This is a genomic window from Pseudomonas sp. CNPSo 3701 (assembly GCF_028674975.1).
In the GTDB taxonomy this organism is placed as follows: Bacteria; Pseudomonadota; Gammaproteobacteria; order Pseudomonadales; family Pseudomonadaceae; genus Aquipseudomonas; species Aquipseudomonas straminea.
Genome location: NZ_JAQZSI010000008.1, coordinates 1 through 115,343 on the forward strand (window position 1 = coordinate 1; position 115,343 = coordinate 115,343).

Consider the following 115,343-nt stretch of genomic DNA (forward strand, 5'->3'; position numbering starts at 1 on the left):
ATCGACTTCTTCAGGGGTGGCCTGGATGAAATCGTAGGAAAGGGCTTCGCCAGTAGTGGCGTCGTGACTCTTGTGGACTACGGAGCCGGCTGCGCTGTACGCGCCGCCGATGATGTTATGGCCATTAACGGACATGAAATATTCCTCCTGTGGAAAACCAAGCGGGGCCCTAAGGCCCCGGTGAACAGTGTTTACAGAGCGGTCACGCCGCCCGGTTCAAGAGGCTCGTCGGCCTTGGCCAGGCCATTGCGCAGAGGCGCGCCGAACTCTTTCATCTCGATCTCGAAAGTGTCGCCAGGCTGCGCCTGGATGCCGTCGGCATAGGACAGGGTCGCGGTGCCGAAGTAATGCACGTGCACGTCGCCCGGGCGCAGGAACTGCTGGTACTTGAAGTGGTGGAACTCCAGGTTCTCCAGGCTGTGGCACATGTTCTCCTCGCCGCTGAGAAATTCCTTCTCCCAGATCACCTCGCCACCACGATGAATGCGGCTGGTGCCGGCCAGGTGCGCCGGCAGCTCGCCGACGCGCAGCTCCGGCCCGTAGGCGCAGGCGCGCAGCTTGGAATGCGCCAGGTACAGGTAGCTGCGACGCTCCAGTACGTGGTCGGAAAATTCATTGCCCAGGGCATAGCCGAGGCGGTAGGGCTTGCCGTCGTCACCGATCACGTACAGGCCGACCAGCTCGGGCTCCTCGCCACCGTCTTCAGCGAACACCGGTACAGGCAGTTCGGCGCCAGGGCGCACGACGATGCTGCCATCGCCCTTGTAGAACCACTCCGGCTGCGCACCGACCTTGCCGGCACCCGGTTTGCCGCCTTCCAGGCCCCAGCGGAACATGCGCATGGTGTCGGTCAGAGTGGCTTCGTCTTGGCCCTTCTGCTGGTGCATCTTGTCGCGGGTCGAGGCGCTGCCCAGGTGCGTCAGGCCGGTGCCGCTGATCAGGCAGTGAGCGGAGTCTTCGTGATCCAGCGGCGGCAGGATGCGCCCACCCTGTTGCAGTTCGGCATAGGCCGGGCCGGCGTCGCTGCCGCGGCTCTCGACTTCGCTCTGCAGGCTGCGCCCGGCGCGGATCGCCGCCAGCGCCAATTCGCGGGTGCTGGCCACGCCACGCACGGTACGGATGGCGTCGCCTTCGACAACGCCGACCTGGCGCTGGCCACTGGTGGTTTCGAACTGGATCAGTCGCATGGCTTATCTCTCTTGTCAGTCTTGCCCGAACGGGTACAGAGCAGACTTTACGAACTGCGCGCCAGCCTGCCTAATGACAGGCTCTGATCAAGCAATAACCGATGGTTATCACCATGCTCGCTTCCCTGCCCGCCCTGGTTTCCCGACTGCGCCTGAAACAACTGCGCCTGCTGATCGCCCTCGACGAACAGGGCTCGCTGCACAAGGCCGCCGACGCCGTGGCGATCAGCCAGCCAGGCGCGACCAAGGCGCTCAACGAAATCGAATCGGCATTCGGCACGCGGCTGTTCACCCGCACCAGCCAGGGCCTGGAAGCCAACGACCTGGGGCGCTGCGCGATTCGCTACGCGCGGCTTATCCACAGCGACCTGGCGCACCTGCGCGAAGAAATGCTCGGCATCCTCCAGGGCCAGGGCGGCCGCCTGGTGGTGGGCGTGATCATGGGTGCGGTGCCGCACCTGACCCGCGCGCTGTCACGCTTGCGCGCGCGCCAGCCGGAGCTGTCGGTGGAGATCGTCGAGGACACCAGTGCGCGGCTGCTCAGCCTGATCGACCAGGGTCGCGTCGACCTGGCGATCTGCCGCACCAGCGTGAGCCGCCGGCCGGACGATTACGACTGCCTGAGCCTGCATGATGAACAGCTGAAAGTGGTGGCCAGCCCCGCTCACCCGCTGGCGAACACACCGGGTCTGAGCCTGGCGCAACTGGCCGCCTACAGCTGGGTGGTGTTCCCGGCGAACATGCCGATGCGCCTGGTGCTGGAGCGGGCGTTCAGCGACGCCGAGCTGGAGTTTCCACGCTACCCGCTGGAAACCGCGTCGACCTTCGCCACCCTGATGCTGCTGCAGGAAGACCCGAACCTGGTGGCGCTGATGCCGCGGGAAACAGCCCAATCAGCGGCGCGCTCAGGCCAGCTGGCCTGCCTAGAACTGGCCCAGGTACTGCGCAGCGAGCCCTACGGCGTGATCAGCCGGCGCGGCTCGCCGTTGTCATCGCCAGCGCGATTGCTGTTGGAGGAGTTGCGGGCTTCGTAGTCATAGCTTCGTAGATGGGGCGGACCGTAGGATGGGTGCAACCCATCAATCCCGATGGGTTGCACCCATCCTACGGCCTTGCGCAGATCTAAATGTGGGAGCGGGCGGGGACGCCCAGTCCGTGACCGCGAAAAATCGCGAGCATGCCACACGCTCACATAGCAGCCTGACTTAACCAATCAGCGGCGGTTGACCGTCTGCGCTGCACGCAGCACATCAGCACCGATCTCCGCCTCGAAACGCTGCCACACCGGGCGCATCGCTTCGCGCCAGGCTTCGCGCTGCTCGTGGGTCAGGGTGATGATCTGCGCGCGGCCGGCGGCGACCAGTTGCTCGCGGCTCTTGCGGTTCAGCTCCTCGGCGTCCTGATTCACCTTGAAGCTGACCTCCTCGATGATCGCTTCCAGCTGGGTACGCACCTGATAGGGAATGCTGATCCAGAACTTGGAGTTGCTGATCAGCATGTAGTTGAGCGAACCGTGGTTGGTTTCGGTGATGAACGGCTGCACGCTGTCGAGCTTCTGGCTGGCCAGGTTCGACCAGGGGTTTTCCGCGCCCTGCACGGTGCCCTTCTGCAGCGCCGCCAGGGTTTCGCTGAAGGCCAGCTTGCTGGTGGTCGCGCCAATCTCGGCGAACTGCGCTTCCAGTACCGGCGACGGCTGAATGCGGAAATTCAGGCCCTTGGCATCGGCCGGTGCCTTCAACGCGCGGGTGGCGGAAAGCTGCTTCATGCCGTTGTTCCAGTAGGCCAGGCCGTAGATGTCCTGGCCGGCCATGGAGCGCAGCAGCTCGCGGCTCTTCTCACGCTTCTGGAAGCGTTTCACCGCTTCCAGGTCGTCGAACAGGAACGGCAGGTCGAACACCTGCAACTGCTTGGTGTAGGCATCGAACTTGGACAGCGACGGCGCCAGTAACTGCACCTTGCCGTCACGCAGCGCCTGCAGCTCGTCCTCGTCACCGAACAGCGTGGAGTTGGGGTACACCTCGACCTTCACCTTGTCGCCCAGACGCTGCTCGACGAGCTGCTTGAACAGCAGCGCGCCGCGGCCTTTCGGGGTGTCTTCAGCGACCACGTGGGAGAACTTGATGACGATAGGCTCGGCGGCGAAGGCCGGCGCGCAGATCAGCAGCGCGGCTGACAGGACGGTGGTGACAACGGACTTGAACATGCAGATACCTTGGCAATGGCAGCACGGCAGGCGCACGGGGCACCCACCTGAAAAAAGGGACTCATCTGGACTGGCCTCGGCGAGGCGCTGGCGACGCGTTGTCGGCTGGACCCGCAGCGGGTGCGGAAGGGCCGACTATTATTGGCGGGGCTGCGGATATGACCGGCGGGTTGGCAAATGACCGGCAGGGCAGCGGCCGCGATTCTTCGCGATTGGCACCTGCCGAACAAGCCGCAAATACGCCAACTGCCGCACAACCTGAAGATTTCCCGTGGCAGAATGCGCCCCGCCACGCCACCACGAGATCAGCATGTCGTCGTCCTTCGTCACCCCGTTCGCCACCCTCGACCTGCAGCGCCAGCCCGAGCAACCCGGCATGCCGCTGCAAGCCTTCGATGCCGCCGATGCCTATCTGCTCGAACAGGTGCAGGCCCTGCCGGCCAACGCACGCGTGCTGCTGCTCAACGACAGCTTCGGCGCCCTGGCCTGCGCACTCGCCGGCCGGGCCCGGGTGATCAGTAGCGGCGACTCGCACCTCGGCCACCTGGCGCTGCACCTCAACCTGGCGCGCAATGGCCTCGCCGAAGACGCGGTGACGTTCATCCCGGCCAGCGAGGCAGCGAGTGGGCCGTTCGACCTGGTGCTGATCCGCATCCCGAAAACCCTGGCGCTGCTGGAAGAACAGCTGATCCGCCTGCACGGCCAGCTCGCGCCAGGCGCCCAAGTGATCGCCGGCGCGATGATCAAGCACCTGCCCCGCGCCGCTGGCGACCTACTGGAGAAGTACATCGGCCCGGTGCAGGCTTCGCTGGCGGTGAAAAAGGCCCGTCTGCTGCACGCCACGCCCGAAGCCAAGCCGGCAGCGCAGTCGCCCTATCCGACCCGCTACCGCCTCGACAAACCGGCGCTGGAACTCGGCAACCACGCCAACCTGTTCTGCCGCGAAGGCCTGGACATCGGCACCCGCGCCTTCCTGCCACACCTGCCGCGCCACCTGGACATCCGCCGGGTAGCCGACCTGGGCTGCGGCAACGGCGTGCTGGGCATCGTCTACGCCCTCGGCAGCCCGCAGGCCGAGCTGACCTTGGTGGATGAGTCCTATATGGCCGTGCAATCCGCCGCCGAGAACTGGCAGGCAGCCCTGGGCGAGCGCCCGGTGGCCGTGCGCGCGGGCGACGGCCTGGCCGAGCAGCCTGCCGACTCACTGGACCTGGTGCTGTGCAACCCGCCCTTCCACCAGCAGCAGGTGGTCGGCGATTTTCTCGCCTGGCGCATGTTCCAGCAGGCGCGCAGCGCGCTGGTTACCGGCGGCGAACTGTGGATCGTCGGCAACCGCCACCTCGGCTACCACGCCAAGCTGGCGCGGCTGTTCCGCGGCGTCGAGCAGGTGGCGGCCACGCCGAAGTTCGTGGTGCTGAAGGCGACCAAGTAGCGCTATTAGGGTCGAGAGAACGAGTGCGCGTTGCGAAGAAAGGAAAGTATCACTAAAGTGATACTTTCCTTTGCACACCGGGCCCCACCATGAAAGTCGAGCTGGTCACCAACCTGAAGCGACAAGCCACCAAAATCCTTGCAGATCTTCACGAGTCCAAAGAGCCCGTGTTGATTACCGAGCATGGAATGCCCTCGGCTTATCTGGTTGATGTCGAGGACTACCAGTTCATGCAGAAGCGCCTTGCCCTTCTGGATGCCTTGGCGCGCGGTGAGCGGGCCGTGGTAGAGGGCAATACCGTCAGCCATGAACAGGCCAAGGAAAGGCTGAGCAAATGGCTGAAATAGTCTGGACAAATCACGCCCTCGAACAACTTGAGGATCTCGCGCAGTACATAGCTCTCGACAAACCTGCCGCCGCTCGAACTCTGGTCAGCAAAGTAATTGAGACAGTTGCACGACTGGCCGAATTTCCGCTGTCGGGCCGTATTCCTGCCGAGCTGCCAAACGCGCTCTATCGCGAAGTCGTCATCCCGCCCTGCCGGATTTTCTACCGTGTTTCGGACACAACGGTTTTTATCATCCACATCATGCGAGAGGAGCGCGTACTACGCGCCTATATGCTCGAGTGAACTAATGGGCCACGGCAAGCCCTGGATGAGCCTTGATCAGCACACGCGGCTGGCCTTTCCCCGGGTATCACTGCGCTCAACACCGGGCTACCAGAGTCCCCCGTAGCCTGCGGTTGAGCGCAGCGATACCCAGGAATGTCTTCCTTAAACATGTTCGTGATTTTTCAGTCCCAGCTCGTCGATTTTGGCAGCGAGTTGCTGGGAGCGGTGGATACATGGCTTTTGTAGGAGGGGCTTTAGCCCCGAGCTCTTTGTTTGCCTTAATAAAGAACTCGCGGCTAAAGCCGCTCCCACGCTGTCGCTAAGCGACCGTTTCTGCTTTGTAGCTGCCGACTCATGAGCATTAAAGATCACAACGTCAGGGTAAACCGCGACAGCAGCGCGCCCGGCAGCGCCATCGAGCCGGTCTGCCGCGCGCCGTAGGTGCCGCTGGGCAGCAGCCGCTCCGGTTGGCGGGTCAGGGCTTCCAGGTTCGCGCCGAGGAAGTCGAACAGCGAGTCGTCGAAGCGCATGGTGTCCACCGGCGCCTGGATGCGACCGTTCTCGACCCAGAAGGTGGCGAAGCGGGTCATGCCGGTCAGGCGCCCAGCCGGCAGGTCGGAGAAGTTGGCGTACCACAGGTTGCCGATATACAGCCCGGTGCCGAGGCGCTGCAGGATCTCGCCCTCCTCCAGCTGGCCGCCGTGCAGGTGCAGCGAGAACGGGTATTCGCCGCTTCCCGCGCCGTTGGCGATCAGCCCGTGTTCGGCAGCGCTGCGTGAGCTGACCAGGCGCTCGCCCGGCTTGCCCTGGCTGACCAGGCGCAGCGGCTGGCGTGGCCCTTCGCGGGTGAAGGCCGGCGCCAGGCCGCCCTCGATGCGCTCGTCGAGCGTCACCTTGTCGCTCAAGCTGGCGCTGCCGGCGAACAGCCGCTGCAGCGGGCTGCTACCGGTGGCCAGCGCTTCGGCGGAAAAGCCCCAGGCGAAAAGGCCGAACAACTCTTCCAGCGCCGCTGGCGTCAGGTAAGCGCGGTAAGCCCCCGGCTTCAACTCATGGGCGGGTTTGCCCAGATGCTCCAGTTGCTCACGGGCAAACGCCAGTTTGCGAGCGAAGGCCTGAGCGTCCCACTGCTCGCCGGCGTAACTGCTTTTCACTGCCTGACCGTTCTCGTGAAACAGGCTGAATTCGAAGTTGAAGCTGCTCGCCGCGTGCCAACCGAAGGCGCCCCAGGAACTGGCGAAGCCCTGGTATTGCGGCCCGGCGGCGTAGAAGCCGACCAGGTCCAGCCCGGCAGCTGCCTCATTGATCTGGGCGATGGCGGCCTCACTGTGCTGAGCCGCGTCCCCCGCCGCGGTTTCGCTGCGCCAGGCTTCGCGGTTCAGGCGCAGGTAGGGGTCATCGGCGAGCGTCGGCAATAGCGCACGCAGGCGCTGCAGCGCCTGGTCGAGGCGCGGGCGGTCGTCGTCGATCACCCCGCTCAGGGCCAGTTCGAAGTCGCCATGCCGCTCGCCCTGGTACAGCGCCAGGGTGGCGTACACCTGCTGCACCTGGCCGGCCTGGCGCACGCGGGCGTGGTTGAAGCGAATGAAGTCAGAGGCCTCGGCCTGGTACTCCAGGGTGAAGCCCTCGCCGGCCTGCCGCTCGGCGTTCAGGTGCGCGAGCAGCGCCTCGAAATGCTGACGTGCGTTCATCAGGCCGCCCCTCCAAATACGTCGACATCGGCGAACACACACGCCGGCGTGGCGTGCCCGACGCGGATCACCTGGTTCGGCTCGCCCTTGCCGCAATACGGTGTGCCCAGCACCTCGAAGGTACTGGCGTCGCCAACCGCCTTGAGGTTGCGCCAGAACTGCGCGGAGATACCGCGATAATTGGGGTTCTTCACCACGCCCTTGAGCTCGCCGTTGTCGATCAGCCGGCCCCACTCGCAGCCGAACTGGAATTTGTTGCGCGCGTCATCGATGGACCAGGAGCGGTTGTTGCTCATCAGAATGCCGCGCTCGATGCCGCCGACCAGCTGCTCCAGGCGCTGGTGGCCGGGTTCGACATTGAGGTTGGCCATGCGGTCCAGGGTCGGGCGGTTCCAGCTACAGGCGCGGCTGTTGGCCACGCCCTCCAGCCCGCTGCGCCATTGCGACAGCGCGCCACCGAGCGGCCGCTGGAGAATGCCCTCGCGGATCAGATATTCGCGCTGCGCCGGGGTGCCGTCGTCGTCATGGCGATAGCTGGCCAGCTCGCCCGATACCGTCGGGTTGAAGGTCACGTTGAGCAGCGACGAGCCGTACTGGTAGCTGCCGAAATCCTCCTGGCGGATAAAGCTGGTGCCGGCGAAATTGCGCTCGTCACCCAGGATGCGATCGAGCTCCAGCGGATGGCCGATGGACTCGTGGATCTGCAGGATCATCTGGTCCGGCATCAGCAGCAGGTCGCGATGGCCGCTCGGCGTATTGGGCGCCAGCAGCAATTGCAGCGCCTCGTCGGCGATACGGCTGGCGGTGCCGACCACGCCCAGTTCATCGATCACCTCGGCACCGCCCTGGCGCGCCAAGTGGGTGCCGCCAAAGCTGCGGCTCTGGCTGTCGGCGCCATCGCTGGCGGTCACGCTCAGCTGCGGGAAGACGTAATGCTGCGCGCGCCGCAAACGGGCGCCGACGCTGTTGAAGTAGATCTGCTCGGTGGCGGTAAAGGTCAGCCCGGCGTACCAGTCCACCAGCCGCTCATCGCGCGGTACCCGCGCCGACTCCGCCGCCAGCAGCTCGTACCAGTGGGCCGGACTGGCCAGAGCGCGCTGATAGCCGGGCATCACGTCATCGGCCTGCTCATGGGGCACCGGCAGCTCATGCAGATCGAGCAGATTGCGCCCCGCCAATTGCCGCGCCAGCGCCTCGGCCTTGTCGAGCGCCGTCTGCAAGCCGGCCTGGCTGAGATCGCTGGTCGCCGCATAGGCCTCTACCCCAGCCACCCGCACGCTGAGCATGGCACCCGCATCGTCGGCGAACGACGGCGCCCGCGCCACATTGCGACGCACCCAATAGCGCTCGGTGGTTTCCCGCACATGGCGCAGCGACCAGAAATCGGCGATGCAATGCAGGGCGGCGAAGCGGCGTTGCAGGGTTTCGCTGATGGCGAACATGATCCCCCCTTTGAATGGCGGCGAAATGGGACAGTCTAACAACCCTAAAAGCTACACATGCCGGAAGCTGTCCTGTGCCAGCTGCAACGCCAGCAATTCAGGCTGGCAGAAGCCCAGCCTTTCGGTAGCCATTCAGAAGCGAATCGAACAACGCGATATCGGCACGGCTACGGGCCATAAGCTGAGCACCTGCAACAGCAGCAAAAATAGCGTTCGCTCGCTCCTCGCACGCGGCCGGGTCGCCGAGCTCGGCCGCGAGTAGAACCTTGGAAAGCCAGGCCACGTTCACGGTGGCGAACGCCTGTACCTCGCTCTTCACTTCATCAGGAAGGTCTTCGTATTCAGCGGCCATGAAGCTGCAAAGGCACAACCTGTTTCCGCTCTCGAGCGAGCGTCGAAAAATCGAGGGATATCGCTTTAGGGATTCAAGCGGGCTGTCAGCACCCTCCAGCATCGCCTGCAGTTCGGCTGCCGTGTCTTCCCAGTAACGCCTGGCTACCGCAGAACCGAGATCGGCCTTGCTGGGGAAGTGGTAGTAGATGCTCGCGCTCTTGATGCCGACTGCAGCTGCCAGGTCGCGAAAATTCAGTCCGCCGTATCCATGGGACTGCGCTGCCTGCTTGGCAGCCGCCAGGATGGCCTCTTTTGCGTTTGCACTCACGCCATCACCTCACCGGTTAGAAGATGACCGGAATGCTAACCGCAAGCCACCAACCTGCCAACTGACAGATAGGTGTTGACAGCAAGAAAAATGAGCCTATAAATATAACTACCAACTGATAGATAGGTATTTACATGAACACTTCACATCGCCACACCGACGCCCGCCATTCACCGATGAAAATCTACGACTGGTACAACGGCCCCTACCCGGCACGAGTTCGCATAGCACTCGCAGAAAAAGGCCTTCTGCCAGAGGTTGATTTCGTGTCGATCAACCTCTGGAAAGGTGAGCACAAGACGCCTGAGTTTCTCGAAATAAACTACTCGGGCACGCTTCCGGTTCTGGAGCTGGAGGACGGCACCCGCATCGCGGAATGTACGGCTATCACCCAGTATCTGGACGACCTGGAGGGCTCACCCACGCTTACCGGCAAAACCGCCGTTGAGAAAGGTCTGATTCACATGATGACCAAGCGCGCCGAAATCGAGTTTCTCGATGCCGTAAGCGTGTACTTTCACCATGCCACCCCGGGGCTGGGCCCGCACGTCGAGCTCTATCAGAATGAGGAATGGGGCCTGCGCATGCGCGACAAGGCGTTACGAGGCATGCGCTATTTCAATGAGGTATTGAAGAGCCAGCCATTCGTAGCTGGGTCGTCGTTTTCCATGGCGGATATCGCCGTGATTGGCGGCATGATTTTCTCGACGCTTGTGGAACTGTCGATCCCCGAGGAGTGCGAAGCGCTTCGCGAGTGGTACGCCCGGATGCAACAGCGCCCCAGCGTAGTGGCGTGGGCCACCATGGTTGAAGAAGGCGAGCCATTAAGTTGATCGTTGCGGCTAGCCACAGGATGGCCTGATATACGCTGCAAGACAGGAGGGCGGACAGCGCGAAGCTTGTCCGCCTTTTTTTAAAAAAGTGCCTGACGCTGAACACGACAATCAGGCTTCTGCGCTCTCCCCTCCTCCAGACCTTGCCCCACCAAGCCCTTCTCCTTACCTTGTCCCCTCGTTTACCGCCTTTAACCGCGAGTCTCCCCACCATGACAAATCTAAAAATAAGCACCATCACCACCCTACTTATCAGCCTGCCAGGCTTTGCCCAGGCTCAGGAAACGCCGTCGCATCTGGACAAGGTGCTGGAGAAGGGACAGCTGGCGGTGTGTACCACCGGTGATTACAAGCCCTATACCTTTCTGCGCCAGGACGGCGGCTACGAAGGCATCGATATCGAGATGGCGCAGTCGCTCGCGCAGAGCCTTGGGGTGAAGGTGCAGTGGGTGCCGACCACCTGGAAAACCCTGATGCCGGACATGGTGGCAGGCAAGTGCGATATCGGCATGGGCGGTATTTCGGTGACGCTGGAGCGGCAAAAGAAGGCGTTTTTCAGCAGCACCCTGGATGTCGACGGCAAGATCCCGCTGGTGCGCTGTGAAGACGTGTCGCGTTACCAGACCGTCGAGCAGATCAACAGGCCAGAAGTGCGCCTGATCGAGCCGGCCGGTGGCACCAACGAGGCCTTTGCGCGGGCTTATCTGCCCAAGGCGCAGCTGAATTTCCATGACAACAAGACCATCTTCCAGGAACTGCTGGATAAGCGCGCCGACGTGATGATCACCGACTCGTCCGAAGCCCTGTACCAGCAGAAACGCATGCCCGGGCTGTGCGCCGTCAACCCGACCGCCTACATGCAATACGGCGAGAAGGCCTACCTGCTGCCCCGCGACGATATGGCCTGGAAAAGCTATGTGGATCAGTGGCTGCACCTGAGCAAGGCCACCGGCGCTTATCAGAAAACACTTGGCCACTGGCTGGCAGTACCAGGGCAATGATTGGATCGCGCCTGCGCAGCGCGCGCAGGCGCGATCAGCTGTAGGGTGGACAACGCGAAGCGTGTCCACCCTTCGCCACTTGCACCGTCATGGTGGATAAAGCGCCAGCTACGCGCCCCGATTCACCCGTCGGCAACGGTTGCTACGGCGTACTCAACCCCGCCGCATTCATGAACAGTCTCAACAAATATGACAGCAGCCCCAGGCTCAGCACGCTGACCGTCCAGATGCCGGCCAGCCAGGCGATGCGTTGCCAAAGGGGTTTCTTTTCGCTGGTGTTGTTCATCAGTGGTACCCCTGATCCGGCGTGACCTTGCCGCGGAACACGTAGTAGCTCCAGGCGGTGTAGACGAGGATGATCGGGATGATCAGCAGCGCGCCGACCAGCGCGAAGCCCTGACTTTGCGGCGGTGCGGCGGCCTGCCAGATGGTCAGCGAGCCGGGCACGATATTCGGCCACAGGCTGATGCCAAGGCCGCTGTAGCCGAGGAAGATCAGCACCAGGGTCAGCACGAACGGCTTGCTGTTGTCGTGGTTGGCCACCGAGCGCAGCAGGTAGAAGAAGCTCGCCAGCACCAACAGCGGCACCGGGGCGAACCACAGCAGGTTGGGAAAGGTGAACCAGCGCTCGGCAATGCTCGCCTGGGACAGCGGCGTCCACAGGCTGACGATGCCGATCACCGCCAGCAGCGCGAGGGCCAGTGGCCGGGCCATATCGTGCATCTGCTTTTGCAGGCGACCTTCGGTCTTCATGATCAGCCAGGTGCAACCAAGCAGCGCATAAGCCGCGATCAGCCCCAGGCCGCTGAACAGCGGAAACGGCGCTAGCCAGTCCAGCGAACCACCGGCGAAGGCACGGCCCTCGACGGGAATGCCTTCGATGAACGCGCCCAGCGCCACGCCCTGGAAGAAGGTCGCTGCCACCGAGCCGCCGATGAACGCCTTGTCCCAGATATGCCGCTTGTGGTCCTTGGCCTTGAAACGAAATTCGAAGGCCACGCCGCGAAACACCAGGCCCAGCAGCATGAACATCAGCGGCAGATACAGGGCGCTGAGCACCACCGAATAAGCCAGCGGAAAGGCCGCGAACAGCCCGGCGCCACCGAGCACCAGCCAGGTTTCGTTGCCGTCCCACACGGGCGCCACGGTATTCATCATCACATCGCGCTCGCCCTTGTCGGGCACGAACGGGAAGAGGATGCCGATGCCCAGATCGAAGCCGTCCATGATCACGTACATCATCACGCCGAAGACGATGATCACCGCCCAGATGACTGACAGATCGATACCCATGGTCATGCCCTCCCTTCGGCGTGTTCACCGCCGTGGTCACTGTCGTCGGTGCCCTCTTTGGCAGCGGACAACGGCCGCGCGGGCGTATGCCGGGTGCCCGGCCCACCGTCATCCTGATGATCGCCTCGCCGGTGACCGGCCCCTTGCGCACCAGGCGCATCACGTAGCCGAAGCCGGCGCCGAACACCGCGAAGTACACCACCACGAACAGCACCAGGGTCAGGCCCAGTTGCGCGGCGCTGTGCATCGACACGCCCTCAGCAGTGCGCATCAGCCCGTAGACCACCCACGGCTGGCGGCCGATCTCGGTGGTGAACCAACCGGCGAGGATGGCGATCAACCCGGATGGGCCCATCCACAGGCAGAAGTACAGGAACGGGCGCGACTGATAGAGGCTGCCGCGCCAGCGCAGCCACAGGCTCCACACGCCGGCGAGGATCATCAGCAGGCCCATGGCGACCATCACCCGGAACGACCAGAACACGATGGTCGAGTTGGGCCGGTCCTCTTTCGCGAACTCCTTGAGTGCCGGCACCTGCTTGTCCAGGCTGTGGGTGAGGATCAGGCTGCCCAGGTACGGCACCTCGACCTTGAAGCGGGTCTCCTCGCGTTCCATGTCCGGCCAGCCGAACAGGATCAGCGGTGTCGGCTCACCGGAGCTGTTGTCCCAGTGGCCTTCGATGGCGGCGATCTTCGCCGGCTGATGCTTGAGGGTATTGAGGCCGTGGAAGTCGCCGATCACCGCCTGGATCGGCGCGACCAGCAGGGCCATCCACAGCGCCATGGAGAACATCTTGCGCATCGCCGGGGTGTCGCGCCCGCGCAGCAGGTGCCAGGCCGCCGAGGCGCCGACGAAGAACGCGGTGGCCAGGAATGCGGCGGTGGCCATGTGCGCCAGGCGATACGGGAACGACGGGTTGAACACCACCGCGAACCAGTCCACCGGGATCACCCGGCCGTCGACGATCTCGAAGCCCTGGGGCGTCTGCATCCAGCTGTTGGAGGCGAGAATCCAGAAGGTCGAGATCAGCGTGCCGACCGCCACCATCACCGTCGAGAAGAAGTGCAGGCCCGGCCCCACGCGGTTCCAGCCGAACAGCATGACGCCGAGAAAGCCCGCCTCGAGGAAGAACGCGGTGAGCACTTCGTAGGCCAGCAGCGGCCCGGTGACCGAACCGGCGAAATCCGAGAAGGCGCTCCAGTTGGTGCCGAACTGGTAGGCCATCACCAGGCCGGAGACCACGCCCATGCCGAAGTTGACCGCGAAGATCTTCACCCAGAAGTGGTAGAGGTCGCGGTACACCGTCTGCCCGGTTTTCAGCCACAGGCCTTCGAGCACCGCCAGGTAACTGGCCAGGCCGATGGTGATGGCGGGAAAGATGATGTGAAAGGAAATGGTGAAGGCGAACTGGATGCGCGCAAGATCCAAAGCCTCTAGGCCGAACATGGACGTGCCCCTCGATCAGGTTTAGTTATCGACTTCTTGTTATGCGTGTACCGCAGACAGCCAAGGCGAAAGGCGCCTTGATCTGGATCAATGGATCGCCTTCAGATTACGCCTCGCCGCGCTACTTACCAGCGTGGCTGGATGCCGCGCGACAGGCTGTCGCTGCGGCGTTCTGACTTAGTTCCGTGGGCGTGCCTCGATGTGCGCGTGATCGGACGAAGGGCAGAAGTGGCCTGGCGCGCGCGGGCGCCGTCCTACCACGCGCTATCCCAAATGCCGCTCCACGGAGAATCTGCCGAATGTTTTGCCTGCCCCCGTACGCCCTGCGCCCACGTCATCTGCTGGCTGCCAGCCTGCTGGGATGCGCAGCGCTGCCTGTCGCCCATGCCGAGACCGCGACGGGCAGCCTGCAGCTCGAAGGCGTACAGATCACCGAGCAGGCGCTGACCGAGCAGCAGGCGGCCGAGGAGCAACTCGAGCGGGTACCCGGCGGCACCAACTTGGTGGACATGCAGCGCGTCGAAAGAGGCCGCGTGGCCGGCAATGCCGATGTGCTGGCCTACCAGCCGGGCGTGTATGCGCAGTCGCCGGGTAACGAGGGCATCAAGATCGCCATCCGTGGCTCGGGCATCAACCGCGGCACCGGCTCCCACGCCTCCGGCAACCACATCATGCTCGACGGCCTGCCGCTGACCGGCTCGGGCGGCACGCCTTATGAGCTGCTGGAACCGCTGTGGATAAGCCGCGCCGAAGTGCTGCGCGGCGCCAATGGTTTCGACAAGGGCGGATTGGCCCTGGGCGGCGCCATCGACTACATCACCCGCACCGGCCGTGATGCCGACAAGTTGCAACTGCGCTATGAAGCCGGCAGCCACGGTTACCAGAAGCGCAGCACCAGCTCCGGCCAGGTGCTGGGCGATGTCGATTACTACGTCAACGTCACCGACAGCCGCTACGACGGTTATCAGGATCACTCATCAAGCAAGGGCCAGGGCGTGGCCGCCAACCTCGGCTATCGCTTCAACGAGAACCTGGAGACGCGCTTCTACCTGCGTTATCGCGAGACCGAGCACCAGGTGCCGGGGCGCCTGACCAAGGCGCAGATCGAACACGACCCACGGGCGGCGGCGGCCAACAACCTGCGCATCGATGCACACCGCGACCAGCCCGGCAGCACCTGGCTGGCCAACAAGACCACCTGGCAGATCGACGATGATTCCACCCTGGTGGCGGGCCTGGCCTATCACCACTATCCGATGGACATCAGCGAAACCGCCTACCGTGGCGGTGCCTACCGGATCCGCGTGGACTACAGCGATATCAGCGGCACCCTGAACTACACCCGTCGCCATACCCTTTTCGGCCTCGCCAGCACCACTACCGTCGGTTTGCGCAGCACCACCAACCTGCCGAGCAGCAAGTCCAGGGAAAATGCGGCGCTGCCGATCAACGTGAATGGCACCGTCTATCCGACCGGCACCCTGATGCGCGCCTACGAGCACCTGGGTTCGGACAACGTGCTGCATATCGGCAACGAAACCGAGCTGGCGCCTGACCTGTGGCTGACCAGCGGTCTGGCGCTGATCTATACCCGCCGGGAAGTAGAGGTGACTTGGCCGGAAACGGGCGACAAGCTCAGCGAACACACCTGGAATTACGCGCCGCGCATCGGTCTGCGCTACCAGCTCAACCCGGACGTGCAGCTCTACGGCAATGTCAGCCGCTCGGTGGAGCCGCCCCACGCCTGGTCGATGCTCTGGAGTTCGCCGCTGCGTTTTGACGCTCCAGGTCTGCCTTACAACGCCCGCCAGCGCGCGCCGATCTCGCTGGATAATCAGACCGCCACCACCTTCGAAATCGGCGGCCGGGGTGACTCCGCGCTGGGCCAGTGGGATGCGGCCTATTACTACTCGCTGGTACGCCACGAACTGCTGACCGTGCCGGTCGAAACCAACGTGTTCTCCGAAGCCAACGCCAGCCCCACCGTCCACCAGGGCATCGAGCTGGGCCTCGACAGCCCGCTGTGGAACGGTGGCGCGGCTGGTGCCCTGGCACTGCGCCAGGCCTACACCTTCAGCGACTTCCATTACCGCGACGACGCCACCTTCGGCGACAACCGCCTGCCCGGCCTGCCCCGCCACTATTACCAGGCCGAACTGCGCTACAGCCTGCCAAACGGCTTCTACGCCGGCCTCAACACCCAATACGCCTCCAGGGTCGCCGTGGATTACGCCAATTCCTACTACGCCGACGCCTACGCGATCTTCGGCGCCACTCTGGGCTACGCCTCGCCGAAAGACGACTGGCAAACCTGGCTGGACCTGCGCAACCTGACCGACAAACGCTACGCCGCCACCGTCACGCCGGGCTACGACGACAACGGCACCGACGCCGCCCGCTCGACGCCGGGCGAAGGTTTCGGGGCGTATGTCGGAGTCTCCTACAGCTTCAACTGACCGGTGTAAGCGGCGCGCCAAACAAGACGCGCCGCTGCCCATCATTCAGTCCACCGCATACCCGAGCACCCGCGGCAGCCACAGGGGGATTTCCGGGAACACGGCGACCAGCATCAGGGCGCAGCCCATCACCAGCACGAACAGCAGGGCCCAGCCGATGGTCTGCTCCAGGCGGATTTTCGCTACCTCAGTGGTGACCATCAGGTTGATCGCCACCGGCGGGGTGAACTGGCCGATGGCGATGTTCATGGCCAGCAGGATGCCGAACCACACCGGGTTCCAGCCGAAGTGCTGCATCACCGGAATCAGGATCGGCATCAGGATCAGGTAGATGGAGATGGCGTCGAGCAGCATGCCGGCCAACAACACGGCGATCATCACCAGTATCAGCAACACCGCGCCGTTATCGGACAGCGAGATCAGCCATTCGGCCATATGGCGGAAGGTGCCGAGCATGGTGCCGGCCCAGGCGAAGATGCCGGCCAGGGCGATGATGAGCATCACCACGCCGGAGATCACCGCCGCCTCGCCGCACAGGCGCCACAGGCTGCCCCACTGCAGTTCGCGGGTGACGAACAGGCCGACCAGCACGCCATAGGCGACGCCGACCACGGCAGCCTCGGTCGGTGTGAACAGCCCGCTGCGCAGGCCGCCGAGAATCAGGATGGGCGCGAACAATGCGGGCAATGCCTGCTTGAAACTCGGCCACAGCGGCGGTCGTTCGGTGCCTTCAGGCGACTCCCAGCCGTAGCGGCGCGACAGTAGCCAGGCTGGCAGCAGCAACACGATACCCGCCAGGATCCCCGGGAACAGGCCGGCGGCGAACAGCGCCCGCAAATCGACGCCCGGCACCACGATCGAATAGAGGATCAGCGCGATCGACGGCGGGATCAGAATGGCGGTGGAGGCGGAAGCAGCGATCAGCGTCGCGGAAAACGGCTTGGGGTAGCCCGCCTTGGTCATGCTCGGCAACATCACCATGGCCACCGCCGCGGCGTCCGCCGGGCCTGAGCCGCTCATGCCGCCCATGATCAGGCAGACCAGCACCGCAACCATGGCCAATCCGCCGTGGCGCGGGCCGATCAGCGCCTGAGCGAAGCGCACCAGGCGCAGCGCCACGCCGGCCTTCTCGAACACCAGGCCGGTGAGGATGAACAGTGGAATGGCGATCAGCGGGTACTTGGCCACGCCGTTGTAGGTGTTGGTGCCCAGGGTGGCGAGCATGTCCGGCGACAGCCCGGCGATGATGCCGATGGCGCCGGACAGGCCGAGGGCGAAGGCCACCGGCACGCCGAGCAACAGCAGCACCAGGAAACTGGCAATCAGCCAGAGATCAGGACTCATCGTGGTCGCTCCCGCGCAGCCGCTCCAGGGTCATTTGGCACAGGCGCACGAACATCAGCACGGCCAGCAGCGGCAGCCACACCACGTACCACCAGTTCGGCAGCCCCAGGCCCGGCGACTCCGATTGCCACTGGTACTCCTCGAGGGCGAACTGCCCGCCGAACCACAGCACCAGCCCAAGCACCAGAGTGGCCGCCAGCCACTGGCCGATGATCAATGGCGTGCGCAGCACCGGGCACAGGCGCTCTAGAAAGCCGATGCGGATGTGCCGGTTGCGGCGCAGCGCCACCGAGGCGCCGGCAAAGGTCAGGATGACCAACAGGAACACCGACAGCTCCTCGGTAAAGGCGAAGGAGGCATCGGTGAAATAGCGCACCACCACGTTGGCCAGGCTGATCAGGCTGATGATCACCAGCGCCAGGGTGGCGAGCCAGCGCTCGAGTGGCGCGTCGACTTGCTTGCTCATGGGTGTTCTCGCAGGAAACGGGAGCCGCTGCCGGCTCACTTGACTCGATCAGGGCTTGGCGATTGCGCTGCGGGCTGCGTCGAGCAGCTTGTCGCCGATCTTCGGTGCCCACTTCTCGTGCACGCTGCGGGTGGCGTCGACGAACGCCTGGCGCTCGGCATCATTGAGCTCGACCACTTCCACGCCGCGGCTGCGGATGTCTTCCAGGCGCTTGGCCTGCTGGCTGCGCGACAGTTCGACTTCCCACTTGCCGGCATCCAGAGCGGCCTGGCGCAGCAGCTCGCGGTCGTCCTCGGGCAGCGTTTTCCATACGCGCTGGTTGACCGCGAAGATCAGCGGGTCGGCCATGTAGTGCCACAGGGTCAGGTACTTCTGGCCGACCTGATCGACACGCGCCACGTCGAAAACCGACAGCGGGTTCTCTTGGCCATCGACCGCGCCAGTGGTCAGCGCCGGCTTGGCATCGGCCCAGCTCATCTGCGTAGGGTTGGCACCCAGAGCGCTGAAGGTGTCCTGGAACAGTGGCGAGCCGACCACACGGATCTTCAGGCCGGCCAGGTCAGCCGGCGCACGCACCGCTTTGCGAGAGTTGGAGACTTCACGGAAACCGTTCTCGCCCCAGGCCAGCGGCACGATGCCGCGCTGTTCGATGGCGGCGAACGACAGCTTGCCGGCCTCGCCCTGGGTGATGGCGTCGAGGTCCGCGTTGTCCTTCATCAGGAACGGCAGGGAGAACAGGTTCAGCTCCGGCACCTGGGGCGACCAGTTGATGGTCGAGCCCACGGCCATGTCGATCAGGCCCGAGCGCATGGCCGAGAATTCCTTGGTCTGATCGCCGGCGACCAGCTGCGCATTCGGGTAGACGCGCAGGGTGATGCGCCCTTCGGAACGTTCGTTGACCAGCTCGGCCCACTTCTGCGCAGCCTGCCCCCAGGGGAAGGCATCCGACAGGACGGTGGAAACGGAATATTCGCGCGCCTGGGCTGCGAAGCCGGCGGACAGTGCAGCGGTTGCGGCCACGGCCGCCAGTAAGCGAGTGAGTTTCATGGGGCATCCTTGGATGGATCGTGGTTCTAGTTGTTGTAAGCGCCTGCGCCTGAAGGTGCGCAGCGGATCCAGCGGCGAGCGGATGGTTCGCCAGGGTGCCGGGGTCGGCACGGGGACGGCGCCCGCGGGCGCCAGCGCAGCCCGGGCGTCTTGTGAACGAACGGGCCGCTTTGCGGTGAAGCTGAGTGTCGCAACTATCCCAGAACGATGGCGCGCATGCCATACGCAGCCATCGCCAGCGCCTCTATAATGCGCGACACCAAGGAAGCCCCCTCATGTTTCGTGATGCCTGGCGCCACGCGCCAACCCACCGCAAGGTCTGGGCGCTGGCGGCGCCGATGATCCTTTCCAACCTGTCCGTGCCGCTGGTGGCGCTGGTCGACACCGCCGTGGTCGGCCACCTGCCCCACGCCCATCAGCTAGGCGCCGTGGCGGTGGGCAGCAGCCTGTACATCCTGATCGTCGGGGTGCTGGGTTTTCTACGCATGGGCACCACCGGCTTCGCTGCCCAGGCCTGCGGTCGCGGCGATGGCGGGGCGCTGCGCCAGGTGCTGGTGCAGGGCCTGCTGCTCGCCGCCCTGCTGGCACTCTTGCTTGGCGCGCTGGCGATTCCCTTCAGCGGCCTGGCTTTGGGTCTGATGAACCCGTCGGTCGAGCTCGACGGCCTGACCCGGGATTTTCTGCACACGCGCTTGCTCGGCTTGCCCGCAGCGTTGGCCAACTACGCGCTGATCGGCTGGCTGCTCGGCGCCCAGAACGCCCGCGCGCCGCTGGTGATGCTGCTGGTCACCAACCTGCTGAACATCGTGCTGTCGCTGTGGTTCGTACTCGGCCTGCACTGGGAAGTGGTCGGCGCCGCCCGCGCCGCGGTACTGGCCGAATGGGGCGGGTTGCTGGTCGGCCTGACGCTTGCGCGGCGCGCCCTGCGTCGCCACCCGGGCAACACCCGCTGGGCGACGATGGCCCAGTGGCAGAGCTGGCGCGCGCTGCTGGCGGTGAACCGCGATATCTTCCTGCGCTCGCTGGCGCTGCAGGCGGTGTTCCTGCTGATCACCATTCAGGGCGCGCGCCTGGGCGACGCCACGGTGGCGGCCAACGCCCTGCTGCTCAACGGCCTGTTGATCACCGCCTACGCATTGGATGGCCTGGCCCATGCAGTCGAAGCGCTATGCGGCCATGCCATCGGCGCGCGGGATCGCCTGGCCCTCAAGCGCAGCCTGATCGTCGCTGGTATCTGGTCGCTACTGGCCAGCCTGGTGTTCGCCCTGGCGTTCGCCTTGGGCGGCCACCTGTTCATCAATCTACAGACGGATATCGCCGCAGTACGTGAGACCGCCGGCCACTACCTGCCCTACCTCGCCCTGCTGCCACTGTTCGCGGTGTGGAGCTACCTGCTCGACGGCCTGTTCATCGGCGCCACCCGCGCCCGCGAAATGCGCAACGCCATGCTCGTGGCCCTGGCCATCGGGCTGCCGATCGCCCTGGCGCTGCAGGGGTTCGGCAACCATGGTTTGTGGATCGCCTTTCTGGCGTTCATGGCCTTGCGCGGCTTGACCCTTGGCGCACTGGCCTGGCAACTGGCGCGGTGTGATCAGTGGCTGGCGACGCCTGGCAGTTGACCCGCGCTTGCCGCCACTCAGAGACGAAAAAGCCCGCTGAATCGCGGGCTTTTTGTTGGCTGCCAATCAAGGCACCAGCGGCAGCTCGCGCTTGTGCTGGGTCTTGTCGTAGGTCTGCACGATGGCCTGGTAGGCGGTATCGCTGACCGGCTTTTCCTGCAGGAAGGCGTCGATGTCGTCATAGCTGACGCCGTGTACCTGCTCGTCCGGAATACCTGGGCGCTCGTCTTCCAGGTCGGCGGTCGGCACCTTGGAGAACACCGCAGCGGGTGCGCCAAGTCGTTCGGCGATGCGCCGTACCTGGCCCTTGACCAGGCCGCTGAGCGGGGCGAGGTCGCAGGCGCCGTCACCGAACTTGGTGAAGAAACCCATCACCGCTTCGGCGGCGTGGTCGGTGCCGATCACCAGGCCGTTGCGGGCGTTGGCCACGGTGTACTGGGCCAGCATGCGCATGCGCGCCTTGGTGTTGCCGAGCACGAAATCGCGGCGCGCCGAAGTCAGCTCGCCAAGCTCGCCGATCTGCTTGGCCAGGCCGGAAACGGCCGGGGCGATGTCGATGGTCTGCACCTCGTCGGCAGCGATAAAGGCCAACGCCGCCTGGGCGTCGGATTCGTCGTGCTGCACGCTGTGCGGCAGGCGGATGGCGATAAAACGGTAGGCCTGATCGCCAGTCTCGCTGCGCAGCTGCTCTACGGTCAGCTGGGCTAGACGGCCGGCCGCCGAGGAATCCACGCCGCCACTGATGCCGAGCACCAGCACCTTGGTGCGCGAGGCGGTCAGGGTGCCCTTGATAAAGGCGATACGGCGGGTGATCTCGGCGTCCACGTCGGCGTCCGAGGTGAAGGGCGCGATCACGCCCAGGGCTTTGGCGATTTCAGCTTGGCGATTGCTCATGAGGAGGCTCCCTGATTGGCATCGGTACGAAACACGTGTTTCAGATAGGTCACGAAATTCGGGTCACGGCACTGGGTCTTGCCCGGCGTATCGGAGATCTTCGCCACCGGCTGGCCATTACAGTCGATCATCTTGATGACGATGTTCATCGGCTCGACACCCGGAATATCGCAGGTCAGGTTGGTGCCAATGCCGAAGCTGACATGAATGCGATCATGCAGCGCGCGGTACAGTTCAAGCGCCTTGGGCAAGGTCAGACCGTCGGAGAACACCAGCGTCTTGCTCATCGGATCGATACCCAGCTTCTCGTAGTGGGCGATGGCCTTTTCAGCCCAGACCAGTGGGTCGCCGGAGTCGTGGCGCAGGCCGTCGAACAGCTTGGCGAAGTACAGATCGAAGTCGCCGAGGAAACTGTCCATGCCGATGGTGTCGGTTAGGGCAACCCCGAGCAGACCGCGGTATTCCTTGACCCAGCATTCCAGCGCCGCCTTCTGGCTGTCGATCAGCCGCGGACCGAGCTGCTGGTGAGCCATGAACCATTCGTGGGCCATGGTGCCCAGCGGGCGCAACTCCAGCTCGCGGGCCAGGTGCACGTTACTGGTGCCGACGAAGCGGCCTGGGAAGTCGTGCTTGAGGATGTTCACCACCTCCTCCTGCACTCGGTACGAAAAGCGCCGGCGGGTGCCGAAGTCGGCCATCTGGAAACCCGCCAGTTCATCGGCGCTGGCTTCGCCCTTGAGCCAGTCGAGCTTGCGGTAAAGCTGTTCACGCACCTGCTCGATCACCACTTCGCGGTAGCGATAGCGGTTGCGCACCTCGGAGATGATCGCCAGCAGCGGAATCTCGTAGAGGATCACGTGCAGCCACGGCCCGCGTACGCGAATCGCCAGCTGGCCGGCGTCGTCGGTGCCGACGTGCACATAGCGCATGTTGAAGCGGAACAGGCTGAGGAAGCGGATGAAGTCCGGCTTGATGAAGGGAATCTTCTCCAGGTACGCCAGCTGGTCCACGGTAATGGTGGTGTTGACCAGCTGTTCGATCTGGTAGCGGATCTCGGCCAGGTAGGGCGTCAGGTCCTCTTTGCTGCGGCAGCGAAACTCCCACTCCACTTCGGCGTTGGGGTAGTTGTGCAGCACCGCCTGCATCATGGTCAGCTTGTAGAAATCGGTGTCCAGCAGGTTCTGGATGATGCTGGGTGCGAATACGCTCTCACTCATGGTCACTCTCCTCGAGGCGGGCCAGCTCGCTGTCGAGCGCTCCGCTATCGGCGCAGATGATGATGCCCTGCGCGCGCATCTGTTCGATGGCTTGCGTCGCGCCGGCTTCGGAAATGGCCCGGCACGCCGGAAGATACAGCAACACCTCGAGGCCGGCGCTACGCAGTTGCAGCGCGGTGTTCTTCACGCAGAAATCCAGGGCCAGGCCACCAACCACCACGGCCTTAACGCCCGCTACTTCCAGGTATTCGATCACACCCGTGCTGCGCTTGCCGGCCAGGTCGTGGAAGCAGGCGCCGTAGGGGTGCAGATCAGGTTCGACACCCTTCCACACGAAGAAGTCATAGTCGATTGGCGCAGGCAGCGTATCGAGCAGCTCGAAGCCAGGCGTACCCGGCACGCAGTGGCTGACCCAGGTCAGGTCGGCGTTGGCATGGCTCAGGGGCTTGAGCATCTGGTCGTGGCCCTCGACCACCCACAGGGCGTTGGGCGTGTGGGCGTCCTTGCTGCCCAGGCGCAGGGTGCCACGACGCGCCATGTCGTTGAGCGACGCGGCGATTTCATGGCCGCCGGGCACCGGCAACTCATCGGGGCACAGGCTGGTAAAGCCCTTCTGCGCATCGACATCGAACGTGGCGATCTTCATCTGACACCTCCTACTCATGGAGCCGCATCGCTGCGGGGTGGACACATATTCCACCAGGTGTATTATGTATGTCAACACCCACCTGCAAGGAGAATCGTCATGCAGCCATCGCCCCTGCAGTGCTTCGCGGCAGGCCAAGATGAACCAGCGCCACAGCGCTTCGCGCTGGCCGTTTACGGCGGCGCCTTCGATCCGCCCCATGCCGGCCACGCCAGTGTGATCCGCCGAGCACTGGAAACCAGCGAGCAGGTGCTGGTGGTGCCCAGCTATCGACATGCCGACGCCAAGCGCATGGCCGACTTCGACCTGCGCTGCGCCTGGGTCGAGCGCCTGGCCGCACGCTTCGGTGATCGGGTACGCTGCTGCAGCCTGGAGCGCGAGTTGGGTGCCGATGGCCGGGTGATCTACAGCGTTGACCTGCTCAGCTGCCTGGCCGAACGCTATGGCCTGCCTGGCGAGCGCCTGGCGCTGGTGATAGGCGAAGACAATCTCACCCCGCTCAAGACATTCCACCGCGCCGCTGAGCTGCGCCAGCGCTTTGGGCTGGTGGTCGCCGATGAGGAGATGACCGTGCACAGCAGCGCAATCCGCGCGATGATCGCCGCCGGGCAGGCGATCCCCGAGGCCTGGCAGTTGCCGGAGATTCAGGCCGATATGACGATCTACAGGAGTGCGATGTGAGTTCTGCTGAAGTATTGGCCAGTGTCGATCTGATCGCCCTGCGTATGGATATCGAGAGCCGCCAGTTGCAGGTGCTGCTGCACCGCCGCGAGCGCGAGCCGTTTCTGGGCCAGTGGGCGTTGCCGGGAGTGATCGTCAATGGCAGCACCCGCGACGCCAACCTGGAAGCCGCCGCCCATCGTGTGCTGCGCGACAAGGCCCAGGTGTTGCCAAGGCATCTGGAGCAGGTCGGCACCGAAGGCAGCGCCGAGCGTGACCCGCGCGGCTGGTCGATGAGCACCTATTACCTGGTCCTGCTGGCGCCGGACACCGAGACCGCCGATGACGGCCTGCGCTTCGTGCCACTCGACGAGGTGCTCGATGGACGCCTCGCCCTGCCCTTTGACCACAGGCAGCTGGTACGCCTGAGCGTCGAGCGCCTGGCCGGAAAATCCGTCTACACCAGCTTGCCGCTTTACCTGGCGCCGCCACGCTTTACCGTGCTCGATGCCCTGAACGCCGCCCAGGCCTGCCTGGGGACGACGATCAATAACACCTCGCTGCGCAAGCGCCTGGAAAAGATGAAGGACGCCGGCTGGATCCGCGACACCGGCGAGAAGAACTTCCCGAAAATGGGCCGCCCTCAGCAATTGTGGGAGCTGACCGATCAGGCCGAGGGCGTGTTCGTGTTCGACCGTAGCCTGTTGGCGGATCGGGCTGGTAGCTGACATCGCCCACAGTCTGAAGGATCCAACCGGCACATGAATTGATCTTTGGCCAGGTAGGACTCCTCGCTTATGCCCGAGATTTTCGCGGGCATGGCCCGCTCCCACAATTAGGCGGCGACCAATCCCGTAGCCTGGGTTGAGCGACGCGATACCCGGGTTGGCTTTCCCGGGTGTCGCTTCGCTCGACTAGGGCTACCTATCTTCTCTACTGCCGCATGCCGATGGCCAAACGATTGAAGGCATTCATCAGCGAAATGGCATAGGTCAGGTCGCTGATCTGTGCGTCATTGAAATGTGCCTTGAGCGGCTCGAACACGTCATCCGGCGCCTGGGTGCGGGCGATATCGGTGAGCGATTCGGCCCAGGCCAGGGCGGCGCGCTCGGCCTCGCTGAAGTGCGCACTGATGCGCCAGCCCGCCAGGCTGTCGAGCTTCGCTTGGGGCATGCCGCCGTCGCGCAGCGCCTTGGCGTGCATCTCCAGACAGAAGGCGCAGCCGTTGATCTGCGAAATGCGCAGGTACACCAATTCGATCAGCGGCAGGCCAAGGCTGCTGGCAGCCAGGGCTTTCTTGGTGGCGATCAGCCCTTTGTAGGCGTCGGGCGAGAGTTGGCTATAAGGCAGGCGCAAGGTGATGGAGTTAGACATGGTGGCGTACTCGCTATTGGACGGACGCCAGATTACTCAGCACCTGGCCCGTTCAATAGAACCAAGATGATGGAAAGTCATTGGTCCATCTTTCAGCGAGTCATTCGCCTTGCCGCATAGGCATGCGGTCGATGGTCCGGAAGATCGCCTGCAAGTCCGCATCGGCGCCCTGCTGGATCTTCTTGCCGCCATCCTTGCCGACCAGAATCACCTGGGGCCGGGCGTTGCCGGCGTCCAGCGCCAGCAGCAGGCGCTTAGTGGTGATGCCCTCCAGATGCTGCTCGTTGCGCTGCCCCTGCTGGCCGATCACGGTGTAGAGCACCATGTCACGCTCGATGAACGCCTCGCGGTTGGCCGGCTCGCGCAGCGCGGCCTGCACCCGCGCCAGCAGCGGATCATCGGCGCTGGCCGCCAGCACGATCAGCGGCCGGGTCTTCCAGCGCTCGGCCTCGAGCGGATTCTCGCTGGCGTGGGCCAGCAGCGGCAGCGCCAGGAGCAGCAGGGTCGCGAAACGCTTCATGGCCTCTCTCCTGGCGGGCTCGCTCCCGCCGTCCTCAGTACGACAGGTACGAAGAGCGCGTCAGCCCCAGACGCAGCGCGTCGAGGAACTGGGTACGCTCGCGGGCGCTGATGCGCGCGCTGGCTACCTTGTCGCGGTAGTGGGTCATCAGCTCCTCGGGCGACAGGTGCACGTAGCGCAGCATGTCCTCTATGGTGTCGTGGGTCTCGATACCAGCGTGGTAGATGCTGCCGTCGGCGTTCTGGTAGATGTTCACCGAGTCGGTGTCACCGAACAGGTTGTGCATGTCGCCGAGAATTTCCTGGTAGGCGCCGACCAGGAAGATGCCCAGCACGTAGTCCTCGCCCTCGCGCAGTTCGTGCACCGGCAGGCTGGTTTCGATGGACTGCTCATCGACGTACTGGTTGATCTTGCCGTCGGAGTCGCAGGTCAGATCCTGCAGCACCGCGCGACGCAGCGGTTCCTCGTCCAGGCGGTTGAGCGGCAGGATCGGCAGGATCTGGCCGATGGCCCAGGTGTCCGGCAGGCTCTGGAACACCGAGAAGTTGCAGATGTACTTGTCGGCCAGCTTGTCGTTGAGCTCGTCGAGCACCTGGCGGTGGGAACGTTGGCGGGCTTTGAGCTGGTTATACAGGCGGCGGCAGATGGCGAAGTAGCACTGCTCTGCCAGGGCCTTCTGCGGCAGGTCGAGCTTGCCGGCCGAATACTGCCCGGCCGCCTCGCTGACGTAGTGAGTGGCGCGCCAGTAGGTTTCGGCGACCATCTCCGGGTCGCTATCCTCGAGCAGGTCGATCAGCACCTGCAGCACTTCGGGCTGCTCGATGCTGCGGTCGATCTCCGGCACCTCGTCGTTGTGACGCTCGACGTCGGTCACCTGCACCAGCAGCAGTGCGTGGTGAGCCGTCATCGCCCGGCCGCTCTCGGAGAAGATGTGCGGGTGCGGAATCTCCTGGCGGTCGCAGAATTCCTTGAGCATGTCGACCACCGCGTCGGCGTAGTCTTCCATGTCGTAGTTGATCGAGCTGGCGTTGCGCGAGTGGGTGCCGTCGTAGTCGACGCCCAGGCCGCCGCCGACGTCGATGTGGTCGACCGGCAGCCCAAGAGCACGCAGCTCGCCGTAATAGCGGATCGCCTCGCGAAAGCCCTTGCGGTAGTCGGCGATGTTGGCGATCTGCGAGCCCATATGGAAGTGCAGCAGGCGGATGCCCTGATCCAGGCCGGCCTTGCGGAAACGCTCGACCACCGACAGCAGCTGGGCGGCGGACAGGCCGAACTTGGACTTCTCGCCGCCGGTGTCCGCCCACTTGCTCGACGCCAGGGACGACAGGCGTACGCGCAGACCGATCTGCGGCGCCACCTTGAGTTCGGCGGCCTCTTCGATCACCAGAGCGACTTCCGACTCCTTCTCGATGACGATGAACACGTTGTGGCCGAGCTTCTGGCCCATCAGCGCCAGGCGGATGAATTCGCGGTCCTTGTAGCCGTTGCACACGATGGTGCCGCCCTTCGGCGCCAGCGCCAGGACGGCCAGCAGCTCGGGCTTGGAGCCGGCTTCCAGGCCGATGGAAACGTTCTCGGTGGCGATGATGTTCTCCACCACCGCTTCCTGCTGGTTGACCTTGATCGGGTACAAGGCGGTATAGCGGTTGTTGTATTCCAGGCGCGCGATGCTGGCGTCGAAGGCGCCAGTCAGCTTGCGCACGCGGTCCTGAAGGATGTCCGGGAAACGCACCAGCAGCGGCAGCGACAGGCCGCTCTGGCGCAGCTCCTCGACCTGCTCATAAAGGTCGATGGGCGTGCTGCCCGGCCCGTTGGGGCGCACTTCGACGCGGCCGGCGTCATTGATCGAGAAGTAGCCGGCGCCCCAGTGGCGGATGCCGTAGACACTGCGGCTGTCGGCCACCGTCCATTGGCTTCCATCGTCCTTGCGTGTGCGTCGTGCGGCCATCGAGGGTTCCCCTGTTACAGATAGGCTGATGCTGTCGATACGGTCGGGCGAGCATAGAGCCTGGAAATGACGATTGCTCGGCAGTGGACTGGCCGAGCAGTGAGTAAGTTTAGATAGTCACGGGCGGCGACGTTCAGCCGCCGGATTTCTTGGCTTTGAAACCGCGCTTGATCAGCTCGGCGAGCAGCAGTTCGACATGGTCGCCCTGGATCTCGATAACGCCATCCTTGAGCGAGCCACCGCAGCCGCAGCGCTTCTTCAGCGCCGAGGCCAGCTCCTTGAGCGGCTCTTCGGCCAGCGGCACGCCACTGATGGTAGTCACCGTCTTGCCGCCGCGACCTTTGGTCTCGCGGCGCACCCGAGCAATGCCATCGCCCTCGGGAATCGTCGTGCGCGAACAGGTGCAGGCGTCCACCGGCTGCGAGCAATCCGGGCAATGCCGGCCTGCGTCCGTGGAGAACACCAGGCCACCGAGGCCGGCGAATGAAGAGGTTTTCTTGGCCACCGCGTTTTTCCTCAGGTGGATGGGAGCGGCGCAGTGTAACGACAAAGGCCGGCAATGCTAAGAAGCGAAATGCGCCAACCCCTGATGGATTGGCGACCCCGTGTCACTAGCGATTGGCGAGATAGTGTTGCAACGCCACGAGCGAGTCGGGGCAGTAGGGCTTGAGTTGGGTATCGCGCTGCGCCGCTTCGAGACTCATGAAGCGCGCCTCCAGAACCTCTTCGGGCTGCAGCACCAGCGGCGCGTCGGACACCGCCGAGAACACGCCGCACCAGATACGGTTCTCCGGCTGATCAAAGAAAAAGCGGCCATGGTCACGCAGCACGGCATTGCGGATGCCCAACTCTTCGGCCAGCTCGCGCTCGGCCGACAGCGCGTAGCTTTCACCGGCCGCCACCATGCCGCCAGCAGCGATATCCCAGTAGCCCGGATACACCGCCTTGCTCAGGGTACGGCGATGCACGCACAGCTCGCCGGCGGAGTTGAATAGAAGGATGAAAGTGCCGCGACCGATCAGGCTGCGGCTACGCAGTTCGGCGCGGGGTAAGGCGCCAAGCACTTGATCCTGCTCATCGACCCAGGCGATCAGCTCGGCATCCGAGGCGGCGCGGTGCGCCACCTCGGTTTCAGCAATTGCCACGGATCAGCCCTGGGACAGCAACTGACGCAGATCAATCACTGCGGCATTGGCTCGCGAGATGTAGTTGGCCATCACCAGCGAGTGGTTGGCGAGGATGCCGTAGCCGCTGCCATTGAGCACCATCGGGCTCCACAGCGTGGCCTGGGCGGCCTCCAGCTCGCGGATGATCTGCCGAACGCTGACGGTGGCGTTCTTCTTGGCCAGCACGTCGGCGAAATCGACTTCGATGGCGCGCAGCAGGTGCGACAGCGCCCATGCCTGGCCGCGGGCTTCGTAGAACACGTTGTCGATCTGCAGCCACGGGGTTTCGTAGGTGCGCTCGGTGACTTCCGGCACCTGGCCCTGGGCCAGCTCGGTGTTCTCGTTCACGTCAGTATTGAGGCGCACTTGGCCGACACTGGCGGACAGCCGCTGGGACAGCGAACCCAGGCGAGTGGCGACGTCGCCGAACCAGTTGTTCAGGTTGTCGGCGCGGGTATAGAAGCGCGCACCGCTCTGGCCCGGCTCGGACAGGCGAGCGAGGTAGCGATCCAGCGAGTCGATGCCCTCGCGGTACTTGGACTCGGTCGACGGCAGCGCCCAGCTACGATTGTCGAAGTTGAAGTTCGGCTCGGCGCGGGCCAGGTCGCCATCCTCGGTGGATTGCGACTGCGAACGGGCGAAGTCCTTGCGCAGCGCACGGGAGAAATCACGCACCTGCACCACCACGCCGTATTCCCAGCTCGGCATGTTGTCGAGCCACAGGCCCGGCGGCGCCAGGTCATTGGCCAGATAGCCGCCCGGCTTGTCGAGCAGGGTCTCGGCGACCTGCTTGAGGGTTTCCACACTGGTATAGCCGGTCACCACCTGACGGTTGGCTTTCTCGGCCGCGGCCTGTACACGCTGTTGCACGGGAAACAGATCCGGCTCCTGGCTCCAGTACCAGCCGACGACCAGTGTCACCAGCAGATAGACGCCCAGCAGGCTGGCGATAACGCGGCCAATACCGCCGCCGAGGCGACGACGAGAGCCGGTGCTGGCACCGTCATCGGCAGAGGCAGTGCCGGTGGTGCGGTTCTTCCAATCAAGCATGGCGATTATCCTTTGATCAGCGACGTACAGGGCTTCGACCACAGGCCTCTGGGAGGGTTGCGCCAATACTTGGAGCACCCATGGCCTGCAGCGAGACTACGCTGCCACTATAAGGGAAGGCTGCCTCAGCGCGCAGCGCGGCAAGCTGTTCACGACGTAACGGGATACCGCCAGAGGTTTGCATCGGCCATGACCCAGGGTGCGGGGCGAGTCACAACACTGGCGCCATAGGAATGGCAAAATAGTTTTTAATTGATAGCACCAGGCCACCATCGGCAGGCTTGCGACACTCTACGGACTACCGGCCATGACCGAGCAAGAAGATCCCAGCCGCGACCGGCTCAAACAGCACTTCGCCCAAAGGGTGATCAACCAGGCGCGCCAGGTTCTGGAAGTCTGGCAGCGCCTGCAACGCGCGGAGTGGAACGAGGCCGGCATGCATGAGCTGCAGGAAGCAGCACAGCTGCTGCAGCGTTACGCCGAGCGCTTCGAACAGGTCGAGCACCGCGAGCTGGGCAAGCGCATCGTCGCCTGTCTGAGCGTGGTGGACGCCAACCGCGGCCGCCTCAACAGCGAAGTGATCAGCGAACTCAACCAGTTGATGCAGCGCCTGTCGCGCACCGGCCTGCGCCACGGCGACCGCTTCGAGCACACCACCCTGCCGCCGCTGCGCAAGCCGGTGTACATCGCCCTGCAGCACCTGGAGCGCGCCGAGCGCCTGGCGCAGCAGCTGGAATTCTTCGGCATGAATGCCAAGCCGCTGGATACCGCCAACGCCTTTCGCGCCGCCATGCTCGAACGCCACCCGGCGGCCCTGGTCATGGAGATCGACTTCGCCGGGCCGGGCAACGGCCTGCAACTGGCCCAGGCCGTGCAGGAAGGCCTGCAGGAAAAGATTCCGGTGCTGTTCTACAGCCACGAAGACACCGACACCCCGACCCGCCTGGCAGCCGTACGCGCCGGTGGGCGGGAATTCTTCACAGGTTCCATGGATGCCTCGAGCCTGCTGGAGCGCATCGAAGTGCTCACCCACGTCGCCCAGTACGAGCCCTACCGCGTGCTGATCGTCGACGATTCCCGCGCCCAGGCCACCCACACCGAGCGGGTGCTGAACAGCGCCGGCATCGTCACCCGCACCATCACCGAGCCGATCCAGGCGATGGACGAGCTTGCCGAGTTCCAGCCGGACCTGATCATCCTCGACATGTACATGCCAGCCTGCAACGGCACCGAGCTGGCCCAGGTGATCCGCCACAACGACCGCTATGTCAGCGTGCCGATCATCTATCTGTCCGCCGAGGACGATCTGGACAAGCAGCTCGACGCCATGAGCGAAGGCGGCGACGATTTCCTCACCAAACCGATCAAGCCGCGCCACCTGATCGCCACGGTACGCAACCGCGCCGACCGCGCGCGCAGCCTCAAGGCGCGCATGGTGCGCGACAGCCTCACCGGTCTGTTCAACCACACCCACACCCTGCAGCTGCTCGAAGACGCGCGTTTCCGTGCCCAGCGCGACGAGCAGCCGCTGAGCTTCGCGATGATCGATATCGATTACTTCAAGAAGGTCAACGACAACTATGGCCACCCCATGGGCGACCGGGTGATCAAGAGTCTGGCGCTGTTTCTCAAGCAGCGCCTGCGCAAGAGCGACTGCATCGGCCGTTACGGCGGCGAGGAATTCGCCGTGGTGATGCCCAACACCGACGCCAAGACCGCCGCCAAGGTGCTGGACGACGTGCGCGCGCGCTTCGCCGAGATCCACTACCCCGCCCACCCGCATGACCTTAGCTGCACCTTCAGTTGCGGCATCGCCGAGCTGTTCGACAACCTGGACAGCAAACACCTGTCGCAACGCGCCGATGAGGCGCTGTACCGCGCCAAGAACGGCGGCCGCAACCGCGTCGAGGTCTACAGCTGAGAGGCGCCCGACGCCGGCAACCACCTATCGGTTCGCTGGCGTCAGTTTCGCGCCACGTCACCTAGCTGTCACATGAGCGCAATAACGTACCGATTACTACGCACTGCATGGCGCAGTGCCAGCATCGATCGGACGTCAAATCAGCCCCATGCGCCTCAAATCCCTCACCAACCTCAACACCCTCCTGCTGGTCGGCATCGGCATTGCCCTGGCCTGCACCCTGTGGTGGTCGCAGCGGGCACTGGAACGCCCCTATGTGCTGATGGAGCAGTACCTGGAGCTCTCGCAACAATTCCAGCGCGAGGCCGCGGGCAACATTCTTGGCTACCTGGAAAACGGCGATGCGTTGCGCCATAGCGCCGCGATTCAGAACCTCGACACACTGCAGGCAAAGGTCGATGAGCTGCCGGGTGATCTCGCCGGTGATCTGGGCGAAAGCCTGGGCGAGCTGAAGGCATTTGCCGCCGAGCAACTGCTCGCCGCCGGCAAGCTGTCCGGCGACCCGCAGGGGCTGCTGATCCAGGCCGAACGGGAGATGGCTGATGCACTGGCAGGGCTCGCCCGCTACGCCGACGAAGGCCAGAGCGAAAGCGCGAGCGCCTACCGCGCGCCGCTGTTCGAGGCCTCGCAACATCTGGCCCGGCTCGCCCTGGCGCGCAGCAAGCTGGTCAGCAGCGGGCGCGCCGAACTGGCCGCCGACGTGGAGCGTGAAGTGCAGGCGCTGCAAGGCAAAGCCAAGGTGATCAGCGATCTGCCCCTGCTTGGCATCACCGCACAGGCGGCTTCGGGCAGTGATGCCTTCGCCTCCCTGATGGGTCTGGACAGTGACAGTCAGGCGAGCGAAGCCGAAGACCGTGGCGTCGCTCTCAAGCGCGAGCTCGACAGCCTGCTGGGGCGCTATCCCGGCGAACTGGCGCGCACCCGGACGCTGATCGAACAACGCGCACAGCTATCAGCCACCACCCGCGCCCGGCTGGATGCCGTGCAGCAATCCTTCACCGCCCTGGAGCCCCAGGTCCGCGCCGAGCACGGGCGTATCCAGGGCGAGGTGAGGCTAATCCTCGGCATCATGGTGGCGCTTATCCTGCTCATCGCGCTGATCATCGACACCCTGCAGCGCCGCCTAAGCCGTCTGCTCGAGCGCCTGGTGCCGGCCCTGTCGGCGTGGGCCGCCGGCAACTTTGCGGGCGAGATCCACCTGGCCACCAACACCCGTGAACTGCGTGACATCGAAGAGTCGCTCAATCGCCTGCGTCGCTATCTGGTCGAACTGGTGGGCACCATTCACCAGCACGCGGCCCAGGTCTCGGCGTCCAGCCATACCCTGGCCGACCTGAGCAGCGGCCTGCACGACGGCGCCGAGCGCCAGGCCAGCGATACCGCACAGATTCGTGATGCCTTGGGCGAGCTGGAGGCGACCATCCTGCAGGTGGCTGGCGATGCCAGCCAGACCGCCACCGCCGGCCGCGACGCCGACCGCGCCCTCGCCCAGGGCCAGCAGGTGATCGGCAATAGCCTTGCTGGCTTGCATGCACTGGTTGAGGAAGTACAGGGCAATGCCCAGGCCATCGAGCATCTGGCCACGGAAACCGCCACGATCGGCAGCGTACTGACGGTAATCCGCAGCATCGCCGAGCAAACCAACCTGCTGGCCCTCAACGCCGCCATCGAGGCGGCGCGGGCCGGTGAAGCGGGCCGCGGTTTTGCTGTGGTAGCGGACGAGGTGCGCTCGCTGTCGCTACGCACCAGCGCGGCCACCGCGCAGATTCAGGAGGTGATCAGCCGCCTGCAGCAAGCCGCCAACAACTCGGTGCAAGCCATGCGCAGCCAGGTCGAACATGCCGAAGCGACCGCCGATCAGGCCCGCACTGCCGACGGTGCGCTGGATGAGATCGTCGGCGCCATCGGCACCATCGCCAGCATGGCTGCGCGCATCGCCGAAGCAACGGCCTACCAGGGCAGCGCCGTCAGCGAGATTCGTGACCACAGCGAGCGCATCTATCGACTGGGTGGCGACAACCTGCAACGCATCGGCCAGGGCCGCGCGCAGAGCGTCGAGTTGCAGGCGCTGAGCGGCCAGCTGGATCAGGCGGTGCAGGCGTTTCGGGTGTAAGCGAAGAAAAAGGCCAAAGTAGCCGTTCGCCGATCCACTGTGGGAACGCGCCATGCGCGCGAAAAATCGCGGGCATAGACTAGGCGTCCCCACCCGTTCCCACAGAAACTGCGCCAATGACCGTTACCGCCATGAACCCGCCATCTGCGCGGCCTTATGCCGCACCACGCCCGCCAAGGGCAGGCGTCCTCGACCCAGGCGCAACCGTCAGTTGCAGCACGCCCCATGGCAGGGATCGCCGGCTCCGTTATCATGGCGCGATCAATGCCCCACGAGATGCCCATGCCACGTCTTATCTGCCTGCTGCTGTTGCTCGTCGTCCTGCCTGCCAGCGCCGGGGTGTTCGACAGCCGCCCGAATGCCGCCCCGCTGGGCCAGGCGCTGAACAACAGCGACGACTTCCTGCCGGTACGCGAGGCCTTCAAGCTCAGCCTGGTCGAGAGCTCGCCGACATCGGCGAAGGTGCGCTTCGTTGCGGCCGAGGGCTATTACCTGTATCGCCACCAGTTCAAGTTCAAGGTCGAACCGGCTGAGCTGGCAGGCAAGCCCGTCGAGGTGCCGGAAGGCCTGCACAAGAACGATCAGTACTTCGGCGACGTGCAGGTGTTCTACGAAGTGCTGGATATCGACATCCCGCTGAACAACCCGGACGACAAGCCGCTCAACCTCGCCGTCACCTACCAGGGCTGCGCCGACAAGGGTCTGTGCTATCCGCCGGAAACCGAGACGCTGGCCATCAATGGCGGCGTTGCAGCCCAGGCCGACAGCACCAGCGCTCCCGCTACCGGCAAAACCACCTGGAGCTGGACCGACCTGGCACTGATGTTCGCCGCCGGTCTGACCCTGACCTTCACGCCCTGCGTGCTGCCCATGCTGCCGATCCTCTCCGGTGTGGTGCTGCGCGGCCGGCCGAGCAAGGGCCGCGGCCTGGTGCTGTCGCTGGCCTACGTGCTGCCGATGGCCGCCTGCTACGCGGCGCTCGGCGCGCTGATGGGGCTGTTCGGCGCCAAGCTCAACCTGCAGGCCATGCTGCAGTCGCCTTGGATTCTGGTGCCCTTCGCGCTGTTCTTCGCGCTGTTCGCGGTGGCTATGTTCGGCGTCTTCGAACTGCGCCTGCCGGCATTCATTCGTGAACGTCTGGATCGCAAGGCCGCGCAGACCCAGGGCGGCACCATCGCCGGCGCCGCGACCCTGGGCGTGCTGTCCAGCCTGATCGTCTCGCCGTGCATTACCGCGCCCTTCACCGCGCTGCTTCTCTATATCAGCAGCACCGGCGACGCCGCCGGCGGCGCCCTGCAGCTGTTCGCCCTGGGCCTGGGCATGGGTACGCCGTTGGTGATCTTCGCCGCCGGCGGCGGTGCCCTGCTGCCTAAGTCCGGCACCTGGATGGTCGCCGTGCGCAACGCCTTTGGCGTGATGCTGCTGGGCGTTTCGGTCTGGCTGCTGGAGCGCGTATTGCCGGGGCAGATTTCCCTGGCGCTTTGGGGCCTGCTGGCTGCAGGCGTTGCGCTGTTTCTCGGCGCCCTGGAATTCAACGCTAAAGATGCTCGCGGCAAGCTCGCCCAACTGCTCGGCCTGGCGCTGCTGGTCTACGCACTGGCGGCCTGGACCGGCGCTCTCAAGGGCAACGACGATCCGTTGCAGCCCCTCGCCGGCGGTATCGCCAGCACCTCGTCGGAAACAGCCGGTAGCTGGCAGACGGTCAGCACACCCGCCGAACTGGACGCCGCGCTGGCCCAGGCCAAGAACGACGGCCAGCCGCTGCTGCTCGACTGGTACGCCGACTGGTGCATCAGCTGCAAGAAGATCGAGCGCGAAGTATTCAATTCACCGCAGATCGGCCCGCAACTGGCTGACTATCACCTGCTGCGGTTCGACATGACCGACAGCACCGCTGCCCAGCGCGCGCTGCTGGATCGCTACGGGCTGTTCGGCCCACCGGCGATCCAGTTGTTCGCCGCCGACGGGCAGGAAATGCATGACTTGCGAGTCATCGGCGAAATCGATGCGGCAGGCTTTGCCGAGCGTCTGAACGGCGCGCGAGAACGATTCTAGGCAACTCGGTCACATATTCAGCCAACCCTGCATGGATCGTGCTGACTACTCCCAAAAACTGGACAGCCCTACGGCACTTCTGGCAGAGTCCGCGCAGCTAAAAAGAAGGAAGCCCGGATCATGTCGACGCTGCTGGTTTTGCACGGCCCCAATTTGAACCTGCTCGGCACCCGAGAGCCCGGCACCTATGGCGCCACCACGCTCGAACAGATCAACCTCGACCTGGAACAGCGTGCCCGCGAAGCCGGCCATCATCTGCTGCACCTGCAGAGCAACGCCGAGTACGAACTGATCGAGCGCATCCACGCCGCCCACGGTGAAGGCGTCGACTTCATCATCATCAACCCGGCGGCCTTCACCCACACCAGCGTCGCATTACGTGACGCATTGCTGGCGGTGAGCATCCCATTCATCGAAGTGCACCTGTCCAACGTGCACAAGCGTGAGCCTTTCCGGCACCACTCCTACTTCTCCGACGTGGCGGTAGGTGTGATCTGCGGTCTCGGCGCCAGCGGTTATCGGCTGGCCCTCGACGCGGCCCTGGAAAACCTGGCGAGCAAAAACACCTGAAACCGACGCCACGCAGCGGCGGTTCATTCGCAAACTTGAACGACCCTGACCAGACTGGGAGTTGAACACCTATGGATATTCGCAAAGTCAAAAAACTGATCGAGCTGCTGGAAGAGTCCGGCATCGACGAGCTGGAAATCAAAGAGGGCGAAGAGTCCGTGCGCATCAGCCGTCATGGCAAGCAACCGGCTTACGCCCAACCGACCTACGCACCGGCGCCTGCTCCGGTCGCTGCCGCCGCTCCGGTAGCCGCTGCCGCTGAAGCTGCTCCGGCCGCTGCCAAGCTGAACGGCACCGTGGTGCGCTCGCCAATGGTCGGTACCTTCTACCGCGCCGCTTCGCCAACTTCGGCCAACTTCGTTGAAGTCGGTTCGACCGTGAAGAAAGGCGACATCCTCTGCATCGTCGAAGCGATGAAGATGATGAACCACATCGAGGCCGAAACCAGCGGCACGATCGAATCCATCCTGGGCGAGAACGGCCAGCCGGTGGAATACGATCAACCGCTGTTCACCATCGTCTGATGCACGGGGAACCCGTAATGCAGAAGCTGGAAAAAGTTCTGATCGCCAACCGCGGCGAGATCGCCCTGCGCATCCTGCGTGCCTGCAAGGAGCTGGGCATCAAGACCGTCGCCGTGCACTCCACTGCCGACCGCGAGCTGATGCACCTGGCCCTGGCTGACGAGTCCGTGTGCATCGGCCCGGCGCCGGGCAACCTGTCGTACCTGAACATCCCGGCCATCATCAGCGCCGCGGAAGTCACCGGTGCTACCGCCATCCACCCCGGCTACGGCTTCCTCGCGGAAAACGCCGACTTCGCCGAGCAGGTGGAAAACTCCGGGTTCGCCTTCATCGGCCCGAAAGCCGACACCATCCGCCTGATGGGTGACAAGGTGTCCGCCAAGGACGCCATGATCAAGGCCGGTGTACCGGTGGTTCCAGGCTCCGACGGCCCGCTGCCGGAAGATGAGGCAGAAGCCCTGCGCATCGCCCGTGAAGTCGGCTACCCGGTGATCATCAAGGCCGCCGGTGGCGGTGGTGGTCGCGGCATGCGCGTGGTGTGGAAGGAAGAGGACCTGATCAAGTCGGCCAAGCTGACCCGCACCGAAGCCGGTGCCGCGTTCGGCAACCCGATGGTCTACCTGGAGAAATTCCTCGGCAACCCGCGCCACGTGGAAGTACAGGTACTGTCCGACGGCCAGGGCAACGCCATCCACCTGTACGATCGCGACTGCTCGCTGCAGCGCCGTCACCAGAAGGTGCTGGAAGAAGCCCCGGCCCCGCTGATCGACGAGAAGGCCCGCGCCGAAGTGCTCAAGCGCTGCGTCGATGCCTGCATCGAGATCGGCTACCGCGGTGCCGGTACCTTCGAGTTCCTCTATGAAGACGGTCGTTTCTACTTCATCGAGATGAACACCCGCGTCCAGGTCGAGCACCCGGTTACCGAAATGGTCACCGGCATCGACATCGTCAAGGAGATGCTCAGCATCGCCGCGGGCAACAAGCTGTCGTACAAGCAGGAAGACATCAAGCTCCTAGGCCACGCCCTGGAGTGCCGCATCAACGCCGAAGACCCGGACAACTTCATGCCTTGCCCCGGCAAGGTGAAGCACTTCCACGCGCCGGGCGGTTTCGGTGTGCGCGTCGACTCGCACCTCTACAGCGGCTACTCGGTGCCGCCGAACTACGACTCGCTGATCGGCAAGCTGATCACCTACGGCGTGACCCGCGACGAGGCCATGGCCCGCATGCGCAACGCCCTGGACGAGATCGTCGTCGACGGTATCAAGACCAACGTGCCGCTGCACCGCGACCTGGTTCGCGACAAGGGTTTCTGTCAGGGTGGGATCAACATCCACTACCTGGAAAAGAAACTGGGCATGGACAAGCACTAAGCGCGTCCGGCACCACAAAAGGGGAGCGGCCAAGGCCGCTCCCCTTTTGCATTTAAAGCCCTTTAAAGGAGGCGAAATGAACGGATCATCCCAGGCCAGCCAAACGCCCGAGGCGCGCAAACAGGCCTCCATCGCCCGCCTCAAGGCGGCCGGCATCCCCTATATCGAGCACCTGCCCTGCATCGAGAGCGCCAGCGAAGTGCGCGTGCGCAGCGCCGAGGAAATTGCCCGCCGCGCCATCGCCTGCCTGATCGCCATCCAGGCAGCCTGCGACCGCCAGGCCGGCCAGTACACCCCGGACACCGCTCGCTGGTGCCAGGACTTGCTGGAGCAGTACGGCATCAACGGGCTGACGCCCAATGAAGTGCGCATCCTCAGCAACGGGGGTGGCGAGCAGGATGTCGTCAACATGGTCTGGAAGTACGAAGCCTACTGGGTGCTGCTGTGGGCGCTGGGCGTGGTGGAGGAGCTGGACTTCCCCGACCACGCCATCGACTGCGACTTCGCCATCCAGGCCGTGGCGCAACACCAGGACTTCGCTGCCTTCATGGCGCAGACGAAACTGCGCGACATCGCCAGCATCCTCGACGAAGCCGACCTGATCTACCGCTACCACTGGGCCTGCGTGGACGCCCGCCTGAAGCAGGCGCCGATGCCCGCCGGCCTCAACCCCAGCGTAGTCATGGAGCGCCACGCGGCCTTAAACTGGCTTATCGACAACGACGGCCAGGACGACTGGGACAACCCGGACGTCAGCACCTGAGCCCGCCCGCGACTATCATTTGCTGCCGCCAGCCCTACGCTTGCGGCTGCCCCACCGGAGCTTCCCATGCCCTGGCTACAACTGCGCCTCGCCATCACCCCCGAGCAGGCGCCCACTTATGAAGATGCCCTGCTGGAAGTCGGCGCGGTGTCCGTCACCTTCATGGATGCCGAAGACCAACCGATCTTCGAGCCCGACTTGGGCACCACGCCGCTGTGGAGCCACACCCATCTGCTCGCTCTGTTCGAGGCCGATACCGACGCCGACGCGCTGGTCGCGCACCTGCAGCTGCTCACCGACGGCGCGCTTCCCGAGCACCAGATCGAGCATATCGAAGACCAGGACTGGGAACGCAGCTGGATGGACGGCTTCGCGCCGATGCGCTTCGGCCAGCGTCTGTGGATCGTGCCCAGCTGGCACGAGGCGCCGCAGCCGAACGCGGTGAACCTTCTGCTCGATCCGGGCCTGGCGTTCGGCACTGGCACCCACCCGACCACCTCGCTGTGCCTGCAATGGCTCGACGCCCAACCACTGGAAGGCTGCAGCGTGCTGGACTTCGGTTGCGGCTCGGGCATCCTGGCCATCGCCGCCCTGCTGCTCGGCGCGCCGCGGGCGGTGGGCACGGATATCGACCCGCAAGCCCTGGAAGCCTCACGCGACAATGCGCAGCGCAACGGCATCGCCGACGAGCGCTTTCCGGTCTACCTGCCAGCCGACCTGCCCCAGGAGCCGGCGGACGTGGTGGTCGCCAACATCCTTGCCGGCCCGCTGGTCAGCCTGGCGCCGCAGATCACCAGCCTGGTCAAGCCAGGCGGCCGCCTGGCGATGTCGGGCATTCTCGCCGAACAGGCCGACGAGGTGCGCGCCGCCTACGCAGTCGATTTCGACCTCGACCCGACCGCTGTCCAGGACGGCTGGGTGCGCATCAGCGGCGTTCGCCGTTAAGCAGGCACCCGTGCCGTGCCCGCGCTGACGGGGCACGGCACTTAATGCTGCTTTTGCAATCTGTTGGGTTAGACTATCGCCCCGTTTTTGCCGCCCTGCGGCCGTCGGATTCAGCATGACCGAAAGCTTCGTGACCCAATGCCCCAACTGCAGCACCAGTTTCCGCGTGAACCTGGCTCAGCTTGCCGTTGCCCAGGGCTCGGTACGCTGTGGTGCCTGCCTGCAGGTGTTCAACGCCGCCCGCCAGTTGCGCGAGCAGGGTCATCACATTCCGGACATGCGCGCCGCAGCGCCAGCTGCACCCGCGCCAGCCGCAACGCCCAAGCCCCCTGCACCTGCACCTGCACCTGCACCTGCACCTGCACCTGCACCTGCACCTGCACCTGCACCTGCACCGAGCATGGCAGCCGTACCACCGCCCGCTGCCAAGCCGCGCGGCAAGGCCGACGACGGCACCCTGTGGATCCACGACGACCTGGATCTCGATAGCCTGGATCTCGACGAAGAGCTGGCCAAGCTCGAAGCCCAGGAACAGCAACTGTCGCGCCAGTTCCTCGAGCTCGACCTGCCGACCCGGCAGACGCCGCGCTTCGACGATCAGGACGATGACGAGCCCGGCGAAGACGAGCGCTGGGCCGAAGCGCTGCTGCGCGACGACCCGCCCGTGAGCAAGCTGGAGCTCGAGCCTATCGACGAGCCTAAAGTGCCGAGCATCGATTTCGGCCAGCCGCCGCCCGCCAAGACACCGGAAAGCGTGCCGCCGATCCCCAGGACGCCGCGCCTGCGCGATGTGCTCGCCACGCCAAAGCCCGCTGCACCGACCCGCGAGGAGCCGGAGCCAGAGCTGGGGCCGACCTTCAGCCTCAGCGCCGAACGCGACGACGAGCCAGAGCCGACACCACTCCACGACCTCGACCACGACCACGATGGGCCCGAGGCACCAGCACCTGCGCCCAAGGGCGCGAAAGCACGGCCGCGCAGCGAGCCGAACCTGCGCGGCGAAGCTTTGTTCGAGCTGGAAGAGGAACCGCTGCAGCTCGATTGGCGCCCGCCGCGTAAGCCCTGGGGCCGCTGGATCGCCTGGAGCCTGCTCAATCTGCTGGCGGCCGCCGCGCTGGCCGGGCAATACGTGATCTATCACTACGCCGAGCTTGCCCGCCAGGATCAGTACCGCCCCTGGTTCGAGCAGATCTGCCCGACCATCGGCTGCACCCTGCCCTCCAAGGTCGATATCGAGCAGATCAAGAGCAGCAACCTGGTGGTGCGCAGCCATCCAGAGTTTAGCGGCGCCCTGGTCGTGGATGCGATCCTCTACAACCGTGCGTCGTTCTCCCAGCCATTTCCGCTGCTGGAGATGCGCTTCGCCGATATGAATGGCCAGCTGATCGCCAGCCGCCGCTTCAAGCCCAGCGAATACCTGGCCGGTGAACTGGCCGGCCAGGCGGAAATGCCGCCGCAGACGCCGATTCATATCGCCCTGGACATTCTCGATCCGGGCCCACGCGCGGTGAACTACAGCCTCAACTTCCACTCGCCGGAGTGATACCGGGCAACCGATAGACGGCCGCACAACGCAGGCCGTCTGCATCGCGGCCGCCCGCCAGCGCGACCGGGCACCGCACCCCAGCTGTTCAGATTTTGTTCAAAACCACCTTTATCCGGTCATTGAGAGCGGGTATGATCACCCCCCTTTCGCACCCTCCTACGGTCTCAACAGCACGTCTCTTGAGCAGGGAAGCCCTATGTCGGCGCTAAGCATCGGCCCCTATACATTGCCCAATCGACTGATCCTGGCCCCCATGGCCGGCGTCACCGATCAGCCATTCCGGCAGCTGTGCCGGCGCCTCGGCGCCGGCATGGTGGTCTCGGAAATGGTTACCAGCGATGTACGCCTGTGGAATACGCGCAAGTCGAGCCTGCGCATGATCCACAGCGGCGATCCGGAACCACGTTCCGTGCAGATCGCCGGTGGCGATCCGCAGATGCTCGCCGAGGCAGCCCGCGCCAACGTGCAGCTGGGCGCCCAGATCATCGACATCAACATGGGCTGTCCGGCCAAAAAGGTGTGCAACAAGGCGGCCGGCTCCGCCCTGCTCAAGGATCAGCCGCTGGTACAGGCGATCCTCGAAGCGGTGGTCGCCGCCGTCGACGTCCCGGTGACCTTGAAGATTCGCACCGGCTGGGACCGTCAGAACAAGAACGGCGTCGAGGTCGCGCGCATCGCCGAGCAGTGCGGCATCGTCGCCCTGGCCGTGCATGGCCGCACTCGCGCCGACCTGTACACCGGCGAAGCCGAGTACGACACCATCGCCGCGATCAAGCAGGCCGTATCGATTCCGGTACTGGCCAATGGCGACATCGATTCACCGGAAAAGGCCGCCCATGTGCTGGCCACCACCGGTGCCGATGGCCTGCTGATCGGCCGGGCAGCCCAGGGCCGCCCGTGGATTTTCAGAGAAATTGAGCATTACCTGCGCACCGGAGCCCATTGCCCGGCCCCTGCGCTGGCCGAGATCGAACGCATTCTGCTCGAGCACCTGGCCGCCCTGCACGCCTTCTATGGCGATGTGATGGGCGTGCGCATCGCTCGCAAGCATGTGGGCTGGTACCTCGCGACGCTGCCCGGCGCCCGCGAATTCCGTGCCCAGTTCAACCGTCTCGACAGCCAGGAGGCGCAATGTGCAAGCGTTCGCCAGTTTTTCGGTGAGCGCTATAACGACGAAAAAGAGGCTGCCGCATGACACTGTTGACCGAGACTTTAGGAAGTGGGATTGCACCCGTGAGCGACAACACCAGTTTGAAACAGCACCTCAACACACCGAGCGAAGAAGGCCAGACCCTGCGCGGCAGCGTCGAGAAAGCCCTGCACAACTACTTCGCTCACCTTGAGGGCGCAGACGTCACCGACGTCTACAACCTGGTGCTCACCGAAGTGGAAGCCCCTCTGCTGGAGACCGTCATGAACTACGTGAAGGGCAACCAGACCAAGGCCTCGGAGCTGCTGGGCCTGAACCGCGGCACCCTGCGCAAGAAGCTCAAGCAGTACGATCTGCTGTAACTCACCGAAATCCTGAAGAAGGGCGGCTCTGATCAGCCGCCCTTTTTACTGATTCCCCTGCTGATGGATCCTGTAATGACCGACCAGACCACCCGCCTCCCCGTCCGCCGTGCGCTGATCAGCGTGTCCGACAAGACCGGCATCCTCGAATTCGCCCGCGAGCTCGTCGCCCTCAACGTGGAAATCCTCTCCACCGGCGGCACCTACAAGCTGCTCAAGGACAACGGCGTGGCAGCAGTGGAAGTGGCCGACTACACCGGCTTCCCGGAAATGATGGACGGCCGGGTGAAGACCCTGCACCCGAAAATCCACGGTGGCATCCTCGGCCGTCGCGCCCTCGACGGCGCGGTGATGGACGAGCACGGCATCAAGCCGATCGACCTGGTGGCCGTCAACCTGTACCCCTTCGCCGCCACCGTCGCCAAGCCGGGCTGCGACCTGGCCGACGCCATCGAGAACATCGATATCGGCGGGCCGACCATGGTGCGTTCGGCCGCGAAGAACCATAAAGACGTGGCCATCGTAGTCAATGCCGGCGACTACAAAGCCGTCATCGACTCCCTGAAAATCGGTGGCCTGTGCTATGCCCAGCGCTTCGACCTGGCCCTCAAGGCCTTCGAGCACACCGCTGCCTACGACGGCATGATCGCCAACTACCTGGGCACCATCGACCAGGGCCGCGACACCCTGTCCACCGAAGACCGCAGCCTGTTCCCGCGCACCTTCACCACCCAGTTCGTCAAGGCGCAGGACATGCGCTACGGCGAAAACCCACACCAGCAGGCGGCCTTCTACGTCGAGCATGCCGACGAGGCCTGCGTAGCCACCGCCGTGCAGCTGCAGGGCAAGGAACTGTCGTTCAACAACGTGGCCGACACCGACGCCGCGCTGGAATGCGTGAAGAGCTTCGTCAAGCCGGCCTGCGTGATCGTCAAGCACGCCAACCCATGTGGCGTTGCCGTGGTGCCTGAAGACGAAGGCGGCATCCGTAAAGCCTATGACCTGGCCTACGCCACCGACACCGAGTCGGCGTTCGGCGGCATCATCGCCTTCAACCGCGAGCTGGACGGCGAAACCGCCAAGGCCATCGTCGAGCGCCAGTTCGTCGAAGTGATCATCGCCCCGAAAATCAGCGCTGCCGCCCGTGAAGTGGTGGCCGCCAAGGCCAACGTCCGCCTGCTCGAGTGCGGCGAATGGCCGACCGAGCGCGCTGCAGGTTGGGACTTCAAGCGCGTCAACGGCGGCCTGCTGGTACAGAGCCGCGATATCGGCATGATCAAGGCTGAAGACCTGAAGATCGTCACCCAGCGCGCGCCGAGCGAGCAGGAGATCCATGACCTGATCTTCGCCTGGAAAGTGGCTAAGTTCGTCAAATCCAACGCCATCGTGTACGCCAAGAACCGCCAGACTGTCGGCGTCGGCGCCGGCCAGATGAGCCGTGTCAACTCGGCGCGCATCGCTGGCATCAAGGCCGAGCACGCCGGCCTGCCGGTACCGGGCGCGGTCATGGCCTCCGATGCGTTCTTTCCGTTCCGTGACGGCATCGACAATGCCGCCAAGGCCGGTATCACCGCGGTGATCCAGCCCGGCGGTTCGATGCGCGACAACGAAGTGATCGCCGCTGCCGACGAGGCAGGGATTGCCATGGTGTTCACCGGCATGCGCCATTTCCGGCACTAAAATCGGCCGCACTCGGACAGGCATCTGCGGCGTTGCAGCTGGCTCCGATAATGCTCATTGCCACCAGGCAACTCCGCTTATCGAAACCAGCTGCGCCTTGCATCTACCAGCCCGATCACGACCTCGGAATTTGTAGGGTGGATAACGCTTCGCTTATCCACCAAACGGGCTACCAGCCCGCCTCCATTGGGAGAGAGACATGAACGTATTGATCATCGGCAGCGGCGGTCGTGAACACGCCCTGGCCTGGAAAGTGGCGCAGGACAAGCGCGTCGCCAAGGTTTTCGTCGCCCCCGGCAACGCCGGCACCGCCACTGAAGCCAAGTGCGAGAACGTGGCCATCGACGTGCTGGATATCCAGGCGCTGGCCGACTTCGCCGAGAAGAACGTGCAACTGACCATCGTCGGCCCGGAAGCGCCGCTGGTGAAGGGCGTGGTCGACCTCTTCCGCTCCCGTGACCTGGACATCTTCGGCCCCACCGCCGCCGCTGCCCAGCTGGAAGGCTCCAAGGCCTTCACCAAGGATTTCCTGGCCCGCCAGAACATCCCGACCGCCGATTATCAGAACTTCACCGAGGTCGAGCCGGCCCTGGCCTACCTGCGTGAGAAAGGCGCGCCGATCGTCATCAAGGCCGACGGCCTGGCCGCCGGCAAGGGCGTGATCGTCGCCATGACCCTGAGTGAAGCCGAAGAGGCGGTACGCGACATGCTCTCCGGCAACGCCTTCGGTGACGCCGGCGCTCGCGTGGTGATCGAGGAATTCCTCGACGGCGAGGAAGCCAGCTTCATCGTCATGGTCGACGGCCAGAACGTGCTGCCGATGGCTACCAGCCAGGACCACAAGCGCGTTGGCGATGCTGACAGCGGCCCGAACACTGGCGGCATGGGCGCCTACTCGCCGGCCCCCGTGGTCACCGCCGAGGTGCACAAGCGGGTGATGGACGAAGTCATCTATCCGACCGTGCGCGGCATGGCAGCCGAAGGCAACGTCTACACCGGCTTCCTGTATGCCGGCCTGATGATCGACAAGAGCGGCGCGCCGAAAGTCATCGAATTCAACTGCCGCTTCGGTGACCCGGAAACCCAGCCGATCATGGTGCGCCTGGAAAGCTCCCTGGTGCTGTTGGTCGAAGCCGCCCTGGCCAAGGCGCTGGACAAGGTCGAAGCGACCTGGGACCCGCGCCCGACCGTGGGCGTGGTACTGGCCGCTGGCGGCTACCCGGGCGACTACGCCAAGGGTGACGTGATCGAAGGGCTGGACGATGCTGCGCAGCTCGAAGGCAAGGTGTTCCACGCCGGTACCGCGCTCAAGGATGGCCAGGTGGTCACCGCCGGCGGCCGCGTCCTGTGCGCCACCGCCATCGGCGCCAGCGTGGCGGATGCCCAGCAGCAGGCCTATCGCCTGGCCGCGAAGATTCGCTGGAACGGCATGTTCCACCGTAACGACATCGGCTACCGGGCCATTGCCCGCGAGCGTGGCGACAACTGATGTAACACGATGGTGGCATCAAGCGATGCCGCCCATCGGCAATACCACAGCCGGCCGTTCAACCACGCGGCCCGGCTGGCAGGATAGGCTTTCAGCTCGCATAGTCGGCACCACACCGGCTGACTATAATCCGGTCGTATAACCTCAAAGGGATTGCCACGTGCGTCGGCTCAGGATTGCCATCGGTTTACTCGTCAGCCTGCTCTTGGCCGGTTTCTGCCTGTCGAGCGTAGCCGCGCAGCGAGTAGCCACGCCGTACGCCACCGGCTGGTCGGCGTTCATCGATGACAGCGCCCAGCTGAACCTGGATGACGTACGCAGCCGCCGCAACCAGTTCCTGCCCCTCGACGACCTTGCCTTCACCTTCCCGCCCAGCGACCGAGCGGTGTGGCTGCGCTTCGACGTGCCCGAACACCAGGCGCCCTACTGGTTGTGGCTGTTCGCGCCACGGGTGCAGTACCTCGACTACTACCTGCTGCGCGGCGAGCTGATCGAGCAGACCGTGCACAGCGGCGAGTCGATGCCAATGAGCTCGCGCCCGCTGCCCTCGCGCGCCTACCTGATGTCGCTGCCCAACGACGGTCAGGCCCGGGAAGTCTATGTACGCATGACCTCCAACCACCCGCTGATGGCCTGGTTCAAGGTCATCGACGAGGCCGAGCTGGTCAGTCTCGAGCGCCCGGCCTACCTGTTCGGCGCGCTGCTCGGCGCCCTGCTGCTGGTGGTGATCTACAACCTGATCCGCTTCGCCTACATGCGCTCGGTGTGCAGCCTGTGGCTCGCTGCCCTGCATATCGGGCTGGCGGTGTGCGCCGCCGCCAACCTGGGCCTGCTGGCGGCCTGGGTGCCGCAGCTGGGCTACAACCAGTCGCTGATCGCCGACAGCAGCGCCCTGCTCGCCGCGTTCAGCCTGTCGGCCTTCGTGCTCGGTTTCTTCCGCCAGACGCCGATGCGCGACAGCAAGCTGAACCGCGTGCTGCAGGGCCACGCCCTGCTGGCCCTGCTGCTGGGCCTGACCATCGTCACCACAGGGCTGCTCTGGTACAGCGCGGTGGTCTACCTGATGGTGTTTCTCGGCACCCTCGCGGTGCTGGTGGTCAGTGGCGTGCACTGGCACAACGGCTACCAGTCGGCGCGGCTGCTGGTGGTGGCCATGGTAGTGTTCAACGTCGGCTTCGGGCTGTTCATCCCCATCCTGTTCGGCTTCGACCAGCTCGACCCGGGCTGGCTGGTGATCGGCGTATTCACCATCGCCACCCTCAGCGGCGTGGTGCTCAGCGCCGCCCTGGCCGAGCATCAGCGCCACATCCAGCGCGCGGCCTCGCGTGCGCGCACCGCCCTGGCCGCCAACGACGCCGAGCTACGGGCCAAGGCCGAGTTCCTGGCCAAGATCAGCCACGAGATCCGCACGCCCATGAACGGCGTGCTGGGCATGACCGAGCTGCTGCTCGGCACGCCGCTGTCGGCCAAGCAGCGCGACTACGTGCAGACTATCCACAGTTCCGGCAATGAACTGCTCAACCTGATCAACGAGATTCTCGACATATCCAAACTGGAATCCGGGCAGATCGAACTGGATGATGTGCAGTTCGATCTCAACGCCCTGACCGAGGACTGCCTGGACATTTTCCGCGCCAAGGCCGAGCTGCAGAAGATCGAGCTCATTAGCTTCATCCAACCCCAGGTGCCGCGCATCGTCAGCGGCGACCCGACGCGCCTGCGGCAGATCCTGCTCAGCCTGCTCGACAACGCCTTCAAGCAGACCAGCGAGGGCGAGATCCTGCTGGTGGTGGCCCTGGATACCAGCGGCGAACAGCCACGCCTGCGCTTTGCCGTGCAGGACAGCGGCCACCCGCTGGATGCCGCCGAGCGCGACGCACTGCTCAACACCGAACTGCAGAGCCGTGACTTCCTGTCAGCCACCCGTTTGGGCAGCCGCCTGGGGCTGATCATCGCCCGCCAGCTGATCCTGCTGATGGGCGGCGAGTTCGGCATCCAGAGTGGCGGCAACCAGGGCTCCACCCTATGGCTGACCCTGCCGCTGGACGATGCCCGCCTGCAGCAGCCAAACACCGATATAGACGGTGCCCTGCAGGGCACTCGTCTCTTGGTGGTGGACGACAACGACACCTGCCGCAAGGTGTTGCTGCAGCAGTGCAACGCCTGGGGCATGAACGTCAGCAGCGTGCCGTCCGGCAAGGAGGCGCTGGCGCTGCTGCGCACCCGGGCGCACATGCGCGAGTATTTCGACGTGGTGCTGCTCGACCAGGACATGCCAGGCATGAGCGGCATGCAGCTGGCGGCCAAGATCAAGGAAGACCCGAGCCTCAACAACGACATCCTGATCATCATGCTCACCGGCATCAGCCACGCGCCGAGCAAGATCATCGCCCGTAACGCCGGCATCAAGCGCATCCTCGCCAAGCCGGTGGCCGGCTATACCCTCAAGGCCACCCTGGCCGACGAACTCGCCCAGCGCCAGCACGGCGCCGACGCACCGGTCATCACCAACCCGGCGACCCTGGAGGTACCGCGTGATTTCCGCATTCTGGTCGCCGAGGACAACAGCATCTCCACCAAGGTGATCCGCGGCATGCTCGGCAAGCTCAACCTGCAGCCCGACACCGCGAGCAACGGCGAGGAAGCCCTGAACGCCATGAAGGCCCAGCGCTACGACCTGGTGCTGATGGACTGCGAAATGCCGGTGATGGACGGCTTTTCCGCCACCGAACAGCTGCGCGCCTGGGAAATCGCCGAGCGTCGTCCGCGCACGCCGGTGGTCGCGCTAACCGCGCACATTCTCAGCGAACACAAGGAGCGCGCCCGCCAGGCCGGCATGGACGGCCACATGGCCAAGCCCGTGGAGCTCTCGCAGCTGCGCGACCTGATCGAATACTGGGTCGCCGAGCGCCATCCACAGGCCGAGGACGACACCGTCACCTCCTGAAGCGGCTGCTAGAATTTTCCCGCAGCCCGCGCCGCCCAGGCATCGCCTACTTTCCAGATAGAGCGCCCATGGATATCAAGCAGCTCAAGTTTCTGATCGCTCTCGACGAAACGCGCCATTTTGGCCAGGCCGCGGCGCGCTGCCACGTCACCCAGCCGACCCTGTCGATGCGCCTGCGCAACCTGGAAAACGAACTGGGTCTGGAACTGGTGCGCCGCGGCCAGCGCTTCGAAGGTTTTACCGCTGAGGGCGAGCGGGTGCTGGCCTGGGCGCGCAGCCTGATGGCCGCCCATGATGGTCTCTACGCCGAGGCCGCTGCCTGCCGCGGCCAACTGGTCGGTACCCTGCGCCTGGGCGTGGTGCCGCTGTCCGGCTTCGACCCCATGGAGCTGGTGCGCCTGTTCGCCGAGCAGCATCCGGGCCTTCGCTTTCAGCTCTTCGCGCTGAGCAGCGACCAGATTCTCGAGCGTCTGGGCAGCAATCAGCTGGATCTGGGCCTTTCCTATCTGGACCGGCTAGACCGCGAGCATTTCGACAGCCTGGAGCTGGCGGCCACGCGCATGGGCCTGCTGTACGACCGCCGGCATTTCCAGTTCAGCGAAACCACCCTGCGCTGGGAAAACCTGATCGACCTGCCGTTGGGATTACTGTCGGCAGGCATGCACTTTCGCCAATCCATCGACCACTGCTTCCGCTCCCGCGGTCTGACGCCGTTGCCCAAGCTGGAAACCGACGCTGTTCACCAGTTGCTGCAGGCCGTCAGCGCCGGTCTGTGCTGCTCGATCATGCCGCTGCGCAACGGCCTGGCCGAATTCACTGACGAGCTGGTACTGACGCCCATCGAAGACGCCCATACCCTGGCGCCCCTGGGCCTGATCATGCGTCGCGGCGCGCCCCGCTCGCCGCTGGCCGAGGCCTGCTTCAGCGAAGCACGCACGCTGATCAGCGCTTGACCGCCGCCTCGCTCTCGGCCACCGGTAGGTCGACTGCACCACGATCGGCTCGACCTCCGAGATACCAGCCCAGCACGCCCCAGATCGCCGCACAGACTGCGCCGATCACCGCGATCAGTGCCACGCCGTAGCCAAGCGTGTCGATCAAGCTCTTGGCCCAGCCGCTGAGCGCGTCACCGCCGCGATAGACCACGGAGTCGATGAAGTTTTTCGCCTTGTACTTGCTCTCGGCATCCAGCGGCGCGAAGAGCATCTCGCGCCCCGGGCGCACGAAGGCGTATTCACCGATACGCCGCACGATCATCAGCCCGGCCAGCACCGCGAAGGTCGGCGCCAGGGCCAGGGCGAGAAAGCCCACGCACATCAGCATCGGCACCGCGGCCAGCAAGGTACGCACGCCCATGCGCTGGGCCACACGACTGGCGATGAACACCTGGGCCAGCAGCGCGCCGGCCTGCACCACGAAATCGATCAGCCCGAACACCCGCACCTGCTCGTCACGGTCTGGAAAGAGCTCGGCGACCAGCCGCGCCTGCTCGAAGTACAGAAAGGTGGTGACCGTGGCGAGCAGGATGACGAAGGCGCAGATACCCAGCAGGTAGGACGAGGTAAACACCCGCATCATGCCGCTGAACGGATTGCCTGCCACCGGGCGCCGCGGGCTTTCCGCCTGGCTGGCGCCCGGTCGCCCGGCGCCTGAACGCTCGCGCCAGGCCATCAGGTAATGCTTGAGCGCCAAAGCTGCGGCCAGCAACAGCGCCGCAAGGAGCGCCAGGCCGCTGGCCCCGATACTGCCGACCAATAATGTGCTCAGCGCCGGCCCAGCCAGACCGCCAACGCTGGCACCGGCGGCGATGAAGGCGAAAAGGCGCTTGGCCTGGGGCGAGTCGAACACATCGGCCATCAGGCTCCAGGCCACCGACACCACGAACAGGTTGTAGACCGAGATCCACACATAGAACGTGCGCGCCAGCCACAGGCTTTCGGTCATCAGGCTGAAGGCCGCGGCGAAGCCCAGCAGGTTGATGCAGAAGAAGCCGTATACCCAGTCGATGAAATGGATGCGCGGCACCCGCGAGTTGAGCCAGGCGAACAGCGGCACCGCCAGCAGCATGACCACGAAGGTGGCGGTGAACAGCCACTGCAGGTTTTCCACCCCGGCCTGGATGCCCATCGACTCACGGATCGGCCGCAGCATGAAGTAGCCACAGAACAGGCAGAAGAACAGCGCAAAACCGGCCAGCGCCGCGGCCAGCTCGCTGGGCTGCGCGTTGATGGCGCGGCCCAGGCGCTGGGGTAGGGAAAGGGTCATGGAAAGGCTTCCGCAGATCGAAGCCTTGCAGTATGGCCTACGACACCAGGCCGACCTGCGCCGCGCGCCGTCAGCCGCTCGCCAGCCAGGCGCGCACCTCGCCGTAGGGATAATCCTCCAGCGCGGCGAAACCCTTGATCTGCCGGGCTTTCAAGCGGGTGAACAGTGGCGCGCTGAGGCCGCAGAGAAAGCGCGCCAGGCATTCGTTACCAGGCAATTCACCACCGCGCGCGGCTTGGTGAGCGGCGATGAACGCTGCGCAAAGGTCATCTTGGTCACGCCCGGCCAGAGGCGGCAGCGGCGGTGGTTCCGGCAGCTGGGCAACCTGGCCACGACACACCGAGCAATGGCCGCAATGCGCCGGCGCCTGCTCATCACCGAAATAGCGGGCCAGGCGCTGGCTCAGGCACTGCTCGCTGGCGAACAGCGCCAGCATGGCCTGGATGCGGCGGATCTCGCTGGCTTCTTGAGCGACGAAATAGGCGTGCAGCTCTGCCGCCAGCGCCTGCACGTCGAAGTCCGCCTGCAGCACCGCGTAGACATCGGTCATCTGCTTGCTTTCCAGCTCGATCCAGCCGCGCTCCTGCAGGTAATCCAGCGCCTTGACCACCCTCGCCCGCGGCGCCTGATGCTGGCTGTACAGCGCGTCGAAATCCACGGTGCACCAGGTGCGCGCCCGCGCCGAGGCATTGAAGATGGCCTCTAGAAACTGCCGCCGCTCACCCTCGAAGCGCGCCAGCAACGCGTCCGACTCGATCAGGTACTTGAAGCGGTACTCGGCGAAATAGGCGTAGCGCGGCGCGATGATGCCGCGCAGCTCCGACTGCACCAGCAGGGTCTTGAGCGGCAACTGGCGGATGTTGCTGTGGTCGCTCAGGGCATTGATGGTCATCTCCCACTGCCCGCCGTGGCTGTTGCCGCGAATTTCCTCGAGCACCCGCACGATGCCGCTCAGCTCCGGCGTGTCGCCGTAAACGAAGTTCTCCAGCACGTTGAGGCTGTCGCGGTTGGCCAGCACCAGGCAGTCGGAGGCCTCGCCATCGCGACCGGCGCGGCCGATCTCCTGGCTGTAGTTCTCCACCGACTTGGGCAGATCGAAATGCACCACGTTACGGATGTCACGCTTATCGATGCCCATGCCGAAGGCGATGGTGGCGACGATGCAGCCTAGTTCACCGGCCATGAAGCGGCGCTGGATAGCCTCGCGAACCTCGTGGCCCATACCGGCGTGATAGGCGCTGACGGACAAGCCCTGCTGACTCAACTGTTCAGCGACCTGCTCGGCGGTCTTTTGCTGCGTGACGTAGACGATGCTCGGCTCGCCGGCCTTGGCGCCAAGCCATTGTTCGAGGCGCCGCTGCTTGTCGCGACCGGCCACCGGCTCGACCAGCAGGTTCAGGTTGGGACGGTAGAAACCGGTGGTGACCACGTCCTCGGCGGCGATGGCGAATTTCTTCTGCATGTCGGCGATCACCGGCGGCGTTGCCGTGGCGGTGAGCAGCAGCACCTGGGCAATGGCGAACTGGCGTTGGTAGTCCGGCAGCTTCAGGTAATCCGGGCGGAAGTTGTGGCCCCACTCGGAAATGCAGTGGGCCTCGTCGACCACCAGCAGGGAAATCGGCACCTCGCTGATGAAGTTGCGAAAGCGCTCGTTCTTCAGGCGCTCGACCGAGATCATCAGGATCTTCAGCTCGCCGGCCTTGGCTTTGGCCATGGTTTCGCTGACCTGCTCGCGGCTTTGCGCCGAATCGATACTGCCGGCGCTGATGCCGTGACGGTGCAGGAAGGCGAGCTGATCCTGCATCAGCGCCAGCAGTGGCGATACCACCAGAGTCAGGTGCGGCAGATGCAGGGCCGGCAGCTGATAGCACAGGGACTTGCCCGAGCCGGTGGGAAAGATCGCCGCCGCCGAACGGCCAGCGAGCACGGCACTGATTACCTTCTCCTGGCCGGGACGCAGTTGATCGAAACCGAAGACGCGTTTGAGCGTGGACATAAGCTGTCACTCCATTGACCGCTGAATGGCCAATAACCGTAACCCTGTGTGGCAGGCGTTTCACAGCGCACAGCCGCCCGGGGGCCATGAGAAGTGTTGCACCATAAATGACAAAGCCGCCCGAAGGCGGCTTTGTCAGCAAGCGCGGGTCAGCTTACAGCTGCGGGCCGGCTTTCTTGATGGCGTCGCTGACATCGAACTTGGTGAAGTTGTCGATGAACAGCTTGGCCAGGCCCTTGGCGGCCTCGTCGTAGGCGTTCTTGTCAGCCCAGGTGTTGCGCGGGTTGAGCAGGTTGGTCTCGACGCCCGGAACCGACTTCGGCACATCCAGGTTGATGATCGGCAGGTGCTCGGTTTCGGTACCGATCAGCGCGCCGCTCTGGATCGCCGCGATCACGCCACGGGTGGTCGGGATGTTGAAGCGTTTGCCGACGCCGTAGCCGCCGCCGGTCCAGCCGGTGTTGACCAAGTACACCTTGGAGCCGAAGGCCTGGATGCGCTTGATCAGCAGTTCGGCGTAGACGCCAGCCGGACGCGGGAAGAACGGCGCGCCGAAGCAGGTGGAGAAGGTCGACTTGATGCCGCTACCCGAACCCATTTCGGTGGAACCGACCAGCGCGGTGTAACCGGACAGGAAGTGGTAGGCCGCCTGCTCGTTGTTGAGGATCGACACCGGAGGCAGTACGCCGGTCAGGTCGCAGGTCAGGAAGATCACCGCGTTCGGCTCACCGCCGAGGTTCTTCTCGCTGCGCTTCTCGACGAATTCCAGCGGGTAGGCGGCGCGGCTGTTCTGGGTCAGGCTGTCGTCGGTGTAATCCGGCTTGCGCTGCTCGTCGAGCACCACGTTTTCCAGCACGGTACCGAACTTGATGGCTTTCCAGATCACCGGCTCGTTCTTCTCGGACAGGTCGATGCACTTGGCATAGCAACCGCCTTCGATGTTGAACACCACGCCCTCGCCCCAGCCGTGTTCGTCGTCACCGATCAGGTAACGCGACTCGTCGGCGGACAGGGTGGTCTTGCCGGTGCCGGACAGACCGAAGAACAGGGTCACGTCGCCTTCTTCGCCGATGTTGGCAGCGCAGTGCATCGGCAGCACGTCGGCAGCCGGCAGCAGGAAGTTCTGCACGCTGAACATGGCTTTTTTCATTTCACCGGCGTAACGCATGCCGGCGATCAGCACCTTCTTCTGGGCGAAGTTGATGATCACGCAGCCGTCGGAATTGGTGCCGTCACGCTCGGGCACGCATTCGAAGTTGGCAACGTTGAGAACTTGCCACTCCTGCTTGCCGGACGGGTTGTACTGGGCCGGCTCGATGAACAGCTGACGGCCGAAGAGGTTCTGCCAGGCGGTGGCAGTGGTCATCTTGACGGGCAGGTAGTGAGCTTCGGCGGAACCTACATGGACGTGGGAAACGAAGCTGTCCTGGGCATCGGAGAACGCCTGGACGCGATCCCACAGGGCATCGAACTTGTCGGCTGGAAACTTGCGGTTGATCGGGCCCCAGCCGATGTCGGCCGAAGTGCTCGGCTCGTCGACGATGAAGCGGTCGACCGGAGAACGCCCGGTACGGTGGCCGGTGCGTACAACCAGAGCACCGGTGGACGCCAGTTCGCCTTCACCGCGACGAAGGGCTTCTTCGACCAGTTGGGCAGTGCTGATGTCGGTGTACACAGCGTTGTTGGCTTGCGTCATTTGAGTCCCCGTCGGCCGATTGGCCGAGTCTTCCAAACGTTTGTAGCCATGCGCGAGGCAGGACTACAGCTAAAAAAGTGCGCGGATTATGCCAGAAAAGCGGGCCACGGGTGCAGCCCCCATTCAGAACAGCCTGCGCGTTGCCGGCAGCCCTCAGTGACGGGTGTCGGAGGGCTGTTGACTGCCCCCACCCGCGAACAGCTGAGCGATGTCGGCGGCGTCGAAGCCGTAGCGTTCGTTGCAGAACTGACAGTCGATTTCCACGCGGCCGTTATGCTCGCTGAGCAGCAGCTCGGCATCGGCCCGCCCTAAACTGACCAGCGCTTTGGCCGAGCGTTCACGCGAGCAACTGCAACGGAAGCGAATGCCGCGCGGCTCGAACAGGCGAACCGTCTCCTGGTGATACAGGCGGTGCAGCACCGTCTCGTTGTCCAGGCCCAGCAATTCCTCGTTCTGCAGGGTGTCGGCCAGGGTCACCAGGTGCTCCCAGCTGGCAGCGCGCTCTTCATCGTCGGTCAGACGATCGGGCGGCAGCTGCTGTAGCAGCAAGCCACGGGCGCGCAGACCGTCGGCGCACAGCCAGAAGCGCGTGGCCAGTTGCTCGGACGTGGCGAAATAGGAGGTCAGGCACTCGGCCAGGGTGGCGCCTTCCAGCGGCACGATGCCCTGGTAACGCTGGCCCTGAGTGGGGTCGACGGTCATCGCCAGCACGCCCTCGGGCATCAGCTGAGCCAGGCCGTCGCCGTCGGCGATGCGCTCGGCTTCGTAGCGAGCGATACCGCGCACGTCGCCTTCGCTGGAGCATTCCACCATCAGTAGCGGCACCGGCCCTTCGGAGCGCACCTGCAAAATCAGCAGGCCGTCGAACTTCAGGGTGCCGACCAGCAGCGATGCCGCGGCAAGCAGTTCACCGAGCAGCTGCGCCACCGGGCGCGGGTAATCGTGCTTGGCCAGCACCTGCTGATAGCTGCCGGACAGCCCGACCAGTTCACCGCGCACATCGGTGTCGTCGAAAATAAAGCGTTGGGTGAAGTCGGACATATCGGATCGCCTGCTGATGGATGCAAGACAGACCAGGGGGTGCACCCGCTGGACTGGGGGCCGGCAATTTTAGGCGCAAACGCGGCGCCGACCAAGCCGCAGGCGATAGAGTGGAAAACCCTCGATAACTGAACGCCACCTGAACGAAAGCCAGATATCGCGCTGCCGCGTGCGCCGGCTGCCTACACTCAGCGGTTTTCCTCGAGCCGCCATCATGCAACTCGCTCTCAACGCCCAATGGCGCCCGCGCGCCCTGCTCATCAGCCATTTGCTCATCGCCGTGCTGTTCGCCAGCTGGCTATGGCCGGTCACCCGTCCGTACTGGAATCAGTTCGACGTGTGGTTGTTCCACCTGCTCAACGACCCGGTACATGCCGGCGGCCTTTGGGCGCATATCTGGGCCATCGGCAGCATGCGCCCGGTGGATGCGGGCGTCGGCGTGGTGATGCTGGCGATCATGCTGCGCGCCGGCCTGGTATTTCCGGCCAATCAGGTGCGCGTCGGGCTGTACGCCTTTCTGGTCGCGCTGATCGTCATGCTGCTGATGCGCGTGGGCTTTTCCGATCTGGTCGAGTACATGGGCTGGCAGCATGCGAGCCCTTCGTTACAGGTTGAAGGCAGCGCGCGGCTGACCGAGATGTTCCCGGCCTGGGAAGAGCGCTGGAACCTCAAGGACAGCGCCACGCGCAGCTTCCCGGGCGATCACGCCTCGGTGCTGATGATCTGGGCGATGTTCTGCAGCTTCTTCGTCAGCGGCTGGCGCCGCCTGCTGGTCTGGACAGTGGCGGTGATCGGCATGCTGCCGCGCCTGGTCGCCGGCGCCCATTGGGGCGCGGACGCCTTTGTCGGCGGCGTATTGCTAAGCGTGCTGGGCATCGCCTGGAGCTGCTACACACCGCTGGCCTACCGCGCCAGCGCCGCCATCGAGCGAGCCACTGTTCCGCTGATGCGGATTCTGGCCCGCGTGCCGGTGCTGCGCGTCTTCGCAGTCGTCAGCGGGCGCTGAGCCCGACCGGGCAGCCGGCTCGATCAGGCTGCCCTACTCCACCCATTCCCCGGAACCGCCGCGCAAATAAAACAGCTGGCGGCGCTGCTTCTTGCTCGGTCGGCCATCGGTCTGCACACCCAGGGCACCTACCTTGCGTTGCTCGGCAGCCTTCTCGCGGCGCACGATGCTCTCGCCGGTCTCGGCATACAGCGTCTGCGCCTCAGGCGCCCCGCGGCGCACCACCGACAGCGCCTGCACCACTACGGTCCGCTCGTCAAAACCGGTGCGGATCACATATTCCTCACCCACCTTGGGCTCCTTGCCCGGCTTGCAGCGCTCGCCCCGGCAATGCACCTTGCCACCTTCGATGGCCGCCTTGGCCAGCGCCCGGGTTTTGTAGAAGCGTGCGGCCCACAGCCATTTATCCAAGCGAACCTTGTCATCGGCATCCTGCTTTGCCACCCTTACCTCACTCATTGCTGACTATCATTGCAATTCTTTCCACACTCCAGCCTGTGCGCATTGTCCGATGCATGCAAGCCCGAGGGATCCTCATTCTGGAGCAGCGGTGACACACTTTCCCAGCGATCTCGTCCACCCCGAAAAATGCCGTGGCTGCCAGGGCAGCACCGAGCTGGACTTCGCCTTTCATTTCGCCTTCCAGCCGATCATCGACGTGCGCACCCGCCAGGTATTCGCCCACGAGGCGCTGGTGCGCGGCCCGGCCGGCGAAGGCGCGCTGTCAGTGCTCGATCGTGTCAACGACGCCAACCGCTACCGCTTCGACCAGCGCTGCCGCACCCAGGCCATCGCCGAAGCCAAGCAACTGGGCATGGCCAGCTACCTGTCGATCAACTTCCTGCCCAACGCCGTATACCGCCCCGAGCTGTGCATCCGCAGCACCCTGGAGGCGGCGCGCGAACATGACTTCCCCCTCGACCGGCTGATCTTCGAGACCCTGGAAAGCGACCACATGGCTGACAGCAGGCACCTGACCAATATCCTGCGCCAGTATCAGGAGTTCGGTTTCAAGACCGCCATCGACGACTTCGGCGCCGGCCATTCGGGTCTTACCCTGCTGGCCGATTTCCAGCCCGATCTGATCAAGCTGGATATGGCGCTGATCCGCAACGTCGATCAGGACAAGGCGCGCCAGGCCATCGTGCGCGGCATCCTGAGCATTTGTAATGATCTGGGTGTAAAGGTGATCGCCGAAGGCATCGAAACGCCGGGCGAGCGAGATTTTCTGGCCGCCAGCGGCATCGACCTGATGCAGGGCTACCTGTTCGCCAAGCCGCAGTTCAGGGGTTTGCCAGCCATCGCCGAAGCCGCCTGGGCGCCGGCGAAAACAGCCCACTGAACCGCGTGCAGCGCAGTGGATTTTCAGTACCATGCGCGCCATATTCGCCTTAGTTAAGGACGGAATGCGTTCTTGAAAACCTTCGACCACCTCAACGTGATCGGCCTGCGCGAGTGGGTAAACCTGCCGGAGCTGGGTATCGTCGGCCTGCGCGCCAAGATCGACACCGGCGCCAGCACGTCGAGCCTGCACGCCAGTGACATCCAGCCCTTCGAGCGCGACGGCGAACGCTGGGTGCGCTTCACCGCCTACATCGGCACCCAGGTGCAGCGCCGCCACCGCTGCGAAGCGCGCCTGGTCGCGCTCAAGACCATCAAGAGTTCCAATGGCCAGGCCCAGACCCGCTACGTGATCCGCACCAGCCTGATGCTGGGCGATCTGCTGTGGCCGGTGGAGTTCACCCTGGCCAGCCGCAAGACCATGCGCTACCGCATGCTACTCGGCTCCAAGGCGCTGGTGGATGGCCATCTGGTGGTCAACCCGGCGCTGAGCTACGTACAAGACAAACCCGTGCTTCCCGACCCGACCGGTGCCCAATGAAAATCGCTGTGCTGTCGCGCAATCCGCGCCTGTATTCCACGCGTCGCCTGGTCGAAGCCGGGCAGCAGCGCGGCCATGAAATGGTGGTGATCGACACCCTGCGCGCCTATATGAACATCGCTAGCCACAAGCCGCAGATCCATTACCGCGGCAAGCCGCTGGAAGGCTTCGACGCGGTGATCCCGCGTATCGGCGCCTCGGTGACTTTCTACGGCTGCGCGGTGCTGCGCCAGTTCGAGATGATGGGCGTGGTGCCGCTCAACGAATCGGTGGCCATCGCCCGCTCGCGGGACAAGCTGCGCTCCCTGCAGTTGCTGTCGCGGCGTGGCATCGGCCTGCCGGTGACCGGCTTTGCCCACTCGCCGGACGACATCCCCGACCTGATCGACATGGTCAACGGCGCGCCGCTGGTGATCAAGGTGCTCGAAGGCACCCAGGGCATCGGCGTGGTGCTGTGCGAAACCGAAAAGGCCGCCGAATCGGTGATCGAGGCTTTCATGGGCCTCAAGCAGAACATCATGGTGCAGGAATACATCAAGGAAGCCGGCGGCGCCGACATCCGCTGCTTCGTGGTCGGCGACAAGGTCATCGCAGCGATGAAGCGCCAGGCCAAACCTGGCGAATTCCGCTCCAACCTGCACCGCGGCGGCACCGCCAGTCTGATCAAGATCACACCGGAAGAACGCATGACCGCCATCCGCGCCGCCAAGGTCATGGGCCTGTCGGTGGCCGGGGTCGACATCCTGCGCTCCAATCACGGTCCGCTGGTGATGGAAGTGAATTCCTCGCCGGGCCTGGAAGGTATCGAAGTGACCACCGGCAAGGACGTTGCCGGGATGATCATCGGTTACCTGGAAAAGAACGGCGGCCCCAACCTGACACGCACCAAAGGTAAAGGATGAGCACGCCCTACACTGGCCGCGTGGCCCTGATCGCCCCCGCCTCGGCAATTGCCGACGAGGTTTTCGACGCGACCCTGGCACAGCTCGACGTACAGGGTATCGATTACCACCTGGGCCGCCACGTACGCGCTCGCCATCGTTATCTGGCCGGCACGCCGGCGCAGCGCCTGGAGGATCTGCACGAAGCATTCAGCCTGCCGGATGTCGACGCCGTCTGGTGCCTGCGCGGCGGCTACGGCAGCGCGCAACTACTGCCGGGCATCGACTGGGGTCTGCTGCAGAACGCCACACCGCGTCCATTGATCGGCTACTCGGACCTGTCGGTGCTGCTCGACGCCTTCGCCCGCCATGACTTGCCTGGTATCCACGGCCCGGTCGCCACCGCCCTTGGCCTGCAGGCCATGGCTGCGCCAACCGGTCAGCGCGAGCGGCTGGCCTCCATGCGTTCGCTATGGGATCTGCTACAGAGCCGCAGCCATTCGTTGCCGGTGCGCCACCTCAGCGGCCCGCAAACGGCCGTGAATGGCCCACTGGTCGGCGGCAACCTTACCGCCCTGGCCAGCGGCTGTGGGACCGTGGCTGGTATGCAGCTGCCTGCTGATGCCATCCTGATTCTCGAAGACGTCGGCGAGCCGTATTACCGCCTGGAGCGCAGCTTCTGGCAACTGTTCGAGAGCTTTGGCGAGCGCCGCCCGGCCGCGGTATGCCTGGGCAGCTTCACCGACTGCCCACGGCGCGGCGTGCAGCACAGCATCGAAGAAATCATCGGCGAATACCTGTCGCCCTTCGACATCCCGCTGTATGGCGAGCTGCCCAGCGGCCACGGCGACGCCAACTTCGCCTGGCCGTATGGCCGCCAAGCGCACTTAAAGGGCGATACGGTGAGCTGGTGACGCCTAGCCTCTGTACGAAAAGTACCTTCGCTCGGAGGCTTTTCGTACAGACCCTAGCCTCGCGAGGCCACCCGTGCCATGAAATCCGCCTCGACCATCGGCCGGCCCAGCAGATAACCCTGGCCAAACTCGCAACCAAGGGTTTTCAGGTGTTCGAGCTGCTCGGCCGTTTCGACGCCTTCGGCCACGCACTCCAGGTCCAGGTTGCGGGCAATCATCAAGATGGTTTCCACCAGTAGCACGTTGCTGCCGTTGCCGCCGATGCCCAGGTCCTGGGTGAAGCTGCGGTCGATCTTCAGGCGATCCAGGGGCAGGCGCTTGAGGTAGGTCAGCGAGGAATAGCCGGTGCCGAAATCGTCGATCGAGAAGCGTACGCCGAGCGCCTTGAGCGCGTGCATGTTCGCAATGCACTGCTCGACGTCTTCGAGCAGTACGCCCTCGGTCAGCTCCAGCTCCAGCGCTGCCGCCGGCACGCCATAACGTTCCAGGCAGCCGCGTACGCGTTCGGCGCAATCCTGGCTGCGCAGTTCGCGTGGGCTGAGGTTGACCGCCAGCACCAGGTCCGGATGTTCTAGGCGCCAGCCTTGCAGCGTGGCGCAGGCGCGCTCGAGCACCCAGTGGCCGATGTCCTGAATCAACCCGGTTTCCTCGGCCAGCGGAATGAACTGGCCGGGCAGGATTTCGCCCTTCTCCGGATGCGCCCAGCGCACCAGCACCTCGGCGCCGATCAACTGGCCATCGTCCAGTTGCAGCTGCGGCTGGAACACCAGGTACAGCTGATCGCGGGCAATCGCCTGACGCAACTCGCCCTGCAGCTGCAGGCGCTGGTCGATTGCCGCCTGCATCTCCGGGGCAAAGAAGTGCAGCGCGTTGCGCCCGGCCTGCTTGGCACGGTACATGGCGGTATCGGCCTGCTTGAGCACGTCGGCGGCGTTCTGTTCACCAAAGGGGTGCAGGGCGATACCGATGCTGGCACTCATCGACAGCTCGTGGCCGTCGATCACGCAAGAGGGTTCCAAACTCTTGAGCAAACGCTCACCGACCATGGCGGCCTGTTCGCCAGCGATCTGGGCATTGGCGTCCAGGCCTTCGAGTAGCACCACGAACTCATCGCCGCCCATGCGCGCCAGGGTGTCCTCGGTGCGCAGTTGACCTTCGAGGCGCTCGGTCACTTCGCGCAACAGGTTGTCGCCAACCAGATGACCGAGGCTGTCGTTGACGGTTTTGAAGTGATCCAGATCGATGAACAGCAGAGCACCCAGGCTGCCCTGACGGATCTCGCGGTCCATGGCGTGCTGCAGGCGGTCGAGCATCAGGCGGCGATTGGGCAGACCGGTCAACTCGTCGCTATAGGCCAGGCGCTCGATTTCACGCTGGTAGCGCTGACGCTCGGAGATATCCGTCACGCTGCAGCGAATCAGTGCAGGCTCACCCGGCAGCCGCACCAGGCGCACCTCGCAGGGGAACTGCCGCCCGCGACTATCGAGGTGCAGCCACTCGAACACTGGCACCTCGCCAGCCAGCGCCGCTTCGAGGTAGTGCTTGGCGGCGTCGAACGAAGGGCGGCCATCCGCCTGTCGCTCCGGACTCAACTCGAAGGGCCGGCGATTGAGCAGCTCCTCCCGGGGATAGCCAAACAGGCGCAGGGCATTGCCGTTGAAATCGACCAGACCGCCCTCCTCGCTGTACAGCATGATCGCCTCGGGCGCGTGTTCGACGACGGTACGGTAACGAGCCTCAGCCTCGTAACGGGCGCTGATGTCTTCAACCAGCAGCACAAACATGCCGACCCCGCCGTCGCTGCGGCGCACAGCACGCAGGTTGAGCCGGGTCGGCACCAGGCTGCCATCGGCACGCCGGAAGCTACGGTCGCGCTCGAACCCTTCACGGCGCCCCGCCATCACATCATTGAGCAGCGGTTGTTCGGCATCGAGATCCTCCTCGCAACTGATTTGCGTCCAGCTGGACTCCAGCAGTTGCTCGCGGCTCATGCCAAGAATGTTGCACAGTTTGAGGTTGACCTCGGACCAGCTGTGGGTCGGGGTGATCAGGGCCATGCCGATCAGCGGGGTCTCGAAGAACAGGCGCAGGCGCTCATCGCGCTCGCGCAGCTGCTGCTCGGTGCGGCGCCGTGCGGTGACGTCCTGAGCCGCGCCGTAGACGCGCACCAGCTGGTCGCCGTCGCGTTCGGCAACACCCAGCAAGCGCACCCAGCGTGTGCGACCCTTGGCAGTGTTGGCGCGCACCTCGATATCGAACTGGTCGTCCCCAGCGTGCATCTGCTGCAGGGTGCGCACGATCAAATCGCGGCCCGTTGCATCGAACTGGCTCAGCGATTCCTCGAACGACGGCGCTCCGCTTTTCGGGTCCAGCTCGTAGATGGCGAAACAGCCGGCACTCCAGTACATGCTCATGTCGCGCATGTTCAGCGACCAGCCGCCCAGGTCGGCGATGTTTTCCGTCTGGGTGAACAGGTGGCTCTGCTGCTGCAGGGTCTCGCTCTGGCGCACCATGTCCTGGGCCAGCTGCTCGCGGGCGCTGACGTCCTGCTGCATGACGATGAAGTGGCTGACGCCCAGTTCGTCGCGCATCGGCGCCAGAATCACCTCGCCCCAGAACGCCTCGCCGCCCTGGCGCTGCAAGCGCAGCACGGCATTGCCGGGCACCTCGCGGCGAATGGCGGTTTCCAGCACGTGCAGGCCCTCGTGGCGCTTCTCGCCACGCAGCAGGTCGAGCAGGCTCAGGCCGAGGGTCGCGTCGGCCTCGCGCCCGGTGATCTGCTCGAAGGCCGGGTTGCAGTAGATCAGCGGCAATTCGGCCTGCCGCGCGTCGGCGATCAGCACACCGAGCGGGCTGGCATCCAGCGCCGAATGCGCCAGGTTCAGCTGGCGCCGCACCAGCGCACTATGGGCAAGCGCCAGACGCAGATCGGTTAGGCTGCGGCCGATCAACAGCGCCGCCAGAATGAATAGCAGGATGCCGAAGTGCAGTTCCAAGCGCTGTGGATCAATCCAGCTGTCACCCGCTGTGATCGTATGAAACCAGGGCAACACCAAGATTGCCACCGCGCTGATTGCCGCACCGCACACAGCCCCAGAAAATCCCCAGACCAACGCGAGCCCCAGCATGACCAGGCCCACGGCCGGCATCTTCAACGTGGACGGCAACAGCTCCAGCAACACCGGCAAGCAAACCAGCACCGGCAGTAGTACGTACAGCAAGGGTAGCGTGCGCAAGGCCACGGGCACCTGCTGCGGGGGGGTGACGATGCCGTCGGCCGGCACCAGCCAGCCGCGCCTACGCAACCAGGGGCTGAAGTAAGTCAGCAGTGGGATGGAAATCACCAACGAAGTCAGGCTGTCGACCATCCAAAGCGTCAGAACCAGCTGCGGCACCTGTGCCACTGTCAGCCCACCGAGCAGCAGGCGGCAGCCGACCAGCAGCCCGCAGGCCAGCGCCGCCGGCAACAAGACGCCCAGCAGGATGAAGCGCAGCACATGGCTGATGTCCGGCAAGGCCGCATCGAACGGCCGCCAGCGCAGCAGCAGGTAACAGCTGGCCACGCCCAGGGTTTCCGGCAACGCATTCAGGGGCGCCTGGTGCCAGTCCAATCCCCACAGTGGCGTGGAGAGCACGGCATTGGCGTAGAGCGCCCATAGCACGCGCGGTCCCCACCAGAGCACAAGCACCAGTCCGAGGGCGAACGGCAGATAGAGAATGCCCAGCCCGTCTTCGAACTGAGTAGTCAGAGACAGCTGTGTAGCAAGGTGGAACGCCGGCAACGGCAACCACCAAGTCCAGAACGGCAAGCGTTCGGCGGTGCGGGGCATACGAACCTCATATCGCTATGCCAGCACAGCATGAAGCAGCCCGTCAGGGCTGTACAGGTGCCTGCATCGAGTACACAGCCTAGTCGAGAATCAGGCGGCGTCGCGTGGTAACAACAAACCCAGAGGCAAGCAGATACGGGCCTCCAGCCCTCCGCCGGAACGGTTGCGCAGTTCAACACTACCGCCGTGCAGCGAGGCGATGCGCTTGACGATGGCCAGGCCCAGCCCGGCTCCCTTGCCACCGCGGGCGCTGTCGCCGCGAATGAACGGATTGACGATACTACCCAGCTCGCTCGGGTCGATACCAGCGCCACGATCCAGCACGCTGAGCACGACGTAGGGCGCACTGTGATCATCGGCGATCGACAGCACGATCTCCACGGCGCCGCCGCCATAGCGCAGGGCATTCTCGATCAGGTTGACGATCAATCGCTTGATCGACACCCGGCGCAGTGGAAAGGCCGGCACCGGCTCGAGGAACAGACGCACCTGTTCCTGTTTCTGGTTGTAGGGCGCCACTACCTCGCGGATCAGCTCGGTCAGCTCCAGCTCCTCAACCGGCTCATCACGACCGTCACGGATAAAGGCCAGGAACTGATCGAGGATCGCATCCATGTCCTCGATGTCGCGCACCATGTCGTCGGTCAGTTCCGAATCGTGATCGAGAAACTCCAGGGACAGCCGCAAGCGGGTGAGCGGCGTGCGCAAGTCGTGTGATACCCCGGCGAGCATCAGCTCGTGCTCGCGCCCGGCCTGCTCGACATCCTCGGCCATCTGGTTGAAGGCGCGGTACACCTCGGCCATTTCGCTCGGCGTATCACCCACCGGCAGGCGCACGCTGCGGCCTTGGCCGAACTGGCGGGCAGCGATCACCAGGCGCTTGAGCGGCGCGCTGAGCTGGCGCACGAAGATCCACGCGGCAGCTGTGGACAACAGGCCGATACCCAGGAACCAGCCCAGCACGCTCCAGATGCGCTGACCACGCAGCGGGTGTGGATACAGCGGCACACGCACCCAATCCTCACCGAGCGTCGGCGCATGCACCCAGAGCGCCGGCGGGCTCTTGGCCCGCACCCGGGTTTCGGTATCCGGACCAAGCTCGGACTGCATCTGCCGCTGGAATATCTCGCTGTACGGCCAGTGCTCCTCGCTGGCCGGCACTTCGGCGCGCGTCACCCGCTTCAGCCCCGCCGCTTCGGCGATATTGGCGCGATCCTCGGGATCCGCTGCCCAGTAGGCGCGCAGGGTCAGCGCCGCGCCGTGGCTGTACTGACGGTCGACCAGCACGTCCTCGTTCATCATCAGGTAGACGAGGGTCAGCGCCTTGGAGAACAGCACGACGATCAGCACCAACCAGAGGGTGCGCGAGAAGAAGCTTTGCGGAAACCAGAGTGGAGCTTTCATAGAAACAGGAGCCGGGCAGAACGCGAGAGGCGGGAAGCTAAACGAACGAGGGCTGACATCGGTTGCCAGCCCTCATGCGCTTCATAACGGTTTTATTTGTTGCCATCCGGCACGAACACATAGCCAACGCCCCAGACTGTCTGGATATAGCGTGGCTTGGACGGGTCCGGCTCGATCAGCCGACGCAGGCGGGAAATCTGTACGTCGATGGAACGCTCCAGGGCATCCCACTCACGGCCACGAGCCAGGTTCATAAGCTTGTCGCGGGTCAGCGGCTCGCGGGCGTGCTGCACCAGCGCCTTGAGCACGGCGAATTCGCCGGTGGTGAGCATATGCACCTCATCGCCCTTCTTCAGCTCGCGAGTGGCCAGGGACAACTCGTAATCACCGAAGGTGACAGTCTCGTCCTCGCTGCCCGGCGCGCCCGGTACCACCGGCGCCTGGCGGCGCAGCACGGCCTTGATGCGCGCCAGCAGTTCGCGCGGGTTGAAGGGTTTGGCCAGGTAATCGTCGGCACCGATTTCCAGACCCTGGATGCGACTGCCCTCGTCACCTTTGGCGGTGAGCATGATGATCGGCACCTGATTGTTCGAGGCGCGCAGACGGCGGCAGGCACTCATGCCGTCTTCACCAGGCAGCATCAGGTCGAGCACCACCAAGTTGAACAGCTCGCGCGACAGCAGGCGGTCCATCTGCTCGACGTTTTCAACGGCGCGAACGCGATAGCCCTGTTCATCGAAAAAGCGCTCGAGCAAACGACGCAGGCGGGCGTCGTCATCGACAATCAGAATCTTCTCGCCTTCGACCGGTTGTACTGCAGTGCTGCTCATAGAGGCTCCTTGACCGAGAGTCCGCGGCGCGATGCGCCCGGCTGAACGGCGGCATTATGGCTCAGAGGCCGTATAGACCACGTATTGTCCATTGTTAGCAGATTTTTCGCTGGCGTTGGCGCACTTCGCCCGGATTCGCGGTCTGACGGGCGCCAGCGGCAGGTGGCCTGAGCGCAGCGTTGCGTGGCTATAATGCGCCGCTTTATCGTCCGGCCATCCTGAGCGAGGCCGGTTCTTCATCGTTTCCGAGTCAGGTTCATGTCTTCTATGCTCAGCATCAACAACCGTATCGCCGAAGAACTGGGCGTGCGCCCGCAACAGGTCGCCGCCGCCGTACAGCTGCTGGATGAAGGCTCCACCGTGCCGTTCATCGCCCGCTACCGCAAGGAAGTCACCGGCAGCCTCGACGATACCCAGCTGCGCAACCTGGAAGAGCGCCTGCGATACCTGCGCGAGCTCGACGATCGCCGCGCCAGCATCCTGGCCAGCATCGAGGAACAGGGTAAGTTGACTCCTGAGCTGACCCGCGAAATCAACCTCGCCGACACCAAGACGCGCCTCGAAGACCTCTACCTGCCCTACAAGCAGAAGCGTCGCACCAAGGGCCAGATCGCACTGGAAGCCGGCCTCGGCGAACTGGCCGACGCGCTGTTCAATGATCCGAGCCTGACGCCGGAAACCGAAGCGGCACGCTTCATCGATGCCGAGAAAGGCTTCGCCGACACCAAGGCGGTGCTCGAAGGCGCCAAGTACATCCTCATGGAGCGCTTCGCCGAGGACGCCAGCCTGCTCAGTAGCCTGCGCGGTTTCCTCAAGGACAACGCCACCTTGAGCGCCCGCGTTATAGCCGGCAAGGAAGAGGAAGGTGCCAAGTTCCGCGACTACTTCGAACATGACGAGAAGCTCAAGGGCGCTCCGTCGCACCGTGCCCTGGCGATCTTCCGCGGTCGCAACGAGGGCATCCTCAACGCCAGCCTCAAGGTCGGCGAAGAGCTGCCAGGCACCCTGCACCCGTGCGAAGGCATGATCGCCGAGCGTTTCGGTATTTCCAATAAGGGCCGCGCCGCCGACAAGTGGCTGGGCGAAGTGGTGCGCTGGACCTGGAAGGTCAAGCTCTACACCCACCTGGAAACCGACTTGCTCGGCGAGCTGCGTGAAGGCGCCGAGGACGAGGCGATCAGCGTCTTCGCCCGCAACTTGCACGACCTGCTGCTGGCCGCCCCCGCAGGCCCGCGCGCAACCCTGGGCCTCGACCCGGGCCTGCGCACCGGGTGCAAGGTGGCGGTGGTCGATGCCACCGGCAAGCTGCTCGACACCGCCACCGTCTACCCGCACGCACCGCGCAATGACTGGGACGGCACCCTCAACGTGCTGGCCAAGCTGTGCGCCAAGCATGGCGTCGACCTGATCGCCATCGGCAACGGCACCGCCAGCCGCGAGACTGACAAGCTGGCCATCGAGCTGATCAAGAAATACCCGGGCCTGAAGATGACCAAGATCATGGTCAGCGAAGCCGGCGCTTCGGTGTACTCGGCCTCGGAGCTGGCGGCTAAGGAGTTTCCGGATCTGGACGTATCGCTGCGTGGCGCCGTATCCATCGCCCGTCGCCTGCAGGACCCGCTGGCCGAGCTGGTGAAGATCGACCCGAAATCCATCGGTGTCGGCCAGTACCAGCACGATGTGTCCCAGCTGAAGCTGGCGCGCAGCCTGGACGCCGTGGTGGAAGACTGCGTGAACGCCGTGGGCGTGGACGTCAACACCGCCTCCAGCGCCCTGCTGGCGCGTATTTCCGGCCTCAACGCAACCCTGGCGCAGAACATCGTCGCCCACCGCGATGCTCACGGCGCCTTCAAGACCCGCGACGCCCTAAAGAAAGTACCGCGCCTGGGCGACAAGACCTTCGAACAGGCCGCCGGTTTCCTGCGCGTGATGAATGGCGACAACCCGCTGGACGCCTCCGCTGTGCACCCGGAAACCTACCCGTTGGTACAGCGCATCGCCGCCGACACTGGTCGCGACATCCGTTCGTTGATCGGCGATGCGGGCTTCCTCAAGCGACTGGATCCGAAGAAGTTCACCGACGAGACCTTCGGCCAGGTGACCGTCAGCGACATTCTCAGCGAGCTGGAAAAACCCGGTCGCGACCCGCGTCCCGAGTTCAAGACCGCCGAGTTCCAGGAAGGTGTAGAAACGCTGAAAGACCTCGAACTGGGGATGATCCTCGAAGGCGTGGTCACCAACGTGACCAACTTCGGCGCCTTCGTCGACATCGGTGTACACCAGGACGGCCTGGTGCACATCTCGGCGCTGTCCGAGAAATTCATCAAGGACCCGCACGAGGCGGTCAAGGCCGGCGACGTGGTCAAGGTCAAGGTCATGGAAGTGGACATCCCGCGCAACCGCATCGCCCTGTCGATGCGCATGAGCGACACCCCCGGCGAGAAAGTCGATGGTCCCCGTGGCGGCGGTCGTCAGGGTGGTGGCAAAGGTGGCCAGGCGCCGCGCAGCGAGCGCCACTCCAGCCAGGAAAAACCGGCTCCGGCCAATGCCGCCATGGCCGCGCTGTTCGCCAACGCCAAGCAGCTGAGGAAGTAAGCGATGAGTGAATCCGCGGATGAAATCGGCAAGAGCAGCGCCTTCGGGCGCCTGCTGGGCCTGCAAATCGTCAAGGCCGAAGCCGGTGAGGCGATCATCGCCCTGAGCATGCATGACGGCCTGCGCAACCTGCACGGCAAGCTGCACGGCGGCGCGCTGTTCTCGCTGATCGACACCGCCATGGGCCAGGCCAGCCACAGCCTGACCGATGGCGAACCGAGCAGCGTGACCCTGGAGTGCAAGGTCAACTACATCCGCGGCGTTACCGAAGGCGACCTGAGCTGCCGCGCCTGGGTCATCCACGCCGGCCGCCGCACCCAGGTGATCGAAGCCGAAGTGCACCAGCATGACAAGCTGGTGGCCAAGGCCCAGGCCACCTTCGCCTGCCTCTGAGAACCTGTTCGTGATCTTTAATTTTGGCAGCGAAGGGGCGGGAGCGAACATAGATCGCTGCTGCTTTTGTAGGAGTGGCTTTAGCCGCGAGCTCTTTGTCGGCCCTGATAAAAAGCTCGGGGCTGAAGCCCCTCCTACGATATCGCTGGATGTCCGCTTCTGCCTAGTAGCTGCCGCTTCATGCCCATGGAGATCGTGAACGGACGCTAAGGCCCACGTCACACGCAGCCGAGCCCCAAAAGCCGCCTGCGTGTGTCGCTAAAACGTATATCCCTTTCGCCAGACGACCAACGTCAGCAATTCGCCCCTTGTAGAGTCCAGCGTCCACCCCCATATTGGGGCGACCGCTGCGTGAAGGAATGCAATCTTGAGCGACCTGTTCTCCCGCCGTCTGGCTCTGCTCGGCGAGCACGCCAACCTGTCCCTGCTCTCCCAGTGCCTACATGGCATCGAGCGTGAATGCCTGCGCGTCGATGAAAGCGGCCAGCTGGCGCTGAGCGGTCACCCCGCCGCGCTGGGCTCGGCGCTGACCAATGGGCAGATCACCACGGATTATTCCGAGTCGCTGCTCGAGTTCATCACCGGTACCGCGGCAGACCCAGGCGAGACTCTGGCCGAGCTCGAGCGCATCCACCGCTTCGTGTATAGCAAGCTCGACGGTGAGTACCTGTGGAGCCCCTCTATGCCCGGCCCGCTACCGGATGAGCAGACCATTCCAATCGCTCGGTACGGCAGCTCGCATATCGGCCAGCTTAAGTACGTGTATCGCAAGGGCCTGGCCCTGCGTTACGGCAAGACCATGCAGTGCATCGCCGGCATCCACTACAACTTCTCCCTGCCCGAGCAGCTGTGGGCCGTATTGCAGCAAGCCGAGGGTGACGGGCGCAGCGCGCGTGACTACCAGTCCTCGCGTTACATTGCGTTGATCCGCAACTTCCGCCGTTACAGCTGGCTGCTCATGTACCTGTTCGGCGCCTCGCCGGCGCTGGACAAGAACTTCATGCGCGGCCGCCCGCACCAGCTCCAGGAGCTGGACGCCGACACCCTTTATCTGCCCTATGCCACCAGCCTGCGCATGAGCGATCTGGGTTACCAGAGCGAAGCCCAGGCCGGCCTTACGCCCTGCTACAACGACCTGGCGAGCTACACCGACAGCCTGCGCCAGGCCGTCGGCACGCCGTACCCGCCATACGTGAATATCGGCACCAAGAAGGACGGCGAGTGGCTGCAGCTCAATACCAACGTGCTGCAGATCGAAAACGAGTACTACTCCAACATCCGCCCGAAACGTGTGACTTACAGCGGCGAGCGGCCGATCCAGGCACTGATGGCCCGTGGCGTGCAGTACGTCGAAGCGCGCTGCCTGGATATCAACCCGTTCCTGCCGATGGGCATCGATCTTGCCGAATCGCGCTTTCTCGACGCCTTCCTGCTCTACTGCGCCCTGCAGGACAGCCCGCAGCTGAGCAATGGCGAATGCGGCAGCTGCTCGGACAACTTCCTCAAGGTGGTCAAGGACGGGCGTCGCCCCGGCCTGCACCTGCAGCGCCACGGTGCGCCGGTAGTCCTGCAAAGCTGGGCCCACGAGCTGCTCGACGGTATCGAAGCGATCAGCGAGCTGCTCGATCGCAGCCAGGGAACGGACGCCCACGGCGCCGCTCTGCAGGCCCAGCGCGCGAAAATCGACGATGCCAGCCTGACGCCGTCGGCCCAGGTGCTGGCCGAACTGCAGCAAGGCGAAACCTTCGCCGCCTTTGCACTGCGCCAGAGCAAGCGTCATGCCGAGCATTTCCGTGGCCAGCCGCTGAGTGCCGAGCAACAGGCCGAGTTCGAGCAGGCCGCGCGCCAGTCTCTGCATGAACAGGCTGAACTGGAAGCCCACGAGGAAGGCGACTTCGACAGTTTTGCCGCCGCCTACCAGGCCAGCATTCTCGCCCTGGCGGTGTGAAGCAGGGCCTGGCCCGCGACGACTGCGTCACAAAAAAAACCAGCGGTCATAAATCCGTGACCGGTGGGCGGCTTCGGCCCGGCGGATTTGGCTAGCATGGATTGCAAGCACGCTTAGCGAACCGCCCATGAGCCAACACGACGACAAGCAGCACTGGAGCCTGGAAAGCCTGACCAAGGCCTACCAGCAGGGCTATATGGCCGGCCTGGCCGGCAACGCCTCGGACGGCCTGCCCTTTGCCGACAGCATCCCCGCAGCCGCCTGGGAAGCCGGCTGGGTCGACGGCGAAGGCCAGCGCCGGCTCAGTGCGGAGAAGCTCAACCGCTCCCCGCACACCAAAAAACGCGCCTGACCCCCCGCCTAAAAGCCCCGCTCAGGCTAAATCCACCTTGCGACCTTCCCGCACGCTACTGGCTAGTTGCTGCGCCAGCGTGCAGAATGCTTAATTCGCTTAACTGAAGAAGCCTCCCGTCATGAGCAACACTTCCAGCCAAATGGACATCTCGCCGCTGCCCCAGAGTGGAGGCGATGCATTGCCTGACAACTGGCTGGATACCCTGGTCGGCTACGCGCTGCGCCGCGCCCAGATGAAGGTCTTCCAGCACCTGGTCGGCAACCTGGCCGAGCATGACCTGCGCCCGGCACAGTTCACCGCCATGGTGATCATCGACAACGAGCCAGGCCTGATGCAGGCGGATCTGGCGCGCCAACTGGCCATCGAGCCGCCGCAACTGGTGCCGCTGCTTAACAAGCTGGAAAGCCGTGGCCTGGCCCAGCGCGTGCGCGGCGTGCAGGACAAACGCGCCTATGGCGTATTTCTCACCAAAGCCGGCATCGCCCTACTCGGCAAACTCAAGGCCATCGCTGTAGCCAGCGATGAAGCCGCTACCGCTGCCCTGGACGAGGATGAGCGTGCGCAGCTGCTGCGATTGCTGCATAAGGTCAACGGCTAAGGCGGCTTGGGATAAGCCGTTTGAAGGCAGAATCGGGCATCACTGATCCATTGTGGGAACGGCTGCCCCTACTATTGCTACCGTTCCTCTACACGCCACACACCGGCGGATCGAGAGCGGCCGTCAAGCCAGAAACGCCAGCGGTGCACGAGCCGCTTCGATCCTAGCGATGCGCAGATCGGTCTCCGGCAACAGGTAGGTGAAGAAGAACGCCGCGCTGTCGAGCTTTTCCTGATGCCAGGGATCTTCGGCGAGCAACGGCGTCGCCAGCCGTGCCGAACGCGCCCAGGCGAACGCCAGCAATGCCCAACCGAGCAGATGCAGAAAATCGCCGGCGATTCGGTACGGGTACTCGCTGTCGCTCTCGGCATTCGCGAAGATTCCTTTCACCAAACCCTGCACATTGGCGCACAACTTTTTCAACGGATCGGCATATTCGCCACCCGCCGCCACTTCCTGCTCGAACACCGCCAGCAACTCATCCAGAGCTGCGCCGCCATCGCCCAGCACCTTGCGCAATAACAGGTCGTTGGCCTGAATCTCGTTGCTGCCTTCGTAGATCATGGCGATACGGCTGTCGCGCAGGGTCTGCTCGATGGCGTGTTCCGCGGTGTAGCCATAGCCGCCGAACACCTGCAGCGCCTCGCTGGCCAGATGGAACCCCTGGTCGGTGAAGAATGCCTTGATCACAGGCGTCAGCAGCCCGGCCAGGCGTGCGGCGCGCTGGCGTTCGCTTTCAAGCGCGGCATGCTCGGCCTGATCGAGCAGGTGCGCCCCCCAGTAACCGATGGCGCGCAGTCCCTGGCTGACCGCGCGCAAGCGCAGCAGCGCCAGGCGCATGGCCGGGTGATAATGGATGGGGTCGGCAGGGGCAGCGGCAACGCCTTCCGGTCGGGCTGGCGCACGCATCTGCCGACGTTCGCGGGCGTAATCCGCCGCATTCTGCCAGGCCGCCTCGGCATGCCCGAGCCCCTGCAAACCAACATGCAAGCGCGCCGAGTTCATCATCACGAACAACGCGGCCAGACCGTGATTCGCCTCGCCAATCAACCAGCCTTGGGCGCCTTCGAAACTCAGCGAGCAGGTGGCGCTGCCCCTGATGCCCATCTTGTGCTCGATGCCGTCGCAGCGCACGGCATTGCGACTGCCGTCGTCCAGCCGCTTGGGCACCAGAAACAGGGAGATGCCGCGGGTGCCTGCCGGCGCATCCGGTAGGCGCGCCAGCACCAGATGCAGAATGTCGTCGGTCAGGTCGTGCTTGCCGCCGGAGATGAACAGCTTGCTGCCGGCAAGACGATAACTGCCGTCGTCCTGATGCTCGGTGCAACAACGCAGCAAACCGACGTCACTGCCGGCCTGAGGCTCGGTGAGACACATGGTCGGCAGGATTTCCCCGCTGACGATGGCCGGCAGATAGCGCTCCCTGAGCGCCTGCGGCGCATGTGCCTGCAAACAAAGGTAGGCGCCGTGGGCGATGCCGGTGTACATCGAGAAGGCATGGTTACTGGCATAGAGCATTTCCTGCAGCGCTGCGTCCAGCACCTGTGGTAAGCCCTGGCCGCCGTGCTCGGGCGCACAGGCCAGAGCCGGCCAGCCGCCCTCCACATAGGTGCGATAGGCGGCGGCGAAACCGTATGGCGTGCGGACCTCGCCGGCCTGCCAGCGACAACCCTGGCGATCCCCGCTGGCATTGAGCGGCGCCAGCACGCCGGAACTGAAGCGCGCGGCCTCCTCCAGCACCTGCAACGCCAGCGGCAGGTCGACCTCGGTGAATGCCGGCGACTCAGCCCAGCTAGCCGGCGCCTGCAGCCAGTGTTCGAGCACGAAACGCATGTCGCGCAGCGGCGCCTGGTACTGCCACATGGTCAACCTCCCTGTAGAACGGCCTCAGGCCTGGTAGCCCGGGTTCTCGATCAGCAGCGCCATGCCCTGCCCGCCACCGATGCAGGCCGCAGCAATGCCGTAACGCAGATTGGCTTCACGCAACTGTCGCGCCAGGGTCATCACCAGGCGCAGGCCGGTAGCCGCCAGCGGATGGCCGAGTGCGATGGAGCCGCCGCGCTGATTCACGCGCGCAGAGTCCAGCTCCAGTGCTTGACTGACCGCCAGCACCTGGGCGCCCTGGGCCTCGTTGATTTCCAGCAGACCGATGTCGTCCAGCCCCAGGCCGCTGCGCTGCAGCAGCAGCTCGATGGCTGGCGCCGGGCCGATGCCCATGATCTCCGGCGCCACGCCAACCACGCTGGAGGCACGCAACAGCGCCAGAGGTGGTTTCGAGCAGTCGGAGACGCGACCGACCAAAGCCGCCGCCGCACCATCGACCACCGCGCAGCTGTTGCCGGCGGTCTGCACGCCGCCAGGGTGAATGGCGCTCAACCGCGCCAGCGCCTCGGCATCGGTGGGTCGCGGGTGGGTATCCTGCGTCACCTCGGCAACTCGCCTGGGCAGCTCGATGCCGCGGGCCTGATAACCGTCCAGCTCGAAACGTTCATTGCCGACAGCGACGATCTCCTCGGCCAGCCAGCCGCTATCGCGGGCCAGCAGTGCGCGTTGATGACTGCTCAGGGCGTAGGCGTCCACCTGCTCGCGGCTGATCCCGTATTCACGGGCCAGGCGCTCGGCGGTGGCGATCATGTCCACGCCCGGTGCTGGGTCGAGCAGGGCTTCCCAGAGAAAATCCCTGAAGCCGACCGGCGCGCCGAGACGAAAGCCGCCGCGGTGTTCATAGCTGGCAATCGGGTTGCGCGACATCGACTCGCTGCCAACGCATAGCGCCAGCTGCCCGCCACACTGCAAGTGCATGGCGCCCTGGCGCAGCAACTCCAGACCTGTGCCGCAGATGCGCTGCACCGCCAGCGCCGGCACCTGCTGTGGCACGCCGCTGTATAGGCCGATATGCCGCGGCAGCAGGTAGGCGTCGAAACTGGCCTGGGCCATGGAGCCGGCGAACACGCCGTCCACCGCCGCCGGGTCAAGGGCGGCGCGGGCCAGCACGGCGCGGCCGACCTTGATGCCCAGGTCGATGGGCGACACCTGGGCCAGCGGCCCGTTCAGATCACTCCAGGGCGTGCGCAGCGCCTCGATGATGGCCACATCCTCGAATGCACTGAACTGGCCGCTGTTCACGGTCGCGACTCGGCACGCAGGATCGACTCGTCACGACCGCGGTACAGCGCTTCGACCTGCTCGGCGCGCCACTGCAGCACGGCACGCTGGTTGATCGAGCCCTTGTCGGTGATCTCGCCGCGATCGATGGACGGCGCCTGGCTCATCAGAGCGATCCATTCCAGCCGCGTGGCATTGCCGGTGGCCTCGCGGTTGAGGCGCTGCAGCCAATCGGCGAACCAGCCACGAACCGCGGCGCTGGCCAGCACCTCGGCGTCGCTGGCGTCCGCCGCCAGGCCAGCCAGTTGCCGGCATTCATAGAAGCGCGGGAACACCAGCAAGCCCAGGCATTCGCGGTCCGGCGCAGCGACCACCACGTCCTGCACGTAGGGCGAGCCTTCCAGCACGGCGCGGTTACGCAGCGGGCCGACGCTGACGAACACCCCGGACGACAGCTTGAAGTCTTCGGCGATGCGCCCGTCGAACATCAGGCCCAGTTGCGGATTGCTGGCATCGGCCAGCTTGAGCGCATCACCGGAGCAGTAGAAACCCGCCTCGTCGAACACCTCGGCGGTCTGCTGCTCGGCACGCCAGTAGCCCGGCATGATGTGCGGCCCGCGAAAGCGCCCTTCCAGCTTGCCGTCGACCGGCACCAGGCGCACCTCGCAACCCGGTGCCGGCAGGCCGACATAACCGGCCATCGACAGCGGCCCGGTGGTGAAGGTGCACGACGGCGACGCCTCGGTCATGCCCAGGCCGGCCATCATGCGAATGCGCTCGCCGCAATGCTGCTCGGCGATGCGGTCGAGGCGATCCCAGATGCTCTGGGACAGCCCGGCGGCGGCGAAGAAGAACAGCTTGATGCGTGCGAAAAATCGCTCACGCAGCGCCGCGTCCTGCTCCAGAGCGTTGACAAGCTCTTCCCAGCCCTTGGGCACAGTCAGGTAGGCGGTCGGGGAAATCTCGCCCAGGTTGCGCAGGGTTTGCGCCATGCCCTGGGGCGTCGGCTTGCCGTCATCGAGATAGAAGGTGCCGCCGTTGTAAAGCACGATGCCCAGGTTGTGGCTGCCGCCAAAGGTGTGGTTCCAAGGCAGCCAGTCGACCAGCACCGGCGGCTCTTCCCCGAACACCGGGAAGGTCTGCAGCAGCATCTGCTGGTTGGCGCAAAGCATGCGCTGAGTGGTGACCACCGCCTTGGGCAGCTTGGTCGAGCCGGAGGTGAACAGGAACTTGGCGATGGTATCCGGACCGGTGGAGGCGAAGGCGGCTTCGGCCTCGGCGCCACCTGGCTGGGCCAGGAGGCTGGCGAAATCGATGATACGCCGCCCTGCCACATCGCCCCTCACGGTGACTACTGGCACATCAGCGGGCAGCACGGCGTCGATGGCGCGCTGGAATGGCGCAGCATTGTCGACGAACACCAGGCCCGGCCGCAGCAGGTCGCAAACATGGCGCAGCTTGGCGTGATCCTGGGACATCAGCGAATAGGCTGGCGACACCGGGCAGTACGGGATGCCCGCGTACATGGCGCCAAGGGCGATCTGCAGGTGCTGCAGGCCATTACCGGAAAGAATCGCCAGGGGGCGCTCGGCGCTCAGCCCGAAGCCGAGCAGACACTGGGCGATGGCGCGCACCGCGTCGAGCATCTGTGCATAACTGGTGTGCTGCCACTCGCCACTCTCGCCGCGCACGGCCAGAAAGGTCTGCTCGCCACGCACCTCAGCCCAGTGCACCAGTCGATCGAGCAAACGCGGTGGCAAGGGCGCCAGCGGTTCCAGCGAGCGCATGTGCAACACACCCTGACGCTCGCTGACCTCAACGGCCGAACGGCCGATGGACACCTGGCGATAACGCGGTCCGGAATTGGCGTTCACTTCGTTTCTCCACGCGGGCGACTGAATCGCCCCTGTTGTTCTTGTCGTCACGCAGCACCGCACCGCCTCGCTAGAGAGGCAGCCGGTACACGCAGGAATGTCGCAAACGCTGGGCTAGATCGGGTAATGCCGCGGGCCGTTCTGCAGGGTCACCCAGCGCAACTGGGTGAACTGTTCGATGGCCGACTTGCCGCCGAAACTGCCGTAGCCACTGGCCTTGACGCCGCCGAAGGGCATCTGCGCCTCGTCGTGCACGGTCGGCCCGTTGATATGGCAGATGCCCGACTCGACGCGCTGCGCCAACGCCAGCGCGCGGGTGGTATCGCGACTGAAGATCGCCGACGACAGGCCGAACTCGGAGTCGTTGGCCAGGCGCAGCAACTCTTCGTCGCCACTGCCGCGCAGCACCACGGCAACCGGCCCGAAGGACTCCTCGGCATACAGGCGCATCGCCGGGGTGACGTGGTCGAGCAGCGTCGCCTGCATGATGCTGCCCTCGACCTGGCCGCCAGCGATCAACTTCGCGCCCTTGCCAACGGCATCGTCGACCAGCGCCTTGATGCGCTCGCCTGCCGAGGTGTCGACCAGCGAGCCGAGCACCGAAGCGCTGTCGGCCGGGTCACCGGCACGCAGGGTAGCGATCTTCGCTGCCAGTTTGGCGACGAAGGTGTCGGCCACTTTGCTATCGACCACCAGGCGCTCGGTGGACATGCAGATCTGCCCCTGGTTGAAATAGGCGCCGAACGCCGCGGCTTCGACGGCGGCGTCCAGGTCGGCATCATCGAGTACCAAGAACGGAGCCTTGCCGCCCAGCTCCAGGAGCGCCGGCTTGAGGTGACGGGCCGACAGCTCGCCAACGATGCGCCCGACCTTGGTCGAGCCGGTGAAGTTGACCCGCCGCACCGCCGGGTTGGCGATCAGCCGCTCGACGAGCGCCGCTGCGTCAGCCGGCGCGTTGCTGATCACGTTGACCACGCCGTCACCCAGGCCGGCATCCTGCAGCACCTGGCCGATCAGCCGGTGCACCGCCGGGCTCAGCTCGGACGCCTTGAGCACCACGGTGTTGCCGCAGGCCAGCGGCATGGCGATGGCGCGAGTGGCGAGAATCACTGGGGCGTTCCACGGCGCGATACCCAGCACCACACCGCAGGGTTGGCGCAGCGCCATGGCGAAACTGCCGGGCACGTCGGAAGGAATCACCTCACCGTTGATCTGGGTGGTCAGCGACGCCGCCTCACGCAGCATGTTGCTGGCTAGGTGCACGTTGAAGCCGTACCAGTTGGCCATGGCCCCGGTTTCCCCGGCGGCGGCGATGAACTCGCTGGCGCGTGCCTGCATCTGCTCAGCCGCCTTGAGCAGGCGCGTGCGACGCTCGTTGGGCGCCAGCGCCGCCCAGGCGGGAAATGCGGCCTGGGCGGCGGCCACCGCAGCGTCGGCATCTTCAAGGGTGGCGGCGGCGACGCGCGATACCACCTCGCCGGTTACCGGGTTACGACGTTCGAAGGTGCGCTCGTCGCGGGAGGGGCACGAGCGGCCGCCGATCAGCAGGGGCACGTCCAGCATGGTGATTCCTCATTGTTGTCGTTGTCGGAAACGCTCGCGACGCGATGGCGGACGCCGCGTAATACAAGGCTAGGCGATCAGCGCTTGTAGGCCTGCAGACCGGGCTTGATGGTCTTGTCGTCGAGGAACTGCTTCATACCCTGCTCGCGGCCGCCTTCTTCGTCCAGCAAACGCGACTGGTCGAGCTTGGCGTACAGGTAATCCTCGTTCTGCTCCCAGGTCAGCTCGCGGCAACGCTTGAAGCCGTGCTTGGCGGCACGCAGCACCACCGGATTTTTTTCCAGCAGGTTGCGCGCCAGTTCCAGGGTGGTGTCGCGCAGCTGGGCCAGCGGCACGCTTTCGTTGACCAGGCCCATCTCGGCGGCCTTCTTACCGTCGAAGGTCTTGCCGGTCATGATGTAGTACAGCGACTGGCGATGGCCCACGGTGTCGGCCATAGCCTTGCTGACCAGGTTGCCCGGCGGGATGCCCCAGTTGATTTCCGAGAGACCGAAGGTCGCCTCGTCGGCGCAGATCGCCAGGTCACAGGCCACCAGCGGGCTAAAACCGCCACCGAAGCACCAGCCGTTGACCATGGCGATGGTCGGCTTGGCGTACATGCGCAGCAGTTTCCACTGCCACTGCGAGGCTTCGCGGCGAATCTTCTCCTGAAGAATCTCCGGGCCGGCGTCCACTTCGCGGAAGTATTCCTTGAGGTCCATGCCTGCGGTCCAGGACTCGCCAGCACCGGTCAGCACCAGTACGCGGGCCTCGGCGTCCTGCTCCAGCACCTCGAGGACCTCGACCATCTCGCGGTTGAGGGTCGGGCTCATTGCGTTGCGTTTTTCCGGACGGTTGAGGGTGACCCAGGCGATGCCTTCTTCGACATCGACCTTGACGGTTTGCCAGCGGCCTTCGTACTTGCTCATGGGGAATGCTCTTGTTTTGGTTGTCGATGAACAGAAGCTAATCCTGAAAAATAGTTATGTCAATTAACTATTAATCAAAATCACCATCTATGCCGAATTCGGACACTCACCTTCCAAAGCCGCCTGTTCACACGTCCGAATAACCTCGAATCGGTCACATTGGTGCTTCGCTATAGCCAAAGGCTTACACGACGGCGCGCCGGTTCGCTCTGGTGACACCCCGGCCCGCGCCGTAATCTATGTCCATACCTGCAGCACAGGACGTGCTCAGGGTCATGGATGACGTGACCATAGCTAGGATGGCAGCCGACAGGATGTTGGCATTGGTCAGTAAAAGCCCGCTTCGGCGGGTTTTTTATTGCCTGTGGAAAAGTGCGGCGGCTAGTGCGGCGGCGCAAGGCCGCCGCAGCGCCGGTCATTTCACAATGAAGCTGTCGTAAATCACCGTCTTCTGCAGGCGCATCGCACCGCCCACACCGACCATGCCATTTAGCCAGCTGTAGCGCGGGTCGCTGGTCTCGAACTGCATGGTGATGCGGAAGTAATACTGCGACGGGTCCACTGGCTCTCCCGCTGCCACCTTGCGCAGTACCTCGGCCGGGCCGTGGCGAAAGCCCTTGGTCTGCAAGTAGACCAGGGCGCCGTCATCGGTCTGCAGCAGATAGCGGGTGTCGATGATTGCCAGGCCGTTGCTGTCGACCAGCTGCCAGTCGGCGCCATTGTTGAGAATCTTGCCCTTGAAGCCAGGGCCCTCGAAGCGCCCGCTGGTGATCGGAATGATCCGCCGCTGGCCTTGCGGGCCAACGGCACCGAGCTCCCAGACCGGCGCTTCGAGGTTCACGGTGAAGCGCGCCAGGGGTTCGAGCTTGAGCGGCGGCGGCGTGCTCACATCGGCATTGCCCAGGCTGCTTGCCAGGCATAGCAACAGGCCAATCAATTGCGTCAGTCTGCTCATCGGTCAGCGCCTTCAGTGCGATGTCGTCGATGCGCCTGGCGCTTCGGCAGCGCGCCGCCGACTCATGCCGAGCACCACCAGGGCAGCGATCACCAATCCAGGAGAGGCTGCCAGCAGCACACCGGTGGTGCCGGCGCCCGCGGCGAGAATCTGCCCGGCAGCCAATGGGCCGGAGACCGAGCCCAGGCGCCCCACCGCCACCGCAGCACCAACGCCAGTTGCACGCACCGAAGTCGGATAGGCCGGCGGCGCCAGTGCGTAGAGCACCAGTTGCGCGGCGATGATGAACAAGCCAGCCGCGAACCCGGCAATCGCCATGGCCAGCATGCCCGACGCCAGGCCCAAACCAGCCAGTGACGCCAGCACGCCGCCATAGGCGAATAGCACCACGCCGGTACGACCACGACGATCCAGCAGCACGCCGCCGAGCAGCGAGCCGATGGCGCCGCCGATGTTGAACAGCATCTGGATGGTGCCGGCCTGGGGCTTGCTGAAGCCCTGCGCGAGCAGCAGCGACGGCAGCCAGTTGAGCAGCATGTACATCACCGTCAGGGTGAAGAAGTAGCTGACCCACAGCGCCAGCGTGGCACCGGCACGGCCCTCGCCGAACAGCGCCTGCACGGTAGATTCGCGCGCTGGCGCAACGCCCTGATGCTGCGCACGGAAGTCCCGCGACTCGGGCAGCGCGAACACCAGCAGCGGAGCGATCAGCAGTGGCGCCACACCGCCGACGATGAATACCGTCTGCCAGCTTTCACCACCGAGCATGCCCACCACTGCCGCGATGGCGCCGCCCAGCGGCACGCCGCAGTACATGATGCTGATGGCCGTGCCGCGGCGACGCTCTTCCACTGCTTCGGCGCACAGAGCGATCAGGTTCGGCAAGGCAGCACCCAAGCCCAGGCCGGTCATCAGGCGCGCCAGCAGCAGGCCGTTGACGCTGCTGACAAAGGCCGTCCACAAGGAAAAGATGCCGAACAGGATGACCGCGCCGATCAGCACGCGCTTGCGGCCGATGCGGTCGGCCAGCCAGCCGCCAAAGAACGCCCCGGGAAGCAGGCCGATGATGCTGGCGCTGAACATCCAGCCCATCATTTTCTGATCCAGTTCGAACGCCTGGCGAATGCCCGCAGCGGCGATGCCCGCCGATTGCAGGTCCAGCCCTTCGATGAGCGCGACGATAAAACACAGCGTGACGGTCAGCGTCGAACGACGCGATGACGTATCCATGGGTAACCCTCGATTTTATTGTTGTTGTGGTCGCTCGCAGGGCACCGATAGGAGCAGCCTGCGAAGCCTGAAAAAAGATTAACAAAGATAATGGATAACGAAAGTAATCCAGCCTGACCGCCTAATTCGGTGATAACCGAGACGCATCAATCACTTAGCTGAGAATTTTTATTAACTTACAAAATAATTAAATTATTTAACGTTCGATTATCGAGCAAAGCGAATTGACCACCCGCCATTGCCTTTCCATTCTCGCCCCACGCAACGCAACCAGCGCTGCCTCCACCGCCCGCATCGGCGGGGCGAAAAACAACAATAAAAGGACAATGACATGCACAACCTCCGGGCGCTCGATTCCCGTTCACTTCGCCGCGGCTCACTGACCAGCCTGCTGCTGGCACCCGCCCTGTTCGCCGGCCACGCCCTGGCCGACGGCTTCGTCGAGGGCAGCAGCGCCAAGCTGACCACCCGCAACTACTACATGGATCGCGACTACAAGGACGACGGTGCCAAGTCGGCGGCCCGCGAATGGGCCCAGGGTTTCATCCTCAAGATGGAGTCCGGCTACACGCCGGGTGATGTCGGCTTCGGCCTGGACGTCACCGGCCTGCTGGGCGTGAAGCTGGACTCCTCGCCTGACCGCAGCGGCACCGAGCTGCTGCCGGTTTCCGCCAGCAGTGGGCGGGCTGCGGATGAATATTCACGCCTGGCGCCGACCGCCAAGATTCGCGCCGGCAAGAGCGTGCTGAAGGTCGGCGACGTGTCGCCGTTCCTGCCGTCCATCGTCGCGAGCCCGGCGCGACTGCTACCGCAGAGCTTTCGCGGCGCTTACCTGCAGTCCATGGATATCGAGAATCTGACCCTCAATGCCGGCTACCTCGACCGCATCAATCGCCGCGACTCCACCAACTACCAGGCCATGACGGTGGCCTCACCGAACCGACGCTTCAACCCGGCGGCAGAAAGCTCCCACGCGGCGTTCTTCGGCGGTGACTACCAGCTCAGCAAAGGCCTGAAGCTGCGCGCCTACCACACCTCGGTCGCCGACCTGTACCGCCAGGAATACTTCGGTCTGCTGCACGAGCTGCCAGTGGGGCCTGGCTTGTTCAGCACCGACCTGCGCGCCTTTATCAGCAACGAGGATGGCAGCGCCAAGGCCGGCAAAGTGGATAACCGCAATCTCGCCGCTCAGTTCGCGTATGCCATCGACGGCCATCGCTTTACCCTCGGTTACATGCACCAGAGCGGCGACACGGCCAAGCCGTATATCTCGGGCACCGAGTCGATGGTGATCAGCGAGATGGCGATGAGCTCGGACTTCCTCAACCCCAAGGAACGTACCTGGCAGGCGATCTACGACTATGACTTCGCGGCTGCCGGCCTGCCCGGCCTGAAGACGCGCCTGCGCTACCTGCGCGGCGACAACATCGAACTGCCGACCCTGGGCGGCGCGGACCTCAAGGAACGTGAACTGCAGATGGAGATCGGCTATGTGATCCAGAGTGGCACCTTCAAGGGCGTCGGCCTGAAGGCGCGGCATTCGATCTATCGCAACGATTTCGCTGCCGGCGCAGCCTTTCGCGACGAAAACCAGACCCGACTGCATATCGACTACACCCTGGCGCTCTGGTGAGGGAGCGGGCGCGAGGACCAACCTCGCGCCCGTTGCGGGTCAGGCCTGAGCCGACGTCATCTGCTGCGGCTTCTGGGCCGGCAACAGGGTCAACAACAGCACCGCAGCAGCCACGAACACCAGGGCGAACCAGGTGTACAGCTGCAGCGGCTGCCAGCCGTCATCGAGCATCAAACCGGCCACGGTCGGCGACAGGATCGCCCCACCGCGACCGATACCGATCGCCCAACCTACCCCGGTCGCCCGCACCGACGCGCCGTAGATCAACGGCGACAGCGCATAGAGGCCAGCGACGCAGCCATTGGAAAACAGCCCGATCAGCAGGCCCATGCCCAGCGCCGCGGTAAACGAGGAGCCCAGGCCGGTGAAGATCACCAGCAGCACGGCGGTGATCAGCATGAAGCCGGCCAGCACCCGCGCCAGGGAAAAACGCGCCGACAACAGCCCCAGCAAGGTCGCGCCGAAGATACCGCCGATGCTCAGCAGCACACCGCCAGTGACGCCTTGCTGCACGGACAGGCCGGACTGGGTGAGCAGCTTGGGCGTCCAGCTCATGATGAAGTAGAAGCCGAACATCACCAGGAAGAACAGTACCCAGATCAGCAGCGTGCTGCGCCGTTGCTCGGGGTCGAACAGCCGGGCGAAGGCACCGCTGTTGCCGTGGCCACCGACCGGTAACGCCGGCAGTGCAGCCAAGCTCGGCCGGTCCAGTTTCGCGGCCAGGCGGTTGACCCGATCCAGCGCCTTGGCCGGCTGCCGGGAGAGCAGGAAGTCCAGAGATTCGGGCAGCCACAGCAACACCGGCACGATGGCTGCGAAGGTCATCAGGCCGCCGGCGAAGAACACCGAGCGCCAGCCCCAGTGCGACAGCAGCCACACTGCCAGCAGACCACCGAAGGTGGCGCCCAGGGCATAACCTGTGGATTGCAGGCTGACCGCCAGGCCGCGCCAGCGTTTGCTGGCGTATTCGCTGGCGATCACGTTACTACTGGCCAGAATGCCGCCGATGCCCAGCCCGGTCAGGCCACGCAGCAGCGCCAGCTGGGTGGGCGTCTGGCTGAGCGACGAAAGCAGCATGCCAGTGCCGGAAATCACCAGACACAGCAGGATCAGCGGGCGCCGACCAATGCGATCGGCCCAGGGCGCGATGAACAGCGAGCCCGCCGCCATGCCGAGCAACCCGGCGCTGAGCAGCATGCCTAGTTGCGCGCCGCTCAGCGACCAGTCGGCGGCCACCGACGAGGCCGTAAAGGCCATCACCAGCACATCGAAGCCGTCGATCATGTTGAGCACGACGCAGACGGCTATGGCGACCCACTGGAAGCCGCGCATCGGCCCCTGGTCGACGACTTGCCTGAGGTCGCTCATCGCGCACCTCCTGCAACCACTGCTGGATAAACAAGGAACGGCCTGCCACAGGCGGCAGCCGAGGGGAATGGACGAATAATCATCGGCGCAGATCCTGAATTGTTTTTATGGAACAGCCGTCGTAACCGTTGCAGAAATGGATCCAATGTTCAATCCATGCTGGCAGCGTCGTGGCGCCGAATCCGGTCCGCAGTCGCGTCGAGCCCGTACCGTTCAAGGCCTTGCATAATCGGGAAGCCTTGAAGAATACGTTCGCTGATCGGACGGTTTGTTTTATTAACTATTTTTCCGAACCACCCTTGACAGTAGGCTGATTAAAAACCAACCATTGGATCCAATAACTCCAACAATAACCGAGGTCGTCATGTACCCGAAAAATGCCTGGTATGTAGCCTGCACCCCCGACGAAATTGCCGAGAAGCCTCTGGGCCGGCAGATCTGCGGGGAAAAGATCGTCTTTTACCGTGGCGCCGAAGGTCGGGTCGTCGCCCTCGAGGATTTCTGCCCGCACCGCGGCGCGCCTCTGTCGCTCGGCTATGTCGAGAACGGCAACCTGATCTGCGGCTATCACGGCCTGGAGATGGGCTGCGAGGGCAAGACCGTATCGATGCCAGGCCAACGAGTGCGCGGTTTTCCCGGCATTCGCGCCTTCGCGGCGGTGGAGCGCTATGGCTTCATCTGGGTGTGGACCGGCGATCAGGCACTGGCCGATCCGGCCACCATCCATCATTTGGAATGGGCGGAAAATCCCGACTGGGCCTACGGCGGCGGGCTGTTTCATATCAACTGCGATTACCGCCTGATGATCGACAACCTGATGGACCTGACCCACGAAACCTACGTGCACGCCTCCAGCATCGGCCAGAAGGAGATCGACGAAGCGCCGCCGGTCACCAAGGTCGAAGGCGATGAGGTGATCACCAGCCGCCATATGGAAAACATCATGGCCCCGCCCTTCTGGCGCATGGCGTTGCGCGGCAACGGCCTGGCCGACGACGTGCCGGTGGACCGCTGGCAGATCTGCCGCTTCAACCCACCCAGTCACGTGATGATCGAAGTCGGTGTGGCCCACGCCGGTCATGGCGGTTACGAGGCGCCAGCCGCGGTCAAGGCGGCCAGCATCGTGGTCGATTTCATCACCCCGGAGAGCGAAACCTCGATCTGGTACTTCTGGGGCATGGCGCGCAGCTTCAAGCCCGAGGACCAGGCACTGACCGACAGCATTCGTGAAGGCCAGGGCAAGATTTTCAGCGAGGACCTGGAGATGCTCGAACGCCAGCAGCGCAACCTGCTCTGGCAGCCCGAGCGCCAGCTGCTCAAGCTCAACATCGACGCTGGTGGCGTGCAGTCGCGACGCATCATCGACCGCCTGCTCGCTGAAGAGCAGGCCCTCGCCGCCCAGAAAATCGACGTCCGCCAGGTCGGCTGACCCCTGCCCGTCGCGCGCCGCCCAGGTGGCGCGTGCCAGCCCTTACGAGAGCGCCACCATGATCGACGTCATCGTCACCGCCATTGAGCCCCAGGCCCAGGACATTCTCAGCTTCGACCTGGCCCGTGCCGACGGAGAACCGCTGCCCGCCTTCAGTGCCGGCGCCCATATCGATGTGCACCTGCCGGACGGGCTGATCCGCCAGTATTCGCTGTGCAACCACCCCGAAGAACGGCACCGCTACCAGATCGCCGTGCTGCGCAGCGCCGATTCGCGCGGCGGCTCCATCGCCATGCACGGCCTCGAGCAGGGCGTGCGGCTGCGCATCAGCGAGCCGCGCAACCTGTTCCCCCTGCAGCACGATGCCAGGCGCCACCTGCTGATGGCCGGCGGTATCGGCATTACCCCGATCCTGTGCATGGCCGAACGCCTGAGCCACACCGGCGGCGATTTCACCCTGCACTACTTCGCCCGCTCGGAGCCGCAAGCCGCCTTCGTCGAGCGCCTGCGTCAGTCACCGTTCGCCAACCGCGTGCACCTGCATTTCGACAACGGCGAGCCGAGCAAACGCCCCGACACCGCCGCGCTTATCGGCCCGGCTCAGGCGCAGACACACCTGTACGTCTGCGGCCCAAGCGGTTTCATGGAGCATGTGCTGGGCAGCGCCCGCGATCTGGGCTGGGCCAACGACAACCTGCACCGCGAGTATTTCAGCGCCGAGGCCGATGATCAGCCGAAAAGCGGTTTCGAGATCCAGCTGGCCAGCAACGGCGAGGTGCTGCAGGTGCCGGAAGGCGTCAGCGTGGTGGAGGTGCTGCGCGGCGTCGGCGTGGAGATTCCGGTGTCCTGCGAGCAAGGCATCTGCGGCACCTGTCTTACCCGCGTGCTGGAGGGTGAGCCGGATCATCGCGACCTGTTTCTCACCGAGGATGAGCAGGCCGCCAACGACCAATTCACGCCGTGCTGTTCAAGGGCGAAAAGCGCGCGGTTGGTGTTGGATATATGAGCGCCTACTCACGATCTTTTGTCTTCAAGCAGAAAGCGGCCGGCGAGCAAAGCTTTGTGGGAGAGGCTTTAGCCTCGATTTGCCTGACCAGGCGTAAAGCGCTCGCGGCTAAAGCCACTCCCACGAGATCGCGAACTGCCGCTTTCGCCAAGTCGTGGTCAAAATAGATAAAGCGCGGCAGGAGGATCGTGAATAGGTACTGAGACACCCAAAGAAATTCGGGTGCGGACGCTTCGCCGGCATGGCCCGCTCCCACAGGTGCGGGACAGATAACTGGGTCAGCTCAAGAAAATCCGTAATCGAGTTGGCGGGCCATCACCAGAGTGCGCTCATCGCCTTCGACGACTTTACGCACAACGGCATAGCCAAGCGCCTTATAGAACGGCACAGCCGTCAGTGAGGCCGGAACCCGCAATTGCTGCACACCAGCTGCCAGGGCAACACCTTCGATATGCCTCATCAGCGCCTTGCCCACTCCACGCCCCTGCATCTCTGGTAGCACGAACACCGACCTCACCACATCCCCAGCCAGGCTGGCGGTGGCAACCACACGCTCGTCATCGAGCGCGACGAACACCTGCCGTGATTTCATCAGCCCACGCACACCGCCAGCATCGAAATTGGCCGCCACTCGCTCGATCACCTGCGACGGATAATCCGCGGCATTGCTGAGCCTTAAGGTCTGCACGATGACCCTGCTGATGGCTTCGGCATCCGCCTCCCGGGCCGGGCGGATCGCCCACTGCACCTCAGCCATCGCGCAGGATCGTCATCGCGGCTTCACCCGTTTCATCGCTCTGCATCGCCCGGGCGTAACGCATGGTGGCGTTGGCGTGCTCGCGCATGATGCCTTCGGCGCGCGCGCCCTGCCCGTTGACCAGGGCGTCGTAGACGGCGTGGTGCTGCATGTGGGCAAAGCTGAAGCGCCGGTACTCGCGCGCCATGTCGTTGCCATCCACGGCCAGGGAGCTGACCGAGGCGAACGGCAGGTGATCGTTGCGCGACAGCGCCACGGCGATGGCGCTGTTGCCACTGGCCTCGATGATCGCCTGATGGAAGCGTTTATTGAGGTCGTGGTAGATCTCCAGTTCCTCCATCACCACATGGCCCTTGTCGAACAGCTGATCGCCCTCCACCAGGCAGGCGTATAAGCGCTGCCGAGTGTCGTCACTGAGGCCGCGTTCGGCGGCCTGGCGTGCAGCCAGGCCCTCCAGCACGCCGCGCACTTCCACGGCGCCGGCGATATCGTCGTCGGTCACCGCTCGCACCGTGTAGCCCCGGCCCGGCGCCTTGCACAGCAGGCCTTCCTGCTCGAGGGTACGAAAGGCGATACGGATCGGCGTGCGCGATACCTGCAACCGCTCGGCGGTAGGGATTTCAGCGATGCGCTCGCCCGCCGCCAGCTCTCCCGAGGCGATCATCTGCCGTAGTGCCGCCAGCACCCGCTGTCCGGATTTGTACATCACGACTTGTGCTCCAGCTGAACCCGATCAAGCGCTCGGCGGGCTGCCTTGCCGTAGCTTCGATTATCGACAAGACGCTCGATAGCGGCCCGCGCCGCTGGAAGCCGTCTGTTTTGCTCCAGCAGAGAAAAGGCAGCGCTCTGAAACAGCACATAACGCTCCTGCTCGATGATCGACAGGGCAAAGTCGATCTCATCAGCGCCTAGGGTCTGTTGCCGTTTCAACGCGAGCCGCGTTGCCGCGAGAAATCTCGCCAGGCTAGGCGGAGGACGCAGGGAATGGTTGTTCCCTTGCCAAGTCCTCCAACGACGCATGGCGAGATTTCCCGCGCAACCCGAAGGGCCGGGCCCGTTTTGCCGCGACGCTGCGTTTCTCGCCGACTCATTTAGCCAGCTAAACTTCGCGGCTCGTGCCTTGCTTCGCGGCAAAACGGGCTCCGGCGCGGCCGTGCGTGAAATGGCAACAGACCCTAGCTCGAGCAATGCCAGGCTATGGATGCAATTGACGATCAGGCTGTCATCTTCGCTGTCGCCGGCATTTATGAGCTGGATAAGTGCGTTGCGGATGAACGCGTCATCGTAATCACCCCGATAAAGACCCAGGATCTTCGCCGCCTCGATCCTCACGTCATCATTCCGATCACCGGTCACGACACTGAGCATGAAGGTCGCCAGCGACTGATCGAGCGGCTGCTGGAACTCACGCAAGAAGCACTGCTTGGCGCCATCATCGAGTGAATGAAAGTGATCGACGAGCGCCTGGGAAGCCTGCATATCCATCTCGCTAAACATGTATTCGGGATGCGTCATCGTAAAACACCGCACGCCGCTGAAAAGAGCACATCCGGTAACTTCATCGATCCGCGCGCCATCGCTGCAGTGCCCAGCCGGCCAGGCCGGCGGACACCACTTCGAACAAAATCGCCCACAGGTTGAAGGTCTGCTGCGCACCGCCATCGAGCCACAGGCCGGCGATGCGCCCCAGCGCCAGACTGGCGTAGAGCACCAGCAGCAGGACCAGAGCCGGGCGGGTCAGCTCGGGCCGCCACAGGGCCAGGGCGAGAAACACCGCCAGGCCGACCGGCAGGGCGCCGTACTGGGCACGCACGTCGGTGACCGCGGACGACTCCATCAGCAGCATGCCGCTGACCGCGCCCATTTCCTGGGGCCACAGAAAGTAGGCGCCGCCGAAGCCGGCGAGCAGCAGCAATTGCACAACGAGAACTAGACGAGCAACGGGCATGGCTTGGTCCTCCGGGCACGTGGGCGCAGCATAGGCCACTCAGCGCTGTTGCCGGAAGGCGCTGGGCGTCAGCCCGGTAAGGCGTTTGAAGAACCGCGAGAAATACGCCGGCTCGGAAAACTGCAGGGCATCAGCGATCTGGCTGAGGGTCATCGACGAGTACACCAGCAGGCGCTTGGCCTCCAGCAACTGGCGCTGATGCACCAGAGCCTGGGCGCTCTGCCCGGCGTAGCGACGGGTCATGCTGTTGAGGTGCGCGGTAGTGATGCCCAGGCGCCGGGCGTACTCCTCGACCGACAACTGCTCGCGAAAATGCTGCTCCACCAGACGGTTGAACGCCGCCAGATGCTGCTCGCCCCGGGCCGGTCGCTCAGCGGCCTGACGCCCCAGCACCTGGCGGCCGAGCCACACGGCGATCATGCCGATCAGCGACTGCAGCAGCAGGTTGCGCGCCGGCGCGCTCTGCCCGTATTCGCGGTCGATGGCATCGAACAGGCCATCCAGGTAGGCGCGGTCGCCGCCGACCGGATACAGCGCCGAGGTGCTGAACACCGGGTGCTGAGCGCCGAGCTGCGCTTCCAGCTGCGCCACCAGCGGCGCCGCCAGGGTCAGCACGTAGCCGTCGACATCATCAGAAAACTGGAAGCCGTGCACGCATAACGGCGGCAAGACCTGCAGCGCCACGTCGTCGATGCGCGATTGCACACCTTCCACCTCGATCAGCGCCGAGCCCTGGCGCAGGTACAACAGCTGCAGCAGATCGGGATGACGGTGCGGCTCAATCACCCAGTCGTGCAGGCGGCTGCGCTTGGGAATCGACTCGCAATGCAGCAAGTCGGGCGTCGGCCACTCCAGGGCATCGCCATACAGCTTGAATGCCGGTACGCCGACCTGCTGCTGACTCATGACGACTCCTGGAAAAGTGGCCGATAGGCGAACAGAGTTTATGAAAGTCCAAGTAAACGACGTGAATTTGCCTTATCCGCCAGCCCACGCCAATCAAAAATACAAGCACAAAGGTCCACACAACAATATCGAGGACACCATGAAAACCTCCGTCGCCATCATCGGGGCCGGCCCCTCCGGCCTGCTGCTCGGTCAACTGCTGCACAACGCCGGTATCGATACCGTGATTCTCGAACGCCAGAGCCCCGACTACGTGCTCGGCCGCATCCGTGCCGGCGTATTGGAGCAAGGCATGGTCGACCTGCTGCGCGAGGCGGGCGTCGGTGCGCGCATGGATCGCGAAGGGCTGGTGCACGATGGCTTCGAGCTGGCCTTCGACGGCCGCCGCGAGCGGATCGACCTCAAGGGCCTGACCGGCGGCAAGACGGTGATGATCTACGGCCAGACCGAAGTCACCCGCGACCTGATGGAGGCCCGCGCAGCGAGTGGCGGCGTGACCCACTACGAGGTCAGCGATGTACAGCTGCACGACCTCAAGGATGGCGCGCCTTACGTCACCTACCAGAAAGATGGCCAGGCGCACCGCCTGGATTGCGATTACATCGCCGGTTGCGACGGCTACCATGGCGTGTCCCGGCAATCGATCCCCGCCGACACCCTCAAGGTATTCGAGCGCGTCTACCCGTTCGGTTGGCTCGGCGTACTGGCCGACACCCCGCCGGTGGCCGAGGAGCTGATCTACGCCAGCCACCCACGCGGCTTCGCCCTGTGCAGCATGCGCTCGCCGACGCGCACCCGCTATTACGTGCAGGTCGGCCTCGACGAGCAGGTGCAGGACTGGTCCGACGAGCGTTTCTGGGATGAGCTGAAATCGCGCCTGCCGGCCGACACGGCGGCCAATCTGGCCACCGGGCCATCCATCGAGAAAAGCATCGCGCCGCTGCGCAGCTTCGTGGTCGAGCCCATGCAGTACGGCAAGCTGTTCCTGCTCGGCGACGCCGCCCATATCGTGCCGCCCACCGGCGCCAAGGGTCTCAACCTCGCCGCCAGCGACGTCAGTACCCTGTACCGCATCCTGCTCAAGGTGTACGGCGAAGGCCGCACTGACCTGCTGGAGCGCTACTCGGCGATCTGTCTGCGGCGCATCTGGAAGGCCGAGCGCTTCTCCTGGTGGATGACCAGCCTGCTGCACAACTTCCCGGATACCGACGCCTTCACCGCGCGCATGCGCCAGACCGAGCTGGATTACTTCGTCGGCTCCGAAGCCGGGCGCACCAGCATCGCCGAGAACTACGTGGGGCTGCCCTACGAGCCCATCGAATAGGCAGATAATCCCTTGAGGGCGCTATGCTCGCGAAATCTTCCAGGAGGATTTACGTCATGCGCCCACTGCTTCTTGTCGCCGGCCTGTTGGCCGGCTTCGCCCAGGCTGCCGAGCCACTGAGCATCGATGTGCACCGTGATGCCAACTGCGGCTGCTGCAAGGGCTGGATCAGCCACCTGCAGGCCAACGGTTTTCAGGTCAACGACCATATCGAGACCGACATGCACGCCGTCAAGCAGCGCCTCGGCGTGCCCGAGCGCCTGGGCTCCTGTCACACCGCGGTGATCGACGACAAATTCGTCGAAGGTCATGTGCCGGCCGCCGATATCCTAAAACTGCGCGAACGACCCGACTTGCTCGGCATCGCCGCCCCCGGCATGCCCACCGGTTCGCCAGGCATGGAGCGCGGCAACATTCGCGATGCCTATCAGGTGATTGGATTGGACGCACAAGGTGGCGAAAGCGTGGTCAGTAGTTACCCGGGCAACTGATTCGCCCCCATTGAAAGGATATCGCCATGCGCTGGAAACGAGCTCGCCGTAGTGACAACGTGGTGGATGCCCGCGGCGGCGGTGGCGGCATGCGCTTTGGCGGCGGGCGTGGCCTGAGTCTCGGCGGCATCGCCATCGTGGTGGTGGTGGGCTTGTTGATGGGCCAGGATCCGCTGCAGATTCTCGGCCAACTGACCGGGCAATCAGGCGGCTACACGACGACCCAGGCGGATCGCCCCGCTGCCAACGACGAGCAGTCGGAGTTCGTGCGCGCGGTACTCGGCGACACCGAAGACACCTGGCGCGCCATCTTCCAGACCAACAGTCGCCAGTACCAGGACCCGAAACTGGTGCTGTTCGACGGCGGGGTGAATTCCGCCTGCGGCTTCGCCAGCTCGGCGGTCGGCCCCTTCTACTGCCCGGGCGATCGGCAGGTCTATCTGGACCTGAGTTTCTTTCGTGACCTGGAACAGCGCTATGGCGCGGCCGGCGATTTCGCCCAGGCCTATGTGATCGCCCATGAGGTCGGCCACCATGTGCAGACGCTGCTGGGTGTCTCCGCCAAGGTCGATGCAGCGCGCCAGCGCGGCGAGAACCTGGAGGGCGCCAACGGCCTGCTGGTACGCCAGGAATTGCAGGCCGACTGCCTGGCCGGCATCTGGGCGCATCACGCCCAGCAGCGCCTCGACTGGCTCGAACCCGGTGACCTGGAAGAAGCCCTGAACGCTGCCAATGCCATCGGCGATGATCGCCTGCAGCAACAGGCGCGCGGCCACGTGGTGCCGGACTCCTTCACCCACGGTACCTCGGCGCAGCGCGTGCACTGGTTCACCACCGGGTTCGACACCGGCAAGGTAAGCGCCTGCGACACCTTTTCCAGCGCACGGCTGTAAGCCGCCAGCCCTGACGTTGCAGGATTAACGTCAGGGCTGGAGCGCTGTACGCAAAAGTGCTCGGGCGGGCATACTTCACTCTTTTAATGGCTGGGCACTGTTCACATGCGCATTCTCGTTACCGGCGGCGCCGGCTTTATCGGCTCAGCTTTGATCCGTCACCTGATCAACGATACCGATCATGAGGTGCTCAACCTCGACAAGCTGACCTATGCCGGCAACCTGGAATCGCTGCGCGAAGTCGAGAAAGACCCGCGCTATCGCTTCCTGCAGGCCGATATCGGCGACCAGCCTGCGGTAAGCGAGGCGCTGGAGAGCTTCCAGCCCGACGCCATCATGCACCTGGCGGCCGAGTCCCATGTCGACCGCTCCATCGATGGCCCGGCGGCATTCATCCAGACCAACATCGTCGGCACCTATGCGCTGCTCGAGGCCACCCGCGCCTACTGGTCGAAGCTGGACGAGCCACGTCGCCAGGCGTTTCGCTTCCACCATATTTCCACCGACGAGGTGTATGGCGACCTGCACGGCGTCGACGACCTGTTCACCGAAACCACGCCCTACGCACCCAGCTCCCCCTACTCGGCGAGCAAAGCGGCCTCGGACCATCTGGTGCGCGCCTGGCAACGCACCTACGGCCTGCCGGTGCTGCTGACCAACTGTTCGAACAACTACGGCCCGTATCACTTCCCGGAGAAGCTGATCCCGCTGGTGATCCTCAACGCCCTGGATGGCAAGGCGCTGCCGGTGTACGGCAACGGCCAGCAGGTACGCGACTGGCTGTTCGTCGAGGACCACGCCCGCGCCCTGTTGCAGGTGGTGAGCCGTGGCGCGGTCGGCGAGACCTACAATATCGGCGGCCACAACGAGCAGAAGAACCTCGACGTGGTGCATGCCATCTGCGACCTGCTCGACGAGCTGCAACCGCGTGCGGCGGGCTCCTACCGCGAGCAGGTCACCTTCGTCACCGACCGCCCCGGCCACGACCTGCGCTACGCCATCGACGCCAGCAAGATCGAGCGCGAGCTGGGCTGGACGCCGGCGGAAACCTTCCCCAGCGGCCTGCGCAAGACCGTGCGCTGGTACCTGGACAACCTCGACTGGTGCCGCCGCGTACAGGACGGCAGCTATCAGCGCGAACGGCTCGGCGCCCCCAGGGAGCAACAAGCATGAAAGGCATCATTCTCGCCGGCGGCTCCGGCACCCGCTTGCACCCGATCACCCTGGGCCTGTCCAAGCAGCTGCTGCCGATCTACGACAAGCCGATGATCTACTACCCGCTGTCGGTGCTGATGCTCGCCGGCATCCGCGAAATCCTGGTGATTTCCACGCCCCATGACCTGCCACAGTTCAAGAAGCTGCTCGGTGATGGCAGCCAGTTCGGCCTGCAACTGAGCTATGCCGAACAGCCGGAGCCGGACGGCCTGGCGCGCGCCTTTATCATTGGCGAAGAGTTCATCGGCGATGACTCGGTGTGCCTGATCCTCGGTGACAACATCTTCCACGGTCAGCACTTCACCGAAAAACTGCTGCGCGCCGCCGCTGCCGACAAGGGCGCCACGGTATTCGGCTACTGGGTGCGCGACCCCGAGCGCTTTGGCGTGGTGGAATTCGACGCCCAGGGCCAGGCGATTTCCATCGAGGAAAAGCCGGCCCAGCCACGCTCCAGCTATGCCGTCACCGGCCTGTACTTCTACGACAACGATGTGATCGAGATCGCCAAGGCGGTCAAGCCCTCGCCGCGCGGCGAGCTGGAGATCACCGACGTCAACAATGCCTACCTGCAGCGCGGCGATTTGCGCGTGGAGCGCTTTGGCCGCGGCTTCGCCTGGCTCGACACCGGCACCCACGACAGCCTGCTGGAAGCCTCGCAGTACGTGCAAACCATCGAGCACCGCCAGGGTCTGAAAGTCGCCTGCCTGGAAGAGATCGCCTACGGGCAGGGCTGGATCGACCGTGACTGCCTGCTGCGCCAGGCCAAGGCGTTCGGCAAGACCGGCTATGGTCAGTACCTATTCAGCCTCGCCAAGGACAACTGATGCACATTATTCAAACCGCCATCCCCGATGTTCTGATACTCGAACCCATGGTGTTCGGTGATGAGCGCGGCTTCTTCTACGAGAGTTTCAATGCCCGCGCCTTCAGCGAAGCTACCGGCCTGAACCCGAACTTCGTGCAGGACAACCACTCGCGCTCGCAACAGGGCGTGCTGCGCGGGCTGCACTATCAGGTCGAGCAGGCCCAGGGCAAGCTGGTGCGCGTCACCGCCGGCGAGGTGTATGACGTCGCCGTGGATCTGCGCCGTCAGTCGCCAACCTTCGGCCAGTGGGTTGGCACCCACCTGTCCGCCGACAACAAACGGCAGATGTGGGTGCCCGAAGGCTTTGCCCACGGCTTCGTGGTGCTCAGCGAGTTCGCCGAGTTCCTCTACAAGACCACCGACTATTACGCCCCGGCCTTTGAGCGCTGCATTCGCTGGGACGACCCGAAACTGGCCATCGACTGGCCCCTGCAAGGTGAGCCCAGGCTGTCGGCCAAGGACCAGCAGAGCCTGCGCTTCGACGAAGCGGACGTGTTCCCATGAAGATCCTTCTGCTCGGCCAGAACGGCCAGGTCAGCCGCGAGTTGCAGTTGTTGCTCAGTCAAGGTCACGAATTGATTGTGCTAGGCCGCGAACAGCTCGACCTCGCAGACATCGATAACCTGCGTGAAGCGGTTCGCCGCCTGCAGCCAGAGCTGATCATCAATGCTGCTGCCCATACCGCGGTCGATGCTGCGGAGAGCGAGCCGGAGGCTGCCTTCGCCATCAATGCTACCGCGCCCGGCGTACTCGCCGAGGAAGCTGCGGCGCTGGACGTACCGCTGATCCACTACTCCACCGATTACGTGTTCGACGGCAACAAAGCCAGCGCCTACGACGAGGACGATGCACCAAATCCTCTGGGCGTCTATGGCCGCAGCAAGCTGGCCGGTGAACAGGCCATTGCCGCGGTGGGCGGCAAGCATCTGATCCTGCGCACCAGTTGGGTGTATTCGCTGCATGGGCGCAACTTCCTGCTAACCATGCAGCGCCTGCTGCAGGAGCGCGAGCAGCTCAGCGTGGTGGCCGACCAGGTCGGCGCACCGACCTGGGCCGGCAGCATCGCCGCCGCGACGGTGCAGTTGATCGAGCGCTGGCAACAGCAGCAGACCGCGATCTGGGGCATCTATCACTTCAGCGCACGCGGTGAAACGTCCTGGTTCGGCTTTGCCGAGGCCATCGCCGCGCAGCTGCAGGCGCAAGGCAAAACCGTTGCGCAGCTCAAGCCCATCGCCACCACCGAGTACCCGACGCCTGCCAGGCGCCCGCTCAACTCGCGGCTCGATTGCTCGCGCCTGGAGCGCGACTGGGGCGTGCGCCTGCCGGACTGGCACGACGGCCTGCTCGAGTGCCTGAACGCCCCGCGCTGACGCCGCCTGCAGCCCGGGTCGAGCGCAGCGATACCCGGGTACGGCAGTCCCGCCGGGCTATCTGGCGCCGGGCGTATGCGGTCATAATGGCACGGTCTTTCCGGCGCCCACTCGATGAACACGATTCCCACCACCATGCCCAAACGCCCCCGCTGGCGTAGCCTGGCTCTTTTGGCCCTGCTGCTGGCGCCGCTGCTGTGGCCGCTGCAGTTCGCGGCCGAGCGCTACTACCGCACCGAGCTCACCGAGCAGAATCGGCAGACCCTCGACCTCTACGTCGCCAACCTGCTGGGCACCCTGCGACGCTACGAAGTGCTGCCGCCTATTCTCGGTGACCTGCCAGGCCTGCGCACCGTGCTAGCCACGCCGGGCGACGAAGCGGCCCAGGCCGCCGCCAACCAGCTGCTCAAGCGCGTGCGCCAGCAGACCGGCGCCGACGTCATTTACCTGATGAGCCCCCAGGGCGAAACCCTGGCTGCCTCCAACTGGGATCAGCAGGACACCTTCGTGCGCGGCAACTTCGCCTTCCGCCCCTACTTCCAGGAGGCCCTGGCAGGGCGATTGGGGCGCTTCTTCGGCCTCGGCACCACCTCCGGCAAGCGCGGCTACTACTTCGCCTCGGCGGTGTACGACGGCGAGCGCAAGATTGGCGTGATGGTCATCAAGGTCGACCTCGATCACACCGAAAGCCTGTGGGGCAACACCCCGGAACAGCTGCTGGTGACAGACGGCAATGGCGTGGTGATCCTGACTTCGCGACCCGATTGGCGCTTTCACGCCAGCCGACCGCTGGACAAGGCCGAGCGCGCTTCCATCGCCGCCATCCAGCCCTACCCGACCCAGGCACCACCGCCCCTGCAACTGGACCCCGAGGCCTGGCTGACCCAGAGCCGGGTGCTCGATGAAACAGGCTGGAGCGTCAGCATCCTTGCCCCGCGGCTGGTGCTCGACCGCGCGGTGCGCACCGTGGTGACCATTGGCGGCGGCACCCTGCTGCTACTGATCCTGCTGCTCGGCCTGTTGATGCAGCGCCGGCGACACTACCTGGACCGCATCGCCCTCGACACCCGTGCCCGCCAGGAGCTGGAACAGCGCGTACAGGAGCGTACCCAGGATCTGGAGCGCCTCAACAGCCGCCTCAAGCAGGAAGTGCTGGAGCGCGAGCAGGCCCAGCAGGAATTGGTGCAGGCCCAGGACGAACTGGTCCAGGCCAGCAAGCTGACCGCCCTGGGCACCATGAGTGCGAGCATCAGCCACGAACTCAACCAGCCCCTGGCGGCCATCCGCAGCTACGCCGAAAACGCCGGCGTGCTGCTCGACCACGAACGCACCGAGGACGCCCGCGGCAACCTCAAGCTGATCAGCCAGCTCACCGCGCGCATGGCCTCGATCATCGCCCATCTGCGCGCCTTCGCCCGCCGCGACCGCCACGCACCGGAAAGCGTGGCCCTGCAGCCGGCCATCGACGATGCCCTGGCACTGCTGGCAAAACGCCGGCGGGCCATGGACGTCGAACTGATCCGTGACCTGCCCGACGCCACACTGTGGGTGCAGGCTGGCGAAACGCGCCTGCGCCAGGTGCTCAGCAACCTGCTGGCCAATGCCCTGGATGCCCTGGCCGAGCGCCCGCAGCCACGGCGTATCTGGATCAGCACCGAGCTGCAGGGCGATCTGCTCGAGCTACACCTGCGCGACAACGGCCCCGGCTTTTCGGAAAGCGCCTTGGCCCACGCCCGCGAACCTTTCTTCACCACCAAGACCAGCGCCCAGGGCCTCGGCCTGGGCCTGGCGATCTGTGACACCCTGATGCGCGCCCTGGGCGGCGAATTGCTGTTCGCCAACCATCCCAAAGGCGGCGCGCACCTGATCCTGCGCCTGCGCACCGCCGACAACGGCGTGAACATCCAGCCGCCCGAGGACATCACCGTATGAGCACCATCGACGCCAACACCCAGGTTCTGCTGATCGACGACGACCCGCACCTGCGCCAGGCCCTCAGCCAGACCCTGGACCTGGCCGGCCTCAAGGTCGCCACCCTGGCCGATGCCAAGGGCCTGGCCGAACGCATCGAGCGCGACTGGCCCGGCGTGGTGGTCAGCGATATCCGCATGCCCGGTGTCGATGGCCTGGAATTGCTCAAGCAGCTGCACGAACAGGATCCGGACCTGCCGGTGCTGCTGATCACCGGTCACGGCGACGTGCCCCTGGCCGTACAGGCCATGCGCGCCGGTGCCTACGACTTCCTTGAGAAACCCTTCGCCAGCGAAGACCTGCTGGAAAGCGTGCGCCGTGCCCTGGCCCTGCGCCGCCTAGTGCTCGATAACCGCAGCCTGCGCCTGGCCCTGGCCGACCGCCAGCAACTGTCCGGCCGGCTGGTCGGCAATTCGCCGGCCATTCAGCGCCTGCGTGAGCAGATCGGCTCCCTGGCCGGGATCAGCACCGACGTACTGATCCTTGGTGAGACCGGCGCCGGCAAGGAAGTCGTGGCCCGCGCCCTGCACGATCTGTCCAGCCGCCGCGACGGTCCCTTCGTGGCGATCAACGCCGGCGCCCTGGCCGAGTCCGTGGTGGAAAGCGAGCTGTTCGGCCACGAGCCCGGTGCCTTCACCGGTGCCCAGAAGCGTCGTATCGGCAAGTTCGAATTCGCCAACGGCGGCACGCTGTTTCTCGACGAAATCGAGAGCATGAGCCTGGACGTGCAGGTCAAGCTGCTGCGCCTGCTGCAGGAGCGCGTGGTCGAACGCCTTGGCGGCAACCAGCTGATCCCACTGGATATCCGCGTGATCGCCGCCACCAAGGAAGACCTGCGTACCGCCGCCGACCAGGGGCGCTTCCGCGCCGACCTGTATTACCGTCTCAACGTCGCGCCGCTGCGCATCCCGCCGCTGCGCGAACGCGGCGAGGATATCCTGGTGCTGTTCCAGCATTTCGCCAATACCGCCAGCGCCCGCCACGGCCTGCCGCAACGGGAACTGCAACCCGGACAACGCGCCATGCTGCTGCGCCATTCGTGGCCGGGCAATGTGCGTGAGCTGCAGAACGCCGGTGAGCGCTTCGCGCTCGGGCTGGATCTGGGCCTGGAGCAGAGCATCGACAATCAGCTGCAAAGCGCCCCGCTGACCGGCAGCCTCAGTGAACAGGTGGAAGCCTTCGAGCGCGCACTGATCGCTGCCGAGCTGACCCGCAACCACAGCTCCCTGCGCAGCCTGGCCGAAGCCTTGGGCGTGCCGCGCAAGACCCTGCACGACAAACTGCGCAAGCACGGCCTGAATTTCGCGGATGCTGGCGGAAGCTCGCCAGAGGATATCGACTGATAAGCGGATTTTTGCCGATTCAATTCGTCACTCGCCGCAATCCGCAACTACGCGCGCTGTAACAGGTTTGCAGCGCAATTTCGGGATTATCGACAGCGCCATGAATGGTAAGGCTTTGCGCGTGGCGCAAAGCTGTACTGCGCACTTCTCATGCAGAGTGGCACAACGCTTGCTAACCTGCTCATCAAGCGAAAAACAAGTACAAGTCCAGGTCAAATCGCTGCCAACCGATCCGCCGCACCAGCGGCAATCCTCGACTTGCTCTTGTTTGCTCGTTTCGCGCCTCGGCGCCCCAACACGATACCCAACAACAAGAGGAAGCATCGTATGTTCAAATTCACTGCCAAGGCGCTCGCGTGCGCCCTGTCGCTGAGCATCGCCGGCCTGGCCCACGCGGCCGACCCGATCACCATCAAGTTTTCCCACGTCGTTGCCGAGCACACGCCGAAAGGCCAGGGCGCCATGCTGTTCAAGAAGCTCGCCGAAGAGCGTCTGCCGGGCAAGGTAAAGGTCGAGGTCTACCCGAACTCGTCGCTGTTCGGTGACGGTAAGGAAATGGAAGCGCTGCTGCTCGGTGACGTGCAGATCATCGCCCCGTCCCTGGCCAAGTTCGAGCAGTACACCAAGCAACTGCAGGTATTCGATCTGCCGTTCCTGTTCGACGACATGGCTGCAGTTGATCGCTTCCAGAAAGGCCCAGCCGGTCAGAAGCTGCTGACCTCCATGACCGACAAGGGCATCACCGGCCTGGCCTACTGGCACAACGGCCTGAAGCAGCTGTCGGCCAACAAGCCGCTGCTTGAGCCTAAAGACGCCCGTGGTCTGAAATTCCGCGTACAGGCATCTGCCGTACTGGAAGAGCAGTTCAAGGCCGTGCGCGCCAACCCGCGCAAGATGAGCTTCGCCGAGGTTTACCAGGGCCTGCAGACTGGCGTGGTCAACGGTGCCGAGAACCCGTACTCGAACATCTACAGCCAGAAGATGCACGAAGTGCAGAAGTACATCACCGAGTCCAACCATGGTCTGCTGGACTACATGCTGATCACCAACACCAAGTTCTGGGACGGTCTGCCGGCTGACGTGCGCGACGAACTGAGCAAGATCGTCGCCGAGGTCACCGTCGAGGTGAACAAGCAGGCTGACGCCCTCAACGAAGGCGACAAGAAGCGCATTCAGGAAGCCGGCACCACCGAAATCCTGACCCTGACGCCCGAGCAGCGCAACGAATGGCGCACCGCCATGCAGCCGGTGTGGAAGAAGTTCGAAGGCGAGATCGGCGCTGACCTGATCAAAGCCGCGCAGGACGCCAACAAGCAATAAGGCCGGAGAGCCGTAGGGTGGGCGGCGCACTGCAGCGCTGACCCACCACGATGCCCGCGACGGGCATCAGTTCCTGTTGCACGCGGTGGGGCGGCTTGCGCCCCACCCTACGCCCTTTCCATTCGGGAGAATCATCCATGAACGCCTTGCGGCGCGTCTGGGAGCACTTCGAGGAAGGCTTCATCGCTTTCCTTCTGGCAGCCATGACGCTGATCACGTTCGTCTACGTGATCCTCAACAACCTGTACACCGTCTTCTACTGGCTCGGTGACACCTTCAGTGGCAACGAAACCCTGCTGGGAATCGGCGACTTCATTCTCGACCTGGCCCAGGGCATGACCTGGAGCAGTGCATTGACCAAGGCCCTGTTCGGCTGGCTGATCTTCTTCGGCCTGGCGTACGGCGTGCGCACCGCCGGCCACATCGGCGTCGACGCATTGGTCAAGCTCGCCCCGCGCGGCGTACAGCGCATCATTGGCGTGATCGCCTGCTTGTGCTGCCTGGGCTACGCCGGCCTGATCGCCGTCGGCAGCTTCGACTGGGTCAGCACCCTGCTCAAGGCCGGTATCGGCGCCGAAGACCTCGGCCACTACGGCATCAAGCAATGGCATATCGGCATGATCGTGCCGTTCGGATACGCCATGGTGTTCATCCGTTTCACCGAGATTCTCGTGCGCATCCTGCGCAACGAACAAACCGGCCTCGGCCTGGCTGACGAAGCCGCCGACGCGCTGAAAATCAACGAGCATGAGGAGGCCAAATAATGACCGTCCTGTTCCTCTTCCTGCTGCTGTTCCTGCTGATGTTCATCGGCGTGCCAATCGCCGCGTCGCTCGGCCTGGCCGGCTCGATCACCATCATGCTGTTCAGCCCCGACTCGGTGCGCTCGCTGGCGATCAAGCTGTTCGAAACCTCCGAGCACTACACCCTGCTGGCGATCCCGTTCTTCCTGCTGTCCGGCGCCTTCATGACCACCGGTGGCGTGGCCAAGCGCCTGATCGACTTCGCCAACGCCTGCGTCGGTCACATCCGTGGCGGCCTGGCCATCGGTGCGGTACTGGCGTGCATGCTGTTCGCCGCGCTGTCCGGCTCCTCGCCGGCCACCGTAGCGGCCGTGGGCTCCATCGCCATCGCCGGCATGGTGCGTTCCGGTTACCCGCAGGCGTTCGGCGCCGGCATCGTCTGTAACGCCGGTACTCTGGGCATCCTGATTCCGCCGTCGATCGTGATGGTGGTGTACGCCGCCGCCACTGAGCAGTCGGTGGGCAAGCTGTTCATGGCCGGCGTGATACCAGGCCTGCTGCTGGGCCTGGTACTGATGGTGGCGATCTATATCGTCGCGCGCATCAAGAAATTGCCAGCCCTGCCACGCGCCAGCTTCCGCGAGTGGCTGCGCGCCGCCCGCGAGGCGTTCTGGGGTCTGCTGCTGATGGTGATCATCCTCGGCGGTATCTACACCGGCATGTTCACTCCGACCGAGGCCGCGGCCGTGGCGGCGGTGTACGCCGGCTTCGTCGCTCTGTTCGTGTACAAGGATCTGAAGGTCCGTGATTGCCCGAAGGTGCTGCTGGAGTCCGGCAAGCTGACCATCATGCTGATGTTCATCATCGCCAACGCCATGCTGTTCGCTCACGTGCTGACCACCGAGCAGATCCCGCAGGCCATCACCGCCTGGGTGGTGGAACTCGGTCTGCAGCCCTGGCAGTTCCTGCTGGTGGTGAACATCGTGCTGCTGGTGGCCGGTGCCTTCATGGAGCCGTCGGCGATCATCCTGATCCTGGCGCCGATCCTGTTCCCGATCGCCATGCAGCTGGGCATCGACCCGATCCACCTGGGCATCATCATGGTGGTGAACATGGAGATCGGCCTGATCACGCCGCCGGTGGGGCTGAACCTGTTCGTCACCTCGGCGGTGACGGGGATGTCGCTGACCGCGGTGATCCGCGCCGCCATGCCGTGGCTGATGCTGCTGCTCAGCTTCCTGATGATCATCACCTATATCCCGGCCGTGTCCATGGCCCTGCCGAACTGGCTGGGCATGACCTGACGGCGCATCCGTGAGGATTCACCCGTGAAAAGAAGCCCGGCCCAGTGCCGGGCTTCTTCGTTTCAACGGTTGTGCACAGGAACGGTGCCCCAATCCCGGATAACGGGTAACCTTGTATCCAGTCGTGACTTGCGGGTCATGAATCGCGTCAGCATAGGCACCTGAAAAGTCATCATGGCGCCTTCTTCTTGATAAGAAAGCGCGCCGCGCTCGACCCGCTGACCCGGTGCGCGTCCGTCTGGCGTACCGATCTGAATAGTTTAAGGAGTGTCCGCGTGAAGTCTCGTTTGCCTGTGATCGTCGGTTTCGGTGGCTACAACGCCGCTGGCCGCAGCTCCTTCCACCACGGTTTCCGCCGTACGGTGATCGAATCGCTGGACGAACAGGCACGTCAGGAAACCCTTACTGGCCTCGCGGTAATGACCAAGCTGGTGCGCGTGGTGGATGGCCGTTACCAGAGCCAGGACGGCGAAGCTCTGTCGCCTGCCGACATCGAGCGCCGCTATGGCGCGCAGATTCTTGCCTCGACCTTGGTGCGCCGCATCGAAAAGCAGCACTTGGATCCCGATGCCGCCCACTGGCACAAGAGCATCGCCGTGGGTGGCGAAGCCGGCAGCCTGACCTTCGTCAGCAGCCGCAAGCAGCTGCCCGAGCCGCTGCCGGCCAATTGGTCAGTCGAAGAACTGGGCGGCAATGACGTGCGCGTCACCCTGCACGAAAGCTGCGAATTCAAGGTCGACAGCTACCGCGCCCTGCCGGTGAAATCCGCCGGCCAGTTGCCCACCGGCTTCGAGCCTGGCGAGCTGTACAACTCGCGCTTCCACCCCCGTGGCCTGCAGATGGCCGTGGTCGGCGTGACCGACGCCCTGCGTGCCACCGGCGTGCCATGGCAGACCATCGTCGACCACGTGGCGCCTGACGAGATCGCCGTGTTCGCCGGCAGCATCATGAGCCAGCTCGACGAGAACGGTTTCGGCGGCCTCATGCAGTCGCGCCTCAAGGGCCACCGCGTCAGCTCCAAGCAGCTGGCCCTGGGCCTGAACACCATGCCGGCGGACTTCATCAACGCCTACGTGCTGGGCAGCGTCGGCACCACCGGCAGCGTCACCGGTGCTTGCGCGACCTTCCTGTACAACCTGCAGAAGGGCATCGAGCAGATCAACGCCGGCAAAGCCCGCGTGGTGATCGTCGGCAACAGCGAAGCGCCGATCAACGCCGAGTGCATCGAGGGCTACGGCGCCATGGGCGCCCTGGCCACCGAAGACGGCCTACGCCTGATCGAAGGCAAGGACGATGTAGACTTCCGTCGCGCCAGCCGGCCCTTCGGCGAGAACTGCGGCTTCACCCTGTCCGAAGCCTGCCAGTTCGTGGTGCTGATGGACGATGAGTTGGCCCTGCAGCTGGGCGCCGATATCCACGGCGCCGCCACCGACGTATTCATCAACGCCGACGGCTTCAAGAAATCCATTTCTGCGCCCGGCCCAGGCAACTACCTGACAGTCGCCAAGGCAGTCGCCGCAGCCACCCAACTGGTCGGTATCGACGCCGTGCGCCAGCGCAGCTTCGTGCATGCCCACGGCTCCAGCACACCGGCCAACCGGGTCACCGAATCCGAACTGCTGGACCGCGTTGCCGCCGCCTTCGCCATCGACAGCTGGCCGGTCGCGGCGGTAAAAGCCTTCGTCGGCCACTCCCTGGCCACCGCCAGTGGCGACCAGGTGATCTCCGCCCTGGGCACCTTCAAGTACGGCATAATCCCCGGCATCAAGACCATCGATGAAGTAGCCAGCGATGTACACCAGCAGCATCTGAGCATCAGCAACGCCGACCGCCACGACCAGCGCATGGACGTGTGCTTCATCAACTCCAAGGGCTTTGGCGGCAACAATGCCAGCGCTGTGGTGCTGGCCCCCCATGTGGTCGAGCGCATGCTGCGCAAGCGCCATGGCGAGTCGGCATTCAGCGCCTACCAGCAGCGCCGCGAGCAGACCCGCGCCAACGCCCAAGCCTACGACGAGCAGGCGACCAAGGGTCAGCTGGAGATCATCTACAACTTCGGCAACGACCTGATCGACGATACCGAAATCGCCATCGATGACGCGCAGATCAAGGTGCCGGGCTTTGCCCAGCCGCTGGTGTATAAAAAGGATGATCGCTACAGCGACATGCTGGACTGAGGCGTAAACCACGAACCCCGTAGGAGCGTCGCCCTCGGCACGAACGATTGCGACCCTACCGTGATTTCCGCGCTGGCCGGACGATTCGCCGCTAGGTCGCGGCTTCTAAGATGCTTGGTTACGGGGAAGGGCTAACGAATTGGCGTTAGCCGCTTGGCTTCCTCGACCAGCAACGCGCGCCACTCGGCATCCGCCGGCAACGCCAGGAAGAACGGGTTGAGCAACGACTCGCGGGCTTCGTAGCGCAGCGGCTCGCCCTGCAGCGTCAGCACCACGCCGCCTGCGCCTTCCAGCACGCCCTGCGCCGCTGCGGTGTCCCACTGCGAGGTGGGCGCCAGGCGCGGGTAGAAGTCGGCGCTGCCTTCGGCCAGCTGGCAGAACTTCAGTGAACTGCCGACGCTGACCCGCTCGATCTCGCCGAAACGGGCCACCAGCGCGGCCAGCAGCTGTTCCTGGAGGGCGCTGCCATGGCGGCGGCTGGCGACCACGGTCAGGCCAGCGGCTGGCGCCTCACGCATGGTGATCGCCTGAGGCTGCTTGCCCGGCTCGATCCGCCAGGCGCCGAACGCGCGGCCGCCGTGATAGATCACGCCCGTGGCGGGAATGCCGACTACGCCGAAGACCACTTCGCCGTGCTCGATCAACGCCACGTTGACGGTGAACTCTTCACTGTCGGCGATGAATTCCTTGGTGCCATCCAGCGGGTCGACCAGCCACCAGCGCGACCAGCCGGCGCGCTCGCTCAGGGCGATATCGGCGTCTTCCTCGGACAGCACGGGAATGCTCGGTTCCAGCGCCAGCAAGCCCTCGGCGAGGATGCCGTGGGCGGCAAGGTCGGCGGCGGTGACCGGCGAGGCATCGGCTTTCTCGATCACATCCACGCCCTGACGCCAGAACGGCAGGATGGCCTCACCGGCGCGCTGCACCAGATCCAGCACACCGGGCAATAATGGATGATTCATCGGCTCAGTTCCCCACGTTGCTCCAGAAGGTCGCGCACCAGGTACAGGGCCGCCAGGGCGCGCCCCTCGCTGAACTGCGGATGCTGGATCAGCGCGGACAGTTCGCGCAGGCTGACCTTGTCGACCCGCAGTGGCTCGGGCTCGTCGCCGGGCAGGCTCTGTGGATAAAGATCACGGGCCAGCACCACCTGGATCTTCTGGCTCATGTAGCCCGGCGACAGGCTCAGCTCGGTCAGGTGCTCGAGGCGGCGGGCACCGAAGCCGGCCTCTTCCTGCAATTCGCGATTGGCGGCATCGAGCACGTCTTCGTCCGGCTCGATCAGGCCCTTGGGCAGCGACAGCTCGTACTCGCCGGTGCCGCCGCAGTATTCCTCGACCAGCAGCACGTGTTCGTCATCGGCCATCGCCACGATCATCACCGCGCCATGGCCGGTGCCGCGCCCGACCAGCCGTTCATAGGTGCGTTCGGCGCCGTTGCTGAAGCGCAACTGGATCTCCTCGACACGGAACAGGCGGCTGCTGGCGACGATCTCGCGGGCGATGACGGTGGGCTTCTGACGCATGGGTGAGTCCTGCTGCTGGGCTGACCGGAACGGTTATCATACCGTGCCTGCCCTGATTGTCTGCGCCTTCGACGTAACCGTTGACGACCTGCAGGCGTCTTTCGCCTCGTTTTAGCTACTGAGAGTTACCTCGCCATGAACCTGCCCTGGTCCGAAATCGATACCGTCTTGCTGGACATGGACGGCACCCTGCTGGACCTGCACTTCGACAACCACTTCTGGCTCGAACATCTGCCGCAGCGCTACGCCGAGCACCACGGCATCAGCCGCGTCCTGGCCGATGCCGAATTGCAGCCGCTGTTCACCGAACACGCCGGCCAGCTGAACTGGTACTGCACGGACTTCTGGAGCCGCGAGCTGAAGCTGTCGATCAAGGAACTCAAGCGCGAAGTCGCCGATCTGATCGCCCTGCGCCCGGATGCCGACACCTTTCTCGCCGCCATCCGCGGGGCCGGCAAACAGGTGGTGATGATCACCAACGCCCACCGCGATTCGCTGTCCCTGAAGCTGGAGCGCATCGAGCTGGCGCCCTACTTCGACCGCATGATCAGCTCCCACGACTATGGCTTTCCCAAGGAAGACCAGCAGTTCTGGGCGGCCCTGCAGCAGGACCTGACGTTCGAGCCGGCGCGCAGCCTGTTCATCGACGACAACATCCCGATCCTGCGCAGCGCCGGGCGCTTCGGCGTGAAACACCTGCTGGCGGTGTACGAACCCGATAGCCGCAAGGGCGTGAAGGACACCGAGGAGTTCGCCGCGGTGGGCGATTACCGGGAGTTGTTGCAGGGGTTATAAGTCAGCACTGAGGTTGGCTGGTACAAAAACATTGTGGGAGCGGGCGGGGACGCCTAGTCCATGCCCGCGAAGCGATCGCGGACATTCCATTGCTATCGCTGATCGCCTCTCGATTTTCGCGGGCATGGCCCGCTCCTACAGATTCTGGACTTTCTCAAAGCCTGTGTAGCTGCCTCCAACGAACGTCGCACCAAAAGGCTCCACCAAGCTCCGACAAGGTGCAGAAACAGCTTAAAAAACAGCCTGATGAAAATAAAATCCATATAAATCAGTGCGTTAAAAACTGGCACCGCTATTGCTCTAGTGATTTCAACTTGGATACAAGATGGAATCTCAGCGCATGTCCCACGCCTCCCTCACCTTCACCCTCGCCGACTGGCAACAGGCTTACCGTGACGCCGCCCAACCCGCGGAGTTGCTGCACGGTCTGCTGGCGGCCCTCGACTCGGCCGACAACGCCTGGATCAGCCTCGCCACCGCAGCGCAGCTCGATGCCCAGCTGAGCCATCTGCAGGCGCTGCTCGACCAGGCGGAAGGCCAGCACAGCAAGCTGCCGCTGTACGGCGTGCCCTTCGCCATCAAGGACAACATCGACGCTGCTGGCTGGGCCACTACGGCCGCCTGCCCGGATTTTTCCTACCAGGCTGAAGCCGACGCCACGGTAGTCGCCCGCCTGCGCGCTGCCGGCGCCATCCTGATCGGCAAGACCAACCTCGACCAGTTCGCCACCGGCCTGGTCGGCACCCGCTCGCCCCATGGCGCCGTGGTCAACAGTTTCAACGCCGATTACGTCAGCGGCGGTTCCAGCTCCGGCTCGGCCAGCGTGGTGGCCCGCGGCCTGGTGCCGTTTTCTCTGGGCACCGATACCGCTGGCTCGGGCCGCGTACCCGCGGGCTTCAACAACATCGTCGGGCTCAAGCCGACCAAGGGTTGGCTGCCCAACACCGGCCTGGTGCCAGCGTGCCGCACCGTGGACTGCATCTCGATCTTCGCCCTGACGGTGGGCGATGCCGAAACCGTGGCGGGTATCGCCGGTGGCTACGACGCTGCCGACGCCTACTCACGGCAAAACCCCAACAGCGCACCGGTCGGCATGAAAGCCGCACCGACCTTCGCCGTACCGGACAGCCTGGAATTCTTTGGCGACAGCCAGACCCAGACGGTTTTCGAGCAGGCGCTGGAGCAGCTGAAAAGCCTGGGTGTGACCCTCAAAACCATCGATTTCAGCCCGTTCCGCCAGTTGGCCGAGCAGCTCTATTACGGCCCCTGGGTCGCCGAGCGCACGGTTGCAGTGGAAGGCGTCGACCCGGCGCATATCGACCCGGTGGTACGCGGCATCGTCGAAAATGGCCACCAGTACAGCGCGTGTGACGCCTACAAGGCCGAGTACCTACGCGCCGAGCTGAGCCGCCAGATCAACGATGCACTGGTTGGCTTCGACGCCTTGGTGGTACCGACCTCGCCGACCATCCGCAGCCTCGCCGAAATGCAGCAGGAGCCGGTGCTGTTCAACAGCCAGTTCGGCACCTACACCAACTTCACCAACCTCGCCGACCTGTCTGCCCTGGCGCTGCCGGCCGGCATGCGTGGCGACGGCCTGCCCGCCGGCATCACCCTGCTCGCCCCGGCCTGGCATGACCGCGCCCTGGCGGCCTTCGGCAAACGCTGGCAGGCCAGCCTGGAGCTGCCGCTGGGCGCCACCGGTCGTGCTCTGCCAACCCAGCCACCTGCCACCGCGGTACCGGCGGGCAGCGTGCGGGTCGCCGTGGTCGGCGCACACCTGACCGGTATGCCGCTGAATTTCCAACTGACCACCCGCGACGCGGTGCTGGTCGAGCAGACCCTGACCTCGCCGCACTATCGCCTCTACGCCCTGGCAGGCACCGTGCCGCCCAAACCGGGACTGGCGCGCAGCACCGACGGCAGCTCGATCATCGTCGAGCTGTGGGACATCCCCCTGGCGCGCTTTGGCGAGTTCGTCGCCGAGATTCCCGCACCGCTGGGCATCGGCAACCTGACCCTGGCCGACGGTCGCAGCGTGAAGGGGTTCATCTGCGAGCCCTGGGCGCTCGGTGATGCCCGCGACATCACCAGCTTCGGCGGTTGGCGCGCCTTTATCGCCAGCACCAAAAAGTGAGCGCAGCCCTCCCCGAGAGAGGGCGCGACCAACGATCTGCTGCCGAATCTGCCAGGAGAATCCGATGTTCCATACCGTACTGATCGCCAACCGCGGGGAGATCGCCGTCCGCGCCATCCGCACCCTCAAGCGCCTGGGCGTGAAGAGCGTGGCGGTGTATTCCGATGCCGACCGCAATGCCCAGCACGTACGTGATGCCGACGTGGCCGTGGCCCTTGGCGGCGACAAGGCTGCCGACAGCTACCTGCGCATCGACAAGATCCTCGCCGTCGCAAAAGAAACCGGTGCCCAGGCCATCTATCCCGGCTACGGCTTCCTCTCCGAGAGCGCCGAGTTCGCCGAGGCCTGCGAGAACACCGGCATCGCCTTCGTCGGCCCGACGCCCGCGCAGATTCGCGAATTCGGCCTCAAGCACCGCGCCCGTGAACTGGCAGCCGACGCCCAGGTGCCGATGGCGCCCGGCACCGCGCTGCTGCAGAGCCTGGACGAAGCCCTGGGCGCGGCAGAAACCATCGGCTATCCGATCATGCTCAAGACCACCGCCGGCGGCGGCGGCATCGGCCTGACCCGCTGCGCCGACGCCGTGGCCCTGGCCAGCGCCTACGACAGCGTCAAGCGCATGGGCGAGCAGTTCTTCAGTGACGCCGGCGTTTTCATCGAGCGTTTCGTCGACCAGGCGCGACACGTCGAAGTGCAGATCTTCGGTGATGGCAGAGGCCGCGTGGCGGCCCTCGGCGAGCGCGACTGCTCGCTGCAGCGGCGTAACCAGAAGGTGGTCGAGGAAACCCCGGCGCCAAACCTGCCACAGGCTACTCGTGAGCGCCTACACGCGGCGGCCATCCAGCTCGGCGAATCGGTGAGCTACCGCAGCGCCGGCACCGTGGAGTTCATCTACGACGCCGCCCGCGACGATTTCTACTTTCTCGAAGTGAACACCCGCCTGCAGGTCGAGCACCCGGTCACCGAGATGGTCACCGGCCTCGATCTGATCGAATGCATGCTGCGCGTGGCCGCCGGCGACGAGCTGGACTGGACCGCCCTGAGCCGCGCTCCACAAGGCGCCGCCATCGAAGTGCGCATCTATGCCGAAGACCCGCTGAAGAACTTCCAGCCCAGCCCGGGCGTGCTCACCGACGTGCATTTCCCGGATGACGTGCGTGTCGATGGCTGGGTGAGTACCGGCAGCGAAGTGTCGGCGTTCTATGACCCGATGATCGCCAAGCTGATCGTCCACGCGCCAAGCCGCGATGAGGCCATCGCCAAGTTGCAGAAAGCCCTGGGCGAAACCTGCCTGCACGGCATCGCCAGCAACCTCGACTACCTGCGCCAGGTGGTGGCCGAGCCGCGCTTCCACAGTGCGCAGATCTGGACCCGCCTGCTCGATACCTTCAGCTACGCGGCCCAGGTGGTCGAAGTGCTGGAGCCCGGCACCTACAGCAGCGTGCAGGATTTCCCGGGCCGCCTCGGCTACTGGGACATCGGCGTGCCGCCGTCCGGGCCGATGGACGATTACGCCTTCCGCCTGGCCAACCGCATCGTCGGCAACCACGAAAGCGCCGCCGGCCTGGAATTCACCCTGCAGGGCCCGAGCCTGCGCTTTCACAGCGACGCGCTGATCGCCCTCGCCGGTGCCGACTGCCCGGCCGAACTGGATGGCGAAGCCGTGCCCTACTGGGCGCCGATCGCCATCAAGGCCGGCCAGGTGCTCAAGCTCGGCCGCGCACAGAGCGGCTGCCGTACCTACCTGGCGGTGCGCGGCGGCTTCGACGTGCCGGTGTACCTGGGCAGCCGCTCGACCTTCGCCCTCGGCCAGTTCGGCGGCCACGCCGGGCGCACCCTGCGCGCCGCCGACATGCTGGCCATCTCCCAACCGGGGCTGCCGGCCTGCACCACGCCAGCGCCGGTCAGCGAACCCCAGGCGCTGGCCGACAGCCTGATTCCCGTCTACGGCACCACCTGGAACATCGGTGTGCTCTACGGGCCCCACGGCGCACCGGACTTCTTCACGTTTGATGCCATCGAACAGTTCTTCGCCGCCGAATGGCAGGTGCACTACAACTCCAATCGCCTGGGCGTGCGCCTGTCCGGGCCGAAGCCGAGCTGGACCCGCGCCGACGGCGGCGAGGCCGGCCTGCATCCGTCCAACGTGCATGATTGCGAGTACGCCATCGGCGCCATCAACTTCACTGGCGACTTCCCGGTGATCCTCACCAAGGACGGCCCCAGCCTCGGCGGTTTCGTCTGCCCGGTGACCATCGCCAAGGCCGAGCTGTGGAAGGTCGGCCAGGTCAAGCCGGGCGATACCCTGCGCTTTCACCCGATCAGCTTCGAGCAGGCCCAGGCGCTGGAGCAGGCGCAACTGGCCAGCCTGCAGAGCCTGAGCGCGGTCAGCGCCGCGCAACTGCCGGCGCCGAGCCTGCAGCCGGGCGACACGGTTTCCGCGACCGTACTGGCCGAGCTGCCGGCGGATGGCAACCGCCCGCGCGCGGTCTATCGGCAGGCGGGCGATGCCTACATCCTGCTCGAATACGGCGACAACGTGCTCGACCTGGCGCTGCGCCTGCGCGTGCACCTGTTGATGGAAGCGCTCAAGGCCCAGCCCCTCGCCGGCCTGGAAGAACTGGCGCCCGGCGTGCGCTCCCTGCAACTGCGTTATGACAGCCGCGTGCTGCACCAGCAAGCGCTGCTCGACCATCTGCTGGGGCTGGAAGCCAACCTGGGCGATGTGGCGGATCTCAAGGTGCCGACCCGTATCGTCCACCTGCCGATGGCCTTCGAGGACAGCGCCACCCTGGCCGCCGTCACCCGCTACAGCGAGACGGTGCGCAGCCAGGCGCCGTGGCTGCCGAACAACGTCGACTTCATCCAGCGCGCCAATGGCCTGGCCACCCGCGAAGAAGTACGCGACATCCTGTTCGACGCCAGCTACCTGATTCTCGGCCTCGGCGATGTCTACCTCGACGCACCCTGCGCCGTGCCGCTCGACCCACGCCACCGGCTGCTCAGTTCCAAGTACAACCCGGCGCGTACCTACACCGCCGAAGGCACCGTGGGCATCGGCGGCATGTACATGTGCATCTACGGCATGGACTCGCCCGGCGGTTACCAACTAGTCGGCCGCACCCTGCCGATCTGGAACAAGTTCGTGAAGAACGCCCAGTTCGAGGGCGGCCAGCCGTGGCTGCTGCACTTCTTCGACCAGGTGCGTTTCTACCCGGTCAGCGAGGCCGAGCTGGACGACTTCCGCGAGGCGTTCCGTGAAGGTCGCGCGCAGATAAGGATCGAGCAGAGCACCTTCGACTTCGCCGAGTACCAGGGTTTCCTGGCCGACAACGCGGCGAGCATAGAGGCCTTCCAACGCCAGCAGAAACAGGCCTTCGACGCCGAAGTGCTGCTGTGGCGTGACGACGATGCCGACAACCACACCGCGCCAGCTGCCAGACAGGAGGAGGACGAAGCCGTCGACGGCCACCTGGTCAGCGCCGACATGTGCGGCAGCGTCTGGAAGGTGCTGGTCGAGCCCGGCCAGTACGTCGAGGCCGGCGCCACGCTGCTGGTGGTCGAGGCGATGAAAATGGAGCTGGCGGTCACCGCGCCCCTGGCCGGCACGGTCAAGGCCGTGCGCTGTCAGCCGGGCAAGGCGGTCACCCCGGGTGACGCGCTGCTGGTACTCGAACCGGTCGAGGCCGCCTGAGATGCAACTGGTCGACCCGATCAGGCGTGGCAAGGAGCGCCCGGAGAATCTCGCCGAGCGCATCTACGGGCAGCTCAAGGACGACATCTTCGAGTTTCGCCTGCTGCCCGGTGACCGCTTCAGCGAAGGCGAAGTCGCCGAGCGCATGGCGGCCAGCCGCACGCCGGTGCGCCAGGCGCTGTATCGCCTGGAGCGCGAGGGTTACCTGGAGGTGT

The 115,343-nt window shown here is 64.6% G+C and carries 98 protein-coding genes and 1 pseudogene (1 of these 99 running past the window's edge); 55 read left to right on the forward strand and 44 right to left on the reverse strand.

The features are described 5' to 3' along the window. A partial coding sequence (locus tag PVA39_RS23580) for a hypothetical protein (RefSeq protein ID WP_443200995.1) occupies positions 1-135 on the reverse strand: 135 nt, incomplete at its 3' end. 56 nt (positions 136-191) lie between these two features. Next, positions 192-1,187: an AraD1 family protein gene (gene araD1, locus PVA39_RS20095; protein WP_274125544.1), complete on the reverse strand. Its 996-nt coding sequence runs from the start codon at positions 1,185-1,187 to the stop codon at positions 192-194. Positions 1,188-1,300: 113 nt separating this feature from the next. Here araD1 and PVA39_RS20100 point away from each other — a divergent pair, with 113 nt between their 5' ends. Further along, the gene (locus tag PVA39_RS20100) at positions 1,301-2,221 is read left to right on the forward strand and encodes a LysR family transcriptional regulator (RefSeq protein WP_274125545.1); all 921 of its coding nucleotides are present in this window, start codon (positions 1,301-1,303) and stop codon (positions 2,219-2,221) included. A 179-nt stretch (positions 2,222-2,400) separates the two neighbouring features. Here the strand turns inward: PVA39_RS20100 and PVA39_RS20105 are convergent, their stop codons facing one another. Next, positions 2,401-3,390, reverse strand: a complete 990-nt coding sequence (locus tag PVA39_RS20105) for a TRAP transporter substrate-binding protein (protein WP_274125546.1) — start codon at positions 3,388-3,390, stop codon at positions 2,401-2,403. A 310-nt stretch (positions 3,391-3,700) separates the two neighbouring features. On the opposite strand from PVA39_RS20105, the gene PVA39_RS20110 reads away from it, so the two are divergent. The 3 genes from PVA39_RS20110 to PVA39_RS20120 all read left to right on the forward strand — a co-directional run bounded on the left by PVA39_RS20110 (position 3,701) and on the right by PVA39_RS20120 (position 5,453). Beyond that, on the forward strand, positions 3,701-4,822 hold the full coding sequence (locus PVA39_RS20110) for a methyltransferase (protein WP_274125547.1): 1,122 nt from the start codon (positions 3,701-3,703) through the stop codon (positions 4,820-4,822). 89 nt (positions 4,823-4,911) lie between these two features. Further along, on the forward strand, positions 4,912-5,169 hold the full coding sequence (locus PVA39_RS20115) for a type II toxin-antitoxin system Phd/YefM family antitoxin (protein ID WP_274125548.1): 258 nt from the start codon (positions 4,912-4,914) through the stop codon (positions 5,167-5,169). Further along, a complete protein-coding gene (locus PVA39_RS20120) occupies positions 5,157-5,453 on the forward strand; it encodes a type II toxin-antitoxin system RelE/ParE family toxin (protein ID WP_274125549.1) in 297 nt (98 codons plus the stop codon). The genes PVA39_RS20115 and PVA39_RS20120 overlap by 13 nt, the downstream gene beginning before the upstream one ends. A 350-nt stretch (positions 5,454-5,803) precedes the next feature. Here the strand turns inward: PVA39_RS20120 and PVA39_RS20125 are convergent, their stop codons facing one another. From PVA39_RS20125 to PVA39_RS20135, 3 genes are all read right to left on the reverse strand, one after another. Continuing rightward, a complete protein-coding gene (locus tag PVA39_RS20125) occupies positions 5,804-7,123 on the reverse strand; it encodes a TldD/PmbA family protein (protein WP_274125550.1) in 1,320 nt (439 codons plus the stop codon). Beyond that, positions 7,123-8,565, reverse strand: a complete 1,443-nt coding sequence (locus PVA39_RS20130; RefSeq protein WP_274125551.1) for a TldD/PmbA family protein — start codon at positions 8,563-8,565, stop codon at positions 7,123-7,125. The genes PVA39_RS20125 and PVA39_RS20130 overlap by 1 nt, the downstream gene beginning before the upstream one ends. Before the next feature lie 97 nt (positions 8,566-8,662). Further along, the gene (locus tag PVA39_RS20135; RefSeq protein WP_274125552.1) at positions 8,663-9,226 is read right to left on the reverse strand and encodes a TetR/AcrR family transcriptional regulator; all 564 of its coding nucleotides are present in this window, start codon (positions 9,224-9,226) and stop codon (positions 8,663-8,665) included. A gap of 176 nt (positions 9,227-9,402) precedes the next feature. On the opposite strand from PVA39_RS20135, the gene PVA39_RS20140 reads away from it, so the two are divergent. Both PVA39_RS20140 and PVA39_RS20145 read left to right on the forward strand, forming a co-directional pair. Continuing rightward, on the forward strand, positions 9,403-10,059 hold the full coding sequence (locus PVA39_RS20140; protein ID WP_274125807.1) for a glutathione S-transferase: 657 nt from the start codon (positions 9,403-9,405) through the stop codon (positions 10,057-10,059). A 212-nt stretch (positions 10,060-10,271) separates the two neighbouring features. Next, the gene (locus PVA39_RS20145; protein ID WP_274125553.1) at positions 10,272-11,060 is read left to right on the forward strand and encodes a transporter substrate-binding domain-containing protein; all 789 of its coding nucleotides are present in this window, start codon (positions 10,272-10,274) and stop codon (positions 11,058-11,060) included. 142 nt (positions 11,061-11,202) lie between these two features. Here PVA39_RS20145 and PVA39_RS20150 read toward each other — a convergent pair whose 3' ends face one another. From PVA39_RS20150 to PVA39_RS20160, 3 genes and pseudogenes are all read right to left on the reverse strand, one after another. Beyond that, positions 11,203-11,346 carry a DUF2474 domain-containing protein gene (locus PVA39_RS20150; RefSeq protein WP_274125554.1) on the reverse strand — a complete coding sequence of 48 codons (144 nt, stop codon included), beginning with the start codon at positions 11,344-11,346 and terminating at the stop codon, positions 11,203-11,205. Then, on the reverse strand, positions 11,346-12,353 hold the full coding sequence (gene cydB / locus PVA39_RS20155; protein ID WP_274125555.1) for a cytochrome d ubiquinol oxidase subunit II: 1,008 nt from the start codon (positions 12,351-12,353) through the stop codon (positions 11,346-11,348). The genes PVA39_RS20150 and cydB overlap by 1 nt, the downstream gene beginning before the upstream one ends. Positions 12,354-12,355: 2 nt before the next feature. Then, a pseudogene (locus tag PVA39_RS20160) lies at positions 12,356-13,800 on the reverse strand (cytochrome ubiquinol oxidase subunit I). Between the two features lie 299 nt (positions 13,801-14,099). On the opposite strand from PVA39_RS20160, the gene PVA39_RS20165 reads away from it, so the two are divergent. Further along, a complete protein-coding gene (locus PVA39_RS20165) occupies positions 14,100-16,256 on the forward strand; it encodes a TonB-dependent receptor family protein (protein WP_274125556.1) in 2,157 nt (718 codons plus the stop codon). A gap of 45 nt (positions 16,257-16,301) precedes the next feature. Here the strand turns inward: PVA39_RS20165 and PVA39_RS20170 are convergent, their stop codons facing one another. The 3 genes from PVA39_RS20170 to PVA39_RS20180 are packed head-to-tail and all read right to left on the reverse strand — an operon-like array spanning position 16,302 to position 19,113. Then, on the reverse strand, positions 16,302-17,600 hold the full coding sequence (locus tag PVA39_RS20170) for a TRAP transporter large permease (RefSeq protein ID WP_274125557.1): 1,299 nt from the start codon (positions 17,598-17,600) through the stop codon (positions 16,302-16,304). Beyond that, positions 17,590-18,066 carry a TRAP transporter small permease gene (locus PVA39_RS20175; RefSeq protein ID WP_274125558.1) on the reverse strand — a complete coding sequence of 159 codons (477 nt, stop codon included), beginning with the start codon at positions 18,064-18,066 and terminating at the stop codon, positions 17,590-17,592. Before PVA39_RS20175 ends, PVA39_RS20170 begins: the two co-directional genes overlap by 11 nt. 48 nt (positions 18,067-18,114) lie before the next feature. Then, complete coding sequence (locus PVA39_RS20180) at positions 18,115-19,113, reverse strand: DctP family TRAP transporter solute-binding subunit (RefSeq protein ID WP_274125559.1); 999 nt, start codon at positions 19,111-19,113, stop codon at positions 18,115-18,117. 275 nt (positions 19,114-19,388) lie between these two features. On the opposite strand from PVA39_RS20180, the gene PVA39_RS20185 reads away from it, so the two are divergent. Beyond that, positions 19,389-20,732, forward strand: coding sequence for an MATE family efflux transporter (locus PVA39_RS20185; RefSeq protein ID WP_274125560.1), 1,344 nt, complete (start codon positions 19,389-19,391; stop codon positions 20,730-20,732). Between the two features lie 66 nt (positions 20,733-20,798). Here PVA39_RS20185 and nadE read toward each other — a convergent pair whose 3' ends face one another. The 3 genes from nadE to PVA39_RS20200 are packed head-to-tail and all read right to left on the reverse strand — an operon-like array spanning position 20,799 to position 23,489. Next, the gene (nadE, locus tag PVA39_RS20190) at positions 20,799-21,626 is read right to left on the reverse strand and encodes an ammonia-dependent NAD(+) synthetase (RefSeq protein WP_093507057.1); all 828 of its coding nucleotides are present in this window, start codon (positions 21,624-21,626) and stop codon (positions 20,799-20,801) included. Then, positions 21,623-22,843 (reverse strand): nicotinate phosphoribosyltransferase, encoded by a 1,221-nt coding sequence (gene pncB / locus PVA39_RS20195; RefSeq protein WP_093507059.1) that lies wholly within the window; start codon positions 22,841-22,843, stop codon positions 21,623-21,625. The genes nadE and pncB overlap by 4 nt, the downstream gene beginning before the upstream one ends. Beyond that, positions 22,836-23,489, reverse strand: coding sequence for an isochorismatase family protein (locus tag PVA39_RS20200; protein ID WP_274125561.1), 654 nt, complete (start codon positions 23,487-23,489; stop codon positions 22,836-22,838). The genes pncB and PVA39_RS20200 overlap by 8 nt, the downstream gene beginning before the upstream one ends. Before the next feature lie 99 nt (positions 23,490-23,588). On the opposite strand from PVA39_RS20200, the gene PVA39_RS20205 reads away from it, so the two are divergent. Together PVA39_RS20205 and PVA39_RS20210 are read left to right on the forward strand one after the other, a co-directional pair. Beyond that, positions 23,589-24,170 (forward strand): adenylyltransferase/cytidyltransferase family protein, encoded by a 582-nt coding sequence (locus tag PVA39_RS20205; protein WP_274125562.1) that lies wholly within the window; start codon positions 23,589-23,591, stop codon positions 24,168-24,170. Beyond that, positions 24,167-24,877, forward strand: coding sequence for an NUDIX domain-containing protein (locus PVA39_RS20210; protein ID WP_274125564.1), 711 nt, complete (start codon positions 24,167-24,169; stop codon positions 24,875-24,877). The genes PVA39_RS20205 and PVA39_RS20210 overlap by 4 nt, the downstream gene beginning before the upstream one ends. A 205-nt stretch (positions 24,878-25,082) precedes the next feature. Here the strand turns inward: PVA39_RS20210 and PVA39_RS20215 are convergent, their stop codons facing one another. The 6 genes from PVA39_RS20215 to PVA39_RS20240 all read right to left on the reverse strand — a co-directional run bounded on the left by PVA39_RS20215 (position 25,083) and on the right by PVA39_RS20240 (position 30,207). Beyond that, entirely contained in the window at positions 25,083-25,523 is a 441-nt protein-coding gene (locus PVA39_RS20215; protein ID WP_274125565.1) for a carboxymuconolactone decarboxylase family protein, read from the reverse strand. Between the two features lie 100 nt (positions 25,524-25,623). Continuing rightward, complete coding sequence (locus PVA39_RS20220; RefSeq protein WP_274125566.1) at positions 25,624-26,043, reverse strand: DUF4174 domain-containing protein; 420 nt, start codon at positions 26,041-26,043, stop codon at positions 25,624-25,626. A 34-nt stretch (positions 26,044-26,077) separates the two neighbouring features. After that, positions 26,078-27,991 (reverse strand): arginine decarboxylase, encoded by a 1,914-nt coding sequence (gene speA, locus PVA39_RS20225; RefSeq protein WP_274125568.1) that lies wholly within the window; start codon positions 27,989-27,991, stop codon positions 26,078-26,080. A gap of 133 nt (positions 27,992-28,124) precedes the next feature. After that, positions 28,125-28,496, reverse strand: a complete 372-nt coding sequence (locus PVA39_RS20230) for a translation initiation factor Sui1 (RefSeq protein ID WP_013793082.1) — start codon at positions 28,494-28,496, stop codon at positions 28,125-28,127. A gap of 106 nt (positions 28,497-28,602) precedes the next feature. Further along, a complete protein-coding gene (locus PVA39_RS20235; RefSeq protein ID WP_274125569.1) occupies positions 28,603-29,136 on the reverse strand; it encodes an NUDIX hydrolase in 534 nt (177 codons plus the stop codon). A 3-nt stretch (positions 29,137-29,139) separates the two neighbouring features. After that, positions 29,140-30,207, reverse strand: coding sequence for a DUF2333 family protein (locus PVA39_RS20240; RefSeq protein WP_274125570.1), 1,068 nt, complete (start codon positions 30,205-30,207; stop codon positions 29,140-29,142). Positions 30,208-30,514: 307 nt separating this feature from the next. Between PVA39_RS20240 and PVA39_RS20245 the strand changes: the two genes are divergently transcribed. The 15 genes from PVA39_RS20245 (at position 30,515) to PVA39_RS20315 (ending at position 50,598) form a co-directional block, all read left to right on the forward strand. Further along, positions 30,515-32,128: a response regulator gene (locus PVA39_RS20245; protein WP_093507078.1), complete on the forward strand. Its 1,614-nt coding sequence runs from the start codon at positions 30,515-30,517 to the stop codon at positions 32,126-32,128. 1,069 nt (positions 32,129-33,197) lie between these two features. Continuing rightward, positions 33,198-34,241 carry a methyl-accepting chemotaxis protein gene (locus PVA39_RS23585; RefSeq protein WP_443200996.1) on the forward strand — a complete coding sequence of 348 codons (1,044 nt, stop codon included), beginning with the start codon at positions 33,198-33,200 and terminating at the stop codon, positions 34,239-34,241. A gap of 282 nt (positions 34,242-34,523) precedes the next feature. Beyond that, positions 34,524-36,296 carry a protein-disulfide reductase DsbD gene (locus PVA39_RS20255; protein WP_443200992.1) on the forward strand — a complete coding sequence of 591 codons (1,773 nt, stop codon included), beginning with the start codon at positions 34,524-34,526 and terminating at the stop codon, positions 36,294-36,296. A 120-nt stretch (positions 36,297-36,416) separates the two neighbouring features. Further along, positions 36,417-36,866, forward strand: coding sequence for a type II 3-dehydroquinate dehydratase (gene aroQ, locus PVA39_RS20260; RefSeq protein ID WP_274125572.1), 450 nt, complete (start codon positions 36,417-36,419; stop codon positions 36,864-36,866). 71 nt (positions 36,867-36,937) lie between these two features. After that, positions 36,938-37,390 (forward strand): acetyl-CoA carboxylase biotin carboxyl carrier protein, encoded by a 453-nt coding sequence (gene accB / locus PVA39_RS20265; RefSeq protein ID WP_093507084.1) that lies wholly within the window; start codon positions 36,938-36,940, stop codon positions 37,388-37,390. A 17-nt stretch (positions 37,391-37,407) separates the two neighbouring features. After that, positions 37,408-38,763 (forward strand): acetyl-CoA carboxylase biotin carboxylase subunit, encoded by a 1,356-nt coding sequence (gene accC, locus PVA39_RS20270; RefSeq protein WP_093507086.1) that lies wholly within the window; start codon positions 37,408-37,410, stop codon positions 38,761-38,763. 76 nt (positions 38,764-38,839) lie between these two features. Beyond that, entirely contained in the window at positions 38,840-39,526 is a 687-nt protein-coding gene (locus tag PVA39_RS20275) for a DUF4272 domain-containing protein (protein ID WP_274125575.1), read from the forward strand. Between the two features lie 66 nt (positions 39,527-39,592). Next, positions 39,593-40,471, forward strand: coding sequence for a 50S ribosomal protein L11 methyltransferase (prmA, locus tag PVA39_RS20280; protein WP_274125577.1), 879 nt, complete (start codon positions 39,593-39,595; stop codon positions 40,469-40,471). Between the two features lie 115 nt (positions 40,472-40,586). After that, the gene (locus PVA39_RS20285; RefSeq protein ID WP_274125578.1) at positions 40,587-42,014 is read left to right on the forward strand and encodes a DUF3426 domain-containing protein; all 1,428 of its coding nucleotides are present in this window, start codon (positions 40,587-40,589) and stop codon (positions 42,012-42,014) included. A 199-nt stretch (positions 42,015-42,213) separates the two neighbouring features. Beyond that, on the forward strand, positions 42,214-43,212 hold the full coding sequence (dusB, locus tag PVA39_RS20290; RefSeq protein ID WP_093507094.1) for a tRNA dihydrouridine synthase DusB: 999 nt from the start codon (positions 42,214-42,216) through the stop codon (positions 43,210-43,212). After that, the gene (gene fis, locus PVA39_RS20295) at positions 43,209-43,529 is read left to right on the forward strand and encodes a DNA-binding transcriptional regulator Fis (RefSeq protein ID WP_093507096.1); all 321 of its coding nucleotides are present in this window, start codon (positions 43,209-43,211) and stop codon (positions 43,527-43,529) included. Before dusB ends, fis begins: the two co-directional genes overlap by 4 nt. A 75-nt stretch (positions 43,530-43,604) precedes the next feature. Beyond that, the gene (purH, locus tag PVA39_RS20300) at positions 43,605-45,209 is read left to right on the forward strand and encodes a bifunctional phosphoribosylaminoimidazolecarboxamide formyltransferase/IMP cyclohydrolase (protein ID WP_147177500.1); all 1,605 of its coding nucleotides are present in this window, start codon (positions 43,605-43,607) and stop codon (positions 45,207-45,209) included. 199 nt (positions 45,210-45,408) lie between these two features. Next, complete coding sequence (gene purD / locus PVA39_RS20305) at positions 45,409-46,698, forward strand: phosphoribosylamine--glycine ligase (protein WP_027909687.1); 1,290 nt, start codon at positions 45,409-45,411, stop codon at positions 46,696-46,698. 160 nt (positions 46,699-46,858) lie between these two features. Beyond that, positions 46,859-49,645 (forward strand): hybrid sensor histidine kinase/response regulator, encoded by a 2,787-nt coding sequence (locus tag PVA39_RS20310; protein ID WP_274125579.1) that lies wholly within the window; start codon positions 46,859-46,861, stop codon positions 49,643-49,645. Between the two features lie 68 nt (positions 49,646-49,713). Next, complete coding sequence (locus tag PVA39_RS20315; protein ID WP_027909685.1) at positions 49,714-50,598, forward strand: LysR family transcriptional regulator; 885 nt, start codon at positions 49,714-49,716, stop codon at positions 50,596-50,598. Here the strand turns inward: PVA39_RS20315 and PVA39_RS20320 are convergent. The 4 genes from PVA39_RS20320 to hslO all read right to left on the reverse strand — a co-directional run bounded on the left by PVA39_RS20320 (position 50,588) and on the right by hslO (position 56,643). Continuing rightward, the gene (locus tag PVA39_RS20320) at positions 50,588-51,910 is read right to left on the reverse strand and encodes an NTP/NDP exchange transporter (RefSeq protein WP_274125580.1); all 1,323 of its coding nucleotides are present in this window, start codon (positions 51,908-51,910) and stop codon (positions 50,588-50,590) included. The two genes, PVA39_RS20315 and PVA39_RS20320, sit on opposite strands and share 11 nt — an antisense overlap. Before the next feature lie 70 nt (positions 51,911-51,980). After that, positions 51,981-53,906, reverse strand: a complete 1,926-nt coding sequence (locus PVA39_RS20325) for a RecQ family ATP-dependent DNA helicase (RefSeq protein ID WP_274125581.1) — start codon at positions 53,904-53,906, stop codon at positions 51,981-51,983. 154 nt (positions 53,907-54,060) lie between these two features. After that, positions 54,061-55,602: a phosphoenolpyruvate carboxykinase gene (locus tag PVA39_RS20330; RefSeq protein ID WP_027904942.1), complete on the reverse strand. Its 1,542-nt coding sequence runs from the start codon at positions 55,600-55,602 to the stop codon at positions 54,061-54,063. Positions 55,603-55,755: 153 nt separating this feature from the next. After that, complete coding sequence (gene hslO, locus PVA39_RS20335; protein ID WP_274125583.1) at positions 55,756-56,643, reverse strand: Hsp33 family molecular chaperone HslO; 888 nt, start codon at positions 56,641-56,643, stop codon at positions 55,756-55,758. 214 nt (positions 56,644-56,857) lie between these two features. Here hslO and PVA39_RS20340 point away from each other — a divergent pair, with 214 nt between their 5' ends. Next, complete coding sequence (locus PVA39_RS20340) at positions 56,858-57,649, forward strand: phosphatase PAP2 family protein (RefSeq protein WP_274125585.1); 792 nt, start codon at positions 56,858-56,860, stop codon at positions 57,647-57,649. Between the two features lie 33 nt (positions 57,650-57,682). Here the strand turns inward: PVA39_RS20340 and PVA39_RS20345 are convergent, their stop codons facing one another. Continuing rightward, complete coding sequence (locus PVA39_RS20345; RefSeq protein WP_443200993.1) at positions 57,683-58,108, reverse strand: RNA-binding S4 domain-containing protein; 426 nt, start codon at positions 58,106-58,108, stop codon at positions 57,683-57,685. Positions 58,109-58,199: 91 nt separating this feature from the next. Between PVA39_RS20345 and rimA the strand changes: the two genes are divergently transcribed. The 4 genes from rimA (at position 58,200) to PVA39_RS20365 (ending at position 61,326) form a co-directional block, all read left to right on the forward strand. Continuing rightward, entirely contained in the window at positions 58,200-58,991 is a 792-nt protein-coding gene (gene rimA / locus PVA39_RS20350) for a S6 modification regulatory phosphodiesterase RimA (protein ID WP_093507108.1), read from the forward strand. 72 nt (positions 58,992-59,063) lie between these two features. Then, positions 59,064-59,531, forward strand: coding sequence for a retropepsin-like aspartic endopeptidase RimB (gene rimB / locus PVA39_RS20355; protein ID WP_093507110.1), 468 nt, complete (start codon positions 59,064-59,066; stop codon positions 59,529-59,531). Then, complete coding sequence (rimK, locus tag PVA39_RS20360; RefSeq protein ID WP_274125586.1) at positions 59,528-60,433, forward strand: 30S ribosomal protein S6--L-glutamate ligase; 906 nt, start codon at positions 59,528-59,530, stop codon at positions 60,431-60,433. Before rimB ends, rimK begins: the two co-directional genes overlap by 4 nt. Next, complete coding sequence (locus PVA39_RS20365) at positions 60,430-61,326, forward strand: S66 peptidase family protein (protein ID WP_274125588.1); 897 nt, start codon at positions 60,430-60,432, stop codon at positions 61,324-61,326. Before rimK ends, PVA39_RS20365 begins: the two co-directional genes overlap by 4 nt. A gap of 53 nt (positions 61,327-61,379) precedes the next feature. On the opposite strand, the gene PVA39_RS20370 is transcribed toward PVA39_RS20365, so the two are convergent. The 3 genes from PVA39_RS20370 to ompR form a co-directional block, all read right to left on the reverse strand. Beyond that, positions 61,380-65,156 carry a bifunctional diguanylate cyclase/phosphodiesterase gene (locus tag PVA39_RS20370; RefSeq protein WP_274125589.1) on the reverse strand — a complete coding sequence of 1,259 codons (3,777 nt, stop codon included), beginning with the start codon at positions 65,154-65,156 and terminating at the stop codon, positions 61,380-61,382. A 90-nt stretch (positions 65,157-65,246) separates the two neighbouring features. After that, positions 65,247-66,560 carry an ATP-binding protein gene (locus PVA39_RS20375; RefSeq protein WP_274125590.1) on the reverse strand — a complete coding sequence of 438 codons (1,314 nt, stop codon included), beginning with the start codon at positions 66,558-66,560 and terminating at the stop codon, positions 65,247-65,249. 92 nt (positions 66,561-66,652) lie between these two features. Continuing rightward, the gene (ompR, locus tag PVA39_RS20380) at positions 66,653-67,390 is read right to left on the reverse strand and encodes an osmolarity response regulator transcription factor OmpR (protein WP_013793112.1); all 738 of its coding nucleotides are present in this window, start codon (positions 67,388-67,390) and stop codon (positions 66,653-66,655) included. A gap of 267 nt (positions 67,391-67,657) precedes the next feature. Here ompR and PVA39_RS20385 point away from each other — a divergent pair, with 267 nt between their 5' ends. The 5 genes from PVA39_RS20385 to PVA39_RS20405 all read left to right on the forward strand — a co-directional run bounded on the left by PVA39_RS20385 (position 67,658) and on the right by PVA39_RS20405 (position 73,279). Next, complete coding sequence (locus PVA39_RS20385; protein WP_274125810.1) at positions 67,658-69,985, forward strand: Tex family protein; 2,328 nt, start codon at positions 67,658-67,660, stop codon at positions 69,983-69,985. Between the two features lie 3 nt (positions 69,986-69,988). Further along, on the forward strand, positions 69,989-70,378 hold the full coding sequence (locus tag PVA39_RS20390; RefSeq protein WP_093507122.1) for a PaaI family thioesterase: 390 nt from the start codon (positions 69,989-69,991) through the stop codon (positions 70,376-70,378). A 367-nt stretch (positions 70,379-70,745) separates the two neighbouring features. Continuing rightward, positions 70,746-72,326: a glutamate--cysteine ligase gene (gshA, locus tag PVA39_RS20395; RefSeq protein ID WP_274125591.1), complete on the forward strand. Its 1,581-nt coding sequence runs from the start codon at positions 70,746-70,748 to the stop codon at positions 72,324-72,326. Positions 72,327-72,453: 127 nt separating this feature from the next. Continuing rightward, on the forward strand, positions 72,454-72,678 hold the full coding sequence (rmf, locus tag PVA39_RS20400) for a ribosome modulation factor (RefSeq protein ID WP_274125592.1): 225 nt from the start codon (positions 72,454-72,456) through the stop codon (positions 72,676-72,678). A gap of 142 nt (positions 72,679-72,820) precedes the next feature. Then, entirely contained in the window at positions 72,821-73,279 is a 459-nt protein-coding gene (locus PVA39_RS20405; protein ID WP_274125811.1) for a MarR family winged helix-turn-helix transcriptional regulator, read from the forward strand. A 123-nt stretch (positions 73,280-73,402) separates the two neighbouring features. On the opposite strand, the gene PVA39_RS20410 is transcribed toward PVA39_RS20405, so the two are convergent. The 7 genes from PVA39_RS20410 to mhpT all read right to left on the reverse strand — a co-directional run bounded on the left by PVA39_RS20410 (position 73,403) and on the right by mhpT (position 82,914). Next, positions 73,403-75,142 carry an acyl-CoA dehydrogenase family protein gene (locus tag PVA39_RS20410; RefSeq protein ID WP_274125593.1) on the reverse strand — a complete coding sequence of 580 codons (1,740 nt, stop codon included), beginning with the start codon at positions 75,140-75,142 and terminating at the stop codon, positions 73,403-73,405. Between the two features lie 24 nt (positions 75,143-75,166). After that, entirely contained in the window at positions 75,167-76,405 is a 1,239-nt protein-coding gene (locus PVA39_RS20415; RefSeq protein ID WP_274125594.1) for a thiolase family protein, read from the reverse strand. Further along, on the reverse strand, positions 76,402-78,258 hold the full coding sequence (locus PVA39_RS20420) for a feruloyl-CoA synthase (protein ID WP_274125595.1): 1,857 nt from the start codon (positions 78,256-78,258) through the stop codon (positions 76,402-76,404). The genes PVA39_RS20415 and PVA39_RS20420 overlap by 4 nt, the downstream gene beginning before the upstream one ends. Positions 78,259-78,372: 114 nt before the next feature. Beyond that, positions 78,373-79,821 (reverse strand): aldehyde dehydrogenase, encoded by a 1,449-nt coding sequence (locus PVA39_RS20425; RefSeq protein ID WP_274125596.1) that lies wholly within the window; start codon positions 79,819-79,821, stop codon positions 78,373-78,375. A gap of 77 nt (positions 79,822-79,898) precedes the next feature. Then, complete coding sequence (locus PVA39_RS20430; RefSeq protein WP_274125597.1) at positions 79,899-80,729, reverse strand: p-hydroxycinnamoyl CoA hydratase/lyase; 831 nt, start codon at positions 80,727-80,729, stop codon at positions 79,899-79,901. A 415-nt stretch (positions 80,730-81,144) separates the two neighbouring features. Continuing rightward, on the reverse strand, positions 81,145-81,684 hold the full coding sequence (locus PVA39_RS20435; RefSeq protein WP_274125598.1) for a DUF3237 domain-containing protein: 540 nt from the start codon (positions 81,682-81,684) through the stop codon (positions 81,145-81,147). A 12-nt stretch (positions 81,685-81,696) separates the two neighbouring features. Beyond that, entirely contained in the window at positions 81,697-82,914 is a 1,218-nt protein-coding gene (mhpT, locus tag PVA39_RS20440; protein ID WP_274125599.1) for a 3-(3-hydroxy-phenyl)propionate transporter MhpT, read from the reverse strand. 331 nt (positions 82,915-83,245) lie between these two features. Here mhpT and PVA39_RS20445 point away from each other — a divergent pair, with 331 nt between their 5' ends. Next, positions 83,246-84,547, forward strand: coding sequence for an OprD family porin (locus PVA39_RS20445; protein ID WP_274125600.1), 1,302 nt, complete (start codon positions 83,246-83,248; stop codon positions 84,545-84,547). A gap of 39 nt (positions 84,548-84,586) precedes the next feature. Here the strand turns inward: PVA39_RS20445 and PVA39_RS20450 are convergent, their stop codons facing one another. Continuing rightward, entirely contained in the window at positions 84,587-85,915 is a 1,329-nt protein-coding gene (locus PVA39_RS20450; protein ID WP_274125601.1) for an MFS transporter, read from the reverse strand. A gap of 364 nt (positions 85,916-86,279) precedes the next feature. Between PVA39_RS20450 and PVA39_RS20455 the strand changes: the two genes are divergently transcribed. Together PVA39_RS20455 and PVA39_RS20460 are read left to right on the forward strand one after the other, a co-directional pair. Beyond that, positions 86,280-87,344, forward strand: coding sequence for an aromatic ring-hydroxylating dioxygenase subunit alpha (locus PVA39_RS20455; protein WP_274125602.1), 1,065 nt, complete (start codon positions 86,280-86,282; stop codon positions 87,342-87,344). A 58-nt stretch (positions 87,345-87,402) separates the two neighbouring features. Then, positions 87,403-88,350, forward strand: a complete 948-nt coding sequence (locus PVA39_RS20460; RefSeq protein ID WP_274125603.1) for a PDR/VanB family oxidoreductase — start codon at positions 87,403-87,405, stop codon at positions 88,348-88,350. Positions 88,351-88,633: 283 nt separating this feature from the next. Here the strand turns inward: PVA39_RS20460 and PVA39_RS20465 are convergent, their stop codons facing one another. Genes PVA39_RS20465 through PVA39_RS20485 form a run of 5 tightly spaced genes read right to left on the reverse strand, consistent with a single transcriptional unit; the run spans position 88,634 to position 91,961 of the window. Continuing rightward, on the reverse strand, positions 88,634-89,107 hold the full coding sequence (locus tag PVA39_RS20465) for a GNAT family N-acetyltransferase (protein ID WP_274125604.1): 474 nt from the start codon (positions 89,105-89,107) through the stop codon (positions 88,634-88,636). Then, positions 89,100-89,813, reverse strand: coding sequence for a GntR family transcriptional regulator (locus tag PVA39_RS20470; RefSeq protein WP_147177523.1), 714 nt, complete (start codon positions 89,811-89,813; stop codon positions 89,100-89,102). Before PVA39_RS20470 ends, PVA39_RS20465 begins: the two co-directional genes overlap by 8 nt. Next, positions 89,813-90,622, reverse strand: a complete 810-nt coding sequence (locus PVA39_RS20475) for a hypothetical protein (protein ID WP_274125605.1) — start codon at positions 90,620-90,622, stop codon at positions 89,813-89,815. The genes PVA39_RS20470 and PVA39_RS20475 overlap by 1 nt, the downstream gene beginning before the upstream one ends. A 43-nt stretch (positions 90,623-90,665) precedes the next feature. Further along, positions 90,666-91,055: a DUF4345 domain-containing protein gene (locus PVA39_RS20480; RefSeq protein WP_274125606.1), complete on the reverse strand. Its 390-nt coding sequence runs from the start codon at positions 91,053-91,055 to the stop codon at positions 90,666-90,668. 39 nt (positions 91,056-91,094) lie between these two features. Further along, positions 91,095-91,961, reverse strand: coding sequence for a helix-turn-helix domain-containing protein (locus PVA39_RS20485; RefSeq protein WP_274125607.1), 867 nt, complete (start codon positions 91,959-91,961; stop codon positions 91,095-91,097). Between the two features lie 139 nt (positions 91,962-92,100). On the opposite strand from PVA39_RS20485, the gene pobA reads away from it, so the two are divergent. The 13 genes from pobA (at position 92,101) to PVA39_RS20550 (ending at position 106,977) form a co-directional block, all read left to right on the forward strand. Next, on the forward strand, positions 92,101-93,285 hold the full coding sequence (gene pobA / locus PVA39_RS20490) for a 4-hydroxybenzoate 3-monooxygenase (protein WP_274125608.1): 1,185 nt from the start codon (positions 92,101-92,103) through the stop codon (positions 93,283-93,285). Positions 93,286-93,341: 56 nt separating this feature from the next. Further along, positions 93,342-93,776 (forward strand): DUF411 domain-containing protein, encoded by a 435-nt coding sequence (locus PVA39_RS20495; RefSeq protein WP_274125609.1) that lies wholly within the window; start codon positions 93,342-93,344, stop codon positions 93,774-93,776. A 26-nt stretch (positions 93,777-93,802) separates the two neighbouring features. Continuing rightward, positions 93,803-94,669, forward strand: coding sequence for a KPN_02809 family neutral zinc metallopeptidase (ypfJ, locus tag PVA39_RS20500; protein WP_274125610.1), 867 nt, complete (start codon positions 93,803-93,805; stop codon positions 94,667-94,669). 105 nt (positions 94,670-94,774) lie between these two features. Next, positions 94,775-95,842 (forward strand): dTDP-glucose 4,6-dehydratase, encoded by a 1,068-nt coding sequence (gene rfbB, locus PVA39_RS20505; protein ID WP_274125611.1) that lies wholly within the window; start codon positions 94,775-94,777, stop codon positions 95,840-95,842. Further along, positions 95,839-96,708, forward strand: a complete 870-nt coding sequence (rfbA, locus tag PVA39_RS20510; RefSeq protein ID WP_274125612.1) for a glucose-1-phosphate thymidylyltransferase RfbA — start codon at positions 95,839-95,841, stop codon at positions 96,706-96,708. Before rfbB ends, rfbA begins: the two co-directional genes overlap by 4 nt. Beyond that, positions 96,708-97,253 (forward strand): dTDP-4-dehydrorhamnose 3,5-epimerase, encoded by a 546-nt coding sequence (rfbC, locus tag PVA39_RS20515; RefSeq protein WP_274125613.1) that lies wholly within the window; start codon positions 96,708-96,710, stop codon positions 97,251-97,253. Before rfbA ends, rfbC begins: the two co-directional genes overlap by 1 nt. Continuing rightward, the gene (gene rfbD, locus PVA39_RS20520) at positions 97,250-98,119 is read left to right on the forward strand and encodes a dTDP-4-dehydrorhamnose reductase (RefSeq protein WP_274125614.1); all 870 of its coding nucleotides are present in this window, start codon (positions 97,250-97,252) and stop codon (positions 98,117-98,119) included. The genes rfbC and rfbD overlap by 4 nt, the downstream gene beginning before the upstream one ends. A 114-nt stretch (positions 98,120-98,233) precedes the next feature. Then, the gene (locus PVA39_RS20525; RefSeq protein WP_274125615.1) at positions 98,234-100,051 is read left to right on the forward strand and encodes a sensor histidine kinase; all 1,818 of its coding nucleotides are present in this window, start codon (positions 98,234-98,236) and stop codon (positions 100,049-100,051) included. Beyond that, entirely contained in the window at positions 100,048-101,433 is a 1,386-nt protein-coding gene (locus tag PVA39_RS20530) for a sigma-54-dependent transcriptional regulator (protein ID WP_274125616.1), read from the forward strand. The genes PVA39_RS20525 and PVA39_RS20530 overlap by 4 nt, the downstream gene beginning before the upstream one ends. A 327-nt stretch (positions 101,434-101,760) precedes the next feature. After that, positions 101,761-102,753: a C4-dicarboxylate TRAP substrate-binding protein DctP gene (gene dctP, locus PVA39_RS20535; RefSeq protein ID WP_274125617.1), complete on the forward strand. Its 993-nt coding sequence runs from the start codon at positions 101,761-101,763 to the stop codon at positions 102,751-102,753. A 137-nt stretch (positions 102,754-102,890) separates the two neighbouring features. Next, complete coding sequence (locus tag PVA39_RS20540) at positions 102,891-103,517, forward strand: TRAP transporter small permease (protein ID WP_274125618.1); 627 nt, start codon at positions 102,891-102,893, stop codon at positions 103,515-103,517. Beyond that, positions 103,517-104,800, forward strand: coding sequence for a C4-dicarboxylate TRAP transporter large permease protein DctM (gene dctM / locus PVA39_RS20545; protein ID WP_274125619.1), 1,284 nt, complete (start codon positions 103,517-103,519; stop codon positions 104,798-104,800). The genes PVA39_RS20540 and dctM overlap by 1 nt, the downstream gene beginning before the upstream one ends. Positions 104,801-105,075: 275 nt before the next feature. Beyond that, entirely contained in the window at positions 105,076-106,977 is a 1,902-nt protein-coding gene (locus PVA39_RS20550; protein ID WP_274125620.1) for a beta-ketoacyl synthase, read from the forward strand. Between the two features lie 131 nt (positions 106,978-107,108). On the opposite strand, the gene cysQ is transcribed toward PVA39_RS20550, so the two are convergent. Continuing rightward, complete coding sequence (cysQ, locus tag PVA39_RS20555; protein WP_274125621.1) at positions 107,109-107,939, reverse strand: 3'(2'),5'-bisphosphate nucleotidase CysQ; 831 nt, start codon at positions 107,937-107,939, stop codon at positions 107,109-107,111. Next, positions 107,936-108,502, reverse strand: coding sequence for an ADP compounds hydrolase NudE (nudE, locus tag PVA39_RS20560; RefSeq protein ID WP_093506491.1), 567 nt, complete (start codon positions 108,500-108,502; stop codon positions 107,936-107,938). Before nudE ends, cysQ begins: the two co-directional genes overlap by 4 nt. 135 nt (positions 108,503-108,637) lie before the next feature. On the opposite strand from nudE, the gene yrfG reads away from it, so the two are divergent. The 4 genes from yrfG to PVA39_RS20580 form a co-directional block, all read left to right on the forward strand. Beyond that, the gene (gene yrfG / locus PVA39_RS20565; RefSeq protein ID WP_274125622.1) at positions 108,638-109,297 is read left to right on the forward strand and encodes a GMP/IMP nucleotidase; all 660 of its coding nucleotides are present in this window, start codon (positions 108,638-108,640) and stop codon (positions 109,295-109,297) included. A gap of 340 nt (positions 109,298-109,637) precedes the next feature. Further along, positions 109,638-111,434: an allophanate hydrolase gene (gene atzF, locus PVA39_RS20570; protein ID WP_274125623.1), complete on the forward strand. Its 1,797-nt coding sequence runs from the start codon at positions 109,638-109,640 to the stop codon at positions 111,432-111,434. Between the two features lie 64 nt (positions 111,435-111,498). After that, on the forward strand, positions 111,499-115,128 hold the full coding sequence (gene uca, locus PVA39_RS20575; RefSeq protein WP_274125624.1) for an urea carboxylase: 3,630 nt from the start codon (positions 111,499-111,501) through the stop codon (positions 115,126-115,128). A 1-nt stretch (position 115,129) separates the two neighbouring features. Continuing rightward, positions 115,130-115,343: the 5' end (the start) of a GntR family transcriptional regulator gene (locus tag PVA39_RS20580; protein ID WP_274125625.1), read on the forward strand. Its footprint extends 509 nt past the window's final position; 214 of the gene's 723 nt are visible here — the first part of the coding sequence; the start codon lies at positions 115,130-115,132; its stop codon lies off the right edge, out of view.

Excerpts from the sequence above, each read along its gene's own strand:
- PVA39_RS20100 (WP_274125545.1), top strand. The coding sequence starts at position 1,301 with ATGCTCGCTTCCCTGCCCGCCCTGGTTTCCCGACTGCGCCTGAAACAA.
- PVA39_RS20200 (WP_274125561.1), bottom strand. The coding sequence starts at position 23,489 with ATGAAGATCGCCACGTTCGATGTCGATGCGCAGAAGGGCTTTACCAGC.
- PVA39_RS20205 (WP_274125562.1), top strand. The coding sequence starts at position 23,589 with ATGCAGCCATCGCCCCTGCAGTGCTTCGCGGCAGGCCAAGATGAACCA.
- PVA39_RS20110 (WP_274125547.1), top strand. The coding sequence starts at position 3,701 with ATGTCGTCGTCCTTCGTCACCCCGTTCGCCACCCTCGACCTGCAGCGC.
- PVA39_RS20140 (WP_274125807.1), top strand. The coding sequence starts at position 9,403 with ATGAAAATCTACGACTGGTACAACGGCCCCTACCCGGCACGAGTTCGC.
- cysQ (WP_274125621.1), bottom strand. The coding sequence starts at position 107,939 with ATGAATCATCCATTATTGCCCGGTGTGCTGGATCTGGTGCAGCGCGCC.
- PVA39_RS20245 (WP_093507078.1), top strand. The coding sequence starts at position 30,515 with ATGACCGAGCAAGAAGATCCCAGCCGCGACCGGCTCAAACAGCACTTC.
- PVA39_RS20170 (WP_274125557.1), bottom strand. The coding sequence starts at position 17,600 with ATGAGTCCTGATCTCTGGCTGATTGCCAGTTTCCTGGTGCTGCTGTTG.
- dusB (WP_093507094.1), top strand. The coding sequence starts at position 42,214 with ATGTCGGCGCTAAGCATCGGCCCCTATACATTGCCCAATCGACTGATC.
- nadE (WP_093507057.1), bottom strand. The coding sequence starts at position 21,626 with ATGAGCAATCGCCAAGCTGAAATCGCCAAAGCCCTGGGCGTGATCGCG.
- PVA39_RS20365 (WP_274125588.1), top strand. The coding sequence starts at position 60,430 with ATGAGCACGCCCTACACTGGCCGCGTGGCCCTGATCGCCCCCGCCTCG.
- rfbC (WP_274125613.1), top strand. The coding sequence starts at position 96,708 with ATGCACATTATTCAAACCGCCATCCCCGATGTTCTGATACTCGAACCC.
- PVA39_RS20165 (WP_274125556.1), top strand. The coding sequence starts at position 14,100 with ATGTTTTGCCTGCCCCCGTACGCCCTGCGCCCACGTCATCTGCTGGCT.
- PVA39_RS20485 (WP_274125607.1), bottom strand. The coding sequence starts at position 91,961 with ATGAGTCAGCAGCAGGTCGGCGTACCGGCATTCAAGCTGTATGGCGAT.
- PVA39_RS20525 (WP_274125615.1), top strand. The coding sequence starts at position 98,234 with ATGAACACGATTCCCACCACCATGCCCAAACGCCCCCGCTGGCGTAGC.
- hslO (WP_274125583.1), bottom strand. The coding sequence starts at position 56,643 with ATGTCCGACTTCACCCAACGCTTTATTTTCGACGACACCGATGTGCGC.
- nudE (WP_093506491.1), bottom strand. The coding sequence starts at position 108,502 with ATGCGTCAGAAGCCCACCGTCATCGCCCGCGAGATCGTCGCCAGCAGC.
- PVA39_RS20115 (WP_274125548.1), top strand. The coding sequence starts at position 4,912 with ATGAAAGTCGAGCTGGTCACCAACCTGAAGCGACAAGCCACCAAAATC.
- PVA39_RS20465 (WP_274125604.1), bottom strand. The coding sequence starts at position 89,107 with ATGGCTGAGGTGCAGTGGGCGATCCGCCCGGCCCGGGAGGCGGATGCC.
- PVA39_RS20370 (WP_274125589.1), bottom strand. The coding sequence starts at position 65,156 with ATGCCCCGCACCGCCGAACGCTTGCCGTTCTGGACTTGGTGGTTGCCG.
- PVA39_RS20255 (WP_443200992.1), top strand. The coding sequence starts at position 34,524 with ATGCCACGTCTTATCTGCCTGCTGCTGTTGCTCGTCGTCCTGCCTGCC.
- uca (WP_274125624.1), top strand. The coding sequence starts at position 111,499 with ATGTTCCATACCGTACTGATCGCCAACCGCGGGGAGATCGCCGTCCGC.
- PVA39_RS20530 (WP_274125616.1), top strand. The coding sequence starts at position 100,048 with ATGAGCACCATCGACGCCAACACCCAGGTTCTGCTGATCGACGACGAC.
- purH (WP_147177500.1), top strand. The coding sequence starts at position 43,605 with ATGACCGACCAGACCACCCGCCTCCCCGTCCGCCGTGCGCTGATCAGC.
- PVA39_RS20285 (WP_274125578.1), top strand. The coding sequence starts at position 40,587 with ATGACCGAAAGCTTCGTGACCCAATGCCCCAACTGCAGCACCAGTTTC.
- PVA39_RS23585 (WP_443200996.1), top strand. The coding sequence starts at position 33,198 with ATGGTGGCGCTTATCCTGCTCATCGCGCTGATCATCGACACCCTGCAG.
- PVA39_RS20345 (WP_443200993.1), bottom strand. The coding sequence starts at position 58,108 with ATGAGTGAGGTAAGGGTGGCAAAGCAGGATGCCGATGACAAGGTTCGC.
- PVA39_RS20240 (WP_274125570.1), bottom strand. The coding sequence starts at position 30,207 with ATGCTTGATTGGAAGAACCGCACCACCGGCACTGCCTCTGCCGATGAC.
- PVA39_RS20430 (WP_274125597.1), bottom strand. The coding sequence starts at position 80,729 with ATGAGCAAGTACGAAGGCCGCTGGCAAACCGTCAAGGTCGATGTCGAA.
- PVA39_RS20340 (WP_274125585.1), top strand. The coding sequence starts at position 56,858 with ATGCAACTCGCTCTCAACGCCCAATGGCGCCCGCGCGCCCTGCTCATC.
- PVA39_RS20375 (WP_274125590.1), bottom strand. The coding sequence starts at position 66,560 with ATGAAAGCTCCACTCTGGTTTCCGCAAAGCTTCTTCTCGCGCACCCTC.
- rfbA (WP_274125612.1), top strand. The coding sequence starts at position 95,839 with ATGAAAGGCATCATTCTCGCCGGCGGCTCCGGCACCCGCTTGCACCCG.
- PVA39_RS20425 (WP_274125596.1), bottom strand. The coding sequence starts at position 79,821 with ATGCTGGACGTGCCCCTGCTGATCGGCGGCCGCTCGTGCCCCTCCCGC.
- PVA39_RS20150 (WP_274125554.1), bottom strand. The coding sequence starts at position 11,346 with ATGAACAACACCAGCGAAAAGAAACCCCTTTGGCAACGCATCGCCTGG.
- accB (WP_093507084.1), top strand. The coding sequence starts at position 36,938 with ATGGATATTCGCAAAGTCAAAAAACTGATCGAGCTGCTGGAAGAGTCC.
- PVA39_RS20145 (WP_274125553.1), top strand. The coding sequence starts at position 10,272 with ATGACAAATCTAAAAATAAGCACCATCACCACCCTACTTATCAGCCTG.
- araD1 (WP_274125544.1), bottom strand. The coding sequence starts at position 1,187 with ATGCGACTGATCCAGTTCGAAACCACCAGTGGCCAGCGCCAGGTCGGC.
- PVA39_RS20450 (WP_274125601.1), bottom strand. The coding sequence starts at position 85,915 with ATGAGCGACCTCAGGCAAGTCGTCGACCAGGGGCCGATGCGCGGCTTC.
- PVA39_RS20185 (WP_274125560.1), top strand. The coding sequence starts at position 19,389 with ATGTTTCGTGATGCCTGGCGCCACGCGCCAACCCACCGCAAGGTCTGG.
- PVA39_RS20460 (WP_274125603.1), top strand. The coding sequence starts at position 87,403 with ATGATCGACGTCATCGTCACCGCCATTGAGCCCCAGGCCCAGGACATT.
- PVA39_RS20215 (WP_274125565.1), bottom strand. The coding sequence starts at position 25,523 with ATGTCTAACTCCATCACCTTGCGCCTGCCTTATAGCCAACTCTCGCCC.
- PVA39_RS20435 (WP_274125598.1), bottom strand. The coding sequence starts at position 81,684 with ATGAGCAGACTGACGCAATTGATTGGCCTGTTGCTATGCCTGGCAAGC.
- dctP (WP_274125617.1), top strand. The coding sequence starts at position 101,761 with ATGTTCAAATTCACTGCCAAGGCGCTCGCGTGCGCCCTGTCGCTGAGC.
- PVA39_RS20410 (WP_274125593.1), bottom strand. The coding sequence starts at position 75,142 with ATGTGGCAGTACCAGGCGCCGCTGCGCGACATGCGTTTCGTGCTCGAA.
- PVA39_RS20330 (WP_027904942.1), bottom strand. The coding sequence starts at position 55,602 with ATGACGCAAGCCAACAACGCTGTGTACACCGACATCAGCACTGCCCAA.
- PVA39_RS20385 (WP_274125810.1), top strand. The coding sequence starts at position 67,658 with ATGCTCAGCATCAACAACCGTATCGCCGAAGAACTGGGCGTGCGCCCG.
- cydB (WP_274125555.1), bottom strand. The coding sequence starts at position 12,353 with ATGGGTATCGATCTGTCAGTCATCTGGGCGGTGATCATCGTCTTCGGC.
- PVA39_RS20275 (WP_274125575.1), top strand. The coding sequence starts at position 38,840 with ATGAACGGATCATCCCAGGCCAGCCAAACGCCCGAGGCGCGCAAACAG.
- mhpT (WP_274125599.1), bottom strand. The coding sequence starts at position 82,914 with ATGGATACGTCATCGCGTCGTTCGACGCTGACCGTCACGCTGTGTTTT.
- PVA39_RS20120 (WP_274125549.1), top strand. The coding sequence starts at position 5,157 with ATGGCTGAAATAGTCTGGACAAATCACGCCCTCGAACAACTTGAGGAT.
- dctM (WP_274125619.1), top strand. The coding sequence starts at position 103,517 with ATGACCGTCCTGTTCCTCTTCCTGCTGCTGTTCCTGCTGATGTTCATC.
- PVA39_RS20480 (WP_274125606.1), bottom strand. The coding sequence starts at position 91,055 with ATGCCCGTTGCTCGTCTAGTTCTCGTTGTGCAATTGCTGCTGCTCGCC.
- rfbD (WP_274125614.1), top strand. The coding sequence starts at position 97,250 with ATGAAGATCCTTCTGCTCGGCCAGAACGGCCAGGTCAGCCGCGAGTTG.
- PVA39_RS20445 (WP_274125600.1), top strand. The coding sequence starts at position 83,246 with ATGCACAACCTCCGGGCGCTCGATTCCCGTTCACTTCGCCGCGGCTCA.
- PVA39_RS20475 (WP_274125605.1), bottom strand. The coding sequence starts at position 90,622 with ATGACGCATCCCGAATACATGTTTAGCGAGATGGATATGCAGGCTTCC.
- PVA39_RS20405 (WP_274125811.1), top strand. The coding sequence starts at position 72,821 with ATGGACATCTCGCCGCTGCCCCAGAGTGGAGGCGATGCATTGCCTGAC.
- PVA39_RS20175 (WP_274125558.1), bottom strand. The coding sequence starts at position 18,066 with ATGAGCAAGCAAGTCGACGCGCCACTCGAGCGCTGGCTCGCCACCCTG.
- pobA (WP_274125608.1), top strand. The coding sequence starts at position 92,101 with ATGAAAACCTCCGTCGCCATCATCGGGGCCGGCCCCTCCGGCCTGCTG.
- speA (WP_274125568.1), bottom strand. The coding sequence starts at position 27,991 with ATGGCCGCACGACGCACACGCAAGGACGATGGAAGCCAATGGACGGTG.
- PVA39_RS20325 (WP_274125581.1), bottom strand. The coding sequence starts at position 53,906 with ATGTCCACGCTCAAACGCGTCTTCGGTTTCGATCAACTGCGTCCCGGC.
- PVA39_RS20540 (WP_274125618.1), top strand. The coding sequence starts at position 102,891 with ATGAACGCCTTGCGGCGCGTCTGGGAGCACTTCGAGGAAGGCTTCATC.
- PVA39_RS20130 (WP_274125551.1), bottom strand. The coding sequence starts at position 8,565 with ATGTTCGCCATCAGCGAAACCCTGCAACGCCGCTTCGCCGCCCTGCAT.
- rfbB (WP_274125611.1), top strand. The coding sequence starts at position 94,775 with ATGCGCATTCTCGTTACCGGCGGCGCCGGCTTTATCGGCTCAGCTTTG.
- PVA39_RS20315 (WP_027909685.1), top strand. The coding sequence starts at position 49,714 with ATGGATATCAAGCAGCTCAAGTTTCTGATCGCTCTCGACGAAACGCGC.
- PVA39_RS20455 (WP_274125602.1), top strand. The coding sequence starts at position 86,280 with ATGTACCCGAAAAATGCCTGGTATGTAGCCTGCACCCCCGACGAAATT.
- rimK (WP_274125586.1), top strand. The coding sequence starts at position 59,528 with ATGAAAATCGCTGTGCTGTCGCGCAATCCGCGCCTGTATTCCACGCGT.
- PVA39_RS20220 (WP_274125566.1), bottom strand. The coding sequence starts at position 26,043 with ATGAAGCGTTTCGCGACCCTGCTGCTCCTGGCGCTGCCGCTGCTGGCC.
- fis (WP_093507096.1), top strand. The coding sequence starts at position 43,209 with ATGACACTGTTGACCGAGACTTTAGGAAGTGGGATTGCACCCGTGAGC.
- purD (WP_027909687.1), top strand. The coding sequence starts at position 45,409 with ATGAACGTATTGATCATCGGCAGCGGCGGTCGTGAACACGCCCTGGCC.
- PVA39_RS20105 (WP_274125546.1), bottom strand. The coding sequence starts at position 3,390 with ATGTTCAAGTCCGTTGTCACCACCGTCCTGTCAGCCGCGCTGCTGATC.
- atzF (WP_274125623.1), top strand. The coding sequence starts at position 109,638 with ATGTCCCACGCCTCCCTCACCTTCACCCTCGCCGACTGGCAACAGGCT.
- PVA39_RS20390 (WP_093507122.1), top strand. The coding sequence starts at position 69,989 with ATGAGTGAATCCGCGGATGAAATCGGCAAGAGCAGCGCCTTCGGGCGC.
- aroQ (WP_274125572.1), top strand. The coding sequence starts at position 36,417 with ATGTCGACGCTGCTGGTTTTGCACGGCCCCAATTTGAACCTGCTCGGC.
- PVA39_RS20320 (WP_274125580.1), bottom strand. The coding sequence starts at position 51,910 with ATGACCCTTTCCCTACCCCAGCGCCTGGGCCGCGCCATCAACGCGCAG.
- PVA39_RS20495 (WP_274125609.1), top strand. The coding sequence starts at position 93,342 with ATGCGCCCACTGCTTCTTGTCGCCGGCCTGTTGGCCGGCTTCGCCCAG.
- yrfG (WP_274125622.1), top strand. The coding sequence starts at position 108,638 with ATGAACCTGCCCTGGTCCGAAATCGATACCGTCTTGCTGGACATGGAC.
- prmA (WP_274125577.1), top strand. The coding sequence starts at position 39,593 with ATGCCCTGGCTACAACTGCGCCTCGCCATCACCCCCGAGCAGGCGCCC.
- PVA39_RS20470 (WP_147177523.1), bottom strand. The coding sequence starts at position 89,813 with ATGTACAAATCCGGACAGCGGGTGCTGGCGGCACTACGGCAGATGATC.
- PVA39_RS20180 (WP_274125559.1), bottom strand. The coding sequence starts at position 19,113 with ATGAAACTCACTCGCTTACTGGCGGCCGTGGCCGCAACCGCTGCACTG.
- rmf (WP_274125592.1), top strand. The coding sequence starts at position 72,454 with ATGAGCCAACACGACGACAAGCAGCACTGGAGCCTGGAAAGCCTGACC.
- pncB (WP_093507059.1), bottom strand. The coding sequence starts at position 22,843 with ATGAGTGAGAGCGTATTCGCACCCAGCATCATCCAGAACCTGCTGGAC.
- ompR (WP_013793112.1), bottom strand. The coding sequence starts at position 67,390 with ATGAGCAGCACTGCAGTACAACCGGTCGAAGGCGAGAAGATTCTGATT.
- ypfJ (WP_274125610.1), top strand. The coding sequence starts at position 93,803 with ATGCGCTGGAAACGAGCTCGCCGTAGTGACAACGTGGTGGATGCCCGC.
- PVA39_RS20125 (WP_274125550.1), bottom strand. The coding sequence starts at position 7,123 with ATGAACGCACGTCAGCATTTCGAGGCGCTGCTCGCGCACCTGAACGCC.
- accC (WP_093507086.1), top strand. The coding sequence starts at position 37,408 with ATGCAGAAGCTGGAAAAAGTTCTGATCGCCAACCGCGGCGAGATCGCC.